Source organism: Anaerosporobacter mobilis DSM 15930 (assembly GCF_900142955.1).
Taxonomy (GTDB): domain Bacteria; phylum Bacillota; class Clostridia; order Lachnospirales; family Lachnospiraceae; genus Anaerosporobacter; species Anaerosporobacter mobilis.
Window position 1 is genome coordinate 1 of sequence record NZ_FRCP01000019.1, and the last position, 115,343, is coordinate 115,343.

Consider the following 115,343-nt stretch of genomic DNA (forward strand, 5'->3'; position numbering starts at 1 on the left):
TTCCTTTGTATGAACTATACTTACGACTTTTTCTTGTAAAAGAAGTAACTTGCAAGGATAATTTTTGCATAATTCTTTGTACACGTTTCTTATTTACTAAATATCCTTCTTTGCGAAGCTCACCTAACATGCGTCTGTATCCAAAGTCTTTATGGATTACATGAAGCTCGGCGATCTTTTCTTCAAGTTCCATGTTTGGATTTTCTCTACTAAACCTTTTTTTCCAATACATGTAGGTTGCTTTTGGAAAGCCGACAACTGCGAGAATATCTTTTAGTTTGAAATCTCCTCGGAGGCTGTGGATGATTCTCGCTGTTTTTTCAGAAGAGTTTCCTCCTCTAAACGCAGCCTCCTCAGTTCTTTTAAATAAGCATTCTCGATCCTAAGTTTTAAAAGTTCATCTTCGAGTTGTTTTACATGTTCAGTGCTTGTATCTACAGGAATAATATTTGGCATTGACTGTACTTGTTTTTTCTTATTATTCGACTCCAAAGTTTTTTTACTACCTTTCTTCTTAGGTCTCAAAGCCTCAGGTCCAGTTATTCTAAAATCATTTACCCATTTAGTAAGAAGTGCTGGATTGTTAATGCCTTGTAATAAGGCTAACTCCTGATAAGAGACCTCACTTGATAAATATAACTCTACCACATGAAGTTTAAAATCAAAAGAATATGTTTGATTTTTTCTGGAACGCATTAATCCTTCATTACCTAGTGAATTAAATGCAGCAACCCATTTACGTAAGTTTTTGGTATCCGGAATAGAATATTTTTCACATAGAAATTTATAACTACCTTCCCCGTTGTTGTATGCATCTACAACCATTCTTTTAAATGTATAGTCATATTTAGCCATAAAAAACCGACCTCCCAATCGTTCGACTTTTTAGGTCTAACTTTTGGGGGTCGGCTCATAATCGTATGTTTTAAACGGGATTTTTTGTTCTTGTTCATATTTTTATTTTATCTTAATTTTATACTATAACGTTTATTTCTTTTCGCTATCAAGAAAACTTTATTAAAGATTATCAATCACAATGCACAACACGGTACTAATTACAGCTAAAGCCAATATAATCCTTGCCACTAAAGTCCTTTTCTTGAAGAATGGTATATTCACACTATTGGATTCATCGTCTAGATTGTTGCAATCCTTCTTAGATTCTTCTACTAAGTTGCTATCCTCCATACTTTGGAGTAAATCTACTGCGATATCATATTCATCTACGTCTACATAGATATCCTCACCAAAGATTGAATATCCCATATATAGATTCATATATCCACCGATCTTAACATCTTTCTTATAACAAGATATACCATAACTTTGTAGATAGGATAGTAACATCTTAGCCTCTATGTCATTCGCTACCGAAGTCAATTTGATTGGCTTAATTGCCGTTACCTCTGTATTTTCTTCTAAATCAATCTCATTCGTATTTGTCCCTAATGGTACCTTACACTGCTTACATTCCGTAATTCCTTCTGTATACTCTGCTTTACATCTTGGACAATACATATGGAACTCCTCCTTAAACATATGGTATATCTAATATTATTATCTATACCTATTATACTCCGTTTTCGCTCCATGAACATATTAATTTCTAAATTCCTTCTACTTCACATCTTAATTTATAAAAATATTGTACAATGGGGTGTTTCATCTGAATTCGACTCCTTAAATCACGTAGCCTCTTCTTACCAACCCTACGATCTATCAATGCTAATATGTTCAATATAATATCATTACCATTCACACAGTTATCAATACTGCTAGATAAGAAAGTATTAGCAGCTTGATAAAAATCAGATTTACTCAATGCTGTCTGTGCCGTCATAATTTGCTTAGCCACTTCTGATTGCCTTCTATTCTTTGCTATGACCTCTAACCGATCCGTAGGGATTGTATCTCCTAATTCTTTACGTATGGCTTGTATCTCATCTTCAGTGACTTCTACTTGAATACTGGAATCTTTTTTAATCTCTTGTTCTAGTTTATACCAAGTTACTACAGACTTAGCCTCACTCATTGCAAACACTTCTTTTTTGTCCACAGTAATATAACATTTACCTGATTTATCGGCCGCATATTTATATGCAGTGGATCGATACTCCACCCTCCCCTTTAATCCGTCACATATAAAACTCTCTAATTGTTGTTTTGTCTTACTCCAAGCCATTATTAAACTCTCTTTCTATTTCAATGATTTATTGATTCAAACTTAATTAATTCTTGTTAAACCAAATTATACATTTGGCTTTTTCAATATAACCAATTATTTACTTGATACACTTTGCTGTTTTATAATATTTTAGCATCAAATACACTCTCTATTGTTTATATCGATTTCTTAATAAACATCTTTACTATACTTTATATTTCACTAACTATCAATATTAATTTTAAATATTCATTTTTTTAGAAATTATTTTTTTCCTTTACCAAAATTGATTCGCAGTTCAAATATTATCTACCTTAGAACAAATCTTACTAATTGAAATTATCAGTTATTAATTATCAAAATACATCTAAGCTTTAACATGTAAGTTTTATATGCATAGATTAAATAAAAAAGAGGTTTTTCCTGCATGAACGAACATTATAAATTTATAAACACACAATTGCCATATAGCTATAATGCTATGGAACCTTATATTGATGAAAAAACGATGAGACTGCATCACGACAAACATTTACAAACCTACATTGATAATCTAAACAATGCTTTAAGTAACTATCCTCAGTTCCACGCTTGGACACTGGAGCAACTTATCGTAAATATTCCAAGCCTTCCAGAAGACATACAAACACCAGTAAGGAACAATGGAGGCGGTGTTTACAATCATCAGTTTTATTTTAACAATCTTATAAATGCTGTCAACTCATGCCCTTCTGGTTTGCTAGCCGAAGAAATATCTAAAGAATTTGGATCGATAGATTCATTTTTTAAACAGTTCAAAGCAGCGGCTCTTTCCGTATTTGGATCCGGTTATGCTTGGCTTGTAGTAAATGCAGCTGGACAACTTAAAATCATTACGACCCCAAATCAAGATACCCCCTTACCTCTCGGAATGTGTCCTGTACTAAACATTGATGTTTGGGAACATGCCTATTATCTTAAACACTACAATTTAAGAGCAGACTACATTGATGACTGGTTTCATGTAGTGAATTGGGATAATGCTAACAAACACTATATGAGGTGTTTTGGTATCTAATAGAAGTTAGTTTCGCATACTGCTGTCCTTATATTCTAACTTAATATAATAAGGGCAGCAAGTCCTAATACGGTACATAGATTATAATGTATATCCAAACATACAGTTCTACATTCATATTCTTCTTCATAAAGATTACTAAAATACTTTATTCTTCCATCTTAGGAGAACATTACATCAAAAATATTCAATATAATATCCATACAAATCCAGACTCTTATCCAGTCATATACTCTAATTGGTATCCTCCAATCACTGTTGCAGCAAAGAATTTACAGTATGCTCAAAACCTCATGCCAGACCTTGCTGCTGCTACAAGCGAAATGACTACCGTGCATCAATACCTGTATCAATCTTGGATAATTAGTAATGATTATAAGTATAACGTCGCGTGATTCAACGCATAGCAATTGTTGAACAACACCACTTTTCTATAATCGGGAAACTTATTACTCTTCTTGGCGGGCAACCAGAAATCCGTTCTTCCACTCCAGAATCATACTGGAGCGGTAATATGGTGGATTATAGCTATGACATCCGTACGATCCTGTCCAAAAATGCCGAGACAGAGCTATTCGCCACACAAGCGTATGCGGAACAATCCAAAATAATACACGATCCATATGTATCAAAAATGCTTGCAAGATTATCGCTAGACGAGAAATTACATTTTAAAATCTTTAATGATTTTTTATCTCAGCTCTAATCACTCTACTGCTCCGTATTAAGGCCGATTTTAGTAGTTTGGGGCTACAGTTTGTTATGTGTGCCTTATTCTACTATGAACTGCATTATATGTGATTTCTGTCCTTCTGAGCAGAGTTTGCCTCCAACTTCCATCAGATTCCACCACACGATAGACCTCCTTATGTTTGGCTATGTGATTCCTACAAAGGCACACTCGTGACTTTCGTTCGTAAGAGTTCGCTCATGCTTGGTCGCACACAAAAAAAACCAGTATCATCAATTATAGTATAGAAGGATGTTATTACAAATACAAAATAGCTCAATAATAAAGATTGGGGTGAAGTTTCACAACTCCAGTCTTTCAATTATTTAAAAATCCTTTGCATGCCACATTGATTGCAGTAAAATAATATAAGACTAGATGGCCTTTTTTATTTACATAAAAATTTGTTAACCGACTATAAATGGTATTATTTTACTATTTGTTATTTTTTGTATTTACATATTTTTCTTTTTATTATATAATTCACCTATACAAATTGAAAGGTGGTAATTATATGAAAAAATTATTAAAATCTTTTGCTACACTTGCACTTGCGGGAACTTTGCTAATAAACCCATTTTTATCTCCTATTTCAGCTTCAGCTGCTACAATTGCTTATGTTGAACAAATTGGTAATGGGAAGTGGTTCTATTATGACACTAATGATATGCTTTTATTAAACCCAAACTATCAAACTAGATTAGCCAATAATGAAAACAATTCTAATTTTTATGCTAAAGAAGGACAAGGATTTACTTTGCTGTTTCACTCACTAACTTACACTGATTTTAAATTTTACATAATAAATAAAGATACAAATGAAACTGTATATGAAGATACATGGTACAATACTGATCAAGTTAGTTCCGGCTTTGGAATACCAAAAACCGGCAATTACATGGTTGTAGTAAAAAATATAGGCAGTAACCTAGCTGTTATTGATAATTATGCTGTTTATATTGATTAATGTTACTGGCTGCCTCATTAAGGGCAGCCTTTTTATGTATATTTAATCTTTCAATCAAATATAGAGGAGTCCAATAAATGTATTGTATTCTAATTATGTATTATGATGTGTTTGTTTATACTATTACTTTAATTTGCAGTATGGCGCTTGCTCAGTAGCTTGCGTCATTTCTGCGCTTATGTCCTATCCTAATAGCTATTTAAGGGTTACTAAACCAACCTTGCCCATCCTATTTCCACTTAAATTGACTACGGAATATATTAACAGCCCTAGTTATGTTACTTACCCCTATTGAAATGTAAAAGAGAATACTCTCGAATGTAAGCACACTGGTGGAAATCCAGCTTTTGGTTCTGACGTTGGACCAGATAAAAGGTATATGATTAACGAACATGAAGCCGAAGCTGTAAGAACCATCTACAATATGCTTGCATGCGGTTCAACTACCAGAGAGGTTAAGACTTGACTTGATAATAATGGTTATAAGACCAAATACAATACATCATTTACTACTGGTACTATTAATACTCTTGTACGTAATGAAAAGTATAAGGGAGTATATGTATATGGTAAAGAAAAGCGAATCATTGAAAACGGAGTAAAAAAGATATCGCCGGTGATGACATAATTAAAATACCTGATGGAGTCCCTAGAATTGTTTCAGACGAGCTATGGGATAAAGTTAATAAATATACGATGAAAGAAAATTAAAGGCTGGTGGACAAGCTAAAGCAAAAGAATGCTACTTGTTAAGTGGCTTAATTTACTGTGGAAAATGTGGCGGGAGTATGTGTGGAAACAAGAATAAAAGTGGACGTAGCAAAACAGAGTTACATATAAATGTAATACTCGTAAAGCAAAGAAAGAATGTGACGCTAAAGATATTAGAAAGGATCTTGTTGAAGCAATTGTAATAGATGCTCTCGATAGAGAATTATCTGATGGTGGTTTAGATAAAATTATTGAAATCATTCATAAGGGGATGATGGATTTTGCTAAATCTGCTCCTAATGAATTAAAAGAACTTAATAAGAAATTAAAAAGTGTTGAAGCAAAAATTAATAATATTGTTGAAGCAATTATGAACGGCATCTCTACGCCATCAACAAAGCAAGCTTAGAATGAGCTTGAAGCACTTAAGATTGATATTATTGATAGAATCGATTATACGAAAAAGCAATGTGAAAAGCTTTAGATTCCTAGTAAAGAATTCCTTAGATCCAATATGGGTAATGACATGGATATAAAAAACAAAAGACTTGATGAACAAAAACGAATCATCAAGACTTATGTTTACAAAGTTGTTGTTTATCCAAAGTACGTTGAAATCTACTGGAGATTCGATCTCAACATGTACGTGGATACAATAGATGGAGCTGAGGGGAATCGAACCCCTGTCCGAAAGCCCATTCATTGTAGCATCTCCCATTACAGTCAGTCTTTTATGCAAACCCGAAGTTTGCTGTTCCCTCTACTAATCGCCGGCTAACAGGCTATTAGCTTTGGTAGCTTCATGTTTCTTTTATCTTCTCAAAGCTTTGAAGACAAAGTGCCTCGCAAGTTTGATGCCGAGTCCTTAAGCAGCGAGTGGCTTAAGGTCGACAGCTGCCGCTAGGCAGCGTACGCTAAATTTTCGTCTGCGTTTATATTTAATTCTAAGTTTTTACGTGGTCCTAGTCCACGAATGGCTTCCACAACTTCAAAACCCCCGTCGAAACCAGTACAACCCCGAAATTAATATTCTATTACATAGAATGTATCTTTCGATATAGCTGGTAAACAGACGTGTAATTATAATATAACATGATAATAGTTTTGTCAAGAGGTCAGTAATTTATACTGTTATATTACTGACCATTATTCTTTTAATACATTCCATATGCATGCTTGCTTCCAATATTCCTTTTTCTCTATGTACGACTGGTTTAACCAATCTGCCGCTTCTTTGACTCCCCCTTTAGTAAATTCAAATTCTTTGTTTACTTTTAAACTGTCCTCTGTACTTGCAAAATTATATGGATGCGGCCATATGGTTACCAAAAGTGATGTTATAGGCTCCTCCCCCTCTGTCACTTCTTTTTTAATTCTGTATCTCATTCCATTCAAACTTCCAGTGAATATCTCTTTCTTAAGAAAATTAATATTAATAAAGTTTTCTCTATCTATCATTATGTACCTCCAGGCCTCCTACCCTCGCATCAAAATCTCGTAATAAAATTATAAAATGACCATTACATAAATAGTATATTTATGTAACAGTCATAAGTTCATAGCATTCTCAATAGTAAAAACTAATTCAGATTCTTAATCTTAAAATCTTTCTCAGCTTCACGACGTTGATCCTTCTTCGCAATATCTTGTCGTTTATCATATAATTTTTTACCTCTTGCTAAGCCGATTTCCATCTTAACAAGACTTCCCTTAAGATAAACACTTAAAGGTACAATTGTATATCCCTTTTGTTGCATTTGACCACTGATCTTATTGATCTCATACTTATGAAGAAGCAATTTCTTAATACGTAAAGGGTCTTTGTTGAATATATTTCCTTTTTCATATGGACTTATATGCATATTATAGATGTAAAGCTCTCCATTCTCAACACGAATAAAGGATTCTTTCACACTACACTTACCCATACGAAGTGACTTTACTTCTGTTCCATGAAGAACAATACCCGCTTCATATTTATCCTCAATAAAATAATCAAAGTATGCTTTTTTGTTATTTGCAATTTGCTTAATACTCTCTTTTGACATACTTATACTTATCCTTTCCAAACTATTATTAAACAATCTAAAAATCATATCGACTGCAAGAATCCCCTACTGTGCAGTTTCCTTTACTGAATCGTCTTTGTGTACTAGATCCATAATTGCTTTCTCATTAATTTCATCATGATCTTCTTCAGTACTATCATCTTCTACTAATTCAAAATCAATAGTACGTAAAGCTCGATCACAACCAACTACTTCTATAGTTACCTTTTGTCCAAGTTTATACATCTTCTTCGTATGTTCACCAATCATCATATAGTGCTCTTCATCGTAATAATAATAATCACCTTCCATACTGTTAACACGAACCATACCTTCAACGGTATTAGGTAATTCTACATACATACCCCAAGTAGTGATACCAGAGATTACACCTTCGAAGCATTCACCAATGTATTGCTTCATGTATTCTACTTTCTTTAGTTTTTCAACTTCTCTTTCTGATTCATCCGCACGGCGTTCCATCAAACTTGATTGTTTTGATACTTCAGGTAATATACGATTATAATGAGAAATCCTCTTTTCATTCAACTTACCTCTCAGATTCTCTTTGATAATTCTGTGAATCTGTAAATCTGGGTATCGACGAATTGGGGAAGTAAAATGACAATAGTATTTTGTTGATAAACCAAAATGCCCATCATTAGAAACCGTGTATTTCGCTTGTTTCATAGATCGTAATGTTAGACGACTAATCAAAGCCTCTTCTGGTGTTCCTTCTATCTTAGATAGTAACTTTTGTAATTCTTTCGGATGGATTTCATCTTGACCTATCTTAATACTATAGCCAAAATTATTGATGAAGATACCTAGTTTCTGAATCTTCTCTGCGTCAGGATTCTCATGGGTACGATAAACAAATGGGATCTCTTGCCAGAAATAATCTTCGGCAATAGTTTCATTTGCTAACAACATGAAATCTTCGATAATCTTAGTAGCTGAATTTCTTTCATATGCTTTAATTTCTATTGGTTTACCCTTTTCGTCTAAGACAATCTTGCTTTCTGGAAAATCGAAATCAATTGACCCTCGTTTGTGTCTCTTGTCACGCAGTAGCGTTGCTAATTCCTGCATTAATTCAAACATCGGAATCAACTCTTTATATTCTGCTATCTCTGCTTCATCTTTATCTTCTAGAATCTTCTTAACGCTAGTATAGCTCATTCTACGATCTACACGTAAAACAGTTTCTGCAATCTTATGACCTACAACATTACCTTTTTGATCAATATCCATAAAACAACTTAATGCTAAACGGTCTACTCCCGCATTCAAAGAGCAGATTCCGTTAGATAACTTATGTGGTAACATCGGTATTACACGATCTACTAGATAGACACTTGTGCCTCGCTTAAGTGCCTCCACATCAAGCGGTTCTCCTTCTCTCACATAATTCGTAACATCTGCAATATGAACACCTAATGTGTATTTATCACCATTCTTAGATATTGTAATTGCATCATCAAGATCTTTCGCATCTTCTCCATCAATCGTCACTGTTTGAAGATCACGAATATCCATTCTGCCTCCAATATCTGCACTAGTTACTTCTTCTGGTATTGAATCTAGCGATCTTAAAACTGTATCCGGGAATTCAAGAGGTAGATTATTAGCCATAATAATGGACATAATGTCTACACCTGGGTCATTGATATGACCAATAATTTCTGTAATTCTACCTTCCGGACTCTTATCTTTACTACCAAAATCTACAATCTTAACTACTACTTTATGGCCTGTAACAGCACCTTTGGTATGTTCCTTAGGAATGAAAATATCCTTACCAAGCTTTAGATTATCAGGAACCACAAAACCAAAATTCTTGCTCTTTTGGAAAGTACCTACGATATCCGTGTTGCCCCTCTCGACAACACTAACAATTTCCCCTTCCTTACGTTTTCCCGTTTGTTCATCTTTAATCATAACTTGAACAATATCTTTATTCAGCGCACCTCTCGTTGCACTCTCCGGTATAAAGATATCATCTTTTTCTCCCTCAATTGATACAAATCCATAACCACGTTGTGTTCCTGAGAATGTACCTACCTTTAGATTAGCATTTGCTAATTTGTATCTAGTTTTGGTATCTAACGTAACTTTTCCATCATGGATTAAGGAATCTAATACCTCTTTCAAGTCCTGTTTTTCATTTTTGGGCACTTGCATAACTCCAACAATTTCTTTAAACCTTAATGGTTTGTACTTCTTATCTTCCATCATACTTAAAACAAGTTGTTTCTTAATTTCTAATAATGTTTGATCCATAGTAACAACCTCCCGCCTTCAAGCCAAGGCTTGTTATATTTAGAAATTACAGCACTAAAAATATATACTGTAATTTTTATTAACTCTTTTTTATTTTATCCCTATTATATTGATTTATTCTACTGAAAGCTTAATCAAATTAATTGAAGTTCCGCTAACTAATCGGGTGAATTAACAAAGCCTGTTAACTAATAACTCTTGTCGGAGTTTTGTCTTATACTTCGTGTAATCTCTGAATCAGCTTCGCTGCTTCTATTTAGTTACATTATACTACGTTTTGGTTAATTTTCCAACATTTAATCAAAATGTCAGAAAAAAATCCTTCATCTCATAATTAAAGATGAAGGATGCTCTAATGTATAATGACTTGTCCTATATTATTCTAAATATTCACGTTTCATTCTGTAAAGCTCACGAGAAAAACTAGTCTCTTCAAGCTAGCCAATGTCAAACTGAATTTTATTCAGTTTGTGAACATTCAGCCCTTTAAGAAATGGATAACCGACTATTACGTATCGCTTATTTCCAGATATTTAAGTTAAGAACAATTGATAGAAGAATGAATAAAATAGCTAAGATTTTAGTAAACTTCTCCATCGTTCCTTCCATAGAACGACCTTTGTTCTTACCCCAGTATGTGTCAGCCACACCACTAATTGCACCAGTTAAACCTGCTGATTTACCTTCTTGCATAAGTACGATAACTGTTAACGCGATACAAACTAACGCATATATTACCATTATTACAGTTTCTAATACTGCCATCGATTACACCTCCTGTATATCTTCTTGTATAACACCTTACGTATAGTAATTGCTATAATCACTAAACAATTAGCTTAATTCTACCATAATTTTTTTAGATTTTCAACATATATTTCATTGGCATAAAAAGGGTTGCTTATTTTTGTATAGCAACCCTACTATAGACTATGCTTATTTCTTAATTAATAATGATTTTCCAGTCATTTCTGCTGGCTTTGTCATCCCCATCATCTCAATTAATGTAGGCGCGATGTCAGCTAGACAGCCATTTTCAGCTAAAGTGTAGTCTTTATCATAGTTTACTAAGATAAATGGAACTGGATTCGTTGTATGCGCTGTAAATGGTGCTCCTGTTTCATAATCTAGTAACTGTTCTACATTGCCGTGGTCAGCACAGATAAACATTTGACCATCAACGCTTAATAATGCTTCATATGCTTTACCAACACATTCATCAACCGATTCAACAGCCTTTACAGCCGCATCTTGAATACCTGTATGTCCAACCATATCTGGGTTAGCGAAGTTAACGATGATTACATCATATTTGTCTGATTTAATTGCATCTACTAATTTGTCTGACACTTCGAATGCACTCATCTCTGGTTGTAGATCATAAGTTGCCACTTTAGGAGATTTTACAAGAATTCTCTCTTCGCCTTTGTTTGGTTCTTCTACTCCACCATTGAAGAAGAAAGTAACATGAGCATATTTTTCTGTTTCTGCGATTCTTGCTTGTGTCATATTGTTAGCAGCTAAGAACTCACCAAATGTATTAGTAATTGCTACTTTACTGAAAGCAACGATTTTGTTAGGGATTGTAGCATCATATTCAGTAAAACATGCAAAAGTTAATTTAAGGAATCCTTTTTGTCTACTGAATCCGTCAAATGCTTCATCACAGAACGCTCTAGTTAATTCTCTAGCACGGTCAGGTCTGAAATTAAAGAAGATAACTGAGTCATTTTCTTTGATCGTAGCTGTCTCGCCATCTTTGCCTACAACAGTTGGTAGTACGAACTCATCATTCTCACCTTTATCATAAGAATTTTGAACTGCACAGATAGCACATTCAGCCTTTTCACCTTCACCAAGAACCATAGCATTGTATGCTTTTTCTACACGATCCCATCTATTATCACGGTCCATTGCATAGTAACGACCACTTACGGATGCAACTTTACCAACGCCGATTTCTTCCATCTTAGCTACTAATTCTTCAACAAAGCCTTTTCCTGATGTAGGCGCTGTATCACGACCATCTAAGAATGCATGTACATACACGTTTTCTAATCCGTTTTGTTTAGCTAATTCTAGCAAGCCATATAAATGTGTATTATGGCTATGAACACCACCATCGGATAGAAGTCCCATAAGGTGTAAATCTGTATTGTTTTTTTTACAGTTTTCAATAGCTGCAAGTAAAGTTTCATTTTTAAAGAAATCACCATCTTCGATTTCTTTTGTGATTCTTGTTAACTCTTGATATATAATTCTTCCAGCGCCCATGTTAAGGTGACCAACTTCTGAATTACCCATTTGACCATCTGGAAGTCCTACTGCTAAACCGCTTGCATATCCTTTAACAAAAGGATACTCAGCCATTAACTTGTCCATAACTGGTGTTTTTGCATTAGCAATTGCATTTGCTTGTTGTTTGTCATTTAATCCATAACCATCTAAGATCATTAAAACTGTAGGTTTTTTACTCATGATACTTACTCCTTTTTCTTTGAAATGTATTATGCATGAGATGGAAAAGATTTTTCCACCATACATGTATCATAACGCTAGGTCTCTCTTTAAGAAATTATGTAAATAACCAAGAGAGTCCATACGTAGTTCGCTTTTCGATAATTTTAGACTAATTGAATTTAGCCCAAAATCACTTATATTTTACCACAATAGTAATTCCTTGTCACGTTAAAAAATCAGAAGCACTTGGCCACTCACCATACTTATCAAAATAATCAATTAAATCCATCGCATTATTCGTAATAATTTCATCAAAACCTTTCACTTCTAGCAAGCGGATTGCATTTCTAGTTGTAACTGGACCTGGATAAAGAATATAATCAAAATCAACTTGTCCATCTACTATATACTCTTGAAAATGATACATATCATATTCATCTATTAACAGTTTAGTCAATTCTATATCGTGAGAAGCTGCAAAGCAAAGAATACCTTTGTTTTTCATATATCGTAAAGTTTCCGTTGAAGCTGCGATTCTCTCAATTGTATTCGTTCCACGAAGAATCTCATCTACAAAACACAAAATTGGTGTATCACCATAATCGTTCAAGATATCTCTCAAAGTTTCAATTTCAACAATAAAATAACTGTCCCCATTCTCTAAACTATCATTCAAAGACATAGCAGAATGTACCATATAGAAGTAACTCTCATATCTTTTTGCAAAACACGTATGAATAGTTTGTGCACAGATTGCATTAATAGCAATAGTTCTTAAGAAAGTAGATTTACCAGATGCATTAGATCCTGTTAATAAAACCCCTTGCTTTGTATGTAATGTATTCGCTACAGGATTCGATATTAATGGATGGTATAACTCTTCCATAAATAAATTATGTTCTGTCAGCTTTCCCTCTCCTAAGGCACTATCAACGTTTATAGCTTCTTTTTGTTGTAATATTGGAACTGTATAATACTCTAATGATTCACGAAAAGATGCAATTGCTATTAAACTTTCTAATTCTCCTAATGTTTCTACAATATTATATAACTCGTTGTAACCTTCTTGCAATTTGTCCATAATTTGATAAAGTTTCACATAATCAAAATGTGTTAACATTCTTATATAATCAAGTAAAGCATCTGCGTCTCCTACTAATGAGGTTTTCTCCGAAAAAATAATATCCGAATTCTTAAGTACATTCTTAAATTTGCTAGATGATTCTAATCTCTCACTAAAACTTTGTAATTCCTCAACCTCATAGCGTGCTACTATAACACCAACTTGTATCATTGATTCTAATCTTCGTATACTTCCCATTATTGAATGGGCAAATTGTCGATTAGACCAGTATGTTAAAACATTCGTTACAATAACTACAAACATAGGTACAAGGCCTAATTTAGGTTGAATTATACTAAGAACAATGGTAATTATTATCCCTACTAAAGAAAATATATGTTTCTTTAATATCTTTCCTTCAACTGATTGAAGGTACTCAAGATACTGAAACATTGATACTTCCTTACTTTTACCTATACTAGCGAATAATGCTTGCAGTTCAATAGCTAATGCTCTGTTATTTTGAAAATATGTAATTATTTTCTCTCTTTGATCTAATTGTTGATACGATGTACATGGATTACTCAATACATAATATAGATATTCCTCCCCCACAGAGGAATATGTGTGATTCATCTTACCAAATAGCTTATCAAAGTCTATATCCCCTTTTGTCGTATCATTTAACACACTGCCTTGCATACGTGTATAGAACGAAAGGTGTTTCATATATCGTTCATTTCGATAATCCGGTTTATCTTCATCTAGATTGATAGGTTTACCAAATGACTCTTTAACCAGCTCTGCTATTTGCCGTTTTTGTTTTCTTTTATTCCATATAAGTAATATACAAAACAGTACAACCAATCCTAGAAAAACTATAATTAAATAATTCACTAGATCACCTCCAATTAAAGAAAGTCCTGTAACAAACCCCGCTTCAAATAGTCTCATCAACTAAATGAAGCGGGGTTTTCTTACTGTACGCTCATATTATCTAGCACACATATTATTTATTATAATTAACGATCTTACCGAAGTCTGGTTTTAAACTAGCTCCACCAACTAATCCACCATCAATATCTGCTTGAGCAAATAATTCAGATGCACTATCAGCAGAAACACTACCGCCGTATTGAATACGGATTGCTGCTGCAGTTGCTTCATCATAGATTTCGCCGATGCAAACGCGGATAGCTGCACAAACTTCTTGTGCTTGTTCAGTTGTAGCTACTTTACCAGTTCCGATAGCCCAGATTGGTTCGTAAGCGATAACAGCTGTTTTAGCTTGATCAGCAGTTACGTTTAAGAAAGCAATCTTGATTTGTTGACGGATCCAGTCAATTGTAATTCCTTGTTCTCTTTGAGTTAAAGATTCACCACAGCAAACGATTGGAGTAATTCCGTGTTCGAAAGCTTTTAATACTTTCTTGTTAACTGTTTCATCTGTTTCAGCAAAGTATTCTCTTCTTTCAGAGTGACCAATGATTACATATTTAACACCGATATCTGTTAACATGTTAGGTGCGATTTCACCAGTGAAAGCGCCATTTTCTTCAAAATACATGTTTTCAGCACCGATTTCAATGTTTGAACCTTTTGCTGCTTCAATTGCAGTTGTTAAAGAAATAGCTGGTACACAGAATACTACATCTACTTCTTCATTTGCTACTAAAGGTTTAAGTTCATTAATTAAAGTAACTGTCTCACTTGGAGTTTTATTCATTTTCCAGTTACCAGCAATAATTTTCTTACGCATACGATATCTCCTTAATGTTCTAACTTATTTGTCGTTAGCTGCAGCTACACCTGGAAGTTCTTTTCCTTCTAAGAATTCAAGAGAAGCTCCACCACCAGTTGAAATATGAGTCATCTTGTCGCCAAATCCTAAGTTGTTAACTGCAGATGCACTATCACCACCACCGATGATTGTAGTTGCATCGATTTCAGCTAATGCTTTTGCTACTGCGATTGTACCAGCTGCAAAGTTAGGCATTTCGAAACATCCCATTGGTCCGTTCCATACTACAGTCTTAGCATCTTTTAAAGCGTCTGCAAATAACTTGCTTGTTTCTGGTCCGATATCAAGTCCCATTAAGCCATCTTCGATTCCACCACGAGCAACTACTTTAATGTTAGCATCATTTGAGAATGCATCAGCAACAACAGTATCAACAGGAATTAATAATTTAACGCCTTTTTCTTCCGCTTTTGCCATCATTTCTTTAGCGTACTCAACATAATCTTCTTCAAGAAGAGAAGCACCAACGTTATGACCTAATGCTTTTTCAAACGTATAAGCCATACCACCACCGATGATTAAAGTATCCACTTTATCAAGAAGGTTATTAATTACAGAAATCTTACTAGATACTTTTGATCCACCTAAGATTGCTACGAAAGGTCTTACTGGATTATTAACAGCATTTCCTAAGAAATCAATTTCTTTTTGCATTAAGTAACCAACAACTGCTGTATCAACATATTTAGTTACACCTACGTTAGAGCAGTGTGCTCTGTGAGCAGTACCGAACGCATCGTTTACAAATACATCAGCTAATGAAGCTAAGTCTTTGCTGAATTCATCAACATTCTTAGTTTCTTCTGCTCTGTAACGAGTATTTTCAAGAAGAATAACATCTCCGTCATTCATTGCAGCTACTGCAGCTTTTGCATTCTCACCAACAACAGTTGCATCAGCAGCGAATGTAACAGGTTGACCAAGTAACTCAGCTAAACGAGCTGCTACTGGAGCTAAAGATAATTCTGGTTTTGGTTCTCCTTTTGGTTTACCAAGATGTGAACAAAGAATAACTTTTCCACCATCATTAACTAATTTTTTGATTGTTGGTAATGCAGCAACAAGACGATTTTCATCTGTAATTTTACCATCTACTAATGGTACATTGAAATCGCATCTAACTAAAACTCTTTTACCTTGAACATTAATATCATCAACTGATTTTTTATTTAACATATTGTAGCTCCTTTCAAAAAGACGATAATTATAATAAAAACAGGTCCAGTCCTATAAGTCTAACCTACAAGACCGGACCCGTATTAGGATCTAATAAAACCCAAATGCTATAAACTAAGCTAATTCAGCAAAGTATTTGATTGTTCTAACCATTTGGCTAGTATATGAATTTTCGTTATCATACCAAGCTACAACTTGAACTTGAGAAGTTCCGTTGTCAAGGTTTGTTACCATTGTTTGAGTTGCGTCAAATAATGATCCTTCTTTGATACCAACGATATCTGAAGATACTAATTCTTCTTCAGTATAACCAAATGATTCAGTAGCTGCTGCTTTCATAGCTGCATTTACTTCATCTTTAGTTACTGTTCCTTCAACAACAGCTACTAAGATAGTAGTTGATCCTGTAGGAGTTGGTACTCTTTGTGCAGATCCGATTAATTTTCCGTTAAGGTCAGGAATTACTAAACCGATAGCTTTAGCTGCACCAGTTGAGTTAGGAACGATTGAACAAGCAGCTGCACGAGCTCTTCTTAAATCTCCTTTTGGATGTGGTCCATCAAGAGTCATTTGATCTCCAGTGTAAGCATGAACTGTAGTCATGATACCACTCTTAATTTTAGCGAAATCGTTAAGCGCTTTAGCCATAGGAGCTAAACAGTTAGTTGTACATGAAGCTGCAGAGATGATTGTATCTTCTTTAGTTAATGTATCATGGTTTACATTGAAAACAACTGTTGGAAGGTCATTTCCAGCTGGTGCAGAGATAACAACTTTTTTAGCACCTGCATCGATATGTGCTTGAGATTTTGCTTTTGATACATAGAAACCAGTACATTCAAGTACTACGTCTACACCGATTTCTCCCCAAGGAAGATCTGCTGCATTTCTTTCAGCATAGATTTTGATTTCTTTTCCATCTACAACGATTGAAGATTCTTTAGCTTCAACTGTATGTCCATCATATCTACCTTGTGATGAATCATATTTTAATAAGTGAGCTAACATTGTTGGGTTAGTTAAGTCGTTGATTGCAACTACTTCATAACCTTCTGCTCCAAACATTTGTCTAAATGCAAGACGTCCGATACGTCCAAAACCATTAATTGCTACTTTTACTGCCATTTTTTATTCCTCCTAAAAAGTGAATTTTATAATATACTGTCTGAGACAGTTATTAAATCTCGTCAATGAAATTATGTAATTTCATCGTCTTACTAACAGCCTTGTACAGTGTGGTAGCTAACAAACGAAATAGATCTATCTTATAGTAACAACATCTAAAATGTATTGTTATTATATTAACAAGCCCATCAGTATGTTTCGCACCACCAATATTGTACCTAACTTGTACTAAAATTTCAAGAGCTAATTCATTAAAATTATTATAAAAGAATAAAACCTTTGAAAGATTAGGCATTACCATTCTTAAGATATATCTCTATAATTCATCCCTTACATAATTTGCAATATTTAAGGAATGGTCAGAAATCCTTTCTAAATTAACCAAAGCATCCATAAAGATTACTCCAGTTTCTGAATCACATTCATTTCTAGATAGACGTTCTATATGACTATCTCTCAATTCTTCTTCTAGGGCATCTACTTGATCCTCTAGCTTAACTACTTTTCTTACATATTCTATATTCTCTGTTTCTCTTGCCAATATTGCATTCTCGAAAGATTGTAAAACTACATTACAAATCTCATCTAATTCTTTGTACGCAGCGTCAGAAAACCATATGTTATGATCAATCTTTGACACGGCTAATTCAGCTAGATTTTCTGCATGATCTCCTACACGCTCGATATTACTAATTGTATAGAACAAATCATTCACAAGAAAATGTTGTTTTTCATTAATAGATAGATTTGTTATCTTAACTAAATACTCCGTAATTTTCTTTTCGTATTTATCAATTAACTTCTCATTTTTAAAAACTTCGTTGGCTTTTTCTACGTCATTTTGCAGAAAAGCTTGTATCGCAGTTTCCGTATTCTTTAAAGCTATTTTTCCCAAATTAATAGATTCTTTTACAGCATTTTCAACGGCAAATGAAGGAGTTTCAAGGATTCGATCATCTAAATGCATCAATGTAATATCCTCTTCATCATTTGTTTCTGGTTTCGAATCATCAATGATTAATCCTGATAATTTAACTAATAAGTTTGCAAATGGGAAGAGAACTACCGTATTTGTTATATTAAATATAGTATGGAATATGGATATCTCAACACTGTTAATCGAAGAATTCGCAAAACTTGGATTAAAGGTAAAAATTACAAACATCAAGACTCCAAAGATTACTGCACCTACGACATTGAACATAAGATGAATAACTGCCGCTCTTTTTGCTGTTTTATTAGCACCTGCACTTGATAATAAAGCAGTTACGCACGTCCCAATATTCTGACCTAAAGTAATAAATACTGCTGAATTCCAACCTACAACGCCATTCATAGCTAACGTTTGCAAAATACCAACAGATGCTGAAGAACTTTGAATTATTGCAGTTATTACGGCACCTGCAAGAATTGCTAGGATTGGATTCTTACCTAATACAGCAAAGGCATTTGAGAAAATCGGAGAATCGCTATATGGTTTAATTGCATTTGACATAAAGTCAAGTCCAATAAATAACACACCAAAACCAATTAAAATTTCTCCAACATCTTTTCTCTTCTCTTTTTTAGAGAACATAATAACAAATGCACCAATACCGATCAATAATGGAGCAAAGAACGAAGGTTTAAATATTGCTCCCCATTCATTCATTGATACCAACCAGCCTGTTATTGTCGTACCAACATTGGCACCCATAATAACACCTACTGCTTGTGTTAAATTCACAATACCTGCATTAACAAAACCTACAACCATTACAGTTGTTGCTGAACTACTCTGTATAATTGCTGTAACTAAGGCACCTACTAATACAGCCAGCAAACGATTCCTAGTAAGAATCCCCATCAATTGTTTCATCTTACCACCTGCAGATTTTTGCAAACCATCTGCCATTACATTCATACCATAGAGGAACATCCCAAGACCACCAACAAAGGTGAAGATAGTTCCTAAAACTTCTACAGTCATTATATTTCCTCCTACTTAAGTATTTAACTTATCTTCAGTAATAATACTCAGATATCACGATAGAATCAATTCGTATAATAGATAAATTTGTAGGTATATACCATTTAATTTTCTACAAGTTTCGCTGCATGTTATCATTGACTAACATTATTTTTCTTAACACTTTCTTAACACAAAGGGCTTATTTAGCATTAAATCCTAACATTTCTTTATAAAAAATTAATAAAAAAACTCCAAACTTTACACACTAATAAAATTAGTGTTACAAAATTTAGAGTTTTTATACTTTTATAATTATTGACTATTACTTCATTCTATTGCTACCATGTTTAATATATATCAATCAATCTTACAATCTATCGTATAGTTCTTCATATCTCTTAGCAGAGTTATCCCAAGAAAAATCCGCAGCCATACCACGATCTATTATCTTGTTCCATTCTCTCTTCTTATTATAGAATATATGTTTTGCATAACGTAGAGTCGAAAGCATTTCATGGGCATTGTAATTACTAAATGAAAAACCTGTCCCTATACTCTCAAACTCATTATAAGGTTCAACTGTGTCTCTTAAACCTCCTGTTTCTCTTACAATCGGAACTGTTCCATAACGCAAGCTCATAAGTTGACTTAAACCACAAGGCTCAAATAAAGAAGGCATCAAGAAAGCATCACAAGCAGCATAAATCTTATGTGCTCGATCGTTTGAATAAAAGATATTAGCAGATACCCTATTATTATACTTCCAAGCATAATGTCTAAACAAATTCTCGTATTTTTCTTCCCCAGTTCCTAATACGACAAGTTGCGTATCTTCATTACATATCTCTTCAATTACATACTCAATTAAATCTAAACCTTTTTGGTCAGTTAAACGTGATACAATACCAATCATGAATTTCTTTTCATCCTGTTCAAGACCCAATTCTTCTTGTAACCCTCGTTTATTCTTGACCTTTTCTTTTCTAAAATTCTTACTATTATAGGTCTTGAATATATATGGATCAGTTTCTGGATTATACTCATTATAATCGATGCCATTCACAATACCCTCTAATTCATTGGATCTGGCTCTCATCAAACCATCAAGGCCTTCCCCGTAGAACGGCATCTTAATTTCTTGTGCATATGAACTACTAACTGTTGTAACATAATCCGCATATACTATGCCGCCTTTTAAATAGTTCGCATCCCCATATGCTTCTAGTTTATCAGGCGCAAAATAATAAGAGGATAATCCTGATATATCTTTAACTGTCTTCATATCCCAAACACCTTGGAATTTCAAATTATGTATAGTCATTATAGATTTAATTCCCTGGAAGAATGAATTCTGCGAAAACGTATCTTTCAGATATACCGGTAACAATCCAGTCTGCCAATCATGACAATGAATGATATCCGGACGAAAATCAATAAGTGGCAGTGCAGACAATGCTGCCTTTGAGAAAAACGCAAATTTCTCTATATCTTCATAAATATTACCATAAGGTGTAGAACCAACAAAATAGAATTCATTATCTATAAAATAGAAAGTTACCCCGTCTAATTCCATCTCTAACACTCCCACATACTGGGAACGCCAAGCAAGATTTAAATAAAAATGCGTTTTATATTTCATCTGTTGCTTGTATGTATCAGGAATTGCACAATACTTAGGAACCATTACTCTCACATCAAATTCTTCTTTATTAAAGTACTTTGGTAATGATCCAACTACGTCCGCAAGACCACCAGTCTTAATAAACGGAACACATTCTGATGCTACAAATAATATTCTTTTCATACTAATTCCTCCTGCTAATTCTATTATGTCAACCTATCCGTAACTTTCAAATTCTATCCTCCCAATTACATATGATAGCTTTAAAAGTCGCTATATATAATCATGTCAAATCACCTTAACAAGTTATAATAAACTATTATACAATATTTGGCTGATCTTTAAAAGAAAATATTAGTAATAATTGAATAATAAATGTTATAAATCTGACATTTTATAGGCTTCCATAGTTAAGCTGTTAAACTCTAAATTTGTATTCCAAACGAATTTTATCTGCAATTAGAGCAACAAATTCCGAATTAGTAGGTTTGCCTTTTCCATTACTTACCGTATAACCAAATAAATCATCTATCGTATCCATCTTGCCTCTGCTCCATGCCACTTCAATTGCATGACGAATTGCTCTTTCAACACGGCTTGGTGTTGTTTTATGTTGTTTTGCAATGGAAGGATACAAAAGCTTTGTGATTGAATTCAACATTTCACTATCATTAACCGACATCATAATTGCATCTCTAAGATATTGATACCCTTTAATATGAGCAGGAACTCCTATCTCATGAATGATGTTTGTAACATCAGTCTCAAGATTTCTCTCCATGTAATTTGATTTGTTTTCAAAGGTACTTACTCTGTGATTATCAACAAGTCTCGACTCACCTTTAATCTGTTTGATTCTTGATAATATAATATTATTATCAAATGGTTTCATAATATAATAGCTAGCTCCCAAATCAAATGCATTCTCTGTAACTCCTTCTTGTCCAATAGCTGTAACCACGATAAATGCTGGTGTTTTCTTAAATTCCGAATTATGCTTAACCTTTTCAAGAACTCCCAATCCATCAAGTTTTGGCATAATTAAATCAAGTAAAACAACATCAGGATTCTTTTCTTTTATAATAGTTAAAGCATCAATCCCATTATCCGCTTTCCCTACTACTTCCACATCATCATCCTCTTTTAAAATAGTCTCAAGAAGATTCACAATTCTTTCATTGTCGTCAACAATAGCTACCGTAATCTTTCCCATAAAAGTCCTCCCAATTTCTAATTGATTCCTCACAAAGGTTATTATTAAAGCTAAATAAACAACCTCTACTATACCATAAAAAGTAGTTACAATAGGTAGTATATCTCATTTTCTCTTACTTAGTCAACATATATTTCCACTGATTGTAATATTTTGTTACATTATCAATATTTTAGTAATATCAATAAGAATTATAGTATTTTTACAAGTATTGTTAGAAATCAATTGCAATCATTATTTTTAACCACATCAAAATTATATCCATTATTTTACATTATTTCAAACATTTCTTATCGACAACAATCGACCCAATTGTTTTTCAACATATTTATTTACATCAAGTATTCTAACAAAAGCAAAGATGCAAATAATAGATATCTGCATCTTTGTTAATTGAAACACTATACATCTATAAAAAAGTGAGATAATAGTCGATTATTGATTTACTTTTTTTTCCTTTTATTGGTGATGGTTTTTATTTAATTCTCATAATTTTTATTAAGGACAAATTCTTTCAAAAAAGAAATCCGTCTTTATTACTATTCTTATAACTATTTAGTATTGATTATCATATTTTCAATAAAGGTGCCGTAACCTTTTGTTGAATCTTGAATAAATACATGTGTAACTGCCCCTATTAATTTATTATCTTGTATTATAGGGCTTCCGCTCATCCCTTGTATAATGCCATTCGTTACTTTTAATAATCTCTCATCAGTAATTTGAATAACCATACCTTTATTCTCAGCGGATGGATTTAGATTGATTTTTTCTATCTCTATCTCGTAATCTCTTAATTCTTTCTCTACCATGCAACGGATATAAGCTTTACCTAATTTAATATCTTGTTTTAATCCGATTTCCATCACATCATCTTGTTTTATCTTATTGCTATTTTCCTTTAGAGTTCCATATATACCTTGTGTTGTATTTGAGTTTATTGTTCCTATCTTATTTTTTTCACTTTGATTAATAACACCAAGAATTTCTCCTGGTTCTCCTGATTTACCTTTGACGATATCTATGATTTGTGTTGTGTATACGGATCCTTGATTGATTTCTAAAACTGTTCCAGTATCCATATCAGTAATAGGATGTCCAAGTGCTCCGAATTTTTTATCCGTAGTTGTAAACGTTAATGTTCCAATACCTTGTGTGTCTTCACGAATCCAAACACCTATCTTATAATCTCCATCAGCACTCTTAACTGGTGTAACTTTAAGTTTTATTATTTCTTTATTTCTTCGAACCGAAAATTCCATACTTTCGCCATTTGACTTATTAATATAATTCATTACATCGTCAATCGTAGCTACAGTCACATCATCAATAGCAACAATATAATCACCACTTTTAAGTATATTTAATGCAGGTTCATAATTCATTCCATCACTACCTGTAACATCGCCAGTGCCTAGTACAAGAACACCATCCGTCTTAACATAGATTCCTATCGGCATACCCGATGGAATAACCTCAACACTCTCAATAACATCTATGTTAATCTTTTTTAATGTAAATTTACCAAATAACTTTAAATCTACCGAATATGCACCTACTTTAGAAGACTGAATAGAAAACGGTTTGTTCAAATTGATATGAATCTTATTATTCAAATTCTGTTTATTATCAACATTGAATACATCAACTTGTTCCGTTTCTATATCACCTTCAACAGGGAGATCAAAGTCAAATGTTTCTTCCGTCCCCACAAGTACACGTATGTTACTAGGTATATTTGATGCCATTTTTTTTATTCCCATGTCTAAAATAACCATCAAATCTAAAAAAACTAGTATTATCAATAGACTCCTGTAAATCTGTTTTCTACTAGACATGAAATCACACCTCACACTCCTGTTGTCATTTTTTACTTATAACCTTTGTTTGATTAGTATATGTGATTTCTTAATAAAAACCCTAGTATTTTTTTGTGTTACTTGCCAATTCTTTCATTTCTCTTGCATTCTGAATTACTGTTTCTGTTAGTTCTGCTCCACTTAACATTCTAGCAAGTTCTTGGATAGATTCGGACTCGTCTAAGTGACGAATCTTAGTAGTTGTACTGTTTTCACTTGCTTTCTTTTCAATAATGTAATGTTCATCTGCCATAGCAGCAATTTGAGGCAAGTGCGTAATGCAAAGGACTTGATGATTTTGAGAAATTACAGCTAATTTTTCTGATACTTTTTGTGCGGTTCTTCCACTAACACCAACATCAATTTCATCAAAAATTAATGTTTCAATAGAATCATTATTAGCTAAAATTGATTTAATTGCTAACATAATTCTAGATAATTCACCGCCAGAAGCAATCTTACCAAGTGGCTTCATATCTTCTCCAGGATTAGTGGAAATCAAAAACTCAGCATCGTCTATTCCATTATAAGTAAAATCAGAAAATGTTGCAAAATTCATATCAAACCGCACATCAAGGAAATTCAGATCAATAAGTGCTTCCTTAATATCTAATGATAATTTACTTGCATTTCGTTTTCTTATTTCTGATAATCTATAAGATAAATCTTCTAAATTAGTTCGTTCAATTTCCACTTTCTTTCTTAGTTGATTAATATAATTATCATAATCCAAATATTTTTCTAAACGAGTTTTACTTTCTTCACAATACCTTAATATATCTGATATAGTATTCCCATATTTTGATTTTAAATTATGAATTAAATCAAGTCTTTCCCCAGTTATATTCAATTCTTCACGATCAACATTTATCTGCTCAAGATAATCTTTAATATTCCTATTAAAATCATGTATCATATCCTCAAGGTCTGACATGAAATTTGTAAATTGGGTAACTTCTTTATCATAGCTTTCCATTTTTGATAATATCTTTGATGCTTGCCCAATTGATTCAGAAACTGAACCCGAATCCTCATTCCCAGTAAGCTGATATACACTTGATAAACCTTCAACTATAGAATTCGCATTCGATAATTTCTTAAATTGTGCGGTTAGTTCTTCATCTTCTCCTTCCTTTAATCTGGCGGATTCGATTTCATTAATTTCATATTCTAAAAAAGAGATTTCTCTTATTCTCTTGTCTTCATCTACAGATGCGTCATTCAACTCATTCAATGCATTACGATAAATCTGAAATGAGTGTGCAACCTTCTCTTTTAAATCTTTAATTTCTTCTTTCGCATATCGGTCGAGTATATTAAGATGTGTTCTCTTATGTATTAAGGATTGATGTTCATGTTGGCCATGAATATCAATTAATAATGCTGCTATATCCTTTAATAATGAAGTTGGAACAATCTCGCCATTCACTTTACTAACACTTCTACCATTCATTATTTTCCGTGATATAATAACTTGATTATCCTGCAATGGTACATCAAGTTCTTTTAATGCTTCTATGCAATTAATGTCTTCAACTTGAAAAACCAATTCTACCAAAGCGTAATCAGCACCTTTTCTTATAATATCTTTTGGTACCTTAGCTCCTAGTGCAATGTTAATTGATCCTATTATAATGGATTTTCCGGCTCCTGTTTCTCCTGATAGAATATTCAGATTATCCGAAAAATAAACTTCTACCTCATCAATAATAGCTAAATTCTTTACATGAAGATTTAATAACACTATGGCTCCTCCTCTCTACTTTCGTTCCTTTATTTTTTATTATTTTAATCTTATATTTCGCTTTACCAGACCAAACATTTGTTCTTTTTTCATTTTAGCATATGCTTTCTACAAATGCAAGTTAGATTTTAAAACTCAAAAAGAGAAGTTTCAACTTAGTTGAAAACTTCTCTTTTCATAATTCTTACGCAATCATTTATCTCATTCTTATTCATTACTTCCTTAATCGTTACTTCTTCCAAATAGACGAAGTAAATATAAGAAGATGTTAACTAAATCAAGGTATAACATTAACGCTCCAAACATAGCTAAAACAGTTGTAGAATTATTCGTGTTCTGCTTAGCTAATGCTTTGATTTTCTGAACATCGTATGCTGTTAATCCAATAAATACTGCTAAACCAACTGCTGCAAGTGCTAAACTCAATCCACTGCTCTTAGCGAATATATTAATTATTGATAATAAAATCACACCAGTTAAGGCCATAATACCAACGCTACCAAGAGCACTCAAATCACGTTTAGTAACTAAACCATAGATAGCTAAAACCCCAAATACAGTAGCCGCTAAAACAAACATTGTTACAATTGATCCTAGATCATATACTAAGAATATTATTGATAGCGTCATACCATTAACGATTGAATATGCCAATAACATAACCGCAGACATAGCAACATTGTTTTTCTTCATGGCAACTTGAGCTAAGATAACGGTTACAACCTCTGCAATAATCATACCATACCAAGATAAATTGGACTCTAACAAATTATATATTAAATTGGAGTGTGCTGTGGCATAGGCCGATACTGCTGTAACTAACAAAACTGCAAACATGAAGGCAAATGTCTTAGCCATTACATTTTGAACCTTTGTATCTAGATTTTGATTGGAATATGGTGCTGCATATCCACCATACGATGCATTTGCATTATAGTTACTATATTGATTATTATACTGATTATTGTATTGCTCATTGTACTGATTGCTATATTGATTACTGTATTCATTATTACCGTTGTTTGCATTAGATGAACCATTTAAATTATAGTTTGAACCATCCATAGAAAAATTTCCTTTCGATGCCTCGTTCTTAGGCTCCCTTGCTCCATCTGCACTTCCTGATGTGTAAAAATTAAATACATAATCATTATTCTCTCTTGAATTCGAATTTTGATTACTATCCATAATAAAATGCTCCTTTCTTATGTCTGGAGACTTTGTGCATAGCACAATTTCCGGTTGAAAAACTAGTTTATCAACCTATACCCTCCAATTAATTTTACTTTATAATCTCCCACCATAATTACCAACAATTATGACATTATTATAATATCATATAGGCCCGTGATAGTCAAATTAACACGGGCCTATTTACTATAAATATACTAATTTATTTTCTTAACGGTAACTCTACAATAAAACTTCGTACCTCTATATGTTGCAACAATTGTAGCTTTACCTGGCTTTCTAGCAATTACATTGCCTCGATTATCTACGGTTGCTACACTCATATTCGTTGATTCCCATGTTACGCCAGTAGAAACACTTTCAAGGTATAACTGATGTTGAGAATATTGCTCTATTGTAAGCGCAGTTCTACTAATACCAAGAACGGTTACTGTAGCTGTATCCATCTTACCACTAGTTGTGTAAGCAGTAATGGTACATGTACCCGGGTGTTTACCAGTTACTTTACCTGTTGATTTATTAACCGTTGCTACATAATCATTATCCGACTCCCAAGTTACACTATCTGTACTTGTAGGAGGAGTAACGGACTTAGGCATTACCTTAGATTGGTTAACCGCTAATACAACATCATCAGTAATGATTGTAATATTCGATGCACTAACTGCTGCCTTTACTTCAACACGGCAAACAGCTTTTTTATTACTACTATCCTTTGCTTTTGCAGTTATATATACAATTCCTGGCTGCAATGCGTATACCGTACCCTTTGAATCTACTGTAGCTATGGATTTATCACTAGAAGACCATGTTACCGACTTATAAGTTGCACTTTTTGGAGAAATAGTAGCTTTTAATGTAGCTTTTCTTCCGGCAACTACCGTCATAGAATAACGGTTTAATTTCACACTTGTTACCAAACGTACTACCTGTATCTTACATGTAGCTTTAACTTTGCTTCCATCTGTCGCTGTCGCTGTAATCGTTGTTGTTCCATACTTTTTAGCAGTAACTTTACCTGATGAATTAACTGATGCTACAGAAGGATTACTTGAAGTCCATTTGATTTTCTTATTAGAAGCTGTTGTTGTAACCGTTGCTTTTAATTGAACAGACTTCTTATACCCAAGTTTATAGCTTGAATAATTTAATTTAATTTTTGTAACATTCTGCTTAACCGTAACTACACAGAATGCCTTATAACCATTTTCTTTGGTAGTAACTGTAATAATTGCTGTACCTGTTTTCTTACCTGTTACTTTACCCTTTGAAGAAACCGTAGCAACACTTTCATTGGACGATTCAAAAGTTACATTAGGGTTTGTAGCACCGTTTGGTGTTACCGTTGCCTTTAATGTGAATGATTTATCTTTGTAAATCGTCTTCTTATCGTAATTAAGTTGTAATCCCGATACTTCTTCCTCTACTACTACATTACAGTATGCAATTTCACCATTAATTAGCTTAGCCATGATAATTGTAGAGCCCTGTGCTACACCTTTAACCACACCTTTATCTGTTACTGTAGCAACAGCTGTGTTTGTAGAGGTCCAAGTAATATTAACCTCTGTAGAGGAAGCCGGATTCAAGGTATATGGAATCTTATATTCCTCACCTACGTGCACTACAACATCTCTTAACCCAATAGAAATTCCCTTTGCTTGTTCTTTAACATATATAGTACAAGTACCCATGAAATTTCCTTCTACCGTTCTTGCAATTATCGTTGTTTCACCAACTGCTACTGGTGTAATTAAACCAGTTGATGCATTAACAGTAGCAACTGAAGGTTTTGTTGATGACCAAGTAACCTTCTTATTTCCTGCTGTTGTAGGTAATACCGTATAACCAATGGTCGTGGTCTCACCCATATAAACTATCTTTTCTGAAGATGCTAATTTTAATCCTGTTACCGATTCTGTAACCTTAACACGACAGTATTTTGTTGTTGCATTTGTTCCTGGTGCAGAGGCTGCAATGATTGTTTCACCAGCAGATAATAATTTTAACTTACCACCCTCTACAGTTGCAACTTTCTCATTACTTGATGACCAAACAATGTCTTTTGTACTTGCTGTTGAAGGTTGTACCGTTGCTGTTATCGTATAAGACCCTTGTGACAACGGAACTTCTACGCTTGTATCGGATAATGTAATGCTTTCAATTAATTCTGTGACAGTAACCTTACAAGTACCGAGTACAATATTATTCGTACTAACAGCCATTATTAATGTTTCACCAGCTTTTTTACCTGTAACGTTAGCAATTCTTGTACTTCCTGCTTCCGCTTTAACAGTTGCAATATTCTCATCAAGAGAAATCCATCTTAAATCTACACTTGTAACACCAGATGGCTCAAAAACTGCTTTCACAGTCTTAACATCATCAACGAATAAGGATAGCTCTGATGGAGTAATTGTAATCTTACTTGCTGAAGAGTATACGTAAATCTTACAGATTGCTCTCTTTACAACACCATCAACTACTGCAGATGCAATAATCTCAGCTTCCCCATCTTTAACACCCGTTAAATACCCATCTGCATCTACTGTAACAACTGATTTGTTAGAAGATGTCCATGTAACATCTGCGATATTATTGTTTGTAACTTTTAATTGTAGCACTTTAGAGCCTACCGGAATATTTGCTTCTGTAACATTTAACTTAAGTCCATCTGCAATTTCAACCTTTAATGTGTATTTGGAACCCGCTGCTTCTTTATATAAATCTGCATAGTCTGCTTTTAGGGTCATTGTGATTTCAGCAGTCCCTTCTTTAAGCGCAGATAATTCACCATTTGAATATGAAAGATACATTTTATATGCTTCAGGTACATCAATATTAAAATGATTTAATGCTTGAATATTAGAATTATCTAATAAACTATATATATCATTAACATTCATACGAATGGTACCAGATCCAGTATCCGCTATATTATTAAAATGAATTGGAATATCAAAGTACATATGATATGGATATCCATCATTATATAGATAATTTTCATTAATAATCTCTTTCTTACCAGTACCACCATCACCGATATATGTATTCATATAATATCGACCAGCTTTTGAGGAAGCGTTGACACTAACTTTACTCGAAACTGTATCCGCTGTTAATTTTACTTTGTCAGTTGTCTTCATAGTCGCAAGTGCTGCAGTATCAATAACCTCATCACCTTTGCGTTGATATATCATGTAATAAAGTTCAGATGCCACCGTAGAGTTAACATAAAACTGATCCCCGGTCGGTTGATATGGTTTGAAAACCTGTGCTTTATTGTAGTCTGTTACAATTTCTGTTGTATCAGACATAGAAATAGAACTATAACCATGAGGCATTACCAATACATCTATTGTATCACTGATAATCCTACCTGAATTAGCCTTCGTTACAGCCTTACCTGTTATAGTACAATATCCCGCACCTACAGCCGTTACGTTACCTACATTATCCACTTTTGCTACACGGCTATTGGAAGTTGTCCATGTCATTGCATAATTGACATTCGTATAAGCAAAACTTAAGTTACCATTCGTTGGTTTTGTAGGATACGAAGTGGCATACTTCATTCCTGCCTTTGTATCCAATACCAATACCCTGTTTTTACCGTCCTTCTTAATTGGGAACGCCGCATTATCCGAGGAGTCAATTGTAAACCCTACATAGATTTCACAGGCTAATGTGCTTGTTGTACCATTATTATCATATTGGAGTGTAACTGTAGCTTGACCAGGTCGCTTTGGCGAAATCTTGATTTGTTTCCCCTTAATATTACCATCACCAATTGCACCTGTTTGCTCTTGAATATCAACAATCTCTTTATTTTGCGGCGTTACAGTCCACGTAAAATCAACACCAACTGTCGTATTGTCAGAAGAAGATATTCTTAGGTCAACTTCACCTTCATTCAGTACCAATTCCGTAACAGGTGTAGTAGATGAACCGGAGTACAAATTATAAGAAGATGCAGCCTTAACTACATTGATTGTTATTCCTTTATCACCAAAAAATGACGTTACAAATGCCAATACCAATGTCAGTGCTAATACCTTTCTTAAGATTTTATTCATTTTCATGTTTAAATTCCTCCTCTGTCATACTTAATACTAAAACGCTATTATTCTATTCAGAAACATCCATGCTTCCAAAACGATTCGAATAACAGGTAAAGCCTTTGCTTTAAAACAAATCCTAAATCAAGAGTTGTATTATCAAAGGACATATATATAGTTATCTATTTTATCGACCAACCTAATAAAAAACATTAGCCTTTAGCTTATATATTAAGAATATATTTTGACAAAATCATGTCATTTATCAGTAATTATGTTTAATTATGGCAGTACATAGGTCCTAGTTAAAGTATGTACCATATCAACATAGACTTGTTTACACGCTTCTTCTTGTCCATGATTAATATATTCTAAACATGGTTCTAAATACTCTTGCCATAAGGACTCATAAATCCCATCTCGTTCTTCTAATACATTAATTGAATTCACAATGGAAGGTGCAATATCATAATATTGTTCAACCAATCTTTTTCCTTCTCCTGTTTCCATGAGGTAGTTATCACGGAACGCACGAAATGCTTCTAGTTCAAAACAATCATCTGGCTTACCTAGTGAATCACATACCGCAGTCGTTATGAAACATAATTTTCTTCTCTTGAATCCATCTCTTATCTCTATATAATCCGCCTTACTAAACTTTTGTAAAGAATAGCGTTTCCCCCATTCGTTCGTTATGGCATCTGCAACGACTTCTGCTACCTCTAATTTTGTTTTTCGTATCATTGGAACCGTGAATAATGCTAGGATAAATCGATTTTCATCAACCTTCTTTGTATTCGTTATCTTACCATTTTCGGATCGCTTGATCTTACAAGCCTCTTCCATGTCATCTAGAATACGATTTACCCAAAGATCAACTAACTGTTGCTCTGTTTCTACTGCATATTCCTGTCTTAATAGCTGATTACGATCAATATACGGTAATCTACCACATACTTTATCTAAAGTTTGAATAATTGGCAAACACGACTCAAGATATCTAGTAAAAGCATCTTCGTACAAATTTGCCTTAAATGATTTCATTAAATCTAGATGTTCAAGTAATATACTTGCACCTTGATTCATCGCAGTATCACATAATTTCTCGTATTCATTACAATTTTCTGCTACCTTCTCTGTACTTCCAACGTCAATTTTCTTACCACAATACATGCAGACACAAGTATTTAAATCCTCTGGTACCTTTAAAAGTCCCTTACAGAAAGGACAATTCATCTCCTTAAAATTCATCTTATCTTCCTCTCTTTGTTAAGTCTTAGCTACCACAGACCTTAGTAACATCAACCACCTAAAGTAACATCCTGTTTTTGATACCATTTGATAGCCTCTTCAAAATGTTCATTCTTATAATCTGGCCACAAATCATTAACAACATAAAAATCAGCATATACCGACTGAACAGGAAGAAATCCCGATAACCGACACATGCCACCCCAACGTATGATCATATCTATTCTCGATATTGCCTTAGAACAAAAACCATTACGCAAGTCCCAATCCCAACCATAATTCACCAAGAAGTTTACCTTCATCTTAGAACTATCTTCTTCTATATTTCTCTTTGTATAAGGCAATAATTCCTCCGGAAAGAATTTGGAATCAGTATTTCCTACTACCAATAATGACACAGCCTCATTCTCAATTAATTTAACCGCATCCGTGCATGCTTGCTGGAACGCTTTAATTTGCTCTTTAGGACGCCTACAGTTATCCACGGTAAAGCCATAATACGTTACCTCTTCCACCCCATAACGCATTGCTTCTTTCAAAACTTCTAAGCCAGGATTCAAACCATGTTGATATCCATCTGACTTATCCATACTTTTATCTTTGGCCCATCTTCGATTACCATCTGGTATTATCCCAATATGTCTAGGAATTCGCATATAATACTCTCCTTAATTATATATAATATACTTCAAAATAACTACCTATATTTTAGTATTCCTTATTTTCAAGCTCCTAGACATATTCCTCTTTGATTTACTCGACAATATTATTAGACTATAAACGATTGGGATCTACTTCATCAAAATAATATCCTCCAAAGTCCTCCATAGAAAAGCATGCTCCATCTTCCCTTTGCATCTCAGGGAACAAAGTAAGCTCCTCCACTTCTTCTACCCAATTAAGCATATATGCAGTTATTGGCGAAATCATCTTCACTTCACCGTATTCATTCGGTATTAAAGTTTCATTGTACGTACTAAGCATTATCTCATATGGATAGGTTTCCGTCACATACTCATTCACATCTTCCGGAGAAGCACCCTCATACAGATCTAGAGCACCATACAAATGTAGAATTTCATGTGCATATGTAGCTGGATTCTCATAACTCCCATAACTGCTCGAATCCTCTAGAAAGATTGTACACATCTCCTCTTTATTAATATTCTTGTCTTCTAAATAATGAGAATATGTATAGGAAGTTCCTTCATCCTTTAGAAAAAAAAGATATCCTATACTATTCGTTCCATACTTTTCTATAATGTAAGCTTTGTCAATATTCTCTTGAATCCATAGTTTATTATATAGATAATATGTATATTGATTCGTATCTTCCGAATCGCTATCCACCACAAAATCAATCGACTGAGAATATAATAAGTCTGACTGAGAATCCATATCGTATAGGAAGTGGATCTGCTTATTATACGCTTTCCCTTCTTTCTCAATCCAAGTTACTGCCTCTTCTAAAGAATCTTTACAATATTTCTTTTCCTCCTCCGTCCATTCATTTCCATTAATATCGACAAAGATGGATATCAAGATGTTATCACCTTCCAAAAGCTTGGAACTCCCTAACTTCTGTTCCTCTTCACTTACCTGTTTACTCGTTTCAGCTATCTCTACGTCACTAACTTCCTGTGCCTCATTAACAAAAGCTTGCGTCGATTCCTCTTGTTTATCTTGGTGTACTAAGGAAGGATTATTCTGTATAATTATGATACTCAGCATGAAAAAGAAAATAACAAAGATTGAAAATGCAGTATATAATGACGTCTCTCTTCGTAACTTCTTCTTTTCTAGCTTAATAAAGTCTTCCTGTTTTTTCTTACCTTCTTCATTAATCCTGTTCTCTTGTTCTATCGTATAAATGTATGAATTCTTATCTTGTTCACCAGAATGTAATTGCCATCCGCAATATCTACAGTAGTTTGGTTCTCCTCTTAATTCTTTTCCACAATGTCTACAATACATATCATATCCCCCTTACCTACATAATGATAGCATTCCTTGATAGGCCTCAAGAATAGTACATATTACCCACCAATAACAAACCTATCTACTTACTGCTTAGAATCTGATGTTTCTATAGAGTTTAGGAAATCTTTTTGTTCTTCATAAGTTTTAAAATAGTGATATTCCCCTTCCTTGTCTGAACAGAAATAATAGTATTCCGTTTCAGCTGGATATAACGCTGCCTGAATTGCTTTCTTACCTGGATTTGCAATTGGTCCATCCGGTAATGCTTTGCACTTTCTTGTATTGTAATAGTCATTATAACGATTGATATCACCTGTAATATATGGTTTCACATATCTTTCTATATAATAAATAGTACAATCACATTGTAATCGCATTCCTATTTCCAATCGATTATAAAGCACGGAACCAATCTTCGCTCGTTCAGCATCTTTACCAGTCTCTTTCTCAATTATTGATGCTATCGTGATTATCTCATCTAAGGTATATCCCAATTCTTCTGCACGGGTATAATACTCCTCTGTATATTTCTTATCTGTATTCGCTACAATTTTCTTAAGAACATCAGAAGGTTCACTGTTTCCATAAAATTCATAGGTATCAGGATATAGGTATCCTTCTAAGGTAAAACAACGATTTTCTTTCAAAAGCTGACTGGAGATACTTTTAGATGCCGAATAATCAATTTCTTCTGATGCTGCAAAAAGTGCATCTACCGAGGCACATACCCCTTTTTCAACTAATAACTCGAAAACTTGTGCAACGGAATAACCTTCTGGTATGGTAACCTTCTTAACATTACTTGCTATCTTCTCACTTATGTATTTTACTTTCGTTGCAGCTGGAAGTGTACTAACTTTCTTATATGGATTAAGTACAATAACCCCAGCGTATTGCTTTACAGAATATCCTGCATCTTTAAGTGCTGTATCGCTAGAATAAAGCTTATATCCACTCTTTGCAGATAGTACATAAGATAATGCACTTGCTTCTACCATAGCCGCATTGCTATCCTTATCTAAGTACATCTTATATTTTAACGTAACTTTTTTGGCCTTTGCTTTCTTACTAGCATAGGTATAGGCAGTCTTACTATCTTTCGTGAAGATAATCTTTTTACCATTCTTCGTATTTGTTACCGTCGCCTTATTCGTAGTAAAGTCATATGAATATTCTATATTAGTTAGATTACTACACGTTCTACGTAACGGTAGCATAATATTAGAGGATTTCTTGATAATTCTTTGTGTTCCCTGCTCGCTATTCCAATCAAAGAAGGTATATTTTCCTTTTGCATCGGCAATTAAAACTCCATATTTTCCTGCACTGCTTGCTTCTACATTTGTTAATGAACGATTCAATAAATTACAACTTAATATTATCACAATCATAAGTATTGAAATTGTCAATCTAGCATATTTACTATTTTTCATACCCTAACAAATCCTTTCTATACTCTTATTCTTGCATTACAAACACAACCTACTATTTAGCCATCAGTTAAATTATACAACACTATATCTCATATGGCATTAAGACTTTCTTAAATTTCGAATTAATAATAATTATTAGTTATAAAATCATAGTACTTCTCAAAATTTTTAAGATACTCATTGCGTAAAATATAATCCCGGAAGATAGTCGCAAATAACTCTTGTCTATTCCTATAACAATATTCATCCTGTCTACTATTATCAACGTAGTCCCCCTCCTTATACAAACGTCTAAATTCCTCTGTATTACTAATCATACCAAGTTTTTGATCCATATAGTGACCAAATTCATGCAGCACAGAGTCTGCTACAGTGTGAGTAGCATCATGTTGTTGATAATAGATATAGACTTTCTTATTATTCGTATCACATAAGCCATAATATGCGCGGTTTGTATTGCATATCAAAAACTGCCAACCATCTTTAACAAATTGACTTAATAGCTTTGTCGGTATACAATTAATTGCCTTAACGGCATCTTCCATAAAATCCTGAGTCATGTAGCCTGATACCGTATAAGGAGACTCCTCTTTATAGATATATTGCTTTGAATTAGGAACTTGATAAACTAGAATTACTGAGGTTGTCAGTATGATTATAAGTATCGATATCATTAGTATAAAGGAACGAATTGTATATTTTATTTTCATTATAAAACCCATGCATATCACGAAATCTCTTATGATACTGCTCCAATCATAATGTATAGCTAACTAGATTTATCATGTACAATTCTGTCCGTATTATACATATAAAAAATATCTCCTATACACTTCCCCCAAATACGTATATCTTGTTTCAAGTTGCACCCCCCTCACGGTTACGTGCACAAAAAAGAAGTTATTAATGCTTTAAGCACTAACAACTTCTTTTTTGTTAGTAGTACACTATTTCTATTAATTTATTAATTACGCATCCAAGTTATGGTGACCCGCTTGAACGCCATCATCTTCATCTAATAAATCTAATATCTTTTGGATTAGGTGTCCCTTTCATTTGTAAACTCAACCCTTGTTTTGGGTAATATTGTAACTTCAACTTCTACCATAGCTACATTCCTTTCTCAATTTCTAATTTTTCACGTACTCCCTATTAAAAAGTCATATGGTTATCATTAGCGGTATTACTTCATTAAATATACTTTGCAACTACAATAATAATAACATATGACTTACTATTTATATTATGGTATAATTTATATACTAATACAAAAGGAGATTTTTATGTCTGAACGAATAACATGGAAAGATGAACTTATTGAAGTTTTAAAGGAATTAGATGGTTACGGTCATTACAGTGATATTTATGATAAGATTCAAGAAAGAAACCGGGTAAGCGGGCTTAGTAAACCTTCATGGAAACAAACAATTTGTAAAATTATCGAAGATAATTCAATAGATTCTGATAACTTTAAAGGAAATAATATTTTTTATTCAGTATTCGGTAAAGGAAAAGGTTATTGGGGATTAAATGAATATACTCCAAGCAATGATGAAACTGATGCAATATTTGATGACATAAGCTATAAAGAAGGCAAAAAAATAATAAAACAACATATATGTAGAGAGAGAAATCCGAAAGTTATCAAAAAAGCGAAAGAAATATTCTTAATAAACCATAACAATACTTTATATTGTGAAGCATGTGGTTTTAGATTCACAGATAAATATGTAGTTAGTGATGAGTTTATTGAGGGTCACCATATCATCCCTATATCAGAATTAATAGAGGATAGTGAAACTAGGCCCGAAGATATCGTAATGTTATGCTCTAACTGTCATAGGATGATACATAAAATACGACCATGGTTAAAGAAGGATGAATTGCAGAAATTATTTAAATAAACTTTATTACTATTTTAAAATTGAGAGGTACAAAGTTCCATGTAGTAGAATTATATCTAACAACGGAAGTTTCATATCGGTATTTAGCTTTATCTTTCAAATTCAATACTCCTCCATTGATTACTAAATGGGTTAATAATTTTAGAATTGCTGGTCCTGAGGCTTTGAGACCAAAGAGTTAAGAGCGGCGACGAACAATGAATAAACATAAAGCTATATATCTGGATATATCTGATACCTTCTATAATAATGAAAAATACGTCAAACAACTAGATGATGAATTATTATAATTTAAAATAGAGAATGCCTATTTTAAAGAACTGAGGAGGCTGCGTTTATAGGGAACACCTCAGAACAAAAAGCGAGAATCTTCCACAGCCTCCGAGGGTCCTTCAGACTAAAAGACATTCTCTCAATCACAGGTTTTCCTAAATCGACTTATATGTTTTGGCCGATGCGTTTTGATATGAAAATCCAAACAAAGAACTAGAAGAAAAGATTCTTGAAATATGAAAAAATCATAATAACCAGTTACAGCTACACTTATACAGTAGCAAATGTTGGGATATGCGATTTAAATTTGTAATCTCCAACATATTATTATAATATAAAAAAAGACCTCCAAGTGCCATCAAAACAGTCACTCGGAGGAGCATATTAATGCAAACTAATTATATCAAAAATTACTAGATTTGAAAAATGTTAATATAAAAAATTATCCAAGCGAGTCTGTGAAAGTTTTTCTGTAAATATGATTTTTTGGGTCTTCTATGATAAAATATTAATCATAGGAGGCCTAATATTATGGCAAGAGAAAAGAAACCAGTACATAAAGTTCAAATGACAGAGGGAAAGCGAAACATTATCCGTCAGCTTCTAGAGGAGTATGATATTGAATCTGCACAAGACATTCAGGACGCCCTTAAAGATCTACTTGGTGGTACTATCAAAGAAATGATGGAAGTTGAAATGGATGATCATCTTGGCTATAGCAAATCTGAACGTTCAGATAGCGATGATTATCGCAATGGCTATAAGAACAAAAAAGTAAACAGTAACTACGGAGGTATGGAAATAGAAGTTCCGCAAGACCGTAAATCTACTTTTGAACCTCGGATTGTTAAAAAACGTCAGAAAGATATTTCAGACATAGATCAGAATATCATATCCTTGTATGCAAAGGGCATGACTACACGACAGATTTCAGACACATTGGATGATATCTATGGTTTTGAAGCTTCAGAAGGCTTTATTTCTGATGTTACAGATAAAATAATACCGCAAATTGAGGATTGGCAGAACCGGCCTCTTTCGGAGGTATATCCTGTGTTATACATTGATGCGATTCATTATTCTGTACGTGATAATGGGGTTATCCGCAAGCTTGCAGCATATGTGATTCTTGTGATAAATAATGATGGTTATAAAGAAGTATTAACCATTGAAGTTGGAGAAAATGAAAGTTCAAAATACTGGCTTTCTATATTAAATAGTCTAAAGAATCGTGGTGTAAAGGATATTCTAATTATCTGTGCCGACGGATTGACAGGCATCAAAGAAGCTATAGTAACTGCATTCACTAAGACAGAATATCAGCGATGCATCGTTCATCAGGTAAGAAATACAATGAAATATGTAGCTGACAAAGATAGAAAAGCATTCTGTGCAGATCTTAAAACTATTTATCAGGCTCCAGCAGAAGAAAAAGCATTAATTGCACTAGAACGAGTTACAGAAAAATGGAATGAGAAATATCCAAATTCAATGAAAAGCTGGGCACAAAACTGGGATGTTATTTCTCCGATTTTCAAGTTTTCATCAGAGGTTCGTAAGGTTATATATACGACGAATGCTATCGAAAGCTTAAATGCGACATATCGTAAGTTGAACCGTCATAGAAGCGTATTTCCAAGTGATACCGCATTACTAAAAGCCCTGTATTTATCCACGTTTGAAGCCACTAAGAAATGGAACTTACCACTTAGAAACTGGGGGCAGGTCTATGGTGAACTTAGTATTATGTATGAGGGCCGACTACCAGAATAAAATGTTATTTCATAAATTTTTTTGACAGGCGGACATTTCGCCTGCTCTTGACATGCATCAGCATGTGCTGTATATATAAATCAAGGGTTGAAAGCTCAACATAGAACCTTCAACCCTATCATTATCATAGAAGATCAGTATTTACAGACTTTTCTTCACACAATCATCCAAGCAGAGTTTTAAGAAAACGTAGGTATATTTGTTCATGTGGAAATCACTTTTTTGAATCGTATTCAATCTTGTCCAGATACCAGCAAAGAACCAGTAGATTCACTATGAAAACTTTTGATTTACTCGGAGATACTATTTCGTTCAAAAAAGTATCTTAAATTACCAATTTATTAATCAATATTGTAATTCTTATACTTGACACTATGGGCTATTAGAGATTCTCTACTTACACATTAAAGCCTCTAACTAATTGAATGATCTTATAAAATGCATGTCCATCAATCAAAATATGCTTATAGCTATATATCTGGACTGATATATCTTGATTATTTTCTTTTAACTCTCCAAAGCAATGTAACTGGATTTTTATATTATCAACTAAACACTTCAATATGTATTCCTTAATTAAATGTAAAAGTTGATATTCTTGTTGATGTTGTGTTTTAAAAGGAGTACCGAAATAGATCCTACATTTTCCTCCATGTGTTCCTCTCACATTTAGGTATATTTCACCATCATTCTCATATATCGAATCTACTAAACCGTGAATTTCTTTAAAAGGTTCATCTTTATTAACAATCATCCTTGATACTTCATTTCTATGAATATTAGGTTCTTTTTCACCATTAAGTTGAATATCAACTCCATTCGTGTTTGGACTTTCCTTTGTTACGGCAATAACATCAGAACTATCATCTGTTACTGAAGTACTTTTTCTTTTCTTTTTTTTACCTCCACTATTAGTTAGTTGATTCTTTTTTTCACTTGGATTCAGATCATTTTTATAATTTTTAAAAGAATCTTTTAAAGTTCTCATTATATGTTCATCACTTACATTTGACCCTTCACCTCTTATTAAGAAAGATGCTTTTCTTGTGCCAGCACGGTTAATTTCATTTACACAACCATTCCTATGTAAATTTCCTGAAAAAGTTTTAAAAAATCTATTAAGTTTAGGATTTTGTCTCTCGACATAAAATAATTTAGCGTTGCATCTTTTGTCCTCACAGTACAGATTTTCTTTGTACTTTTCTTCATTGTCAATAGGAGTTATATTATCAGAAATGACCTCGGTAACATTACCTTCTTTATCTATGTATCTTGCTTTTTTCATATTCCATCACCTCAAAAATTCATAAAGATATAAATAGTATTAGTTAGTTTTTATTTAGTTTTATTACTAATTTTTACTATATCATTTAAACATAATAATATCAACATTATTATCAATACAAATGTATAAATTTGTTTAAATTTCACTAAAATCCGTCTTTTGTAATTAATAAAATTTATACACCAAATTTTATTATTTCACTACTATAAACTTCTTTATTACTTTCTTAACTGTTTATATGGTGAAACCACACATTCTTTAAAATCCATCTACTCAAGGGACAGTTTAGTGTATAAAAAAAACTACCAACCTTATATTAATAGTTGAAAGGCGTATATCCATTTCTTATTAAACATATTAATACGCTATTGAAAAATATTGTGGACTATGTAAACTTTGTGTTTTATTCATAATATGTATCTTTACGGCTAATCGTTCGCTCTAATCTGCAACATCGTTTTAATATCTTCTAAATGCAGAGCACTTAAAACACGATATTCAATCCACCCTCTATGGCGAAAAGGGCTGTTATCAATACATTCTTTAGCATATGGTAATAAACCATCATAGACATTTCTAATGCTCTCTTCGGATAATCGTGTTACTATGGTAAAAGCATCTTTTTCCGTAATAATGTCACAAATGTATTTTCTTTTTATGTGATAACTCATCTTCCAACATCTACTATGGGCATCAAATTTTATCATCTTTGATGAATTTATTTCGTTTATCAAAAATGCATCGATGCTATCAAACAATTCTTTCCCTTTTCCAATATGAACTAAAAATTCTTCTATTGTAGGCATTTCATTTTTATTAATCAATCTTTCATACATTTGTAACCCTCCTATTATATAAAGAATCTACACTGCGTAATACATTACTAAAGCAAACTAATAAACATATGATACCACCACGAAAAAGTCATGTCTACCTTTTTATGCCAATGTCACTAACAACTAAAAAGACCTCCTTAGACATTAGATAAATGCTAAGAAGGTCAATTGTGCATATCCATCACTGAACATATACAATATATAATTTGCGCCATCACTGGTTATTTTCACCTATTTTTTCCAAACATATGTTATACCAAATAGTTCAAACCCTTGATTTTACTGACTTTATTAAATTATCAAATTATTCATCCCAGTTATGGTAAACGGCTTGAACGTCATCATCCTCATCTAATAAATCTAATGTCTTTTGGAAGTATTTGATATCCTTTTCATCTGTAAGCTCAACCCAAGTTTGAGGAAGCATAGTAACCTCAGCTTCTACCATAGCTACTTTTTCAGCTTCTAATTTTTCACGAACTTCACTTAACATTTCAGGGTCAGTTAGGATCTCGAAGCTATCCTCTTCTTCGCTAAAATCTTCAGCACCAGCATCTAAAGCAATCATCATAAGATCATCAGCACTCATATCACATTCTTCTTTATCAATAATAATTTGTCCTTTTTTATCAAACATGAAAGATACGCAACCAGGTGTTCCTACATTACCATTTCCTTTTGTAAATGCATTTCTTACATTTGACGCTGTTCTATTCTTGTTGTCAGTTAAAGCTTCTACAATAATGGCAATACCATTTGGACCATATCCTTCATAAGTAACGTGTTCGTAATTAACACTGTTTGCATCTCCAGCTGCCTTTTTAATACCTCTATCAATAGTATCATTAGGCATGTTATTTGCTTTTGCTTTCGCAATAACATCACGCAATCTCGAATTATTTAACGGATCCGCTCCGCCTTCTTTAACAGCTACAGCAATTTCTCTACCGATAATAGTAAAGATTTTTCCCTTTGCTGCATCGTTCTTTTCTTTTTTATGTTTGATATTAGCAAACTTTGAATGTCCTGACATATCAATTCTCCTTTATATCTATTCTGTCAAAATCTATCTTGTATATAAAACAACTGTTTCGTTACGTTTCTATACACTAACTGAACTATTTTATCACGTTTTGTTCATACAATCAAGTTTAGGAATGAATACATCTTAAAAGAAACTATCACTTCTAGCACTAACTAACTTATTCACTTTCTCCATAACTTCAATGGTATCTTCTACGGTACGAATCGCACACATAATTGTATCATCTCCTGCAATACAACCTACAATTCCGTTAATGTGTAGCGCATCTAATGCAGCAGCAACAGCCATTGCCATACCAGAAACTGTTTTTATAACCATGATATTTTGTGCACGATCCATAGACACGAATCCATCACGAAGTACACGAACGAATTTTTCACTAAGACCTGCTTCTTGTTTTTGTAATACAATATACTTTTGCTTACCTTTTTCAGAAGATACTTTTGTTAATTTCAATTCACGAATATCTCTTGAGATAGTCGCTTGTGTAACATTATAACCCGCCGCATTCAGTAACTCAGCTAATTCTTCCTGTGTTTCTACATCATTCTTCGTAATTAACTCAATTATTTTCGTCTGACGTTTAATTTTCATACTTACCTCCTAAAATTTTATTCTACATCTATTACTATCTTAATTTGCTTCTAAGAATCTCGTAAAAACTCTTTTGATTTATCTTAATTAACTTTGTAACCTTCTCAGCCCTCTTGATACGAATCTCATCGCCTGTTTCTAATTCCATTCCCATTCTACCGTCAAATGTTGCAATTGCTTCTTCTTTCTGTGTTTTCTTACTCTTATCTATTAAAATGGTAATTTCATCATCAGAAGATACTAATACACTTCGTTGACTCATGGTATGCGGACAAATCGGTGTAATCATCATCACATTAGAACTAGGCGCCGCAACAGGTCCTCCCGCCGAAAGATTATACCCTGTAGATCCTGTAGGCGTTGCTATTATAACACCATCCCCGTGATATGTATCAACTAGAATATCATTCACGTAGACACTGACACAGATAATTCTCGAGAAACCGCTTCGGCTTATAACAATATCATTCAAAGCATAGTCCTCGTACATAGTTTGATTATTACGAGAAACATTCCCATAAAGCATCATCCTTTTTTGTATCTGTATATCTTCTTCCAGTAAACTATCAATCGCTGGTATTATGTCTTGCTTTTCAATCTCTGCTAGAAATCCCAAAGTTCCTAGATTAATCCCTAACAGAGGAATCTCCTTTGTATACAAATCTGTAGCAGCACGAATAATCGTTCCGTCCCCGCCAAGTACGATTACACAATCTGTATCATCTGTAATCCATGATACATCTATTTTATCATCACTCGTACCTACTGTACTTGGCTCAGTTGATATAAAACATCTCTTGCCTTTACTAATCAGGTACTCTTGTATTAATTTTGTGGTTTTGTAATCACAATCTTTATCAATATTGGTTATAATACAGAAATTATTCATCGCTAATACCGAGCCCTTCTATCAGACTTATAGAGAAGTATGTGCCTTAGCAACCGTTTCTCTAATAAACATATTAAGATCCCTGATTGCTTCATTTTGTACCGACTTATTGCATTCATCAATCGAAACATCTATAAAGTTTACTTCCACGCCGTTTTCTTCCCCATCATCAACTACTTGTTTACCTTCTTCACTCTTTTCAATATATAGCAGATATTCAATATTGCCTTCTGGACCTTTAATAGGCGAATAATCAAGATTCAACACAGTAAATCCTATCGCTACCGCATACTTAATCACTTTCTCAATAACATCTATATGAACGCTCTTCTCACGTACAACACCCTTCTTGCCGACCTTTTCTCTACCAGCTTCAAACTGTGGTTTAATTAAGCAGACCACTTGTCCTTTCTCATCTAAGAGATTTCTTACAGGAATTAATACCTTAGTTAGAGATATGAAAGCGACATCTATGGAAGCAAATGCTATTGGTTCTTTAATATCTTCACTTGTAACATATCGAATATTCGTCTTTTCCATGCTTACGACTCTATCGTCTGAGCGTAATGACCAAGCTAACTGGTTTGTTCCTACATCAACTGCATACACTTTAACAGCACCGTTTTGCAACATGCAATCCGTAAAACCACCAGTTGAAGAACCTACATCCATACAAACTTTATCCTGTACTGAAACACCATATTCTTCGATTGCTTTTTCTAATTTGTAACCACCACGGCTAACATATTTCATAGAATGTCCTTTTACTTCAATCTCTACATCATTAGCAAACATACTACCTGCTTTATCTTCTCTTTGTCCTTCAACAAAAACATTCCCACACATGATGATTGCTTTTGCTTTCTCTCTTGATTCGGCTAAGTTACGCTGAACCAATAATACATCTAACCGTTCTTTCATAAGCACCTCGTTAACTACATTCGATTACTGACTTCCACTTCACTAAGAATTTTGTTCACCACAGACTGTGCATCTATTCCATACTCTTTTCTTAACAAATCAGCATCGCCTTGTGGTATGAATGCATCCGGAAGTGAAATACGAATGTATTTATTATCATTATAATTATTTTTGCATAAAAATCCAACTATTTTTTGTCCAAATCCACCCGAATTGATATTTTCCTCTAACGTAACGACATATCTATGGGTTGGTAAGAGTTTCGTTAGTAATTCTTCATCAAATGGAGCAACAAATCGGACATTCACCAAACTCACAGAATAGCCCTGTTCCTTTAACTGATTCCTTACCTCATTAGCAACCTCTACCATATTACCATATGCTAGTAAAAGAATATCCTTTTCACTGTATAATAATTCACTTTTTCCATATTCAATCGGTGCTCGAAACTCACCAAGCCCTGAATAAACTTTACCTCTTGGATATCGTATTGCAATAGGTCCATTATGATTTACTGCAAACGTGAGCATATCTTCAAATTCCTGTCCATTCTTTGGTGCCATCACTGTCATATTTGGCATAGTGAGTAGATAAGAGATATCAAATATACCTTGATGTGTCTCTCCATCACTACCAACAATCCCTGCACGGTCAATCGCAAACACAACAGGTATTGAATTAATACATACATCATGTAACAGCTGGTCGTATGCTCTTTGCAAGAAAGTGGAATAAATTGCTACGACTGGTTTCATACCACCAACCGCTAATCCTGCTGCAAATGTTACTGCATGTTCCTCTGCAATACCCACATCAAAGAATCGTTTTGGATATCTCTTCGCAAATTTAATCAATCCAGTACCCGATGGCATCGCTGCCGTTATAGCAACAATCTTCTCATCCTTTTCCGCTAAAGAAACTAATGTTTTCGCAAATTTATCTGTATAACTTATGGTACTCTTGGTACTCTTCTTCTTAACTTCACCAGTCTCAATTATAAAAGGATCAATTCCATGATATTTGGAAGGATTTTTTTCTGCTAATTTATATCCTTTTCCCTTTTTCGTAATTACATGAATAATTACTGCTTCCTTCATATTTTTCGCACTGTTAATCGCCGATAATAGTTGTTCAATATTATGACCATCGATCGGCCCTATATAGGTAAGTCCCATATCTTCAAATAACATTCCCGGTATAAACAATCGTTTTATACTATCCTTAGAACGACGCAAACGATCGATTACTGATTTTCCTTTTGGCAAAGTAGACAAAACCCGTTCAATTCCCTCTTTAAATCCATTATATTTAACACTTGTACGGACTTTCCCTAGATAGGTTGCCATTCCACCAACATTCTCATTAATGGACATATTATTATCATTCAAAATTATGACCATGTTTGATTGTAGTCTTGCAGCATTATTCAAAGCTTCAAACGACATTCCTCCTGATAGCGCACCATCTCCAATTACCGCAAAGACATTATAGTTTTCTTTCTGTAAATCTCTGGCTTTCGCTAAACCAAGGGCTGCTGATATTGAGGTGGAACTATGTCCTGTATCAAAGGCATCACAGTCACTTTCTTTTATCTTTGGAAAACCACTTAGGCCTTCGTACGTTCTAAGTTTACGAAAGCCTTCTTTTCTACCAGTTAATATTTTATGTGTATAAGCTTGATGACCTACATCCCAAACTAACCTATCTTCTGGAAAGTTTAAGGACAGGTGTAGTGCCATAGTCAATTCAACAACACCTAAGTTAGATGCTAAATGTCCACCAGTTACGCTGATATTCGATATCAAGAATTCTCGGATTTCAGTTGCCAGTGCTGAATATTCATCAGCAGAAACTTTCTTAATGTCATTTGGTTTATTAATATTGTTTAATATATTTGACGCTGTCAAAGCTTCTTTTATTTTATCTTCCATTATTTTTCCCTGTCTATTAAATAGTAGATTAATTTTTCAAGATACTCATTCTTCTTATTCAATGACTGATATTGTTCTATTGCTTGATTAGATAATTCTTCAACAAACTCTTTTGCTTTATCTAAACCAAACAAGGTTACATAGGTAGTTTTCTCGTTTTTCTCATCGCTATGAATTGGTTTCCCAAGAACTTGCATCGTACTAGTCTCATCTAAGATATCATCTTGAATTTGAAATGCTAGACCGATTGAAAGAGCTATCTTTCGTACCACTTCCACTTCTAAGTCACTCGCTCCTGCAAGTATAGCCCCGATCATCATAGACGCCTCAATCAATGCTCCTGTTTTCCATTCATAGATTACATCCAATCTATCTCTTTCAATTGCATGACCTGTTGCTTGTACATCAATAACCTGCCCACCAAGCATTCCATAAACACCGGGTTTTTTCGCAAGTACATTCATCGCTTTCATGATTCGATTACTATGTTTTAACCGTTCTAATAACATTTGGTCATCTAGAGTATCAAGATTTTCATCATTAAAGCTATATTGATATGCCTTGCAAGCAGTTTCATACGCAAAATTAAGCAGACCATCTCCTGCTAGTATTCCGATTGCTTCCCCGAATACGACATGAGTGGTCTTTCTTCCTCTACGATATTCATCATCATCCATTGCTGGTAAATCATCGTGTACCAAAGAGTACGTATGAATCATTTCTATAGCAGCCATAAAAGGCTCAATCTCTTTCTCATTCTTTCCGTCAAACAGGCAAAATGTCTCCCCCATTAACATTGGTCTTAGACGTTTACCACCTGCTAGTACACTATAATTCATCGCTTCTAAGACAGTTTTTTGATATCCTGTCTCTTCCGGTAAGTAATCTCTTATTATTCGTTCTATATTCTCTACCTTTTTTTCGAATTCTTCTTTAAAGTTCATGTTCGGTTTGATCTCCTTCTTCACTAAGTACAAGGATCTTTTTCTCAACTTTATCTATAGAATCATTACATGATTTAAGTAGTTTCATTCCTGCATTATATAATTTAAAAGAATCATCAAGGCTAACCTCTGGATTCTCTAATTGCCCAATTATTTGTTCTAGCTCCTCAAAAGAAGCTTCTAATGTTTTTGCCATTATTCACGCCTCCTACTCTGTGTCGACATAACAGATGCCGTCACATCTCCATCCATCAATTCAACCTTGATTGTATCACCAACCGACAACCCATTCACACTACGGATAACATTCTGTTTTTCATCTGTAACAATCACATACCCTTTACTTAACTTATCAAGAGGTGATAGCCCCTTCATACGCTCAGTTAAGATGTCTAACCGATGTCTATTCTCAAGCACACGTTGTTTCATCAAAAACTGTAAACGATTTTCACGGTCCATAAGATACTGCCGCTTTTGATTCACTTGATACAACGGACTTGCATGTTCTAATTGCAATTGATACTGACGTAGTTGATTTCTTGCTATCTGCAACTTCTGTCTCATGTGGAATTGCAGCGTGCGTTTGTAGGACTGTATATCATCAAACAAATCACGAATATCACCTGTCACCAGTTCTGCTGCGGCTGATGGTGTCGGTGCTCTAAGATCTGCTACGTAATCTGCAATTGTTGTGTCTGTCTCATGTCCTACTGCCGATATAATAGGAGTATTACAAGAAAAGATTGCTCTCGCTACAACTTCTTCGTTAAACGCCCAAAGATCTTCAATTGATCCGCCGCCACGTCCAACGATAATCGTATCTACTCCATACGAATCTAGGTACTTAATTCCTTTTACTATGGAGGCTGCGGCTGCCTCCCCTTGCACAAGAGCAGGATACAGAATTAACTGTACGTACGGATTTCTTCTTGTTGTAACATTAATCATATCTTGAATCGCTGCTCCTGTTTTGGCAGTTACGATACCTACCTTATTCGGATATTGTTTAATAGACTTTTTGAACTCTTGACCAAAAAGTCCCTCACTATCTAATTGTTTTTTAAGTTCCTCAAATTTCTGATAAAGCACACCTGCTCCATCAAGAAGTATTTCTCTTGCATACATCTGGTACTTACCATCTCGTTCGTATACACTGATACTACCAAGGACTATTACGCTCTGTCCTTCTTGTAAACGAAAAGCTAGTCCACTTCTTTGACCCGCGAACATAACGCAAGCCATCTGTCCTTTTGAATCCTTTAATGTAAAATAAATATGTCCAGATGTATGATATTTACAATTCGAGACCTCACCTTTCACGTAGATACGATTCAAAGCATAATCTCTGGCAAACATGTCCTTAATATATAGATTAATCTGTGTCACCGTATATACATGATCCATACTCGTTACGTCCCTTCTATTACTTGCAAGTTTTATCGTTTCTCAATAGGTGTACTTCTACACTATCTTAGCTAATACACCATTAATAAATCCTGGTGAATTATCTTCTCCAAATATCTTAGCAATCTCAACTGCTTCATTAATTGCTACTTTAGTTGGTACATCATCATCATATTTCATCTCATATACAGCCAAACGTAGGATTGTTAAATCAACTTTACCAATACGATTTATCTTCCAGCCTTCTGTAACTTGTTCAATCATTGCATCAATGTCACCAAGACGTTCAATTATCATATCAAATTTCACTTTCAGATAAGAAAGATCTTTCTCTGATGGCTCTTCTAATAAATCAAAATACAATTTAATCTGTTCATTTAATTCTGTCGAATCATGAAATTCCTTACGAAATAACATTCTGAATAAATGTTCTCTACTTTCTCTTCTATTCATTAAAATCCTCCTGCGTTATCCATCTGTATAATATCTAGCATATTTTGCCAGAAACCAAAAAATATCCCCGCACCTTAAGTGCGGGGTTGAAGCACCCGTTCCACTCTAACGAAAGGTAATGACTATACATTAACTCCAGCAATACGAACATTTACTTCGGAAACGTTTAATCCAGTCATATTCTCAATTGCTAATTTAACTTTCTCTTGAACTGCTTCTGAAGTCTTTGGAATGCTGCAGCCATACTCTAACGTAATTGCTAAATCTACTGACACAGATTCTGGTCCGACCTCAACTTTAACTCCCTTGGAAAGATTCTTCATCCCAAGTTTGCTAACAAGTTCGTTCGTAATGTTACCATTCATCGCAGCTACACCTTCTACTTCCGTAGCAGCTAATCCTGCAATAATAGCAACAACTTCATCCGCGATACGAACTTCGCCAATACTACCTTCTGAATGTATTCTATAGTTAGTTTTATTCTCTCGTTCTTTACTCAACGCTAATTACCTCCTGTTTACATCTTGGTAACCTTCTGTTACACATCAGGTATTACTATGTTTATTATAACAAACTTACACCGTTTTGCAAGTTATTCTTAATTATAGTATTACCAAATTTATGTGTTATAACACAAAATATGATGTCTTGTATTATTCCTCGCCTTTTACAACAACTGGATTAATAGTGATTTTATCTGCTGTAACACCCGTCTTATTCTTAACGATATCTTCGATTTGTGCAATAGTTTGCTCTGTAGCATTATGTACACCAACAATTACATCTACTTTACCTTCAATAATAGTAACAACAGCCCCATCAAAACCTTTTGCTTCTAACCAAGTTTCAGCAGCATTTTCTTTTTCAGCAATTGCAGTCATCTCAATAACTTTATCAAGAGCTTCTTGTTTCTGTGCTTCTGTCAAATTGTTATTATCTACTACGCTCATTAAAGTTTCCTTATTCTTAGCTCTCGTCTGTTCTCTTTGTAATTTTGCAGATGAGAAGAAATCAGCACCGATTGTAGTATTAACTAAAACTGCTTCTCCTGTTGAGTCTGTACCATCTTGTGCTGTAGTTTCAGCTGCATCAGTACTATCTGCTACATCAGCATCTGCTGTCTGCTTTCCCTCTTCTGTATCAGCTGCTGCTGCATCATAAGCGGCATTATCTTCCTCAGAGATATCCATTGTACCATTTTCTAAATCAGCAGTAAGTAATTCACTTGTTGCATCATCAACGCTTAATACATCACTAGAAGATGTATCGAGTGCATCCCCATCTGTAACTTCCATTGTTTCTTGACTATTGCTTGCACTTTGTTGTGCTTCATTTGCCTTATCCTTTGTAAATTGTAAGTATCCTGCAACAATAATCATGATAGCTAACGCAGTTATTATTACTTGATTCTTTTTGAGAATATTCTTCATTGTTACCTCCTAATTAGAATTCATTTTCATTACTTTAATTTTATGTGCAGGTACATCAAATAATACCTCTACAGCACCAACAATTTCACCGATTATTGTTTGCGAACCACCTCCCTGTGCAATTACCAGAACTCCTTCGATTTCTGGTTCCAATTCTTTAATCACATATGGAGTTGATCCACCAGTTCCGCTGTTTTGTAGTACTGTTTCTTCTTTTTTGTCAATTGTAGTGCTCTTTCTTTCACCACCTGAGCTATCTGATTCATCTAGTGATTCTTGTGAATAAGGGGTATCCTTAAGCGTAACGCTTTCTTTTGAAGACTTTAATGTGATCATTACCTCCACATTACCTATCCCTTCTACTTTCATTAATGCTTCTTTCAATCTAGCTTCCATCTCTTCCTCATACGAAGCTGCTGATGTAGTCGTTGGTACGTTAGAAACTTCAGATATTGTATTGTTTTTTTTATCACCTCCTGAAAACAAACTGGGAAACGAAAGAATTATTAACAATATTCCACACATGAATATGATAATTAGCTTTGGTATTCCTATCTCTTTCAATGACAGTTTCTTTTTCTCCACGCTATCTTCCCTCCTTAACCTTCTTCAATGGTAATATGAACCTGATCTTGTTCTATCTGAAAGGAATTCGACAATTCTTCCCGTATCTTCTTCTTTGTATCATCATAAGCACCTGATTCTTTATCCGACTGTCCCTTCTTTTCCTTTCCTTCAATCTTAATATCTTGATTAATCATAATTTTATCTACTTTAATGTCGCTGCTTTTTACTGTACTATCTTCTCTTGTAAATGCAGCAACTATTGTAATCTCTGTAACCATTCCATACTCACCACTTGACTCATCTGTATTCAACGTAGTATTAATCGTTGAGGAATATAGATTATAACGATTTAGGACCATCTCAATCTGATCCTTCACTATGTTCTGGTATTCTGCTAAGATTGCTTGCTTGCCTTTATCATCAGCTGCAATTAATTCATCATTGTAATCCTTTGCCTCAACCATAAAGAGATTATTATTAAAGTAATAATTAAATGTATCTGATAAATTAAAAAGACTTACAATCGGTTTCGCTACAATAAGAATTAATACCATCCCCGTAAATATACTAATGTATTTACGGTAGCTACTCTTTCCTACCAGATTCATAACAATCGTAACCAGAATGAGATAAACCACAATATTTCTTACAAGTGAATAAATCTGCCCCATAGGAAACCTCCATTTCTCAAGTTTACGGTGCACGGAAACGTCTCTGACCTTTACACACCAATGCTCGTTGTTGCCGCTAGAATCGCGATGGTAACCATGAACAAAACTGCCGCTATGCTTACCACATAAACCAACAATCCTGCCGCATTAGCAGCACCACTGATACAAGTAATAACTCTTTTATCTGATATAGGTTGTACTATTGCAACTCCAACTTTATAGATTAACATCGTAATGATTAATTTAATTAGTGGAATAACACAGATCAGAACAATTACCACTAATCCAGTCACTCCAATTGCATTCTTTATTAAAGTTCCCGCTCCCATAACTGTCTCCGCTACTGAATTAAGAGAATTTCCTATACCAGGTATCGCCTTTGTGAATTTGATTGCTAAAGACTTCTTAAGAGAATTAGAAGCTGGCACGATTAATCCTTGTATTGTGTTGAATCCTACAACCGCTATGAATAGTGTTCTCATAGACCATTTTATGATAGATTCTAATAGCTCGGCCAATTTTGAGAGAAAGTCTTCCTTAGCCAAATTATTAACTAGGGTAATTACCATATATATATTCACAAGTGGAATCATAACACGTACAAGAACCACATCTACGATTGTAATTAAGACCAAAGCACTCTCATAAAAAACCAATGTTGTTGCTTTTGTTGAACAGAATGCTATTGACATGAAGTATGTAGGAATTAACGCCTTCATGAAAGACAGCACCGCCGAAATTGCACCACTTGCTACTGCTGTAGCCGTAGCAAATGTACCTGTTATGGTTGTAAACAATAATAAATATGTTATATAAAAACTGGTTTCACCGACCTGATTGTTATTAAACACATTGGTGAAATTAGTGAATACTGCTGCCACTATTGCGATCATAATTAATTTAAATAATGCGGATCGATTTGCATCAAATTCTTTAGTAAACGCCGTAAACAGATCACCAATAGCACCTTTAGCCGATATTCCCTCACCAGAACTTATTAATTTTCCCACGTAGTCCTTAAAATCAAACGATCCCTTACTTACCAAAACATTGTCAATAGCACTTTGTATATCATCATAATCAAAATCTTCGTAGTATGTTAAATAATCCTCTGTCGATGTATCTTCATTATCTTGCTCCTCATGCAACATCTTATCATTGGCACTAACTGACGTTGAGTTTAATAGCAACAGAAGTATGATTGTAATGATAAGTCGTTTCATAATTATCTCCCATGTATATCGCAAGATTACTTGTGATACAGCCCAGATCAATAGTTAAAAGTTGGGCTACACAGGTCTCCTTTCCTTGATATTATGCTAAGAACTCGTTGATTGTATCTAATAATGCTAATAGAATTGGCATGCTTACTGTTAATATGGATAGCTTTCCAACTAACTCAATCTGCCCTGCAATAGCTGCATGTCCCGCATCTTTGCAAAGACTTGATGCAAACTCCGAGATATATGTAATTCCTATAATTCGAAATAGTATATTAAAATATGTTTTATTAATGGATAAGTAACCTTGAATTCGATTAATGGTATCAATAATAATCTCTAACCTTGTAATACCAAGCGCTGTAATAATGATACAAACAGCTGCCGCGATATACATTCCATATTCTGATTTGCCACCCTTAAACTGAATGGCAATTAAAACCCCTACAATACCTATGATAGCTGCCTTTATCATATGCGTTCACATACCCCTTTCACACTATCTTGGTTTCTACTATTAAGCGAACCACGTGTTATAATGAAAATAGCGACTTAATCGTGGTAAATAACTCTGCTATGTATGGAATAATCCACAACAATACAAGAACCAGTCCAGCCAGACTTGTTAGAAATGCTTGTTCTTCTCTTCCAGAGTGCTTTAGCACCTGGCTTAGTACCGAAACTAAGATACCAACTGCTGCTATTTTAAATATTAGATTAATTGACATATCCGCATTTCCTTTCTCAATTTTTTAATGAATTCTTGTCAGATCAAGACAATTGTAATGAAGATACCAGCCATTACACCAAGCATATTATAGAGACGCACCTTTTCTTTCACACCATCAACTGCGTCATCAAGTTCTCCTTGAATTTGTGTTATATACAAATCTATTGTATTTAGCTGCATCTCTTTATCTAGATATCCTAGATTTTCACCAAGTCTAGTCAATAATAATTTATCCTTTTTATTAAGGCTTGTATCAACTAATTCCTTCTCAACACATCCATTCCATATGTCACCAAACGATTTACCTTCTTGCTTGTCTATCTCCTCAGCTACTGCAAGTAGGAATCGACGGTATTCACCATCTGTACGATATGCGAGGTTACTAACTGCCTCTGGTAAAGGTGTACTTGCATATCGGATTTCGCCTCTGAGAATAATAATTAATTTGTTTAGTTCTTTTAAGTCGCTAATCCTCTCTTTCAATATAATACTAAAATATAATCCGATACCTCCACTTGATACAATAACTAATATAGCTCCTATTATTTTCGCAACCATCTGCTTTTCTCCTCTCTTTTTAATACTTAGATATTCATCAGTAACCGCCGTTACCTTATTCTTTCAAAGCTAGATTCACATGAATGGACCCAAAACCCTTTGCTGCTAACTTAATAATTATCTTTATATAACAGTGTTCCTCTTGCATCATAGATTTCTTCAACAAGGCCTATGCTCTTTCGATTATCCATAACGATGTACCGCTCAAAAATCTTTTCTCTTACAAGTCTACCCAGTATTGGTTTACTTTTAATATCATCAATGGAGCTTCCATGTACCGTAGCGACTAATTTGCAACCACAGTTAATTACATATTCAATCGCTTCAATGTCTTCTCTCGATCCAATCTCATCTACTGCTATTATCTGAGGTGACATAGAACGAATTAACATCATCATACCATCTGCCTTAGGACAACAATCTAGGATATCCGTTCGGATTCCTAATTCATTCTGCGGTATACCCATATAACATGCAGCGATTTCCGATCTTTCATCCACCACTCCTACCGTTATACCTTCAGCAACTCCTTCACCATTGGATAGATGTCTTATAATATCTCTTAGTAGTGTAGTTTTACCACATCTTGGTGGCGAAATTATCAGTGTATGGAAGATATTCTTCTTATCATCACTCGCTATGTATGGAACGACTAAGTCTGCGCAACCTTTTACTTGGTGTGATAATCTTACATTGATAAATGATATATGCTTAATGCTCTTAATGCGATTATCTTCAAGAATCACCTTCCCTGCGATACCAACTCTATGACCTCCCTGTATGGTTATAAAACCTTGTCTTATTTCATCTTCAAATGCATACAAAGAATAATTGCTAATATATTCCATTGTTTCTCGTATCTCGTTTTTTGTTATCATGTAAGCATCTTGAATACGGTCAGTCAATTCATATTTCATTGAGACAAAGTATTCTCTATTGTCATAAATCACCATCAAAGGTGTGTTTATCCTCAATCGGATTTCTTGAAGATTACCAAAATTCAAATTTAGCCTAGATAAAACATTTCTTAGTTGCACAGAAAAAATCCTTAACAGCTCGTCTTTTTTAATCACCTATATCCCCCCACTAATCTATTCTTAAAACAATATATGTTATAGATACGGATTTATTCATAATAAACTTGCAATGTTTCTTCTCTTATATTAAGATTAGATTCAAAGGCAACGTCAAAGTAGTTCAGTAAGCTGGTTAACTAAACAGTTACGTTCTAAAAATAATATGATAATGAAATGGAGATTATGACTATGGAATACGGACTAATCGGTGAAAAACTTGGACATAGTTTTTCCAAAGAAATACACGAGAAATTAGCGGACTATCAATATAATATTACTCCTCTTACTAGAGAGGAATTTCCCGAATTCATGAAAGCTAGAGGTTTCAAAGCAATCAATGTTACAATCCCTTATAAATGCGATGTAATTCCATATTTAGATGAGATGGATTCTAACGCCAAAAGTATTGGTGCTGTTAATACAATCGTTAACAAAGAAGGAAAATTAATCGGACATAACACAGATTTTTCTGGATTCTTATATATGGTTGAACACCATAAGGTTACAATTGAAGGTAAAAAGATACTTGTAATTGGTAATGGTGGTGCTTCTAAAGCAGTTATCGCAGTATTAAATCACTTACAAGCAAAAGAAATTATTATTATTGATATTGTTTCTGGACCTGGCGTAATTACAAAAGAAGAGGCAGTCAAAAATCATACGGATGTAGAAGTAATTATAAACACAAGTCCTGTTGGTATGTATCCTAACGTAGATCAAAGTCCAATCGATCTTACCTTATTCCCACATTGCAAAGCAGTTCTTGACATTATCTATAATCCATTGCAAACCAAATTAACGAAACAGGCTAGCGAACTAGGAATGCAAGCTGTTAACGGTTTAGAGATGCTTGTAGGTCAAGCCAAATATGCAGTAGAATTTTTCTTAGATAAATCAATTGATGATGATGTAATCGATCCAATATACAATCAAATTATGACCGATATGATGAAATAATAGAAACTGATTTATAGACATCTTAATTAAGATATCTTTCAGATGACAGAAAAATGCCACCAGTTCACAACTGATGGCATTTTTCTATGCTCTATATTTTCTTCGCTTAAAGACTATCGCAGCAATTATAGCCACGGTGAGAGCTACTATACATACGGATAATACGATTAGTTCATTCTTTTGACTATCTACAGTATCCATTCCTAGCTGTGTATCTCCATTAAATCCATTCGGCATACCACCACGATTTCCAAACTGTTTTGTACTTCCACTAGCATCTGCATTTCCACTTGTGTCATTGGGCATCTGTGGTGGTGTCACCTTGTTTGTGTCCGTATTTCCACTGGCATCTGCATTTCCACTTGTGTCATTGGGCATCTGTGGTGGTGTCACCTTGTTTGTGTCCGTATTTCCACTGGCATCTGCATTTCCATTCGTGTCATCTGGCATCTGCGGTGCTCCACCTTGTCCCATGGTTGATTGGTCGAAGTTTTGCATCTTTCCACCACCTATATTACCTCCGCCTTGCGTACCCATGGCTGTAAGGTTAACATTACTAGCATCAACTAGAGTACTGCTATCTGCTTCCTGTCCTGCAGTTGTTGATGGTATAGCACCACTGAGTTGTCCTTGAATACTCTTAGCACGTAAAAGACCAAATTGTTTCAAATTCTCTACACCTGTTTTGTATTCCTCAAACGTATAAAAAGCTGATACATCATTCTCAACGTAAGAAGCAATTTTAGAGTCAATATCATTGATTGTACTAGTATATAAGCCACTATCAAAGTATCCCGTGACAATTGATTGAAGAATCTGATGATATCGTTCCAGATATTCTTCCTCCTCAAACAATTTTGCTATGATTGGGCGATCCTCTAAATCAATTCCAGACACTGGTGTATCAATTGGAAAGTTAACAGCTGATGTCGCAGTTCCACTTTGAAATCCTGCGAAGGATAGATTGTAATCCCATGGTAACATTGTGATTTGTCCATCTTGTTCATAGAGGTAGTAATTATGTTGCATACTAGAGAAATAACTATCTAAATTAACTAGTATGGTATTCGCTGCAATATAGCGTAATACAGCATCAACATCAACGTATTTCTCCAAATCATTTCCTTCGTTTAGGTTCTTAATCGCTGTAATGACACGCTCATAGTCACTATCTTTGGCGTCGAATACTGCCGCATCAAAGATGGTACTATAACTATCAATATCATCATCTATATATTGAAGACTCGCAGAGGATGAGGAACCACCAACACCTCCGCCCATTTCATTGCCTCCAAACGTCTCTCTTAACTCATTAAAATCTGGCATTGCCGCCTCATCTGAATTATCACGCTGTGATGAATCTGAATTCTTGGAGGCATCTCCTGGTTCATCAGTATTTTCTTCTCTCTTCCTGTCTTGAAAATCAGTTATATCCAATCCGTCTATGCCCTTCATTCCTCCACCAATGCCCATAGTTTCTGGCTTATACAACTGTCCATAACTCGCGCCATAGTTTCGCATAGCAAAGGACTCTTCCATACCTTCGAGTGCAAGATAGAAGCCCCAATCCTCTCCATTCACTTTGATAGAGGCATAATTATAAAGCGGCGTAACAACTCCTGCATAGTTCAACAAGTCATAAGAAAGATACTCTTTCATATAGGAGGTATCTGACATAACATTATTCAGTACTAATTTATCCAGTCCATAACAATTCTGATTCTTATCATATTGGTCAAACTCGATTTTAAAACTGAAACGGTCCGTTGTATCATCAGAAACAATCTGTGATAAACTTGTATTCCCTTTTGGGCGTATTCCCACATTACTATAGGTTTGCCCGTTAATTACCACATCACAAGTTATATACTCCTCGTTACTTGCATTCTCAATCATCGAATTCCAAGAATCTTCATCTACCTGAATATCTACAGTTATAATCGTATCATGATCAAACAATTTCGTTTCATAGTCAAAAGAAACACCACTATTTTCCGTTACCAAGTCCGTATTTCCAAGATAGATCATAACTCCGGTTAATACCAAGACAACTAGTGTACAGATTATGATGATTTTATTTATGCGTTTATTCTCAATCATATTTCACCCACTTTTTATGACATATAATCGCCGTTGTAGCTTACTAACACTACATTCTCAACTCCATTTAGGTCACTAATTTTATTCACAAACTCTGTTGTCATATCCTTTAATCGTATCTCTACTGTTAATTCAATCCCATTCTTAGATACTGTTTTTGATTTCACTACATGTTTTTTAACACTGTCTTTTACTGAAGTTAAAGCTGCCTTTTCAGCAGTATCATTCACACAACTAATCACTAAGATATATGGATTATCTGTGCTTTTCTTATTAACGAATACAAGCATAGTAACGCCAATTAATATAGTACCAATTACTGCTAGTGGGATTAATCCTGCTCCAACCACGATACCAACAGATATCGACCAGAATAAAAACGAGATATCAAGTGGTTCTTTTACCGCTGTTCGGAATCGCACGATTGATAACGCACCGACCATACCAAGTGATAATACTACGTTCGACGTAATTGCTAAGATTATGAAAGTTGTAACGAGTGCCATCGCAATCAATGAAACTCCAAAAGATGCAGAATACATAACACCACTAAAGGTTTTCTTATAGATAAGAAAAATAAAAAGTCCTAATGCAAACGCAACACCCATTGCTAGTATCGTATCTACGATAGAAAAACTAGTCACCTTATCCATAAAGCTTGATTTAAAGACATCATTAAATGTTGTTGTTGATAAAAATACTGTATCCATTGTTCCTCCTTGGCCTTTGCCTACTTCATTAATTTTTATTATCCATACAAACGACATGCGACATATTTTGAAAAAGCACTTGTTCTTCTGTCCCTCATCTGAATACAATTCTCAATTATTTCAGGTAAGAAATGATCATATTTGACTTCTAGGATTGTAATATTCTCTTCATTGGCAGCAACGGTTGGAGCTTCCAAGTCAAAGAAATCTTTACTATTAATTCCTGTTCTCACCTTACTGTCAAATGTGATACGAACATTACCCGTTTGATATACAAATGGCTCCCTTGTATACTCAACAATCGTTTTAGGCCTTAACTGCTGATACTTCATCTTGGTGTAAAGTTCAAGTAATAGCCCTCGTTTACTCTCTCTCATCCATTCAATATCTCCCTGAATTATCCTTTCGCATTCTTCTTTTGTAACTGCCTCTGAGAGCTTATTACATAAGCCATATATTTTGCTTTTCTTCTCTAATTTAATATAGGAGAAATCATCGTTATAGTATCGAATGCGAAACTTCTCTCGGTTATTAACCCCATCAATCTTTTCTCTTAAGGCCTTATCTTGATAGTTATCAAAATATAAACTTCGTATCTGATACGTGCCATCCTCACCTACATTAGCATCTTGTTTAGCAACTACTTGTAATCGGTTTCTAATAGCAACATAATCTAGATAGTTAATATGATGTTTTAATTCATGACGTAATACTAAATCATTCACTGTAATCACCTCCTTGTATTTTGTTACCCACCATTATTTCACTCATAATCTAGGTTACAAAGAAAATGTGTAAACTCCATGTAAACTTTGTGAAGATTCTGTGTAAATTCTCATAAAATACCAGAAAATGCGCCATATTGTACTATCATGCTTAAAAGCCTCACAATTGCTAATAAAAAAAGCTGTCGATTGAACGTCTTCTAAGAAGACAATGATTCAATCAACAACTTTTCTTATAAACTTAATTAATATTCAATACTTCCTTTAATGACCCTTTAGATTCTAAGCTATTCTTGATTATCATCAGTTTTGCCAGCTAGATAGTTAATAAATTGCTGTGCTGTTCGACCTGACAAACCACCATGACTCATTTCCCACCTCATAGCTTCCCTGCAAAGCTCTTCATCTGACATCGTGATGGAATCATAGCGCTTGGCAAGATTCTTCACGATTTCAAAATACTCTTTCTGAGTTGGCGCAGAATAATTAATGGAAACACCAAAACGTGCAACCAACGATAATTTTTCTTGAATGGTATCGGAACGATGCAACTCATCTTGTGACATATCCGAACGATCCGACCATGTTTCACGGATAAGATGTCTACGATTTGATGTCGCATAGATTAGAACATTATCTGGTTTTGTCTCCAATCCACCTTCAATTACTGCTTTGAGATACTTATATTCAATCTCAAACTCTTCGAACGATAAATCATCCATATAGATAATAAAACGATAATTTCGATTTTTAATTTGTGCAATTATAGATGATAAATCTTGAAATTGATGCTTATATATTTCAATCATTCGCAAACCATTACTGTAGTATTCATTGAGGATTGCTTTGATGCTGGTAGATTTACCAGTTCCACTATCACCATATAACAATACATTATTGGCTTTTCTACCTTCCACAAAAGCAAGTGTATTATCAATAAGTTTTTGCTTTTGCATCTCATAACCAATCAAATCATCAAGACAAATCTCTTCTGTGTTAGTAATCGGGCAAAGCATTGTATCATCTGTTCCATGTTTTACACGAAAAGCTTTATTTAATCCAAACTTGCCTACGCCATACTCTCTATAGAAATCCGTTACTACCCTATAGATTTCCTCTTCATCCTTAGCTTGTTCTACAGCATCACTTAGCATACGAACTTTTTCACTCACATTTTTATTATATCTCTTACCATTCTTTTGAATCGATTGATAATTTAGAATTGTAGTGAAACAATTAATATTTAATTCCTCTTCCAATCTTGAAAAATCGTAATCAAATAAATTCTTAAATATACGGAAATCATTTTTGGCAAAAACATTAACAGTTCCGTTTTGACCACCCACTTTTTCGCAAGTTATACTGAATGGGTTCTCATTCGTTGCTAATAGATACGCAAGATAATTATGCCACAAGTTCTTATCAAATCCATAAACGGTTGCTACATCAAGTAAATGATTGATTTGATTATATATCTTAGTTATTGTGTCTTCTTTGCTAGAATGATTGCATTCATAATCCTGTATAATTCCAGCAAGATTGAATAAAATACTATCTTTTCCTAAGTTTCTGTAAATTACTAATTTGGCTACTTCACGAAACATGCTATCGCTTCCTTCTTATTGTGTTATGTATATGATGTCGGGGTCAAAAGTTGTTTTGACCCCTGATACCCACGGATTACTACGCACTTCGTGCTCTCGTAATCCTGGTATCATGTATATTATTTTATAGGATATAATTAAAAGATCTTATAATTATGAATAATCAAGAATATTGATTCCTTCATTGACTTACTTGGGGTTATGTAGGACAACAGTAGTAAAACAAAACTCTCGATATATAAATCAATGTAAATCAATATAAAACTACATAAACTACTTCTAAGCTGATGTACTATAACTAAAAGCCATAGCAAAGCGTAAAGAGCAAAGCATGTTCCTTGTTATCATTCAATAGCTTAGAAGCATTATAAGTTAATTGAGTTTTGCAGACACTACATTCTGTCTGGAGCTTCAATTCCTAATAATTCGATACAAGTATTGAGAATATTACATGTTAATGTAATTAATTGAATCCAAGAAGTACGAACCTTCTCATCTTCATTGGCAATAATCTTGTTCTCATGATAGAACTTATTGAATGCATTGGATAAGTCATAGATATATTGACAAACTCTATGAGGTGCATTCTCAGCAAATGCTGCTGTAATTGTATCACCGAACTTTGTTAACTCTAACATAAGAGCGGTTTCACTTTCACAAGTAGCTGGTAAAATCTCACTTACAGCAATTGTATCAACACCAGTAACTTCCTTATATTTGTTAAGGATTGATTTGATACGAACAATTGTATAGAGGATATATGGACCTGTATCGCCTTCAAATGAAGTGAAACGATCTACATCAAAGACATAATCCTTGGCAGCTTGGTTGGATAAATCACCATATTTGATTGCTGCAATACCAACTTTGTTTGCAATTGCCTTTGCTTCTTCTTCAGAGATTTCACGATTACTCATGATCTTATCATATACTGCCGTTGTTATATCTGAAATAAGATTCTCAAGACGCATTACACCGCCATCTCTTGTCTTGAATGGTTTACCATCTTTACCATTCATCGTACCGAAACCTAAGAACGTTAACTTAACATGTTCACCAATTAAGTTTGTTTTCTTTGCACAACGGAATACTTGTTCAAAGTATAATTCTTGACGTTTATCTACAACATAAGTTATTGCATCTGGATTAAATAATTCCGCACGTTCTACAATTGTAGCTAAGTCTGTTGTATTGTATAAGGTTGCACCATCAGACTTCAAAATCATACAAGGAGGAATCTCTTTCGTATCGGTTTCTTCTTTAACATCAACAACTAATGCACCTTCACTAATTCTTGCATAACCACCTTCTTTAAGGTACTTAACCATGTCTGGGATATAACCCTGTGCATCACTTTCCTTTTTCCATAAGTCAAAGGATACATTTAATTTATCATAATTTTTCTTTAAGTCTGTCACAGATACATTAAGAATGTGATTCCATAATGCAACATACCCTTTTCTACCGTTTTGTAATTCAAAGGTAGCGTTCTTTGCTTCCTCTTTGAATTCTGGGTGTTCTTTTGAATACGCATTGGCAAATGGATAGATTTCTTCTAGTTCTGTAATTGTAAATGGAGCTTCCTCTGGATACTCTCCGTCAAAACTTTCATCAAAATAAACTAACTCTGGTTGGCGTTTCTTTAATTCCGTAATGATTAATCCCATCTGAAGACCCCAGTCACCAAGATGAACGTCTCCGATTACGTTGTGTCCTACGTAACGACTAATTCTCTTAACACTTTCACCAATTACCGCTGAACGCAAATGACCAACATGAAGTGGTTTTGCTACGTTAGGTCCGCCGTAATCGATTACAATTGTCTTTGGATTTTCCGCTTTTTCAAAACCAAAGTTTTCTCCACTAGCCATATCATTAATATAAGAAGCTAGATAATTTTCACTAATTTTAATATTAATGAATCCTGGCATAACTGCAATAATCTCTTTGAACATCTCATTGTTTTCTAATTTGGCAACTACATCATTAGCAATCATAATCGGTGCCTTTTTATATTCCTTTGCCGCAGCTAATGCTCCATTACATTGATATTGACATAAATCAGGACGATTTGACAAAGACACCATTCCGTATTTTTCATCAAATTCACAAGCAACAAATGCGCTAGTAATCTCTTGCTTAATAAGATCGATTATCTTTTTCATACCTCTACCTCTTTCCTTTACAATCCAGTTATTGAGTTAAATAAAAAAATCCCTTATCTAAACGATAAGAGACGAAAATATTCCGTGGTACCACTCCAATTGACTGCCATAACAACGCAATCCACTTAACACTTTAACGCAGCTAACGTCAGACTCTTATATTCTTACTACTCGAATCTGCTTCTCCAAGGCCCTCTTCTTTGCTTTGCACTTATAGGACTTACACCAGTCTCCTACTCGCTGAAAGTACATAAAACAAATACTCTTCTTTTCACGGAATTTAACTTATTATAATCAATGTAACTTTTGTTACTTTTTTCTCATTATAAAAGCTAACGTTTCAATTGTCAACACCTTATTCTTTGCTGATCTATGAAACGTTAGCATACTATTTCGTCTACTATTAACCAAACAATCGTTTTTATCTCTCGTAGCGAACTGGAATAATAACAGCTGCTGCGATATAAGCAATTATACCAGCTCCAAAAAATCCGAAGATAACCCACAACAAACGTACTACAGTAGGATCAATATTGATATAATCTGCAATTCCTGCACACACTCCACAAAGCATTTTATTAGTTGATGAACGATATAATCTTTTTTGTTCCATAATTCATTCCTCCATGTTTTAATATTTTTTTATTATTTCTTGTTTATTATTTATTAATATTATCTGTTTATATACTTATATCTACATTTTTATTAGAAGTTAAGTGTTTTCTTCTAAATAGTATACACTTATTCATTACTAACTTCAACACTTCCCACACCACATTCGATATCAAACTCATATTCTGCATCATTACCATATCTGTTACTATCACTTGTGAAAGAGTAATTGTCTCCATTGATATTAATATTACCTAAACCACAACTCAAACCAAAATCATAGCGACTCTCAGGCTCATTTAATTTAATTGAGATATGACCCATACCACAATTAGCACTACTATTACCTCTAATATCGCCTTTTATGTCAATTTCTCCAACACCACAATCCAGAGAAACGTCTTTTGCAGTCAAATCTTTGATAGCAATTTTGCCTGCTCCTACTTCGAGACTACTTTCCTTATTCACTACTAATTTATTCGCAACTAATTCGCCTGCTCCTATCTCAAAATCAACTGTGTCCGTTTCCATATCACATAACTCTGCTCTACCAGCACCTATTGTAATTTCTAGGTTCTCTGGTTCAAAACTATCTGGAATATAGATGGTAACCTGGTATTTCGCATCAGTAATATCATTATTGAAGAATGGGACAACATGACCAAAGATCCTAAAACCATCATTTTCATCATCTTTAATTGTCCAAACATTGTTATCTACAAAACTGTTAAAGGTTTTCTTATTCATGTTCTTGGCATCAATTGCGAATGTATTACCACGTTTGATTTTCACATTAGCAATATTTAAATCAATCTTTATTGACGTAATTTCTTCGTTATACTCACTGTTAAAATCTAGTACATAATCTTTTCTATTGGAACCATTAATACCAACTCCACTCACTAAAGCAATACACACTAATACAACTCCTAAAACGATAGCTATTCCACTTATTCTTAAACAGTTCTTCGTGAAAAGACTCATGCCATCACCCTCCTTCTAAATGGTAGTCTGCAGATATTTATGATTCCCCTGAACATCATAGGGATTAAAATCGCACAGTATCTTGTTACGATTGCAAACAACAAGCCGATACCGATTAGCAATAGTCCTACACCGCTCGTCAAAAATGCTACCATTGGCAAAGTGAAGATTTGTACAATACCTGCTACTAAAGTTATCACGCCGCCTAACAATAATCCAAAGCTTGTTGCGCCAAATGCAACTACCAAAGAAAATACTACAGCGACAATTGATATAAATATTGCAAAACCAGAAGCGATTAAGGGGATACCCACTGGAATGAATAAGATTGCTCCAATGATTAATAACACTTTAGGAATACTTGAGTATTCATATACATATGTTGGTTCCTTTTCTTGTTGCCTATTCGCATATTCTGTATTTTGTCCTGCCGAATAACCACTCTTTGTAGAACCGTTTTCTGTAGATCCATTTTCTGTAGATTCATTATCTATATATCCATATGTCCCATTCGTTTGGCTTGCATTCTTGGAATTTGGTGTCTCAACTTTTACAACTGCATCCACATTCGTCTTATCGAAAGCAGGGTTTCGATACCCTCTCTCAGTAAATTCACCACTATCCACCGTTGAGTCACTTCGTAAATCTTCTTGTATAATAGCAGCAACTCGTTCTGGTGAACCTAGCTTTTTAACCACTTGGTCCTCATTCTCTATACCAGCATCTTCAAAATAATCTTCATAATACTGAATCGCTTCTTGTCTATCTGCAACTGGTATGTTTTGAAGAAGATTTTCTAATTCATGTAAAAACTCCTGCCTACTCATCTACTCTACCCCCACAAAAATGTTACTTATATTTTTTGAATACTTTTTCCACTCATTACAATACATGCGAAGTTGCGCCATTCCTTCATTGGTTACTTTGTAGTATCTACGGTTTCTACCGCCAAATTCCATATCATATACTTCCAAACAATTATCCTTCAATAATCTTCTAAGTACAGGATACAATGTAGATTCCGAAATATCAATCGCTTGTTGAACGTCTTGTGTTATTTTGTATCCATATGTGCCGTTCTCGTCTTTTGATACAACCGCTAGAACAATTGCATCTAATAACGCAGCACCTGTATTAAATACCATAGCTAAACCTCCTTATAATCACTTATATGAAACATACACTATCTTAAACATATATTATATTCTTAAATATATTGTTTTTTCTCATATATTGTTTTGATACTAATACTATACGTCGTATAATATTATGTGTCAACAAAATATTACGTATTTTATAAAGTCATTACATTTGTCATATTGGTGTGACAAATGCCATGCCATATACGCAAAAATGCTGCTACAAAACATTTAAGTTAATTAAATAGTTTTGCAACAGCATTCCGTATTATATTATAACGTATGAATAAATCTCATAAACGCTTCTTTACCTGCCACGTCACGTTTATATACACCAGCATGCTCTAATACTTTAGCGAACACAAGTCCAATTTCTTGTTGAAGAATCTCATGTATAGTATCTTCCTTCATATCTGGGTGTTTATTAACAACTTCTGCTGCCCAATCAGCATGAACCCTTAATGTTTCATCCTTAGTAAGATCTTCTTTCGCAAGTATGGCAGCTTCTAACTGCTCCATCTCTGTCTTAAGTCTTGCTGGTAATACTGCAAGACCCATCACTTCAATAAGTCCGATATTCTCTTTCTTAATATGGTGAAGTTCCGCATGTGGATGGTATACGCCAAGTGGGTGTTCTTCTGTCGTGATATTATTACGGAGTACTAAGTCGAGCTCGAATACCTCACCATTCTTTCTTGCAATTGGAGTGATCGTATTGTGTGGTTCTCCATCTGTTTCTGCAAAAATGAAAGCTTCTTCATCTGTGTAGCCTCTCCAAGCTGTTAGAATATGATCACCTAGCGTAACAAGACGAGTTTCGTCCTTACAACGTAGACGAATAACTGACATAGGCCATTTAACAATCCCCATTTCTACATCTTCAAAGCCTTTAATAACGAAGGAATCTTCTATAGGAGCATCTGCCATTGCGAATTGATAATGTCCACCTTGGAAATGATCATGACTTAAGATAGAACCTCCTACAATGGGAAGATCTGCATTAGAACCAACAAAATAGTGAGGAAATTGTTTAACAAAGTCAAATAATTTTACATATGTATTCTTTTCAATCTTCATTGGAGTATGCTCTCCATTGAATACAATACAATGCTCATTGTAATATACATATGGTGAGTACTGGAATCCCCACTTTTGGTCATTGATCTCAATCGGTATTATTCTGTGATTTTGACGTGCCGGATGATTTACTCTACCTGCATACCCTTCATTCTCAACACAAAGAAGGCATTTTGGATAACCGCTTTGCTTTACAAGCTTCGCGGCTGCAATCGCTTTGGGATCCTTCTCCGGTTTTGATAGGTTAATTGTAATATCAAGCTTACCGTATTCTGTCTTAGTAACCCATTTCACATCCTTTTCAATACGGTATCTTCTTATATAATCAGAATCTTGGCTTAATTTATAATAATAATTCGTTGCCGTTTCTGGTGATTCTTTATATTTCTCCCAGAAGGTATGAATAACTTCAGAAGGTCTAGGCATCAACTTACTCATGATTTTCGTATCGAATAAATCACGATAAACGACACTGTTTTCCTTCATAATATCATGTGCAACCGCATAATCAAGCATTTCTCTTAATGTTTCTTCCAAAGAAAAAGGTACCTCAGAAGTTTCATCTTTATCATCTAACTCGCTAAGTTCGAATAATTCCAACAAGGTATTCGTTGTGAATACCCTGTCTTCTTCCTTAATTAATTCATTGTCCAAAGCATACTGAACAAGTTGTCTAATGTTATTACTAATCATCTATTTACCTCCAAAGCCATTTGGATGCGTGCTATGCCATTTCCATGCAGATTCAATAATTTCCCCTAGGTCAGCATGTTCTGGTTTCCAACCAAGTACTGTTCTAGCTTTATCACTTGATGCGATTAATTGTGCAGGATCTCCTGCTCTTCTTGGAGAAACAACAGCTTTAATCTCATGTCCAGTTACTTTTCTAGCTGAATCAATTACTTCTTTAACCGTGAAGCCTACACCATTACCAAGATTGAAGATATTGCTTTCTCCACCTTCTGCAAGGTATTTTACTGCAAGAATATGTGCCTGTGCTAAATCTGTTACATGAATGTAATCTCTTACACATGTACCATCTTTTGTATCATAATCTTCACCAAAGATTGCGATTGATTCTCTTTGTCCATTAGGAACTTGTAGAATTAATGGGATAAGATGACTCTCTGGGTTATGTGCTTCACCAATTTTACCACTTTCATGAGCACCACATGCGTTAAAGTAACGTAATGATACATAACGAAGATTATGTGCTTTTGAAGTCCACTTGAACATCTTCTCCATAGATAATTTTGTTTCACCATATGTGTTAGTTGGCTCTGTCTTATCTGATTCTAAAATCGGAACTCTCTCTGGTTCACCATAAGTAGCTGCTGTAGAAGAGAACACGATTTTGTCAATTCCATGAGCAACCATTGCCTCTAATAAAACTTTTGTTCCACATAAGTTATTATCATAATACTTAAGTGGGTCAACCATACTTTCGCCAACCAAAGAGTTAGCAGCAAAATGGATAACTGCATCTATCTTTTCTTTAGCAAAAACACGATCTAAAAAAGCACGATCTCTGATATCACCTTTATAGAAACGAGCCTTTTCATGAACTGCTTCTATATGTCCTGTTTCTAAATTATCAATAATAACAACATCTTCACCTCTGTCAATTAACTCATAAACAGTGTGTGATCCAATGTAACCTGCTCCACCTAAAACTAAAATTGTCATACTGCTACTCCTTTCTTAAAACCATACCTATTTTCAATTTTCTTTGTTAAAATACCTTGAATAGTGATCATTTATTCGAAACTATTAAAAGTTATCCCTTATTATAGTATACACGGTCCGTTTCCAATTTCAACCACATAAAAATCAGCTTTATATCCTATCTTTTGTAGATAAACTTCACCCACATTCTTAATGAAAGAATCGATTGCTTCTTCCTTTACAATACTTACTGTACAACCACCAAAGCCTGCTCCCGTCATTCTAGAACCAATAACTCCTTCTTGTTCTAGGGATGTTGCTACTAATGTATCCAATTCAATACCTGTAACTTCATAATCATCACGTAGTGATACATGTGATTCATTCATTAATTTGCCAAAGGTTGCAATGTCATTTGCTTTCAAAGCATTCACCGCTTGAATTGTTCTTTGATTCTCATAAACAGCATGTTTCGCACGTTTTCTTCTAACATCATCTTTAATTGCATCTTTGTATTGCTCAAATTGTTCTTCTGAAAGGTCACCTAATGTATTAATTGCTACAACCTTCTTTAATTCTTCAAGGGCTGTTTCACATTCTGTTCTTCTTTCATTATACTTAGAATCACCTAAACCACGTTTCTTATTACTGCAAGCAATTACTATCTTAGCACCTTCTAGTTGTATAGGAGCATATTCATATTCAAGATTACTTGTATCAAGAAATATTGCATGGTCCTTCTTGCCCATAGCAATAGCAAACTGATCCATTATACCACAATTCACACCATTGAACTTGTTCTCTGCGAATTGACTAATTAATGCTATATCTACGAAAGATGTATTAAATCCAAAGGTTTGACTTAAAATGTAACCGGTTACAACTTCAATAGATGCAGATGAAGATAAACCTGAGCTATTCGGGATATTACCAAAATATAAGATATCTAATCCCGCATTAAGCTTCATTCCTTTTTCAGCAAACGCCCAAACAACACCTTTTGGATAATTAGCCCAATCATCTTCTTTTGCATAGGATAGATCATCAAGTGATACCGTGATAACTCCCAATTCATCAAAATTAACAGAGTATAATCGTAAACTACGATTTGTATTCTTTCTAGCGATGGCATAAGTTCCAATTGTTAAAGCACATGGGAAAACATGGCCTCCATTGTAATCAGTATGTTCTCCAATAAGATTCACTCTTCCTGGCGCAAAGTATGGAGTGATTTGCCCTCCCGACCCAAAAACTGCAATAAACTTTGCCAATAATTCTTCCTTGATCTTTTGCATAACTTATCTCCTTTCATTTTAAAACACAAAAATGCCAAATAAATAATTTACTTTAATACAGTTTTTATGTTTTAAAACATATTTTTTGTTCTTAATTGTATTTTACCTCAAATAACTATTGATGTAAATATGTTTATTCCGTTTATTTGTAGATTTTCATTACGATATCTTGTTCATAATCACCAAAACCATTCCCAAATAAATTCATACCACCTCTATGAATTGCATGATCTTTGACACCAAGTCGAACCGAGATGTATTCACGTTCTGATAGTCCAAACTCCTGAATGGTTTTTCCTGAGAATTTTTCATTATCTAGATAAATCCCCTCCGTAGTTATTGCCCATGTTTTTAGCATACCATATTGTGTATTCTTATCTGGCCACCATTCTGGATTTAATCTTCCTCTGCGTCCACCAAAATCACTAGGACACTCCCATGTAGCTGCTTCAATACCATTTACCCACAAGGTAATATCAGAAGGATATTCCATGTTATAATCATGATCTTCTGAGCACAATTCTGCTGAGATTTCAATTCTACTTGGTTCCCCTGATTTGATACTATTGTTAGGGAATCTATATTCTACATATCCATCTCCTAACCACAATAATTTGGCATGCATACGCTCTGGATTATAGAAACATCTTGGCTCATCCTCATCATCAATTGGTCCTTTCAGGCTAACAATTCCACAGGTTGGGGTTACCCTATAATCAACATAATTACCAATTGGCATCTCTATCGTCTCAATCTGCTGATGACCTTTCTCTTTTGTATGCAAACTTATGGAAGCACATTCTATTTGCAATGAGCATAATTTCATAGAGCCACGTATTCCTGGTAACAATGTTGTACGAACAATTCCAGCCTCTTCTAGAACACGAATGTGCGCCGCAGCAGAAGATGGGGCTAATTCAAGTCTTTCAGCAATCTCATTAATATTGTATTCTTGTCTATATAATAACTTAATAATATCAATACGTACTTCTGACGCCAACGCTTTCCCAACAGCAGCTAATTGCTTTCCAGCATCAAGATCTAAATCAATTGATTTTAGCATAATAACAAACAGGCTCCTTTATGACAGATTTTTTGTTGTAATCAGTATACCATAGGTAATACTTACCTGACAATAGGTTAGTATCCATAGTCATTCCTGCATTATAACGTCAATAGGACATTTTTCTACATCTATACTTTGAATCCTATTACTTCCTATGGTATAATTAAATTGATAACTATTTGTAATAATATCACTCACAAAGGAGGATGGTTATGGATATTACAGCACTTTCAAGTGGTTTAAGTCAAGCTAACCTCATGTCACAAGTTAGCGCATCCGTTTTAAAATTATCAATGGATACCGTAGAACAATCAATGGATAACATGATTAAGATGATGGAGACTTCCGTTAATCCTAATCTTGGTGGAACAATCGATATCTCTATTTAGTAATTTATTTGATTTGTTTTCTACGCATAAGAGGTTGTTGCAAAGCGATTTATTTTCACTTTGCAACAACCTCTTTATTCAACCTAACATAAATACCCGTTTACTTTTGTCCGTAGTAAGCATTTGCACCGTGTTTACGTAAAAAATGTTTATCCATTAGTGGTTTTGGTATTGGAGTAACATCAGGACGAATCATTTCTGTATAATGTGCCATCTTTGCAACTTCTTCTAATACAACTGCATTATATACTGCTCCTGCTGCATCTTTCCCCCACGTGAATGGTCCATGGTTCGTACATAATACGCCTGGAACATACATTGGATTTTTATCTACAAACGCTTCTATAATTACTTTTCCTGTATTCTTCTCATACGCTTCTTCGATTTCTTCTGGTGTAAGGCTTCTCGCACAAGGGATTTCACCATAGAAGTAGTCTGCATGTGTTGTTCCATAGCTTGGTATACTTCTTCCAGCCTGTGCCCATACGGTCGCCCATGGTGAATGTGTATGTACAACTCCACCTATTTCAGGAAATGCTTTATATAATTCAAGATGAGTGGCCGTATCCGTTGACGGATTATATCTTCCTTCCACACGATTCCCATCTAGATCCATCACAACCATATCTTCTGGTTTTAAATCCTCATAATTCACACCACTTGGTTTGATGACAAATACTCCTTTCTCACGGTCAATCTCACTCACATTACCCCACGTGTAAGTTACAAGATTTCTTTTTGGTAATTCCATATTTGCCTCATACACTTTTTGTTTTAATTCCTCTAACATATTCTACTTCCTTTCTACCTATTTTTATGTTAACTTTCTCGTTTCATACAAGAATCACGAATTATTAATTCCGGTTTCAAAAGTCGCTCAACTTTACTATCTTCCTCGCTAACCCCTGCTATCTTCTCTAGCAGTAATTTTGCTGCTAATTCACCAAAGCGTTCTTTAGGATGAGCAATTGTTGTTAATTTAACCGAAGCTGTTTCTGCTAAGATTGAATTATCGTAACCAGTTATTGATACATCTTCTGGAACACGAATTCCTGATTTATTCAAATACTGCATTAATTTATATGCAATTTGATCATTATAGCATTGTATCGAATCAAATTTGATTCCTGATTGTACTATCTGTTTCATCCCAACCAAAGGCTTATTCTCACGGTCTTCTGTTTGAAACCATATAACCTTATCCGGATCATAAGGAATTAAAGCCTCTTGTAATGCTTTAACATAACCTTTGTGTCTGGCTTTTCCTTGATAATCATCAACCTTGAAGATTCCAATAATATCTTTGTGCCCTAATTCAATTAAGTGTTTAGCTAGGAGATATCCTCCCTCCACATCATCCATCAAGATATGTGGTTTATTCATAAATTGAGGATATATCCCTTGTACAAAAACATAAGGGATTTCTAAATCATCTAACATACGATATAGATTATAATGCTTACAATAAACTTCACTTCTACTTGGTTCAATAATTAAACCATCTACATTCTTAGTCAAGATGTCTTCCAAACTCTTAGCTTCCATCTTCTGTAAGTTCCCAGTATTCTTAAGAATAATACTATATCCCTCTTTCGTTAACACAGAATCGATTCCCTGAATTAATCTTGGAAATATGTAATCACTAATATATGTTGTTATGACTGCTATATTATTAGACTTCGTATTCTGTTTTATACGACCCATGCAAAACGTCCCTCTACCATGTTCTGCTACAACAAAACCTTCATTCTCAAGTATCGATAACGCTTTTCTTACCGTATGCCTACTTACAGCATAGTTAGCGGAAAGTTCATTCTCCGAAGGTATCCTTTCACCTGGCTTAATTACTCCACTTAATATATTCTTTTTTAGATCTTCCATTAGAGTATAATACTTTGCTCTTCCCTTTGCATCAGCCAAACAAATTCCTCCTTTTAATTTGGTTACATCAACTTGTATAGTATTATTCTATAACTTGTACGTACATATTTACAAGTTGTTTTTATGAAAAGACTGTAACAAAAAAGCTGTTGCAAAAAGATACAGAACATCTATTTTGCAACAGCAACTATTTTTAACTCGATAGTGAAATAATCAGGTCAGATTATTTCGCATGCTGATCTAACCAAGTAAGAATATCCTTATAAACCATTTGTCTATCTGTCTCATTCAAGATTTCATGACGGTCATTCTCAAATAGACGAATTGATATGTCCTTAATACCTGTTCTCTTATAGACATTATAGACATGCTCAACTCCTTTTCCATAATTTCCAACGGGGTCATCCTTACCAGCGACGATATAGATAGGAAGATTTTTAGGAATCTTATCAATGTTTGTTTGTCTCTGAATGAATCCTAGTGTTTCTAAAATCATCTGATATCCATTCAACGTAAATAAAAAAGAACAACCAGGTTCATTACAGTACCACTTACGAATCTCTTCATCTTTCGTAAGCCACTCTTTCCCCATACTGTTATCACTAAAGCGCTTATTATATGTTCCAAACATTACTTTTTCTATAAACTTACTACGATGCTTATCACCGTATATAAGCTTCCATATCTTAATAACCAATTTCCCAGCAAATAATGTTAACTTAGGTTGGCTACCAGTTCCCATTATAATAGCAGCAGCCAACTCCTTGCCATAGGTCATAAGGTAACGTCTTTCAATAAAGGATCCCATACTATGACCTAATAAGATAAGTTTTGTACCTGGAAAAGTTTCTTTTGCTTTGCAAGTTACTCGGTACACATCTTCTACTACTGTTTTACTCGCTTCTTTCTCTACAAAATATCCCCATTTCTCCTGGTTACTAACAGTACTACCATGTCCAAGATGATCATGTCCGACAACTGCATACCCATTCTGCACGAGATATGTAGCAAACTCATCATATCGTTCAATAAACTCAATCATTCCATGGGATATCTGCAGAACAGCTTTAACCTTATTATTATCCTGTGGTTTCCATATTACAACGTTCAATTTATGAATCCCATCTTTTGAAGGAACTCTAGCATATAGTTTTTCAACTGATGACAATTTAACATCCACCTTTCTATTCCATTACAATTCACTTGACAAAAGCAAATCTCTATTTTTATTATAGCATTCCCTTTTTCTCATTATAAAAACATAGTACCTTACTCCACAATTGAAAATACGAAAGTGCTATATAATATAGAATATCAGATTCCTAGAAAATACGGAAGCTTATACTATGAGATATTTAAATTAATAGCTATGTCACAACTTACTGTTAGTACATTAATTTAAATAAGCAGTGATTTGCTCTGCTCATTCTATCTTTATATATTATACTTTACATAAGAAACACATCCATATTTATCACAGTTTAAGAATCCCATTTTCTCATAAAATGCTTTCGTTTTAGGTTCCTTATCCGTTAACAAAACTTTTTGATATACATCCTTATATTAATTCTACAATACATTATTACATTTTTCCATGTTAAATTCACAGATAAATTATTAGAGTTGAAATCGTCCACTTGCTAAAGAAAACCTCCTACAATCTATATATATCAAAAAAACAACCAATACATATTCTACACATCGTGCAATAAATATTGGTTGTTATCTACACTTCGAAATCTTCAAGTGTGAAGTTAGAGTTATTGATTCGGGTGTCAAAAGCCTCTCGTAAAACTTGCCTCCATCCATTTGCACATATAGCACTTGTCTTATGTTATGTTGAATGTAGTTCGATGAGCAACTGTATGAAGTCGTTGGTACTTTGGCTCTGTATTTTAGAGTCTTATGTACCACTACGAACTTCAGCAGGGCGAGAGCGTGTTGCGAGTGAACTACGTTTGACATAACATGCTTACACATAAATTTGTGCAAATTGGTGAGACAAAAATTAAGCTGGCTTTTGACACCCGAATCAGTTATTAAGCTGAAATACCAGTCATCTTATTTAAACTTCGATTGTAACGCATCATAACCAGATTCTTTCGTTCGGATCTTCACCGCATTACGTATTTCATAACTGAAGATCTTTCCATCTCCCACTTCACCAGTGAATGCTGCTTCTTGAATTGCCCTAATCGTCTTCGCTTCCCATTCTTCCGAAGAAACTACGATTTCAAACTTAATTTTAGGAAGCATAACTATATCTAATTCTGTACCTCTTACATAGTGTTTATAACCACGTTGCGCTCCACACCCCATAACTTGGGATACTGTTATTCCATTCACTTCAATATCATTCAAAGCCTTCTTAACATCTTCTAACTTTTCTTCTCTTACAATTGCATCAATCTTAATTAACATATGCTAAACACTCCTCTCAAGAATCCAATCCTGTAAATGTTGGATATGCATTTTCTCCATGTTCTGAAATATCCAAACCAATTTGTTCTTCTTTCTCATTAACACGTAATGGCATAAAGATACGAATAATCCCAACACAAATCGCAGTTCCAATAAGGGCAATAAGAATTGTTACTAATATTCCAATAACTTGAGCAACGAATAGTTTGGTCTCACCAAAGATTAGTCCATTCCATCTAGCAACAGGATTTATTGAACTCTTTGCAAATATACCAGTCGCAATACCGCCCCAGATACCACCAATTCCATGACATCCAAAAGCATCTAAAGCATCATCAATCTTCAAACGATTCTTGATAAACTTAACTCCAAAATAACATATAGGACTTACCAAAGCACCAATTATGAATGAGGACCAAACTGGAACAAATCCAGCTCCTGGAGTAATTGCTACTAAACCAATTACTAATCCAGTTGATGCTCCTACTAATGTTGGCTTTCCTTCTTTAATATAATCAATTACCATCCATGATAATAGTGCTGATGCTGCCGATACTGCACTTGTTAAAAATGCATGAGCTGCTAACCCGTTTGCTGCTAAAGCACTACCTGAGTTAAATCCAAACCAACCAAACCATAAGATAGAAGCTCCTAATACAACAAACGGTATATTATGAATACGATAGATGTTATGCTCATAACCTTTTCTTCTGCCAAGTATCACCGCAAGCAATAATGCACTTACACCAGAACTAATATGAACAACATTACCACCTGCAAAATCTACAGAACCAATCTTTGCTAAGAATCCGCCTTCTCCCCAAACCATATGTGCCATCGGATAATATACAAGTATTGACCAAATTACGACAAATGTTAATAAAGCTTTGAATCTCATTCTACCAACCAATGCACCAGTAATAAGTGCAGGTGTAATAACCGCGAACATCATTTGGAATATTGCAAAAACCACATGTGGAATATTACTAGCATATGGACCCGCCTCCCAAGTTACACCTTCAAAACCAAACCAACGAAAATCACCAATGATACCTCCATGGTTTCCACCAAAAGCTAAGGAATAGCCAAACAAAACCCACATAACAATTGAAATTCCCATAATTGCCACACATGCCATCATCGTGTTTACTACATTCTTACGTTGTACTAAACCTCCGTAGAAAAATGCAAGACCTGGTGTCATGAAAAATACTAATGCACTACAAATTAATACATAAGCAATATCTCCTGAATTCATAATATCTCCTCCTTTTCTTTTCTCCAAAGCAACTAACTGCTCCACTACATTTATTCTTATGTATACTAGAATTTCTCATTGTGAAATCTAGTGTAACAACTTTGTAAGATACGCTTTGCGACTATCTTAATTGCTGCATTGGCCAGGTACAAGCAAACCGATATATGATTCGATACTCACAAACAAAAAAAGATGCCAAGGAATAACTCCTTGACATCTTTGTCATAATTGATTATATGAAAGCAATTAAAAAAAGCAATATATTTATAATCTTCTTAGCGTTTTATTAACAAACGCCTTGAGCAGTCATTGCATCTACTACCTTCTCAAAACCAGCGATATTAGCACCTACTACGTAATTACCTTCTGCGTTATAACGTTTTGCAGCATCGTCAAGGTTATGGAAGATGTTAACCATAATGTTCTTAAGTTTTGAATCTACTTCCTCGAAGGTCCAGCTTAATCTTTCGCTGTTTTGTGACATTTCAAGTGCAGATGTAGCAACACCACCAGCGTTAGCAGCTTTTCCTGGTGCGAATAATACTTTATTTGCTTGTAAATATTCTGTTGCATCTAATGTTGTAGGCATGTTAGCGCCCTCTGCTACAGCGATACAGCCGTTAGCAACTAATGCTTTTGCATCTTCTAATAATAATTCGTTTTGAGTTGCACATGGAAGAGCGATGTCACATTTAACGGTCCATACACCACGACCTTCATGATATTCTGAGTTTGGTCTGTAGTTTTTGTACTCTGTAAGTCTTGCACGTTTCACTTCTTTGATTTCCTTTAATGCTGCTAAATCAATTCCGTCTGGATCGTAAACCCAACCAGCAGAATCACTAACTGTAACAACCTTAGCACCTAATTCTTGTGCTTTTTGAGTAGCATAGATTGCAACGTTACCAGAACCAGATACAGCAACTACTTTATCTTTGATTTCAATTCCGTTACATTTTAGCATCTCATCTGTTAAATATAATAAACCATATCCAGTTGCTTCTGTTCTAGCCAAAGAACCACCGTATGATAATCCCTTACCAGTAAGAACGCCTTCATATAGTCCTCTAACTTTTTTGTATTGACCGAACATATAACCGATTTCTCTAGCACCAGTACCGATGTCACCCGCAGGAACATCTGTATCTGCTCCTATGTACTTACATAATTCAGTCATGAAGCTTTGGCAGAAAGCCATAATCTCTCTATCAGATTTACCTTTTGGATTAAAGTCTGAACCACCTTTACCTCCACCAATTGGAAGGCCTGTAAGTGAGTTCTTGAAGATTTGCTCAAAGCCTAAGAATTTAATAATTCCAAGATTTACTGATGGGTGTAAACGTAATCCACCTTTATATGGTCCGATTGAATTGTTGAATTGTACACGGTAGCCTCTGTTAACTTGCACTTGTCCTTTGTCATCAACCCAAGGTACTCTAAACATTAATTGTCTGTCTGGTTCTACGATTCTTTCTAAGATAGCATCTCTACGATACTTTTCTTCATTTTCTTCGATAACAGGTCTAAGAGAATCTAATACCTCTTTCACTGCTTGGTGGAATTCTTGTTGGCCTGGATCTTTTGCAACTACTGATTCAAAAACTTCATCAACGTAACCCATTCTTCATTCTCCTTTATTCTTATTCTAACATGTATTATAACTATTCAGCCCCAAGTTATTCACAGGTAATCTGAAAAGTTACGTGTTATCAACAAGGCAACTAGTAAAAGCATATGTTTTATCACGTCACTTCATTAAAGTACCAATAATAAAAATTTTTGTTCCTATATGGGTACCAAACTCCCATATATCTAGCTCCTTAGCTTTTTAATGCTTTTTTATTATATAATGTGAATTTAATAATTACAACATTTTTTTCAGAAAAAAAGTATAACTACTTACGAATAGAAGGGGGGGTGCTTGCTTTCTATAACAAAATTTCATACCTAAAAAAACCTGTAATTATACTATTTAGTTTTTTAAGAAAAGTGGTATAATATAAATCAGAAGCTTGCTGCTTCAAGGGATGAACAAATTGAAGGATCGTAACTTCGCAAAATACATAAGTTAACGATATATCTGACACAATACTTTCCTTAGTTAGTCACTTCACGTTCTTTCCACTAGACTTATACTATAACGGAGGCTTTCATGAGTCAAACATTAACACAATCAAAACTCTTCAAGTATTTCCAGGCGTTTGCCGGTACTTGCATCTTTGCAGTCGCAGTAAAATTGCTAATTGTACCACTAGGCTTATACAACGGTGGATCTCTAGGTTTCGCGCAGATCATCCGTACTTTGCTTATTGATTATGCACATATTAGTGTATTAAGCAAGATAGACTTAGCTGGTATTATTTACTTTATTATTAACGTTCCTCTCCTTGTACTTGCATACAAAGGTGTTGGCAAGAGTTTCTTTATCAAAACATTAATAGCAGTAATATCCCAGACGACATTCCTTACATTAATTCCTTCACCAACAACACCTATTATTGATGATACGTTGGCCGCTTGCTTAATTGGTGGTATCATATCTGGCTATGGTATTGGCCTTGCTCTAAGGGCTGGAGGTTCTACTGGTGGTCACGACATCGTGGGTGTTTATTTAGCGAAAAAGCATACGAACTTCAAAGTAGGACATGTCGCTATCATAGTAAATTTCGTGGTTTATAGCATCTGTGCACTTATGTTTGAAATTGATGTATTTATCTATTCCGTAATCTATGCAACTATCTCTGCCTTAATAATTGACCGTGTTCATTATCAAAACATCATGGTTAGTGTAATGATTTTCACAAAAGTAGAGGGATTGCAATTACCTATTATGCAGAAACTAAATCGAGGCGTAACCTATTGGACAGGCAGTGGTGCTTATACGAATGAGTCAACTCATGTTCTTGTAACTGCTGTTTCCAAGTATGAGATATCCTCATTAAAAAGGATTGTCCATGAATTAGATCCGCATGCCTTTACAATATTAAGTGAAAACACCTCCATTGATGGTAATTTTGTCAAAAAACTTTAGTTTATTAGTTTTTTGCTTTATTTAATTAAGCATATCGTACGTATTTTCTTCTTTTCTAAAGCGTCGATATATGTACTAATTTACAAATCAAATCTTATTTCTACTGTAACAACAAAAGAGGCTGTCGCAAAATGCAACAGCCTCTTTTTATTGGTTTACTACTCTCTTAATTAAATCTTGAATACTTTGGTTCGCAACCTTACTATATAATATTTCTCGTGCCTTTACAGGTTTATCTGTGATTATATTATCAACACCCATATTCTTTAATCGGTCCATCTCATTCTTAGTATTCACTGTCCACGCATGGATTTCCTTACCACGGCTATGGGCTTCTTTAACAACCCTTTGTGTTATAAAACTTGACTTCATACTAAAGAAATCGATATATTCTTTATCATAGAAATTTCCATAAACAACTGACATAATATAACCGGTCTTAAGATCAGGATTGAGTTTCTTAACATTAACAAGACTTTCATACGTTGCCGAAGTTATTACACATTGTCTTTCAAAACCGTATTGTTCAATTAGATTAACAACTTTTGTTTCAAGGTCTTGGCTATGTCCGTTTAACTTCAATTCAATATTGAGATTGATTTTACCTTTGCAATATTGTAATATTTCTTCTAATGTAGGAATCTTTGCATTCGCAAATTCTTTTGAGAACCAACTCCCCGCATCTAGTTCTAACACTTCATCATAAGTTAATTCCCAAATATATTTGTTAACACCTGTTGTACGTTTTAAACTTGGATCATGTAACAACACCACTGTTCCATCTTTTGTCTCTTGTACGTCTATTTCTGCATAATCAGCAAGTTCCTCAACTGCACTACTAATGGACTCCATAGTATTCTCAGGCGCAGATATAGAATTGCCTCTATGGGAGGTTATCTTAATTGGTGACAATGCATCTTCAGCACCAAACACACCGTTATAGAACAGGTTATAGAAGTAAATTGTATTTACTACAAACACAGCTGTAACCAAAACTCCTAATAAACGTTTTGTCTTATTCTTCGTTTCCCGATATTCTTTCGTTCTAAGAGCGCCAATCCTAACGTCTTCTCCATTTTCCTTCTTATAACGATAATACATTGCGGATATCACTGCCATGTTTGATAGCACGCCAATCATACCTAGGACAAGCAACACAAACAGGTTCACTTTATCAAGTATTGATAAAAACATTACTAGTACCAAAGAACTTTTCACAAAGACTACAACACCAGCAGCAATAAGAATCATCACAAGAAGATAAATAAAGAATAATGAGCCTGCAATCAATACGTTCCATACTAACAAATACCAAACGGTACGTAATTTTCGTCTTTTCATGAGTCGAATACTATTCTTAACTGAGGCTTTAAACCCTTTTCGTTCACCGACACAAAAATGGGATGTAAATAGGGACAGAATCGTTATCACGAAAATTATTAGAATTACAATACCTGCGATTAAGCGAAAATATTTGCTGTGAAATAACGTCTTTATTATGTAGCTAGGGATACTTGCATTGTTAGCGCTTAATATAATCAATAGACAATTTACGATTGGAACCATTACCACTACGTACAGCAGATACATAATTTTTCTTAATGATACGATACGTACCGTATTCACTACTCCAACAAACAACATATGCCTTGCTGATATTTTCTTACTCTCTCTACTACATTGAAAACAAGCAATTAACGCTCCTACTTCTATCGTTGCAAAGATTGCTAATAAAATCAGTAGTAATACGACCAGTATAATTGTTACCGGATTGGTAACAACGGCTAGTAGATTCTCTGTTGTAATATAACTGTACCCAGACTTTCCTAATACGAAGTTAAAACACAAACTTAGCAGAGGAAGCATAATTAATAGCGTTATAGTTTTATATAATAATGTAAATAGGAATAAACTCTTCCTATTATATTTAATTAACTGAATAGTTGATTTTATAATTCCTATCGGAGAAAACTCTCTAACTTTTGTTCTTAATTTTTCTTTCACTTCATTCATATTAACTACTCCATCTTATTTCCAATGACCTCAATGATTATCCATCATCTATGATCCTTGTACACTTGATATATTCTAACACATTCTCTCCTGAAATTAAACCTATTTGTTCATAACTAATTATTTAACTTTATATTAATCTTGCAATAACTTATCATAATTTATTAGATTATAAAGACATTAATTTTTCATTAATAGCTCATAATATCCAGATTTTATGATATAATATCAGTAAGTTCGTCCAACCTTAAATATCAAAGTTAGCCGAAAACTATATAAGTCCATGTAAATGGCTGAAAGGAGTACAAATGATTCATAAGAAAATGTTTTATACTAAGGGGATACGTAATTTAGCAAAGACATCATTATCGTTATCTTTAGTTGTCATGTTAACTTTATCTTCAAGTTTTGCTGCACAAGCTAAGACGCAAGAAAAATCCATTGTTGCAGGCACATCTACTACTATCACCTCTGACGAAAGACAGTCAAATTGGTCTTTTGACACTACTGCTAAAAACGCAGATGGGAAAGCGAAACAGTTGGCTGCCTTCTACGGTTGTACAAGTGTACAGTACGCTTTGATTCACAATGGGGAGATTGTAGTATCAGGCCAATCTGGTTTTGCTGATCGGGACAAAAAAAAGGCACCAACGAAAGATTCCATCTATGGTATAGGTTCCATCAGTAAGGTTTTTACCACTGTTGCTATCATGCAGTTAGTTGAAAAAGGTATCTTAGATCTTGATACACCGGTAGTAAACTATATTCCGGACTTTAAAATGGCGGACGAACGTTATAAAGATATCACCGTTCGGATGTTAATCAATCACTCTTCTGGCTTGATGGGAAATCTTGTTAATAACACAATACTTTTCTATGATCCCGATCCCATTAATACGGATAAGTTTCTTGAAAGCCTTAGCACACAACGCTTAAAAGCTGATCCTGGTAGTTTCAGTGTATATTCCAATGATGGTTTTACTTTGGCCGAAATATTAGTAGAGAGAGTTACAAAATCTTCATTTACAAACTATATCTATGATAACATAAGCAAACCATTAGGATTATCCAATACTAAGACTCCACAAAGTGGTTTTCCAAGGTTGCAACTGGCTAAAGCGTATTATGACGTAGATGCATTACCTGCTGACTATGCAAATTTCATTGGTGCAGGTGGACTATATTCCACTGCTGAAGACCTCTGTCGCTTCCTTGATATCTTCATGCATGATAATGAGGTCATAAGTGAAGATTCCGTAAAGGCAATGTCTAATCCAGAATACTTAAATGGCTTATGGGGTAATGATGGAGATAATATTATTAACTACGGACTTGGTTGGGATAGTGTTAAACTTTATCCGTTCTCTAATTACGATATTCAAGCATTTGCCAAAGGTGGCGATACCTATTCATACCATGGAAACGTTGTTACAATTCCAGGATACGACCTAGGTGTGGCGGTATTAACTTCTGGTGGTTCAAGTACGATAGACCAATTATTATGTAACTCTATTCTACTTAGTGCTCTTCAAGAAAATGGGGTAATCAAAGAACTTGTTAAAGATCCTACACCTTCTGCACCAGTTAAGACAACAATGCCCGATTCCTATAAGAGTTATGCTGGTTTTTATGCCAATGTAATGGAATCCTTTAATATTGAGTTTACAGAAGATAATTCCTTTATGATCAAATATAATAACGATTCAACTGGCATAGAATTTGTCTATACTGGGAATGGTGTATTCAAAGATAGTACTGGTTCTACCGAATATACATTCAAGAAACTAGCAAATGGGAAAACCTATCTGAATATAAAAGCTATTTCTAATATACCGGGTTTTCCAACTATCATACAGGATACCCTCTATGCCCAAAGACTTGATGACAATCCAGTTCCAGAAAGCGTCACAGCTGCTTGGAAAGCAAGAGAAGGAAAGAAATACTACATAATAAACGAGAAATACTCATCACAATTATATTTATCTGAATTATGTACTTCCTTTGAGTTCGATAATCTCAAAGAGGGATATTTCTATAACTTCACAATGGTTGATGAAAATACCTTAGAACAACGTCTCGAGTTACCTATGGCATTGGGACGTGATTTAACCGATATTAAGATGTATAGAGAAAATGGCACAGAATATCTAAAGGCAAATTCCTCAATAGCAATATCCGAAGATGCCCTTAAGAATCTGTCTTCTAAGAAATCCTTCAAGGTTGTAATTGATGATAATTCTTATGCTAAATGGTTTAAGATTCCTGCTTCCTATGCAAACAAGAAGATTAAAGTTACCATTCCTAAAAAGGCTGGGTTTGCTGTATATGATAACGAAGGCATTGTAGTTTTCCTATCAACAATTTCATCAAACAAAACAATTACTCTACCGGAAGGTGGCACAATTGTATTCTCAGGTAATGCAGGTTCAACTTTCTCAGTAAATTACAAGTAAGTAACAAAAAAAGACAATCAATTAAAGGTTATGTTTAAAGAGGTAGTTGCAAAACAGTGAAACACTCGTTTTGCAACTACCTCTTCTCTTATAAACCATGTTGATTGTCTTTTACTGATGTAAATGGATTGATAGCCTCACATGTATTATCACTCACTTACATCTGTGCATCAAACAGATTCTTAAGTTTATATACTACATCATCCGAGTCAGCGTTAATACTCGCAGCTTCATTAATTGATGATATCGTTTCAAGTGCTTCAATATCAGCATTATACCCAATGGTGTAAACAGGAATCTTATACGTCTTTAATATTCCTGTTATCTTTTTCATACTTAATCCTGAATTAGTTTCTCCATCACTTAACAAGAATAACATCAATTTGGTATCTGGATTTTTCGCCTTCTCTTCTAATAGCATATTCAATGCTACCGTTAACGCATCAAAAGATGCGGTTGCACCACCTTCTTGCAAATCCGTAACTGCTCCAGTGAATAAAGATCTTTGATTTAAGTCAAATTTTGCAATTGGTAAGTTAACATATACTTTACTATCATAACTTACAAGCCCTATACTATTTTCGCTATTTATATATTTAGAACCATTGATTAAAGAGGCCTTTAATTGGTTTAGAGGTTCTCCACTCATACTTCCAGAAACATCTGCGACAAAAACTGCAGTAATACTTCTTCCCGAATCTTTGTTTTCCTTCCACAATTTTTGAGCTGATATGATTGTTGAACCATCATACTCAGGGAAACTGCTCTTATAGTCATCCATACCATTGAATCCATATTTGGTAGCTAATTCTTGCGATTCTTTGGTTTCACAGTAGGAAACAAACAAATCCATTGCTTCCTTCTTATCCTTGCTTAATTTACCAATTGCATATAAGGGGTTATCATGTCTTACACCATAAGGGATAAACTCATACTGGGTTCTTAAATCTGTGTCATTCTTATATAATTGATATTCAATTATCATACCTGTTAACGAACCAGACTTAGCAGATTCTCTCATCTGTAATGTTGTATAGGCTACGAATGGAATATTAATCTGAAATTGTTGGAACCCTTCTATTGCTGTTTCGCTAAGAATATCCGATGAATCATATGCATTCAATGTTGATAGAAGAAAATTCATACCTGCTGAACTGGATAATGGATTAGTATACCCCATAGCAATTCTATTATCTGCTGTTGCCTGGGTGATTGTTTTCATATTCACTTCACCATAATTCTTAGTAATATCATTCGCAACAGATTTGGTTAGTAATACACCAGCAACATTACCTACCATACGGTCTGTAACTACTGAAATATCTGCACCTTCTGCTTCAATAATCTTACCCCACAAATCATTCGATGGTGTAAATGCATCTGGGAGGTATTTGCCTGAGATAATATAATCAGTTCCTAATCCAGAAGCAATCGAACGAACAGAAATCGCTACTGTTTTACCATCAATCTTGTTAGCTTGCTTATTAAACTCCTTAGCCATCGTTGATAACCAACTATCCGATTTCTCTCCTGCCTTTTCTGGAGAAGAGAATATCTCGATTACAACATCCGCATTACCTTCAACTGACAACGGATATTTTGAGATATCCGGAAGTTCTTCCTTAAGATCTGTCTCTTCTAATTCAACATTCGCTTTTCTTGCCGGAATATTGGATACATCAATTTTGTTTAAGTATTTCGCTAGTTTCTTATTCGCTTGATCTTCTGACATAACAGCCGTATCATCATTGGAATTCGTAGATGATATTACTGCGAATATTACACCAAATGCTATTAATGCGATAACAACAAACGCTAATATATTCTTTTTTTGCATTTTCTTTTCCCTTTCCCCTCAGTTCAACAACCATTATAACAATTGTTTCATATTGTTCACTACATCTTTAAATACTGCTAAATCATCGGAATCAGCTTGCGTACCATCGCTTAATTTAGATAATTGCATTAATAACTTATCAAATTCTAAAAGAATCGTTTCATTATCATTCACTTTTTCCCTTATGTAATTTACTTGCTCCATATAAACGGCATGTTTTTCTGCATTTCCTTTTTGATTAATCTGAGTAAATTCTTGCTGATCAAAGACTGATATGGCATTGATAATACTTTTTACATTGGAAAACAAAAGGTTTTCTACTTTACCAATCACATCCTTTAAACCATACGCATCTTCATCCTCCTCCTTGAATTTAATATAGATAATATTCTTTAAGGATTCTTTCTTCTTAAGTAATCTGGATATTTGATTCTTAGTTGTATTAATTTCATTATTCAGTATATTCTTATTCAATAACTCCGTTAATACCTCAATCATATCCTCCGGTTTATGAAGATCCTGTATAGAAAACTCATATTGCGCTTCTTTTGAATGTAAGAAACGGTAATTTCCATAAAAAAACAAAATCACACTCATGAGAAGTATTGTATAACCGAAAGCTCTCCTAATCGTAGTATCTTCACCTAGCATAATTCCCATAAAAGCATTGGAGAACGCAAAAATATTAACAATAGCTATTCCAAAATTAAGTAGACAAAGTTTTACCACTAATTTCTTGTTCATGTAAAAACCTCCTTATCTGATATAATGATACCTGTTTATTACAATACATGTCAATACACTTTTACATTTTCTTCATTTACATAGTATTTGTTCCTAGAATTATGAAACAACTTCAAATTGAGGAGGCTTCAAATTATCGCCATTTTCTTAAGATAACTACATTCATATACAAAAATAAGCTTACTTCACGGAATGCCATATGTGAACATGCATGTCCACATATAACACTGCTTAGCAAGCTTATCTTTATATTGCGTTTTATTTCATTGGCTTTCATAACATAGTCGTGTCGTTAATACGTATGTTACATCCGCTATTTACAAAGATTTTCTTTTAAAGAATTTCTTTAAGTTCATCTAACTGTAATTCTTTCGTTGGTGCAAAAGAATCCGATAACATATAATTTACTACACTCTCTGCAAAGTGTTGTACTTCAATATGATCATAGATTTCATACAAACGGCTTGTACAAACCATAAGGTTACCATTCTTAACATTAGCCTCGAATAATAGTCCTAATTTATGATTTCTCTCAATGTTATCAATCATCTGAACGATTGGACGATACTGGGCATTTGTCTCATCAAGTATTGCCATATCCGCATGACTAACAATATGATACCATTGTGGCGTTGAATAGAATTCGCATGGGAATTGTTTTAGGGCATCATGCTCTTGATTATTAAGTAATCCCATAGTACCTACAGGTTCCGGCTTCTTCATCCATTCAGAAATTGATCGAAACATTGGGTAACACCAAAAGTCTGAGCAATAGAAACCTTCGATGCTCTTTGTTACCTTGTTAGGAAGATATAAAACATTCGCTCCTTCTTCTAGCAAGGTAGAAGCTCGATCAAAGTCTCTTGTTATCCACACCTTCTTACCATCTCGTTCAATACAGCTATCCTTTTCTAAGTCTTCTCTTGTAAGAACCGGATTACTAATTGCTGGATAACACCATAAATCGTAATCTTTATCTATACTCGTTCCTTCTGAGAACAGATGTAATTTCATCTTGGTTATAGTTTTAACTGTCGGCATAGTGAACATTACGGTTCCTAAATCCGCAAGTCCAGATACCTTGTTATCAACTTTAATGGCACCTTTTTCTATAACCTGATCTTCTGTGTGTACTTCCCATATAATCTCATCTGCTGTGAAGGCCTCATCTTTGAAGTAACTTAACTTAATATCAAAGGTAACCATCTCTCTTGCTTGATATATATAAGTAGGAATTCTAGCTAACACTACTTCATCATTACAGTAACTTCTCCATTCCTTAGCAGTTACCATCCCCTTAGAATCCATGAATGCATCTAAGATACCAACAAGCGCCGTTCCTTGTCCTGAGAAATCTTGCAGATCAAGTAATTGAAATCCCGCCAGATTACCAGAAGCAAAGGCTGCCTCCAACTCTTCCTTATAACATGCAACTGCCAGTTTTCCTGTAGCTTCAAAATACTGGTTCGCTAAATCTCCCAAACCTTTTTCTTCTAATCTCTCACGAAAGATTCCAAAGTTCTCAGCTTTTAACACCCCTGTATATTTGTCCATCTCTTTAAAATTAGGATACATCGCATATTGACCGATCTCATGGGACACTACTGGTATATGGGAAACTAATTCTTCGCCTTCCTCATTCATCTCAACAGTCTTTGTTCCTGTTCCATATTGAATCTCTATTGTTTTCTTTGCACTACCTGTTTTGCTATCCTCCGTTTCCTTTGGAAGAATTACATCATCATAATCTTTACAAGTACCTGGCATAGTCATCTGTACATGACCTAATGGTGCATCACACATACCATAAGAACCTCGGAATAGACGAGTCTTACTAAAACGTACCCCACTGAAGAAATCATCTTCAGGTATAATTACTGGTGCATGTTGAAAGTTGTTCGATCCTTGCGTATAGAGTGGTCTTGGGTCACGTCTCTTATAATTGCGAATAATCTCGCCCATCTTCTCCTTACTACCCCAAAGTTCATTACCAAGAGACATCATAACGTAAGATGCATGGTTTCCATAGTTATCAAGCATACGTTCACCTTCGCGAATTAGATACTGTTGCTCTTCCTCATTATGATTTTCGTAACTTTCATCTGTTAACGTTCCCCAGAATGGTAATTCTGGTTGCATATAGATTCCTAATAAATCAGCTGCTGTAAATGCTGCTTCTGGTGGACAACAAGTATGATAACGATAGTGATTAATTCCATAACTTTTCGAAATCTTTAGTACACGAATCCACTCTTTTACTGTGGTTGGCGCTGCACCTGTTAATGGGAAGATAAGACCATCATGCTTTCCTCTTAAGAATGTCTTAGTTCCATTGATCGTAAAGTGATATCCTTCTGACGAGAACTTACGTAGTCCAGTAAACACTGTCATAACTTCCTGATTATCTACATCGGTAATTTCTAATTCATAACAAACAGGTGAAAACTCACTCCATAATTTAGCATCTTCTCCAATTATATAAGTAAGATCTACTACATTCTCACCCGGATTTACATTTATTGAATAAGATACTTCACTAACCTGATTACCTGATTGGATTGAATCGTTCTCATCAAGGTATTTCTCTACTGCTTTTATATGGAATGTACTCTTAGCAATGGTATTTGTCTCATTCTCAATTGTAGTATGTAGACGGAATGCCTTCGTCTCTACCTCAGAAAATACTTGTACCTTTCGCACATAGATCTGATTATATACCTGTAATTCTAATCTGCCAGTAATACCATTCCAATTTGTTTGTGTATCTGGAGAAGTTAAATGCCCCCCTTTAGTCGGATAGTCGGTATTACTTACTAGTACAGTCAATGTAAAGGTTTCTTTCTCTATAAATTCTGTTAAATCATATGTATGAGGTGTCGATAAACTATCCCCCTCACCAACATAGATTCCATCAATCCAAACTTTAGTCAAACGCGTTCTCTCTAAAAAAAGAACCATCTTCTTACCAAGATCAGCTGATGAGATGGTAACTTCTTTAGAAAACCATGCAAAACCTTCAAAAGGATAAACTTGTGTTAAGCAACCCTCCTCACGGTTTAAGTTAATCTCCCCCTTCTTACTAAGCGCAGTTGTAGAAGGTAACTCAATCGTATCTTGTAAACTTGCTTGATATAGTGCTTTTTCTATACCAACCTTGTCTGTATCTAACTCAAAATTCCATAATCCACTTAGATTATATTTCTTAATCATATCCATCCTCCGATTACTGTAGATTATCCGTAACTATTTAATACACCCCAAGAAGGACATAGTCCGAATCGTTGCAATATGCCTGATTGTATTATATCAAAGTTATTCTGTTGTGAGTACAATGGAAACTAGACCTTCGTCATGTACTTATTAGACTTTGTATTGCATCTAATTTATTACGGATATTTCACAATATTTAATAACAAGGCCTTCCTATCCCGAATAAGATACCATAGACAGAAATAAAAGGAGCGATTTTATGTCTATTCTATATGCTTCCTTACTAAACAATAATATTTTGTTAATTAATCTGGTAATTACAAGTAGTTGCCTAATAATTGTACTTTTAATACAGTATCTCACAAAGAAAGCACGTATGTATTCCACCTTGCCAATAAAAGAATCTCTAGAATCTAAAGCTACCACTGAAAAAGAGCTTCCAAGTGTAGGAATGCAAACAATTATTCAGCAAATCCCTTTCGACTTAGAAGTGTATGGTCTTATATATAATATGAAGTACGATTTCTTCACCAATACGAATTCTTGTAAGAAAAGAATCTTTGGTGCTTGTAGATTATATGATGAATCTGCCGCTCCACTTGGTGTAATTATTGATATTGAGAATATATATTTTGACTATAACAATAAGCATTGGCTAATTCAACTACAAAAGGGACAATACGGTTTAGCTAGTGGAGGGGAAATTAGCGTATATCAAACTACTTTAGATTCTATCTTCATATCAGGATATTTTCATGGAAGTTTCTATGAGTGCAATACAGATGAAGACCCTTTATTAGTATCGTATTCTATTATGAATAGAAATGACGTTTTCCTAACAAGAAAAAGTAGTTCCTGGTGTGTGAACAGTTATCGTTTAGGAAGTTTTTCAGAACCCGAGGATCTTACCATGCACATTCGTATCACATTTCCTACATTAGGTATGTGCCAAGCATTCTATGATGCATTAATTGAACTCGGTTATGAAGCTGAGGCGATTACAACACGTCACAATACAATCTACTTTATCTTCGATGAACCAAAATCACCACAACCACTCACTCGTAACATCTTGACAACGTATATCATGCAAAAAAATAACTTTTCGTATATAACTGCCTATGATTACATCACACAGGATTATTCGGAAACCTTCTCAAAATTAGCTTATCTAAAAAATTATTTTCCCGAGATGTATCAGGAGATCATAAAGATAGGGCAACCTGCAGAGATGTATGATGATTACACACAGATTGCCAACTATCTAAGTCATACTAAAGAGGGCAATTCTTGATTGATTACCTAGGTGCTCCCATTGGATTTTCATCTATACTTGAATCATATACCACAACTCCATTAATTATAGTATATAAAGTTTTGGTGAACACCTCCATCGGATTTCCATCAAATATAGCTATATCTGCATCTTTACCTACTTCAATGCTGCCAAGTCGGTCATCTACACGACAGATTTCGGCAGCATTAATAGTAATTGCCTTTAAACCTTCTTTCAGATCAAGACCTGCGCGCACAGCCAAACCAGTACAAATTGGAAGTGCTTCAATCCTTGTTACGGGATGATCCGTGGTAATAGATACTAATACCCCCTCCTTATTCAAAATTCCTGCTGTCCGGAATGTAAGGTTTTGTACTTCTATCTTATCTCTTGAAACTAAAGAAGGGCCTACAATTGCAGGATACCCTGATTCTACTATCTGTTTTGCTACTAGATGTCCTTCACTACAATGGTCAAGTGTAAGATCTAAATCAAATTCTTTGGCTATCCTAATCGCTGTCATTATATCATCCGTTCGATGGACGTGTGCCTTGAGAGGTATCTTCTTTTCAAACACTGGTATCCAACATTCATAATGATAATCTTCTTCAAATTCCTCGTTGCTATTCTTTGCTCTTTTCTTTCTATCTATATATTGCTTTGCTTTACACAATTCTTCACGAAGCATTGCTCCAATCGCCATTCTTGTCTGCGGCGATTTTCCTTGATCACTATAGTTCTTCTTCGGATTCTCTCCAAATGATATTTTCATAGCAGCAGGATTTTTAACTATTGTTTCATCAATTACTCTTCCATATGTCTTCATCACTAAAAATTGCCCACCCACTACATTCGAACTACCGGGTCCTACCATTACTGCCGTTATCCCCGCATGAACAGCTTCCGCAAAAGCTGCATCCATAGGATTAATCGCATCAATTGCACGCAAATATGGTGTAATTGGATTGCAAGTTTCATTGCTATCATCTCCCTCGAAGCCTTTCTTCTCTTCCGTGATACCAATATGACAATGGGATTCGATTATTCCCGGCATAACCCAATTACCTTTTGCATCAATAACTTGTAATTCTCCATCATCTTCAACTTTGATTGCTTTTCCTATATCTTTAATCTTACCTTGATTGATAAGTACACAACCATTCTCCAAGATTACTCCTGCCATTGTCATAATTTTTCCGTTTTTTATAAGCAACATAAATATTGCTCCTTCCTTAATCTGAACAAAGAGATTTCCAAGGATAGTATTTCCTTGGTTTGCTAGATTATACCCAATCACTTGGATTAATGAATGATATACGAAATTATGGTAATACTACTAAAGTATTTTTCTGTAGAAATACTATGGTTGAGAGAATGTTATTGCGAAATTCTTCCCCAGATCAACATTACAAAGAGTTTTGCAAACACCAATAATATAATTTAAAGAAAGGAGCCATGTACACTGCTCTCTTTCAACCTATCTATTAGAGCAGTATCGCAGGTAAACTTGCGATATACATGGATATCAATATGAAAGCAACAGTAGATCAAGACGGATGCATTAGCTGCGGAGTATGCGTTAGTGTATGTCCTGAAGTATTCTCATTCAATGATAATGATGTTTCGGAAGCTATTGAAGGTGATATTCCTGAAGAATGCATTGAAGCTGCTAAGGAATCCCGTGATAGTTGTCCTGTTAGTGTAATATCTATTACAGACTAATATATCAATTGATTATCAATAAAAAAAACAATTTTCTTTCACTGCTAGTTAACTAACAGTGACATGAAAATTGTTTTTTTATATTTCTCTTATGATAATCTTTTCTAATTAAATACTCATTGTTTTGACTTTACTTCCACTCTTTGCATCCTGGTACTAGTAACTCCGATTTTACTATAATGCACAATTATTAATGCAAAAGGTATTACATATTGCATGATAAGATTCCATTTTACTAAAATAGTATTGTATAAGTATTCAACATCAAACTGTGTTCTACAAAGTACTAATGCTAAATAATAGATGAACACTGCAAAAGGAATATATAAGAACTTCATCTTTCTTACCGAACATGCCCATTTAATGCAACGCATTGAAATACTAGCATAGAGACAGATTCCTAAGAAATCGGATAAAAACATAATAATGATTAATATTGCCTCGAAATGTTCTAGAATATTCAACACCGATATTCCTTTCATAGCTACATAAAAAGGTGTCGATATCATAGCTGACGCATTATTTCCTACAAGACTAAAAGTTACAACTGTAACAAGAATTAGCAAAACAAGAAAAAGCGCAATCGTCGCTATTAGAAAACGCGCAATCAGTTTACCACTTTTGCTATGATCTTTTACACTATCTCCATAGATTAATATCAAGAACAAATTACCCGCTGCTGCGATTATATAACCTGCTTGTCCACATAATTCTGAAAACGTTAACGTATTAGCAACCTTAATATAATCTAATCTAATGTTTGGTATTGCACTTAGTATATAGATAAACAGAATAATTAACATCGGTACAAGTACAAATTCCGCAAATCGAAAGATTGTTTTTATCCCACGTAAGAAAGCATAGAGAACTAATATCATCATTGTGACAAAGAATACTTGTTCACGTGTATTGGACATAATGGAGGATTGAAGATTTAACGTATATTGCCACACCTTTGTGCTTAATACAACAAATGACCAAATACCATAGAAAGCAATTAATACTTTTGCAACTGCACGTCCAAAAAGTTCTACTAGTATCTCATAGAAATTATAGTGCGGATAGGCTTTCATGAAGACTACAATCAATAATGCCAATGGTATTAGCGCGACAAGAGAAAGTATTACACTAATACCTGCGCTGCTACTATTACCCACTGCTAAATCTGCCGGTATTAGTGTCAGAATAGGTGTTATCGAAATCGCTAAGAACATATAAAATAACTGCCTGAATGTAATAACTTTTTTCATAGACACGACCTACCTTCTACTATCCTGTGGGATAATGTATAAGATTCCATAACACTATTACCATAAGGATTCCCGGTGTAATAGATGCCTAGAGCAATTGCTGCTAAACTGAAAACTAAGAACAGGTATAATTTCTTCTTATCGTTTACTAACTCTTTTCCTTTCCTTATTAAAGCAGCAATGATTATAATAACAAATATATATAACATCTCTACCTCCACTCCTCTAACACACTTGACTTGGTTACTCTCGATTCAATTGTGTAATCAAACTTTGTAAACTGAAGAAAATCACCTTTGTGATTGCGTAGAGCATTCCATATTGTAGTATTATTTTCAAGAATATCACTTAGATGAAACATATCAACATTAATTGTTTGAGAGGCAGATACTGCTTGCTCAAGCAGCTTAATCATATACAGCGTTTGTTCTTCTTTGATCTTCTCCCTTATCTCGTTATTCATCACTTGATTTGGATAAGATATACTACGTAGTACACTATCAAATCTTAATTGGACATTAATATGAATACTATTTGATTGTAGACTTGGTGTCAAAACAGTTTTCACATTGTGAAGAGTCAATCCACTACCGCTTGGGAGGTAGATCGGACAACTCTTAACAATCCCTTTCAACAAATCAACTCCTAAGGAGGTGTCCTCGTCTAGATAAGCAACTAACTTATTATCATAGAACGCAGCATACCCACTCATTCCAAGCTTTTTATCTTCATAATTAATATATGGTATAACTGTACTTGATTTTCCGCCTTCAATCCCCTCAAATATCCATAAAACTGTATTCTCATTCCTAGTAATAGAATCCAAACGTTTTGAAACCATGGTCTTTAAATCATCTTGAATCATTTCTTTTTCTTCTTTGGCATCTTTAATTATAGTCGCTGCATCTTCTTCCTTAATAACATACATCAAAGCATTTATTTTAATTGTCTCGTCTGAAATCAAGAACCGAACAGTCTCATCTATTCCATGTTCCGCAAGCCCCTGACCAATTAGAAAAAAGTTGGTAAACGCGTAAGAAAGATCTTTCTTATTCTCTTTTTTAAGTTGTTCAAACGCCTCAAAAAGGGTATCTCCTTTTGCTTCAATTGTCTCTAGGTCTTCGTTAATAGTCTCCGAACCACCAATCCCATATAAGGCTGAGATGCTATACTGATTATCAATAAAATCAATTCCCAAAACCCTAATCATATCAATCTCATTAATTTCTTTTTTATTAAAATCTTTAGAACAGCCGCCCATTGCAAAGCAAAGCAATAGGAGGCCTATTCCTAATATAATCTTTTTCATAGGCACCTCCTACTTTTGCTTTCTATGGTTATCCCTTGCAATTCCTTCAGGTCGATATTTGAAGTAACGTACAGGAAAACGGAATAACGTATCTTTATGAGTTTTATGCTCTGCATCAACGAATGGTGATAGATAAGCAACTCCATAATTATCCAAACTGCATAAATGGATAATTATTAAGGTAATACCAATAACTATACCGAAAAACCCAAAGAATGTTGCTAATAATGCGATACCAAATCGTAGAACACGTACTGCGTTAGCTAAATCCTGATTTGGCAACGTAAAACCTGCTATTCCAGTGAACGCAATTACGATTACAACAGCAGGTGATATCAGGTTAGCCGATACTGCTGCTTGGCCTACTACCAAACCACCTACAATAGACATAGCTTGACCTACTGTTTTTGGCAATCGTAAGCCTGCTTCAATTATAATTTCGAATGATAATAACAAACCAAATACTTCAACTGCCGAAGAAAACGGTACATTTACCTTAGCATTCTGTATCGAAAGTGCTTGCTCTATCGGTAACATCTGGTGTTGAAAAGTCGTTATTGCAATATATAGCCCTGGCAATATTATTGTCAGAATAAACGCCAGATATCTTATGGTACGTAAACAGCTACCTATTACAAAATTCTCAGCATAATCCTCTGGAGATTGCATTAAAATCGGAAATTGGCATGGTAAGATATATACAAAAGGCATGCCATCTATAATTAAAGCAACACGTCCGTCCGTTAAATTAGAAGAACAACGATCTGGCCTTTGTGTGTACATAACTTGTGGAAAGATGCTACTACGATTACTCGATATGAATTCCTCTATAAATGCAGGGGTAGGGGTGTTATCAATGTCAATCTTCTTAATAGCCTTCTTAAGTTGCTCTACATTCTCCATATCTACAATATTACTTAGATAAGCAATTGCAATATCTGCTCGGTTCACTCGTCCTACCGTCATCTGCTCAATAACCAGATATCTAGAACGAATTCTTCTCCTTATTAATGCTGTATTCGTACGAAGTACTTCAATGAAGCAATCCTTTGCTCCTTTCATTACCCCTTCATCAGAAGGTTCCGATACCGACCTCTTATCAAAACCTCTTACATCAAAGAGGATAGCATCATGCAACTCATCAAATATCAAACCAGCCATTCCACTCATTACGCCTTGGATTAGCTGATCCATATCTTTTACTTTAGAAGCAAATCCGTGATATGCCATTCCGGTAAACAAAGCATCATACAGTTCTTGCTGGTTTTTACATTCTCTTACTGCAGTATTATCTGCAAATGGTCGTAGAATTGCTTGGTCAAAAACAGCACTATTTACTAACCCGTCTACACAAAAAATATGCATAGGAACTTTATATTTAGCGGTTTTTATTTCACGAACTAATACATCTCCACTTTTAGTGAATAAATTCTTTAAGTATTGCGATTCAATTAATTGTTGCAAAACCATTCTCCCTTTCGAATGAATAATAAATAGTAATATATATAACATTCATTCTTCCAGAAAGCATGTAATTTTATTCAAAAGCTAAGTTAAAATATCCTTTTCCTCTCTCAACTGGAAATCGTGACATGATAGTTTGTGTCTCATTAGCTTGTAAATTGTCTGTTCTCATCAAATGAACCGAACATTCTTGCAGATTACTGTCTGTTAATAACTGCCTTACTAATTCCATAATTAGATTACTAGGCATCGTGTGCTCTCTTATATATAGAACATCTTCATACTCACGAACCATTACAATATAGGAATCGTCTATAAGTAAAGTTTTACCGCCTGTATAGGCATTCTCTTTAATTGCATAAGCAAGTTCGTACTCTTCCCATTCTATATAGTTAGTAGCAGATAAACGCCCATCACGAATCTTCTTATACAAACTACTATCCTCTGCACGCAACTCCTTAATCGCAAATCGTTTACGTTCAGAAGTAATGGTTGCTGCTTTAAGTTCCATTTGAGACTTCTCGTCTAACTCTAATTGTTCTCTCTTAATACGAATCATCTTTCTAATAATAGTAGAAGAATATCCATTTCTCTCATAAAAGTTCTCAAGAGCTTTTGTAGCAGGTTGTAAAAATGTTGAATTCTTCGTAATTTCATTGGCATACTCTAACAACCTCGAGCTATAACCTTTTCCCTGTGCATCAGGCAAGGTTGCCACCGCATAAACATAATAGACCTTTCTAATTCCATTCTTTTCATGTAGTTTAGCAGGCATCAATGTAAGCATAGACACCGGCGTTTTGTCTATTAGATAAACTAAAGTGCTCTCGTCATGAAAATATTCACCAAAGAAAAAATCAATATAGGAGTCTTCATCATGAAAGCATTCCTTCCAAATCTTCTTTAGTTGTTCAACCATTGTATTATCTGCAAATTGAATCATACAATCTCCTCTCTATCTTCCAAAAAAATCAATTACAAAACCCTTTGTAATAACGATAAACCTATCCATGTATTATGTCTGTAGTTACAATTAGAAAAAAGTTTTTACCAAACTTCTATTTCTAGGAATAAAATTTGATAAAAACTTTTCACTTACTTTATTTTAATACCGCAGTATACTTTTCAATTAATAAATCAGGATAATACGATAGCTTAGCTTTTCGTAATCCCTCTTCTCCCATATCCTCTTCACGATTTACGTACTCATAATCCTGACAGTTATGAGTCACAAATTGTTGATTAATCATTGGATAGGCACCTTGAATATCAGGGAATGCTTTTTCAATGTGTACGACAAAGGTATCATCCGTTAACGGTTCACCAATCGTATAAGCAATTACTTCTCCCTCTCTACGAATTAGTCCACCCACTAAATCTAAGTCAAAAAAGTTATTAAAGGCGCATGATACTGCACAGGCTTCTAACTGCAGATTCGTGTCATTCTCACAGTCATAAAGAGAACACCATTTAGCATTCATCTTCTTACAGTCTTCTATATTTTCTCGAGTTATCTGTTCATACTGCCAATCTGGATTATCTTTAAAACGAGCGATATGGTTTCTCTTACCATGAAGTTTCTTACCTGCTAATGTAGTCAAACGTTCTGTTCTATACACATAATCACTTTCATCTCTTGGCGCCTCTATATTAAAAAGCCCAGGAAAAGCTTCCTCAACTTTGGATACTTCACTCTCTGGTATACCCCTAAGACGAAATTGTATGTTTCTTTCCTTTGCATCTTCCATTAATGCTTCAATTATTGGTTTGATATCACCTTCTCCAACTGGATAGGTATACATTTGTTCCTCACCTAATCCACTCTTTAGACAATAAAAGCCATTAACATCAGCAAACTCTATATGATTGGAATGGCGCCAAATAAAATTATTAACAAAGGAAAAATCACAGCTTTTATATTGTGCTTGTTTCAATCTATGATTTATCCACTCTTTATCATTTAACTCAACCTTTTTAAATGTGATCATGATTACTCCTTCTTTTGTTCTATCTAACCATAATATTTCCCAATTAACATTGAATCATTCTATGATTGATTTTCCATTACGGTTTGAATTTCTCGTCATAAAATAGCTATATTTAATGTATAGTATACGTAGAGTAGTTCGAATTTGTCAACTATATAATACTATAAAAGAATAGCCCTAGACAAAACTATTTGTTTTATCTGGGGCTATTGCTTACTTATTTAATATTAACAAACTTAAGCTACAACTACGTTAACTGCTTGTAAACCACGAGCTCCGTTAGTAATATCAAAAGTTACGTTTTGATTTTCTTCTAAAGACTTAAAACCGTCTGTAGCGATTCCTGAGAAATGAACGAATACGTCTTCACCATTTTCGCTGTTAGTGATAAAACCAAATCCCTTTTGTGCATTAAACCATTTAACTGTACCTTTATTCATGAAAGATACCTCCTAATAATAATATTCTAATATTTTTCGGTGAAAATAAAAAATCACATATTTTTGTAAATCATCGAATAGTCAATGATTTACAAAAATATGTGAATCAAAACTTACCTCTAAAATACTAATTAAGAATAACATAATTATTATGGTATGTCAATACTTATTTAAATAATATTATCTTTAATGAAATGTCTACAACGTATACCTTAAATTCTAATATTCCTATAATATTTTACTTTTTTCTTTATAAAATGACACTATTTTTTTCATCGTTCATATACTTATAATATAAAAAACTATTAAAGGAATGAATAATATGTGTTGTCTGTTTGGTTGTTTTAATGGACGTGGTTGCGGCAATTGTGATAGATGTCGCCGTTGTGGTTGCAGCAATTCTAGTTGCCGCTGTAACAGAAGTTGTAGCAATAGTTGGAACCGTAGTGGATGCAGTAGTAGAAGATCTTGTAGCAATCGCAGTAGCTGTGGATGTGGTCGTAATAGGGGTTGGGGATGTTAATTTCAACTCTGAATTAGTTGAGTAATAAAAAGACTGTCTCATGAATAATTATAGATTAGATTATTCTGAGACAGTCTTTTCTTTTATAATCAATATCTATATCTAAGAAAACACTCTATCTTGTTGGAAGATATCATTCATTATTGTGACATAACACTCCACCTTGGCGCATCGTTATATTGGCTTAAGATTATTAGGAAGTTTTGCTAATGGAGGATATTAACAATCAATTTAACCTTTTTTTCATATAATAGCTTAGATTAAGATTTAGGAGGTATTTAGTAATGTGTGGAATAGCTGGATTCTGCAGTTTTGATGTCGATTATAGTTGCAATCAGGGTAAATATGTTAACATACTAGAAAACATGTCTGACACATTATACCATAGAGGTCCAGACGAACATGGTCATTATCTATCGAGACATTTTGGTTTGGCACATGCAAGACTCTCTATTATTGACTTAGCTAATGGTAAACAACCGATGTATCGTAGTGTAGGCGGATACACCTATGCGATTTGTTACAATGGAGAACTGTATAATACTGCCGAGCTTAGGGAGGGTTTAACAAGGAAAGGCTGGAGGTTCAAAACCTCCTCCGATACTGAAGTTATTCTCATTGGCCATATTGAATATGGTACATCGTTTGTAGAGCGATTAAATGGGATCTTCGCCTATGCATTCGTTAATGAAAAAGATCAAGAAATCTCATTGTATAGAGATCGTAGCGGTATCAAACCGCTCTTCTATACCGTCTTCAATAACACCTTATTATTTGGCTCTGAGTTAAAAGCAATCTTTGCCTTTCCAGAATATCAACCTAGGGTAGACAAGAATGGGCTTAACGAAATCTTCGGTATTGGACCTGCCAAAACTAGCGGATGTGGAATATTTAAAGATGTCAATGAAATCTTGCCGGGCCATTATCTAATGTATACGGAAAGTTCTATGAAACTTCACTGTTATTGGAAACTAATTAGTAAACCACATACGGATTCCTATGAAGAAACGGTTGAGAAAACACGTTTTCTTGTAACGGATTCTATTTCACGACAGATGGTCTCTGATGTGCCAATCTGTACCTTCTTATCAGGAGGTATCGATAGTAGCCTCGTATCCGCTGTATGTACGAACGAATTGAATAAACAAGGAAAGCAACTTCAAACATATTCTTTTGATTTTGTTAATAACGATAAATACTTTAAATCAAATTCTTTTCAACCTGCTAGTGATAAACCCTATGTTGATATGATGGTAAAATTTCTAGATAGCAATCATACGTATCTAGAATGTGACAACTATACCATGGCGGATTGTCTTTATGAATCTGTTGACGCAAGAGACCTTCCTGCAATGGCTGATATTGATTCCTCCATGTTACATTTTTGCCGACAAGTAAAACAATATAACAAGGTGACATTAACCGGTGAATGTGCTGATGAAATCTTTGGTGGTTATCCTTGGTTTCATAAAGAAGAATGCTTTAACGCCACTACGTTTCCTTGGTCTATGGATATTGATGCAAGGAAATCCTTCTTATCAGATTCTTTTCTTAACGAGCTGAATATGGATGCGTATATTCGAGCCACTTATGAGGCTTCTATCGCAGAAACGCCAAGACTTGCGGAAGATTCTAAGACCGAAGCTAGAAGACGTGAAATCTCCTACCTTAATCTAAGATGGTTTATGCAAACCTTACTAGATCGTATGGACCGTACAAGTATGTATTCAGGACTTGAAGCTCGTGTTCCTTTTGCTGACCATAGAATTATTGAATATGTCTGGAATGTTCCTTGGTCAATCAAATACAAAGGTAACATGGTGAAACATCTTCTTCGCGAATCTGCAAGAGGCCTTTTGCCAGACGAGATCTTATACCGTAAAAAAAGTCCATATCCTAAGTCACACGATCCAGCTTATGAACAATTATTGCAACAACGCTTTATTGATATTATTGAGAATCCTTCTTCTCCTATATTAACTTTTATTGATAAGAAAAAAGTTTATCAATTCTTTAACAGTCCTTCTGACTACGCCAAACCATGGTATGGTCAACTAATGGCTGGTCCTCAGATGATAGCCTACATGATACAGATTAATTACTGGTTAGAAAAATATCATATCGAAATCCTATAGAGGTTATTAAAACCATCTTCACGAATTGTCTGTCTAGATTTAGGCACTACGTGTCTACTCTTAACAGACAACTCGTTGAAGATGGCTTTTGAAGTTAATTTCACTATAAACGTTTTTCAAAATTACCAGCAATTGAAAGGTCCTCTTGAATTACTACGAAGGCGTTCTCATCAATTTCCTTAATTCTCTTCACTAACCTACTAACCTCGTACTTCGATACTGCTGTATATATGATATTTGTCTCTTCACCAGTGAAAGCACCTTCCCCCTTCCAGCAAGTTGCTCCTCTTACAATTTCGCTTGTAATTAAAGGGCGTATCTTAGGCGATTTCGTAAAGATTAAGGCTGTAGTCTTAATGTTCTGATAATGACACTTGTCGATTACAATTGACATGACGGCCATGAAAATAATCGAATAGATAACAATACTAATATCAAATAACAGAGCACAAACACCGAAAACAAAAGCATTAATGATAATTGAAAGTTTTCCTACACTAAAATCATCGTATTTCTTAGTCATGTATACACCTAGTATGTCTTGTCCACCACCCGATCCACCAGCCCGAAGTGTTAAACCAACTCCAAAACCACCAATAATTCCACCAATAAGGCAAGCACCAATGATATCGTTAATAATAGGTTCTGAAGGAGCAGTAATTACAAGCAAGAAGATGGATTGGAAGGTTACACACACAATCGTCTTTACAAAGAATCCCTTTCCTAGGTGGCGATATGCTAATACAAACAATGGTATGTTCAATATATAATAAATCGCACCTGCTATATCGAAATCACCAAAATTCATTCCTAGGTAATCTACTAATAATGTACGAATTATCTGCCCAATTCCTATAAAACCTCCCGTATACAATCCTAGTGGTACGATAAATAGATTGATACCAATTGTGAGTAATGCAGTACCAGTAATTGCTATAAGGTAACTTACTATAACATCTTTTTTCCTTTTTTTCTCTTTAACCAATTTTATTTGCTCTTGGTTTTCATTTTTATTTAATGAATCACTCATTACAATGTTCCTCCTATTAACGCCCCTTCAACTATACAACAATTATATATACTAATATAACCAATTTGGGTAAAAGTATGTAATTTCCCTATAAAAAAACAGTTAAGAATCCCAATGGATACTTAACTGTTCTCTATGTTTACGTTAAACAGATATTCGTTAGAAGCCTGTTTAACTATTCTATATACTTTTAAACATATTAATAATCGGTGTTGACATACCTAACTGATTATATGATTGGTAGATGGAATCTTCTTGTTCGCCATCTTCTTCACTACCAAACATTATTTCCATCATCTTAAGATAATCATCCATTGAAAAGATCTCATCAAGCTTATCAGAGAGTTCTTCAACAGTTGATATACTGTTATTGATTTCAACGTCATCCGAAGGTTTCGTTACGGTAACAGCTGATGTTGCTGGTACTGTGGCAGTTACATTCGTAGAGTTTGAGGAACTACTCGCTGCATCTTTACTTGTTATCGTTATGTCTGATGCATCTATATTCTGGTTATAGTATTGCATTACTTTCACTACATAATTCTGCGTTTCTTTAAAAGGAGGAATTCCTCCATACTTTCTAACATTACCACTTCCCGCATTATATGCTGCTAAAGCTAATTTTGTATCACCATCATATTGATTTAATAACTTAGATATTAACTTCGCACCACCCATAATATTTTGTTCTGCGTCAAAGGCATCTGTAACCCCTAGTTCTTTAGCCGTTGCAGGCATAAGTTGCATAACCCCCATCGCTCCACTTCTGGATACAGCATCTGGCTTAAAGTTCGACTCTTGCTTTGCAATTGCTTTTAGCAAATCAATACTCACATTATATTTATCTGATGCTTTTTCAAAGATGTCTTCTAGTGATACTTCTTTATTCTGATTCATATAACTATCGAAAGATGTAGACGAAGTCTTCTTTGTATTGGCTGCCTTACTAGACTGGTTTACAACTTGAGTTGTATTCGAGACATTATTTATCTGCATTATGTACCTCCGGCCATTATATTCCCTAAAGAAATCATAGTATGTTCATTATAGCAAGAGTACTATTGCAATGCAATATGTAATATGTCTCATTTACGCGAGATTAATTCTTTCATCTTGTGGATTTATAATCCATATTGCTGATAATTCTGATTCTGTGTCGTATTTCTTCATATTATGTCTTGCAAGAGTGAATTCTTCCCCCATTATTAACGCTTTACTTACTTCACCCGTAATCTTGTGCTGAATACCTTCACCAGTAATTACTGTAATGTCTACATTCTTATGAAACGCCATACAATAGAGCATATCTTGCTTATCAGGTTCACATCTTGAACAATCATAATACTCAATCCTGCCCTCGTTGTTAATATGCAATGATCTGTACGTTGTAGTATGAGGAATTCCGTCTTCATTGTATGTTGTTAGTGTTTTCATAACATCATCACGATTCATAGCTTTTCTTAGTTCTTCCGAAACCTTAATAAACATGTATGAATCTCCTCTCCAACAAAATTTCAGCTATTTTGACGATTTTTAATCTATAAAAAAGAAAATAGCATGTTATAATTAACATTAATTGTTAATATTATATCACGCTATTTGTTATATTGCACCAATTATTTTTTAGTTTCCATAATTTTCAATTACAGTGGCAAATGAATCTCAAATGTTGTTCCTTCACCAACTTTACTATATACAGTAATCGTACCATCATGTCTCTCAATAATTGCTTTGGTTATTGATAAACCAATTCCCATACCTCCTGTTTTTGAACTCCTAGACTTATCTACCCGATAAAAACGCTCGAATATAAATCCAATCTCTTCTTTTGGAATCCCTTGACCATAATCAATTATCTGAATAACCACCTCTTTCATTCCTTCTTTCCGATACGTTATTCCTATCTCGTTACCTTCAGATGAATAAGTAATGGCGTTAGCTATTAGATTGATCATACATTGTTTGATTCGCTGCACATCACCATATACAGTGGCATCTTCTGGTACTTGCAAACGAATTGTTATGTTCTTATCACTTATCCTTTTTTCGAACTCATTTCGGAGTTTACAGCACATATCATAAAAACTAAATTTACACATGTATAATGTTTCACAAGTATTCTCTAGAATATATAATTCCTGTAATTGATTCACCAATTTAGTTAATCGTAAAATTTCTGTATGGCAATTCTCAAGTCTTACCTTAGATGGTTCCCAAAGCCCATCTATCATTGCTTCTACTTGACCTTGAATATTGCACAGTGGTGTCCTAAGTTCATGAGCTATATCAGTGCACATCTGCCGCTTTTGTAGCTCTTCCTTCTTTAAAGCATAGGACATCTCATTAATAGAATAAACTAAGTCTTCCAACTCTTTCACACTTGATTTTGCTTGAGCCTGAACACCATACTCTCCTGTCGCAATCCTTTTAGCTATTTCAATAACGCTAGTAATAGGGTTACTAATACGATTTGCCATTATAACGGCTATTATGATAGACATCAATAGAAAGATTACTCCACTCCAAAAGATTGCATTATTTAATTTACTTACTAACATAGCCTCATTAACAGTTAGCGAATACGGACCATAATACCCGACATACACCCATCCAATTACTCCATCTTGCTCATTCTTTAATACATACTTGTTCTCTGTATATTCGCCCCTAAAATTAGGATATACCATATGCATGTGTTCTTCTACTGTCTGTAATATATTTATGCATTCTTGTTCATTCTTTGTTCGTATATCAAAGCGGAAGTTGTCATTAACGGATTCTATTCGTAGTAAAAGCCCTTTCTTTAAACTGGTAAGTCCAATTCGCTCCATCTTCTCTTCATCAAATGTACCAGTTTCTATATCATATTGATTCTCGATACGTTCTACTGTTCTATTAACAAGTTTTTTATGGAGGTTTTCAGCATATTCACGGAATATTGTATTAATTGATTCATTAAATACAATAGCTAATAAGACAACAATAACCATAGTCGTAATGGAATATAGTATAATCATTCTATTTTTCAGTGATTTCATAATCCAGGCTATGCTCCCTTCCGAGTAATCCAATCCTGTTATTGGAGTAATCGACCTATTCCTTCATAAAACGATACCCCACTCCATGTACCGTAGTGATATATCTTGGTTTCTTTCTGTCTGGTTCAATCTTTTGACGTAGTCCCTTTATATACGTATCAATACTTCTATCATATCCATCAAATTCACCTTCTAATGCATACGTTATTAACTGTTCTCTAGAAAACACTCGATTTGGTGAATTAACTAAAGTTTCAAAAATCTTATATTCCGTAGGTGTTAGATGTACTATATTTCCTTGAACCATAACAATTCTTTTATCAATATCGTAGGAGAGATAATCATCTTGTACTACTACATTCGACGGATCTACATTACATCTTCTAAGTACCGCTTCGATTCTAGCCATAACATTTCTCGGGCTAAAAGGCTTGCCAATATAATCATCCGCTCCGATTGATAATCCATGTACCATACTACTCTCATCTGTTTTTCCAGTAACCATAATAACAGGTATATCATATTCTAACCTAATACTCTCACACAAGCTTTCACCTTGTATATCAGGTAACATCAAGTCCAATATAACTAGATGGATCTTTTGATTCTTTAGTATTTTAAGCGCCTTCTTTCCATTCTCCGCTTCGTAAACTTCATATCCACCATTCTCTATATAAGCTCTAAGTAGTTCCCTTATCTGTTCTTCATCATCTACAATTAAAATGGTTTTCTTATCCATCCTTATTACCTCCTAACCTAAAATTGTCCAGTATTGCTATCCTTAGTATTAACAAAAAAAAAATCACAATACATAAGAACTTTAATTCTCATGTATTGTGATTTCATTCATGACAATAGAAAGTTCGCAGCGCGTTTTTCTATTATCTATTAAACAATTCTACGAATTGATTTAATCGGTCTATAATTTACATCTGATATAATTATACCAGTTCTTGGTGAACTAGCATGGATTAACTTACCATTACCAATATAGATTCCAATATGACCTGTATATGCAATTAAGTCTCCTGGTTGAGCCTGTGATATACTTTCTACTCTTCTACCTGATGAACCTTGGGCACCTGAAGTTCTTGGTAATGAGATACCAAAGTTTCTGAATACACTCATTACAAAACCAGAACAATCTGCACCGTTTGTTAAGCTTGTACCACCATAAACATAAGGATTACCCTTAAATTGAACAGCATAATTCGCAATTTGTTGTCCTAGTGATTTGTTTCCAGTTGATGTAGTTGTTGAATCGGATGTTTGTGAAGAAGACCCAACAGTTGAAGATGGTCTGCTTGATGAACTATTTGACGAACTACTTGATGTACTGTTACCGCTTGTATGTGTTGTGCTTGTATTGGAAACCGTTCGTTGTTGTGCTAGTAATTCTTGTCTTCTGGCTTCTTCTTCTGCTCTCTTTGCTTCTTCTTCTCTTTCTAATCTTGCACGTTCTTCTTCAATTGATTCTGCCTGTTCATTCTCTGTATATAACTCGACATATTCCGATGAAACATATCCCGAATGGTCATCTGTTTTAATTTTAACCCAGTTTTTTGATTCTTTCTTAACTGGTAAAACCTCACCTTCACCTACTAATGTAAGAACCGTTGCATCTTTCTTCGCTTTTTCTCTTACTTTTAATGTTGTAGTTGTAACAATTGCTAAACGGTCTCCTACTTCATCAGCCTTTTTCTGAGCTTCTTCTCCAGACAATACATAATCAGCCTTTACATATCCTGTAACAGATCCTGATTCAATTTTGTACCAACCATCTTTTTCTTTAATGATTGTACCAACACCGTCTTTGTATAATTTACCAACGATTTTACTATCTTCGCTTGCTTTATTTCTAATATTTAAATAATTATCTACTTGTGCAATAACAATTTCTGGTTTTTCTTCTTCAACATCACGAGCTTTTGCTTCACGTTCTGCTGTTTCTTTATCTGCTTCTTCTTCTAATTTTAACGCTTCATCAACTAATGAAGTACTGTCAAAACTAAGACTAATATCTTCCCAACTAGTAGTATCTTCCAATAGTTTTTCTATGTCTTCTGTACTATAGTTGGTTCCGACTACGCTGTTGTCCAATACTTTACTAGCTTTCGCCACGTTCGGAAATGCTGCGGTTTCTAATAATAGAATCCCCATCGCCGACATAACTAACATCCTTTTTTGTAATACTTTCATTCTTGTAAATACACTCCTTCCAAGTCTAGAGACTATATGCGAAACGCAAATCTCTGTGTGACGATACTTCTGTCACACGAATTTCCTTGTTTTTTAATTAACTTGAGCTTATAGTTCCTGTTTCAATTGTTACAATTCTGTTACATTGTATTACAAAATTGTGGCGATTTTATGGTGATTTGTGATTTTCTTTCACAAAAACGTAAAATATCTCTTCACTCTCCCCTTTTTAACACCACTTGGAAACCTTACAAAATTATTAATATCAACCTTATCTTCTCCATCTCGTTGACAGTACGGGACCCACTACTTATAATGTAACTTATCGGAAGAAAATAAGGCACAAACGCAGTGAGTATCTGATTTTTCCGATAAGTTAGCTCTAGAACGAAGTTCTAGGCCATAGGATTGAACGTAGTGAAAGACCGTTACTCCGCTAGGAGTAATAAGTTACGAGTTTTATTCATGAATCACACGTTCAATAAGTTAGCTCTAGAACAAAGTTCTAGAGTAAAAGAAAGGGGCAATATTTATGAATCGAATTCGTGAGAAGAAACGTTTATTTGGTACTTTGTTTGTTATACTTATGTTTTTTGTTGTTACATATCAACCACTCGTAGGTAAAGCAGCAACCGATTCAAACTTTATAATTGAAGACGGTGTACTTCTTCATTATAATGGTACCGCATCAACTGTTACCATTCCTTCGAATGTACACACTATAGGAAAGCGTGCTTTCTATAATAATAAAAAGTTAAAGAAAGTTACCATTCCAACTACAGTTAAAGTTATAGATGAAGAAGCTTTCTCAAATTGTACTAAATTAACTACTGTTCAATTAAGTAGTAATGTAACAAAGATTCTTTATCGTACATTTGCTAACTGTAATTCCTTAACAAGCATAACTCTACCTTCCAAATTAACATACATTGGTGAAGGAGCATTTATTAATTGTTATAAGCTTTCTAAGATAACGATTCCAGCAACTGTTAAAACGATTGGTATTAGTGCATTCCAAGAGTGTTATGGACTTAAAACTGTAACGATTCCAAAAGATAGTAAGCTTAAAACGTTATCCCGATATGCCTTTCGATATTGTAACAAGCTTACTACGATTAGCTTACCAGAGTCACTAGAGTCTTTAGGAAAAGCTTCTTTTTCATACTGTTATTCCCTAAAGAAGATTACAATACCGTCAAAAATCACATATATACAACCAAATACCTTTATCTATAATAGCAAACTAACTACCGTTAAAATCGAAGGTACTGTAACACGTATTGGTGATGAGGCATTTGCGTACTGTAACAAGCTCACTAGCATAAACTTAAAAGAAGGTTTAGAATATATTGAAAGTTCGGCTTTTAGAAACAACTCAAGCCTATCCTCCCTATCCTTACCTTCTACTCTAACATATATAGGTGACTATGCATTTGCTTACAACTCATCATTGAAGAAGTTAACAATTCCATCTGGTATCACTACGATTAATCAAGGAACCTTCACGGGATGTAAAAAATTAACCTCTATAGCGATACCAGAATCCGTTACTACTATAAAGAGTAATGCGTTTAGTGATTGTTCTAAACTAGAAACCTTAATTCTACCAAGTAAACTTACTACGTTAGAATCTTATTCTTTATCAGGCCTTTCTTCTCTTAAAACAGTTGAACTTCCATCTACTCTTAAGACATTGGCCGCAGGTACTTTTAGTGGTTGTAGTAAACTTACTACAATTACATTGCCTGAAAAATTGAAGAAGATTCCAGCCAATTTATTTGACGGTTGTACTTCATTAACTGAAATTAAACTTCCTGAAACAGTTACTGAGATAGGAAATTGGGCATTCAATAATTGTTACCAGTTAGAGAACATTAACATTCCAAACTCTGTTACTACTATTGGTAACAATGCATTTAACTCCTGTACTGGGATTAGTAAAATTACACTTCCTAATAAGCTTACCTCACTTGGAGCAAATGCATTTGCATACTGTACTAGTTTAAAATCCATTAAGATACCTACAACCTTAAAGACAATTGAAGAAAATACCTTTGATCATTGTCGCAGTTTAACAAGTGTTGAAATCCCTGAAGGTGTGAAAAATATTTCTAATTATGCCTTCTATTACTGCGCTACCCTTACTGATGTCAGTTTTTCCGAATCAGTTGAAACAATTGGCTCTAATGCATTCACTGGTACAAAATGGATTCAACTTGCGGAAGAGAACCATATGGTAATTACAGATAACGGTATCCTTATCAAATATACTGGTACTGATACTAAACTTACAATACCAGATACCGTAAAATCCATTGCACCAAATGTATTCCGTAACAATAGTTACTTGACTTCAGTGGTAATACCTGACACCGTAGTTACTATTAATAACTCTGCCTTTAGAAATTGCCGTAATCTTACAACGGTAAAACTCTCTTCTACTTTGGAATCCATTGGTAATAACGCGTTCGAAGAATGTTTAAGCCTAGCTACTATTAAACTACCTTCTAGTTTGAAATCGATTGGATCCTATGCATTTGAGAGATGTGAGAAATTAGTGACAATAAACTTACCAAACAAAATTACTAGTATTGGTACTGGTGCCTTCTATGCTTGTTCTTCATTAGAAGAAGTAACCTTACCAACCAAATTAACGAGATTAGATCGCAATGTATTCTCTTACTGTACTAATTTAAAGAAACTTACCATACCAGAAAACGTAACCTCAATTGATAATAATTGCATGACTACGTATGATATGTCGCCAACTATTTATTGTACAAAAGATTCTGCTGCATATAATTTTGCAATCAGTAAAAATCTTAAAGTTGTACTTAACTAGTTAACTCCCCTACTCTAGTAGTAAAAAAGGCTGTGGAACGGTTCCACAGCCTTTTTGCTACATATGAATTATTGATTCTTGTATTGATAAGTCTTCCTTACCAACGTTTTGCTTCAATCATCTCTTCTAGATAATAAATCGCTTCATCAATCATTTGTTCTCTTTGATCTTCATCTTCTATCTTAAATAATCGATTATTCAAATCATGCAGATAATCAAATCTCTCTTTATTCCCTCTTTCTATCTCCCAATTCTCACCCGTTAATCTTGGTATCAACCAACATTCCTCAATAGCTGGCATCTTCATAGTAAGAGATGTCAAATTCGTATCTGCAATCGGAAAGCGATGTACTTCATATGATGATAATTCGTTAGATTGTTGGAAGTTAGCATTACCCTTTTCATGTTCCACTTGTCTTATCGTTTCAGAAGTATTATTCTCATTAATATTCTTAAAAGCAAGTCGTAAAGGAATTGGATATTTTTCAAGTCTTTTTTCCTGTATCTGTGTCTCTTGAATAAAAAGCCTCTCTACATACTCTTCAAAATCACACTGTAAACAACCTTCATCGTCAATTTTTAGATCCGGTAAAAAATAACTCTTAGCTATTACCTTGCCTACAGATTGACCATTTAATCGCATTATCTTCTTAAGTGTGACTTCACCACTATGTGTATCGAGTATATTCAAGATATGTTTCTTTGTTGCGATTAGATATTCAAAGGTTGTTGGTGCTTCAAATCGATATTTCTTACTGTTTAGAAACCACACATCTGTAATTCCTTTTCTTTCGTAAAAAGCATGTTTATCCAACCACTCATTTAGCTTCATATCGTAACTTAGATATTCCATAACCATTGGTTTATCTGTATTATTTATATATATGTCTGCTACATACGTACCTATCTCTTTACTACAATAGATCTCTGACTCTTTAAAACTTCTCTTCGCTAATTGGTACAATAGTCTTCTTGCTAGAGGATAATCACCCTGGTTTCCATTCGAGCGTGTTTTACAATCGGTCTCAGCATGGTGCCTAAAATACGGTTCACGAATCATTCCTGCACATAATATAATAGATTCTTTGCAATTAGGACAAATCAACTCATGATTTTGGCTAGCCATTCTCATCTGTAGCCGTAAATCTTCTTTATATCTGCCTTCGTAATCCTTCAGTTCGTATGCACACCAAAGCTCTCCTTGATATAATGCATTCTCCTGTGTAACCAAGCCATATCCTCCTTTTATTATTGATGCCAAATTAGTCAATTGCTAAACTCTTATACCATTTCAAATAAAGCTGCATGATCTGCTTTCGTTTATGCACTTAAGATAATAATGAAATTAAGATTTTTTCAAAATAAAACTCTTTCTTTTTACCAAATAGTTTCTCCATCTTTTTAAGATTCTTATCTAAATGCTCAACTTCTCTAGAATAGCTATATGTAATTTCTACAACATCGCCGAATGTTAAAAAACCTTTGATTTGCCATCTTGCCTGACACAACTCTTGTATAATTAACGGGCTAATTACTGCTAACTTCATCTTACCATATGCATTCTCATCATAAACCGCACCCGAGAAATACGTATATGTAAAGTATACATAAAGCTGTTCCAGTATCGTCTCAAACTGGATACCTAGTTCTTCATTCTGTTTCATATATAGCAAGAACTGTCTTCTATTACCAAGATACTCCTTTGAACCATTCCCATATAGTTGATCAAAAGCAAGTCTTGTAGCATCTGACCATTCTGATCTTAATATCTCTAAGCGAAACAATATAGCGAATTGTTTTTTAATGATTTCAAATCGTATGTCTTCTTTACACTGATACGGTTTTAACTTATCTATCATACAATCTACAATCTTTTCTGTCTTGTATCGATTGATTAAACGGTCCATTGTAGAATATTCTTGACTATTTATTCGATTTTGTATGTCATGTGCTAATGCAAAGCTAATTGCTGCACGTAGATTCACATCAAGTTTTCTATTCTGTAAGGTGCCAATAATACAATTTCTAGCTTCAGATAACTTGGCATAAAGTATGGCATCAAAATATTCAAATCGTCCCGATTCACTTTTCTTCTCTTTTGTTAAAAATCGAACTCGTTCCTCATGACTTAATATGATTCTCGCCACTTCAGGGCAAGACATGGAAAGCGATAAATCACGTGCTCCTTCATACTCCTCCATATGTCTTGGATACGTTCTACAAGTATCGCATAACATGGAAGGACCTAATTCTGTATAGATATCACAGAGATTATCATCATTTAAGAATGCACAACGGTGTCCATATTGTTTGAAAGCTCCCTTGCGCAATTCTATAGAATTCTGAAGGCAGTTGCCGAAACCACCTTTTACATTTTTATATTTATCTAATGTCTTAGGAT

99 protein-coding genes, 1 other RNA gene, 1 pseudogene and 1 other annotated feature (1 of these 102 running past the window's edge) are annotated in these 115,343 nt (G+C 34.3%); of the genes and pseudogenes, 16 read left to right on the forward strand and 85 right to left on the reverse strand.

Going from position 1 to position 115,343, the window contains the following annotated elements:
• The 4 genes from BUB90_RS17400 to BUB90_RS17415 form a co-directional block, all read right to left on the reverse strand.
• On the reverse strand, positions 1-232 hold a 232-nt coding region (locus tag BUB90_RS17400), incomplete at its 3' end, for an IS3 family transposase (RefSeq protein ID WP_139241771.1).
• Positions 233-273: 41 nt separating this feature from the next.
• Positions 274-855: a helix-turn-helix domain-containing protein gene (locus BUB90_RS17405; RefSeq protein ID WP_073288671.1), complete on the reverse strand. Its 582-nt coding sequence runs from the start codon at positions 853-855 to the stop codon at positions 274-276.
• 162 nt (positions 856-1,017) lie between these two features.
• Positions 1,018-1,518 carry a putative signal transducing protein gene (locus BUB90_RS17410; protein WP_073289727.1) on the reverse strand — a complete coding sequence of 167 codons (501 nt, stop codon included), beginning with the start codon at positions 1,516-1,518 and terminating at the stop codon, positions 1,018-1,020.
• Positions 1,519-1,606: 88 nt separating this feature from the next.
• The gene (locus BUB90_RS17415; RefSeq protein ID WP_073289728.1) at positions 1,607-2,182 is read right to left on the reverse strand and encodes an SF0329 family protein; all 576 of its coding nucleotides are present in this window, start codon (positions 2,180-2,182) and stop codon (positions 1,607-1,609) included.
• Between the two features lie 409 nt (positions 2,183-2,591).
• On the opposite strand from BUB90_RS17415, the gene BUB90_RS17420 reads away from it, so the two are divergent.
• From BUB90_RS17420 to BUB90_RS23605, 4 genes and pseudogenes are all read left to right on the forward strand, one after another.
• Positions 2,592-3,221, forward strand: coding sequence for a superoxide dismutase (locus tag BUB90_RS17420; protein WP_073289729.1), 630 nt, complete (start codon positions 2,592-2,594; stop codon positions 3,219-3,221).
• A 1,244-nt stretch (positions 3,222-4,465) separates the two neighbouring features.
• Complete coding sequence (locus tag BUB90_RS17430; protein ID WP_073289730.1) at positions 4,466-4,918, forward strand: hypothetical protein; 453 nt, start codon at positions 4,466-4,468, stop codon at positions 4,916-4,918.
• Positions 4,919-5,396: 478 nt separating this feature from the next.
• Positions 5,397-5,546: pseudogene (locus tag BUB90_RS24455) on the forward strand (recombinase family protein); the annotation flags it as partial.
• Between the two features lie 354 nt (positions 5,547-5,900).
• A complete protein-coding gene (locus tag BUB90_RS23605) occupies positions 5,901-6,038 on the forward strand; it encodes a hypothetical protein (protein WP_170865527.1) in 138 nt (45 codons plus the stop codon).
• 248 nt (positions 6,039-6,286) lie between these two features.
• On the opposite strand, the gene ssrA is transcribed toward BUB90_RS23605, so the two are convergent.
• The 22 genes from ssrA to BUB90_RS17550 all read right to left on the reverse strand — a co-directional run bounded on the left by ssrA (position 6,287) and on the right by BUB90_RS17550 (position 36,596).
• Positions 6,287-6,648: a transfer-messenger RNA gene (gene ssrA / locus BUB90_RS17440) on the reverse strand.
• A gap of 127 nt (positions 6,649-6,775) precedes the next feature.
• Positions 6,776-7,087, reverse strand: coding sequence for a hypothetical protein (locus tag BUB90_RS17445; RefSeq protein ID WP_073289731.1), 312 nt, complete (start codon positions 7,085-7,087; stop codon positions 6,776-6,778).
• Positions 7,088-7,209: 122 nt separating this feature from the next.
• Positions 7,210-7,677: an SsrA-binding protein SmpB gene (smpB, locus tag BUB90_RS17450; RefSeq protein WP_073289732.1), complete on the reverse strand. Its 468-nt coding sequence runs from the start codon at positions 7,675-7,677 to the stop codon at positions 7,210-7,212.
• Positions 7,678-7,743: 66 nt separating this feature from the next.
• Positions 7,744-9,960: a ribonuclease R gene (gene rnr / locus BUB90_RS17455; protein ID WP_073289733.1), complete on the reverse strand. Its 2,217-nt coding sequence runs from the start codon at positions 9,958-9,960 to the stop codon at positions 7,744-7,746.
• A gap of 519 nt (positions 9,961-10,479) precedes the next feature.
• A complete protein-coding gene (gene secG, locus BUB90_RS17460) occupies positions 10,480-10,725 on the reverse strand; it encodes a preprotein translocase subunit SecG (protein WP_073289734.1) in 246 nt (81 codons plus the stop codon).
• Between the two features lie 171 nt (positions 10,726-10,896).
• The gene (gpmI, locus tag BUB90_RS17465) at positions 10,897-12,438 is read right to left on the reverse strand and encodes a 2,3-bisphosphoglycerate-independent phosphoglycerate mutase (RefSeq protein ID WP_073289735.1); all 1,542 of its coding nucleotides are present in this window, start codon (positions 12,436-12,438) and stop codon (positions 10,897-10,899) included.
• Between the two features lie 205 nt (positions 12,439-12,643).
• The gene (locus BUB90_RS17470; protein WP_073289736.1) at positions 12,644-14,380 is read right to left on the reverse strand and encodes a MutS-related protein; all 1,737 of its coding nucleotides are present in this window, start codon (positions 14,378-14,380) and stop codon (positions 12,644-12,646) included.
• Between the two features lie 112 nt (positions 14,381-14,492).
• Complete coding sequence (tpiA, locus tag BUB90_RS17475; RefSeq protein WP_073289737.1) at positions 14,493-15,242, reverse strand: triose-phosphate isomerase; 750 nt, start codon at positions 15,240-15,242, stop codon at positions 14,493-14,495.
• A 24-nt stretch (positions 15,243-15,266) separates the two neighbouring features.
• Positions 15,267-16,460 carry a phosphoglycerate kinase gene (locus BUB90_RS17480; protein ID WP_073289738.1) on the reverse strand — a complete coding sequence of 398 codons (1,194 nt, stop codon included), beginning with the start codon at positions 16,458-16,460 and terminating at the stop codon, positions 15,267-15,269.
• 114 nt (positions 16,461-16,574) lie between these two features.
• A complete protein-coding gene (gene gap / locus BUB90_RS17485; protein WP_073289739.1) occupies positions 16,575-17,585 on the reverse strand; it encodes a type I glyceraldehyde-3-phosphate dehydrogenase in 1,011 nt (336 codons plus the stop codon).
• Between the two features lie 316 nt (positions 17,586-17,901).
• Entirely contained in the window at positions 17,902-19,554 is a 1,653-nt protein-coding gene (locus BUB90_RS17495) for a Na/Pi cotransporter family protein (protein WP_073289741.1), read from the reverse strand.
• Between the two features lie 349 nt (positions 19,555-19,903).
• Positions 19,904-21,340 (reverse strand): glycogen synthase GlgA, encoded by a 1,437-nt coding sequence (gene glgA, locus BUB90_RS17500; protein WP_073289742.1) that lies wholly within the window; start codon positions 21,338-21,340, stop codon positions 19,904-19,906.
• A 235-nt stretch (positions 21,341-21,575) separates the two neighbouring features.
• Positions 21,576-22,370, reverse strand: a complete 795-nt coding sequence (gene spo0A / locus BUB90_RS17505; protein ID WP_073289743.1) for a sporulation transcription factor Spo0A — start codon at positions 22,368-22,370, stop codon at positions 21,576-21,578.
• A 551-nt stretch (positions 22,371-22,921) separates the two neighbouring features.
• Entirely contained in the window at positions 22,922-24,208 is a 1,287-nt protein-coding gene (gene spoIVB, locus BUB90_RS17510) for a SpoIVB peptidase (RefSeq protein ID WP_073289744.1), read from the reverse strand.
• Positions 24,209-24,290: 82 nt separating this feature from the next.
• Positions 24,291-25,973 carry a DNA repair protein RecN gene (recN, locus tag BUB90_RS17515; RefSeq protein ID WP_073289745.1) on the reverse strand — a complete coding sequence of 561 codons (1,683 nt, stop codon included), beginning with the start codon at positions 25,971-25,973 and terminating at the stop codon, positions 24,291-24,293.
• 222 nt (positions 25,974-26,195) lie between these two features.
• On the reverse strand, positions 26,196-27,161 hold the full coding sequence (locus tag BUB90_RS17520; RefSeq protein ID WP_084139352.1) for a Bax inhibitor-1/YccA family protein: 966 nt from the start codon (positions 27,159-27,161) through the stop codon (positions 26,196-26,198).
• Between the two features lie 200 nt (positions 27,162-27,361).
• Positions 27,362-31,246 (reverse strand): Ig-like domain-containing protein, encoded by a 3,885-nt coding sequence (locus BUB90_RS17525; protein ID WP_073289746.1) that lies wholly within the window; start codon positions 31,244-31,246, stop codon positions 27,362-27,364.
• Positions 31,247-31,504: 258 nt separating this feature from the next.
• Entirely contained in the window at positions 31,505-32,473 is a 969-nt protein-coding gene (locus BUB90_RS17530) for a CFI-box-CTERM domain-containing protein (RefSeq protein ID WP_073289747.1), read from the reverse strand.
• A gap of 50 nt (positions 32,474-32,523) precedes the next feature.
• Complete coding sequence (locus tag BUB90_RS17535) at positions 32,524-33,129, reverse strand: undecaprenyl diphosphate synthase family protein (protein ID WP_073289748.1); 606 nt, start codon at positions 33,127-33,129, stop codon at positions 32,524-32,526.
• A gap of 118 nt (positions 33,130-33,247) precedes the next feature.
• Positions 33,248-34,447, reverse strand: coding sequence for a zinc ribbon domain-containing protein (locus tag BUB90_RS17540; protein ID WP_073289749.1), 1,200 nt, complete (start codon positions 34,445-34,447; stop codon positions 33,248-33,250).
• An 89-nt stretch (positions 34,448-34,536) separates the two neighbouring features.
• Positions 34,537-35,886, reverse strand: a complete 1,350-nt coding sequence (gene mltG, locus BUB90_RS17545) for an endolytic transglycosylase MltG (RefSeq protein WP_073289750.1) — start codon at positions 35,884-35,886, stop codon at positions 34,537-34,539.
• A gap of 122 nt (positions 35,887-36,008) precedes the next feature.
• Positions 36,009-36,596, reverse strand: a complete 588-nt coding sequence (locus BUB90_RS17550) for an anthrax toxin lethal factor-related metalloendopeptidase (RefSeq protein ID WP_139241798.1) — start codon at positions 36,594-36,596, stop codon at positions 36,009-36,011.
• A 573-nt stretch (positions 36,597-37,169) separates the two neighbouring features.
• Here BUB90_RS17550 and BUB90_RS17555 point away from each other — a divergent pair.
• From BUB90_RS17555 to BUB90_RS17560, 3 genes are all read left to right on the forward strand, one after another.
• Positions 37,170-37,790 (forward strand): HNH endonuclease, encoded by a 621-nt coding sequence (locus tag BUB90_RS17555; protein ID WP_073289752.1) that lies wholly within the window; start codon positions 37,170-37,172, stop codon positions 37,788-37,790.
• Between the two features lie 20 nt (positions 37,791-37,810).
• Complete coding sequence (locus BUB90_RS24460; RefSeq protein WP_408605957.1) at positions 37,811-37,972, forward strand: helix-turn-helix domain-containing protein; 162 nt, start codon at positions 37,811-37,813, stop codon at positions 37,970-37,972.
• 622 nt (positions 37,973-38,594) lie between these two features.
• Positions 38,595-39,836 carry an IS256 family transposase gene (locus BUB90_RS17560; protein ID WP_073289753.1) on the forward strand — a complete coding sequence of 414 codons (1,242 nt, stop codon included), beginning with the start codon at positions 38,595-38,597 and terminating at the stop codon, positions 39,834-39,836.
• A 397-nt stretch (positions 39,837-40,233) separates the two neighbouring features.
• Here BUB90_RS17560 and BUB90_RS17565 read toward each other — a convergent pair whose 3' ends face one another.
• From BUB90_RS17565 to spoIIIAA, 20 genes are all read right to left on the reverse strand, one after another.
• Positions 40,234-41,121 carry a hypothetical protein gene (locus tag BUB90_RS17565; protein WP_073289754.1) on the reverse strand — a complete coding sequence of 296 codons (888 nt, stop codon included), beginning with the start codon at positions 41,119-41,121 and terminating at the stop codon, positions 40,234-40,236.
• 428 nt (positions 41,122-41,549) lie between these two features.
• Positions 41,550-41,957, reverse strand: coding sequence for a DUF3788 family protein (locus tag BUB90_RS17570; protein WP_073289755.1), 408 nt, complete (start codon positions 41,955-41,957; stop codon positions 41,550-41,552).
• Positions 41,958-42,261: 304 nt separating this feature from the next.
• Complete coding sequence (locus tag BUB90_RS17575) at positions 42,262-42,990, reverse strand: YebC/PmpR family DNA-binding transcriptional regulator (RefSeq protein WP_073289756.1); 729 nt, start codon at positions 42,988-42,990, stop codon at positions 42,262-42,264.
• A 135-nt stretch (positions 42,991-43,125) separates the two neighbouring features.
• On the reverse strand, positions 43,126-43,596 hold the full coding sequence (argR, locus tag BUB90_RS17580; protein ID WP_073289757.1) for an arginine repressor: 471 nt from the start codon (positions 43,594-43,596) through the stop codon (positions 43,126-43,128).
• A 34-nt stretch (positions 43,597-43,630) separates the two neighbouring features.
• A complete protein-coding gene (locus BUB90_RS17585) occupies positions 43,631-44,485 on the reverse strand; it encodes an NAD(+)/NADH kinase (protein ID WP_073289758.1) in 855 nt (284 codons plus the stop codon).
• A 27-nt stretch (positions 44,486-44,512) separates the two neighbouring features.
• The gene (locus BUB90_RS17590) at positions 44,513-45,406 is read right to left on the reverse strand and encodes a TlyA family RNA methyltransferase (protein ID WP_084139353.1); all 894 of its coding nucleotides are present in this window, start codon (positions 45,404-45,406) and stop codon (positions 44,513-44,515) included.
• Positions 45,407-45,420: 14 nt separating this feature from the next.
• Positions 45,421-47,337, reverse strand: coding sequence for a 1-deoxy-D-xylulose-5-phosphate synthase (gene dxs / locus BUB90_RS17595; RefSeq protein WP_073289760.1), 1,917 nt, complete (start codon positions 47,335-47,337; stop codon positions 45,421-45,423).
• The gene (locus BUB90_RS17600; RefSeq protein WP_073289762.1) at positions 47,337-48,281 is read right to left on the reverse strand and encodes a polyprenyl synthetase family protein; all 945 of its coding nucleotides are present in this window, start codon (positions 48,279-48,281) and stop codon (positions 47,337-47,339) included. The genes dxs and BUB90_RS17600 overlap by 1 nt, the downstream gene beginning before the upstream one ends.
• Positions 48,271-48,477 (reverse strand): exodeoxyribonuclease VII small subunit, encoded by a 207-nt coding sequence (xseB, locus tag BUB90_RS17605; RefSeq protein WP_073289765.1) that lies wholly within the window; start codon positions 48,475-48,477, stop codon positions 48,271-48,273. The genes BUB90_RS17600 and xseB overlap by 11 nt, the downstream gene beginning before the upstream one ends.
• On the reverse strand, positions 48,477-49,685 hold the full coding sequence (gene xseA / locus BUB90_RS17610) for an exodeoxyribonuclease VII large subunit (protein WP_073289767.1): 1,209 nt from the start codon (positions 49,683-49,685) through the stop codon (positions 48,477-48,479). Before xseA ends, xseB begins: the two co-directional genes overlap by 1 nt.
• 57 nt (positions 49,686-49,742) lie before the next feature.
• Positions 49,743-50,138 (reverse strand): transcription antitermination factor NusB, encoded by a 396-nt coding sequence (nusB, locus tag BUB90_RS17615; RefSeq protein ID WP_073289769.1) that lies wholly within the window; start codon positions 50,136-50,138, stop codon positions 49,743-49,745.
• Between the two features lie 122 nt (positions 50,139-50,260).
• A complete protein-coding gene (locus tag BUB90_RS17620; RefSeq protein ID WP_073289772.1) occupies positions 50,261-50,638 on the reverse strand; it encodes an Asp23/Gls24 family envelope stress response protein in 378 nt (125 codons plus the stop codon).
• A 153-nt stretch (positions 50,639-50,791) separates the two neighbouring features.
• Complete coding sequence (locus tag BUB90_RS17625) at positions 50,792-51,568, reverse strand: SpoIIIAH-like family protein (protein WP_073289774.1); 777 nt, start codon at positions 51,566-51,568, stop codon at positions 50,792-50,794.
• 9 nt (positions 51,569-51,577) lie between these two features.
• Positions 51,578-52,153: a hypothetical protein gene (locus BUB90_RS17630; RefSeq protein ID WP_073289776.1), complete on the reverse strand. Its 576-nt coding sequence runs from the start codon at positions 52,151-52,153 to the stop codon at positions 51,578-51,580.
• Between the two features lie 14 nt (positions 52,154-52,167).
• The gene (locus BUB90_RS17635; RefSeq protein WP_073289778.1) at positions 52,168-52,806 is read right to left on the reverse strand and encodes a stage III sporulation protein AF; all 639 of its coding nucleotides are present in this window, start codon (positions 52,804-52,806) and stop codon (positions 52,168-52,170) included.
• Between the two features lie 50 nt (positions 52,807-52,856).
• Positions 52,857-54,029 (reverse strand): stage III sporulation protein AE, encoded by a 1,173-nt coding sequence (locus BUB90_RS17640; protein WP_073289780.1) that lies wholly within the window; start codon positions 54,027-54,029, stop codon positions 52,857-52,859.
• A gap of 91 nt (positions 54,030-54,120) precedes the next feature.
• A complete protein-coding gene (locus BUB90_RS17645) occupies positions 54,121-54,501 on the reverse strand; it encodes a stage III sporulation AC/AD family protein (protein ID WP_073289782.1) in 381 nt (126 codons plus the stop codon).
• A gap of 58 nt (positions 54,502-54,559) precedes the next feature.
• Complete coding sequence (gene spoIIIAC, locus BUB90_RS17650) at positions 54,560-54,754, reverse strand: stage III sporulation protein AC (protein ID WP_073289784.1); 195 nt, start codon at positions 54,752-54,754, stop codon at positions 54,560-54,562.
• 38 nt (positions 54,755-54,792) lie between these two features.
• Positions 54,793-55,314 carry a stage III sporulation protein AB gene (locus BUB90_RS17655; protein ID WP_073289787.1) on the reverse strand — a complete coding sequence of 174 codons (522 nt, stop codon included), beginning with the start codon at positions 55,312-55,314 and terminating at the stop codon, positions 54,793-54,795.
• Between the two features lie 110 nt (positions 55,315-55,424).
• Positions 55,425-56,387: a stage III sporulation protein AA gene (gene spoIIIAA, locus BUB90_RS17660; protein WP_139241799.1), complete on the reverse strand. Its 963-nt coding sequence runs from the start codon at positions 56,385-56,387 to the stop codon at positions 55,425-55,427.
• Between the two features lie 192 nt (positions 56,388-56,579).
• Between spoIIIAA and BUB90_RS17665 the strand changes: the two genes are divergently transcribed.
• Positions 56,580-57,347, forward strand: coding sequence for a shikimate dehydrogenase family protein (locus tag BUB90_RS17665; protein WP_073289789.1), 768 nt, complete (start codon positions 56,580-56,582; stop codon positions 57,345-57,347).
• 84 nt (positions 57,348-57,431) lie between these two features.
• Here the strand turns inward: BUB90_RS17665 and BUB90_RS17670 are convergent, their stop codons facing one another.
• The 13 genes from BUB90_RS17670 to BUB90_RS17730 form a co-directional block, all read right to left on the reverse strand.
• Entirely contained in the window at positions 57,432-59,447 is a 2,016-nt protein-coding gene (locus tag BUB90_RS17670) for a CotH kinase family protein (RefSeq protein WP_073289791.1), read from the reverse strand.
• 14 nt (positions 59,448-59,461) lie between these two features.
• Positions 59,462-60,157: a DUF4956 domain-containing protein gene (locus tag BUB90_RS17675; protein ID WP_073289793.1), complete on the reverse strand. Its 696-nt coding sequence runs from the start codon at positions 60,155-60,157 to the stop codon at positions 59,462-59,464.
• A gap of 38 nt (positions 60,158-60,195) precedes the next feature.
• Positions 60,196-60,882 carry a polyphosphate polymerase domain-containing protein gene (locus BUB90_RS17680; protein ID WP_073289795.1) on the reverse strand — a complete coding sequence of 229 codons (687 nt, stop codon included), beginning with the start codon at positions 60,880-60,882 and terminating at the stop codon, positions 60,196-60,198.
• A gap of 287 nt (positions 60,883-61,169) precedes the next feature.
• Positions 61,170-62,486, reverse strand: coding sequence for an ATP-binding protein (locus BUB90_RS17685; RefSeq protein ID WP_073289797.1), 1,317 nt, complete (start codon positions 62,484-62,486; stop codon positions 61,170-61,172).
• Positions 62,487-62,878: 392 nt separating this feature from the next.
• A complete protein-coding gene (gene argS / locus BUB90_RS17690; protein ID WP_073289799.1) occupies positions 62,879-64,651 on the reverse strand; it encodes an arginine--tRNA ligase in 1,773 nt (590 codons plus the stop codon).
• A 64-nt stretch (positions 64,652-64,715) separates the two neighbouring features.
• Positions 64,716-64,935, reverse strand: a binding site (T-box leader).
• A gap of 137 nt (positions 64,936-65,072) precedes the next feature.
• Complete coding sequence (locus BUB90_RS17695; protein WP_073289801.1) at positions 65,073-65,264, reverse strand: PspC domain-containing protein; 192 nt, start codon at positions 65,262-65,264, stop codon at positions 65,073-65,075.
• 128 nt (positions 65,265-65,392) lie between these two features.
• Positions 65,393-66,247, reverse strand: a complete 855-nt coding sequence (locus BUB90_RS17700) for a DUF4097 family beta strand repeat-containing protein (RefSeq protein WP_073289803.1) — start codon at positions 66,245-66,247, stop codon at positions 65,393-65,395.
• Positions 66,244-67,074 carry a DUF1700 domain-containing protein gene (locus BUB90_RS17705; protein WP_073289806.1) on the reverse strand — a complete coding sequence of 277 codons (831 nt, stop codon included), beginning with the start codon at positions 67,072-67,074 and terminating at the stop codon, positions 66,244-66,246. The genes BUB90_RS17700 and BUB90_RS17705 overlap by 4 nt, the downstream gene beginning before the upstream one ends.
• Positions 67,075-67,392, reverse strand: a complete 318-nt coding sequence (locus BUB90_RS17710; RefSeq protein WP_073289808.1) for a PadR family transcriptional regulator — start codon at positions 67,390-67,392, stop codon at positions 67,075-67,077.
• 267 nt (positions 67,393-67,659) lie between these two features.
• The gene (gene galT / locus BUB90_RS17715; RefSeq protein ID WP_073289810.1) at positions 67,660-69,156 is read right to left on the reverse strand and encodes a UDP-glucose--hexose-1-phosphate uridylyltransferase; all 1,497 of its coding nucleotides are present in this window, start codon (positions 69,154-69,156) and stop codon (positions 67,660-67,662) included.
• Positions 69,157-70,149 carry a UDP-glucose 4-epimerase GalE gene (galE, locus tag BUB90_RS17720; RefSeq protein WP_073289813.1) on the reverse strand — a complete coding sequence of 331 codons (993 nt, stop codon included), beginning with the start codon at positions 70,147-70,149 and terminating at the stop codon, positions 69,157-69,159.
• 101 nt (positions 70,150-70,250) lie between these two features.
• Positions 70,251-71,414, reverse strand: a complete 1,164-nt coding sequence (locus BUB90_RS17725) for a galactokinase (RefSeq protein ID WP_139241801.1) — start codon at positions 71,412-71,414, stop codon at positions 70,251-70,253.
• 151 nt (positions 71,415-71,565) lie between these two features.
• Positions 71,566-72,486 (reverse strand): ArsR/SmtB family transcription factor, encoded by a 921-nt coding sequence (locus BUB90_RS17730; protein WP_073289818.1) that lies wholly within the window; start codon positions 72,484-72,486, stop codon positions 71,566-71,568.
• 215 nt (positions 72,487-72,701) lie between these two features.
• On the opposite strand from BUB90_RS17730, the gene BUB90_RS17735 reads away from it, so the two are divergent.
• Positions 72,702-72,878, forward strand: a complete 177-nt coding sequence (locus tag BUB90_RS17735) for a YjfB family protein (protein WP_073289820.1) — start codon at positions 72,702-72,704, stop codon at positions 72,876-72,878.
• Positions 72,879-72,978: 100 nt separating this feature from the next.
• On the opposite strand, the gene BUB90_RS17740 is transcribed toward BUB90_RS17735, so the two are convergent.
• The 6 genes from BUB90_RS17740 to gdhA all read right to left on the reverse strand — a co-directional run bounded on the left by BUB90_RS17740 (position 72,979) and on the right by gdhA (position 80,059).
• The gene (locus tag BUB90_RS17740) at positions 72,979-73,668 is read right to left on the reverse strand and encodes an L-ribulose-5-phosphate 4-epimerase (RefSeq protein ID WP_073289822.1); all 690 of its coding nucleotides are present in this window, start codon (positions 73,666-73,668) and stop codon (positions 72,979-72,981) included.
• Between the two features lie 29 nt (positions 73,669-73,697).
• Positions 73,698-74,798 (reverse strand): GntR family transcriptional regulator, encoded by a 1,101-nt coding sequence (locus BUB90_RS17745; protein WP_242952569.1) that lies wholly within the window; start codon positions 74,796-74,798, stop codon positions 73,698-73,700.
• A gap of 184 nt (positions 74,799-74,982) precedes the next feature.
• Positions 74,983-75,927 (reverse strand): alpha/beta fold hydrolase, encoded by a 945-nt coding sequence (locus BUB90_RS17750; protein WP_073289825.1) that lies wholly within the window; start codon positions 75,925-75,927, stop codon positions 74,983-74,985.
• Positions 75,928-76,820: 893 nt separating this feature from the next.
• Entirely contained in the window at positions 76,821-77,180 is a 360-nt protein-coding gene (locus BUB90_RS17755; protein WP_073289827.1) for a P-II family nitrogen regulator, read from the reverse strand.
• 16 nt (positions 77,181-77,196) lie between these two features.
• The gene (locus BUB90_RS17760; protein ID WP_073289829.1) at positions 77,197-78,438 is read right to left on the reverse strand and encodes an ammonium transporter; all 1,242 of its coding nucleotides are present in this window, start codon (positions 78,436-78,438) and stop codon (positions 77,197-77,199) included.
• A gap of 286 nt (positions 78,439-78,724) precedes the next feature.
• Positions 78,725-80,059 carry an NADP-specific glutamate dehydrogenase gene (gene gdhA / locus BUB90_RS17765; RefSeq protein WP_073289832.1) on the reverse strand — a complete coding sequence of 445 codons (1,335 nt, stop codon included), beginning with the start codon at positions 80,057-80,059 and terminating at the stop codon, positions 78,725-78,727.
• Positions 80,060-80,590: 531 nt separating this feature from the next.
• Between gdhA and BUB90_RS17770 the strand changes: the two genes are divergently transcribed.
• Positions 80,591-81,469 carry a YitT family protein gene (locus BUB90_RS17770; RefSeq protein WP_073289834.1) on the forward strand — a complete coding sequence of 293 codons (879 nt, stop codon included), beginning with the start codon at positions 80,591-80,593 and terminating at the stop codon, positions 81,467-81,469.
• A gap of 147 nt (positions 81,470-81,616) precedes the next feature.
• Here BUB90_RS17770 and BUB90_RS17775 read toward each other — a convergent pair whose 3' ends face one another.
• A complete protein-coding gene (locus tag BUB90_RS17775) occupies positions 81,617-83,482 on the reverse strand; it encodes a glycerophosphodiester phosphodiesterase (RefSeq protein WP_073289836.1) in 1,866 nt (621 codons plus the stop codon).
• A 308-nt stretch (positions 83,483-83,790) separates the two neighbouring features.
• On the opposite strand from BUB90_RS17775, the gene BUB90_RS17780 reads away from it, so the two are divergent.
• Positions 83,791-85,935 (forward strand): serine hydrolase domain-containing protein, encoded by a 2,145-nt coding sequence (locus BUB90_RS17780; RefSeq protein ID WP_084139354.1) that lies wholly within the window; start codon positions 83,791-83,793, stop codon positions 85,933-85,935.
• 157 nt (positions 85,936-86,092) lie between these two features.
• Here the strand turns inward: BUB90_RS17780 and BUB90_RS17785 are convergent, their stop codons facing one another.
• The 3 genes from BUB90_RS17785 to BUB90_RS17795 form a co-directional block, all read right to left on the reverse strand.
• Positions 86,093-87,772, reverse strand: coding sequence for a vWA domain-containing protein (locus BUB90_RS17785; protein ID WP_073289839.1), 1,680 nt, complete (start codon positions 87,770-87,772; stop codon positions 86,093-86,095).
• Between the two features lie 33 nt (positions 87,773-87,805).
• Positions 87,806-88,516, reverse strand: coding sequence for a hypothetical protein (locus BUB90_RS17790; RefSeq protein WP_073289842.1), 711 nt, complete (start codon positions 88,514-88,516; stop codon positions 87,806-87,808).
• A 333-nt stretch (positions 88,517-88,849) separates the two neighbouring features.
• Positions 88,850-91,726: a sugar-binding domain-containing protein gene (locus BUB90_RS17795; RefSeq protein ID WP_073289845.1), complete on the reverse strand. Its 2,877-nt coding sequence runs from the start codon at positions 91,724-91,726 to the stop codon at positions 88,850-88,852.
• A 259-nt stretch (positions 91,727-91,985) separates the two neighbouring features.
• On the opposite strand from BUB90_RS17795, the gene BUB90_RS17800 reads away from it, so the two are divergent.
• On the forward strand, positions 91,986-93,020 hold the full coding sequence (locus tag BUB90_RS17800; protein WP_073289847.1) for a DUF4474 domain-containing protein: 1,035 nt from the start codon (positions 91,986-91,988) through the stop codon (positions 93,018-93,020).
• Positions 93,021-93,024: 4 nt separating this feature from the next.
• Here BUB90_RS17800 and BUB90_RS17805 read toward each other — a convergent pair whose 3' ends face one another.
• Positions 93,025-94,218 carry an amidohydrolase gene (locus BUB90_RS17805; RefSeq protein ID WP_073289849.1) on the reverse strand — a complete coding sequence of 398 codons (1,194 nt, stop codon included), beginning with the start codon at positions 94,216-94,218 and terminating at the stop codon, positions 93,025-93,027.
• 314 nt (positions 94,219-94,532) lie between these two features.
• On the opposite strand from BUB90_RS17805, the gene BUB90_RS17810 reads away from it, so the two are divergent.
• Positions 94,533-94,724, forward strand: coding sequence for a ferredoxin (locus BUB90_RS17810; RefSeq protein WP_073289966.1), 192 nt, complete (start codon positions 94,533-94,535; stop codon positions 94,722-94,724).
• 116 nt (positions 94,725-94,840) lie between these two features.
• Here the strand turns inward: BUB90_RS17810 and BUB90_RS17815 are convergent, their stop codons facing one another.
• The 7 genes from BUB90_RS17815 to BUB90_RS17845 form a co-directional block, all read right to left on the reverse strand.
• A complete protein-coding gene (locus tag BUB90_RS17815; RefSeq protein ID WP_073289851.1) occupies positions 94,841-95,974 on the reverse strand; it encodes a GerAB/ArcD/ProY family transporter in 1,134 nt (377 codons plus the stop codon).
• Positions 95,971-96,183, reverse strand: a complete 213-nt coding sequence (locus tag BUB90_RS17820) for a hypothetical protein (protein WP_073289853.1) — start codon at positions 96,181-96,183, stop codon at positions 95,971-95,973. The genes BUB90_RS17815 and BUB90_RS17820 overlap by 4 nt, the downstream gene beginning before the upstream one ends.
• A 2-nt stretch (positions 96,184-96,185) precedes the next feature.
• Positions 96,186-97,283, reverse strand: coding sequence for a Ger(x)C family spore germination protein (locus tag BUB90_RS17825; protein WP_073289855.1), 1,098 nt, complete (start codon positions 97,281-97,283; stop codon positions 96,186-96,188).
• Positions 97,284-97,292: 9 nt separating this feature from the next.
• Complete coding sequence (locus BUB90_RS17830) at positions 97,293-98,747, reverse strand: spore germination protein (RefSeq protein ID WP_170865528.1); 1,455 nt, start codon at positions 98,745-98,747, stop codon at positions 97,293-97,295.
• A 73-nt stretch (positions 98,748-98,820) separates the two neighbouring features.
• Entirely contained in the window at positions 98,821-99,690 is an 870-nt protein-coding gene (locus BUB90_RS17835; RefSeq protein WP_073289859.1) for a GNAT family N-acetyltransferase, read from the reverse strand.
• A 157-nt stretch (positions 99,691-99,847) separates the two neighbouring features.
• Positions 99,848-100,735, reverse strand: coding sequence for a DUF2156 domain-containing protein (locus tag BUB90_RS17840; protein WP_073289861.1), 888 nt, complete (start codon positions 100,733-100,735; stop codon positions 99,848-99,850).
• A gap of 236 nt (positions 100,736-100,971) precedes the next feature.
• Positions 100,972-101,175, reverse strand: coding sequence for a cold-shock protein (locus tag BUB90_RS17845; protein WP_073289863.1), 204 nt, complete (start codon positions 101,173-101,175; stop codon positions 100,972-100,974).
• Between the two features lie 368 nt (positions 101,176-101,543).
• Here BUB90_RS17845 and BUB90_RS17850 point away from each other — a divergent pair, with 368 nt between their 5' ends.
• Both BUB90_RS17850 and asnB read left to right on the forward strand, forming a co-directional pair.
• Positions 101,544-101,723 (forward strand): hypothetical protein, encoded by a 180-nt coding sequence (locus tag BUB90_RS17850; RefSeq protein ID WP_139241800.1) that lies wholly within the window; start codon positions 101,544-101,546, stop codon positions 101,721-101,723.
• A 259-nt stretch (positions 101,724-101,982) separates the two neighbouring features.
• Positions 101,983-103,833 (forward strand): asparagine synthase (glutamine-hydrolyzing), encoded by a 1,851-nt coding sequence (asnB, locus tag BUB90_RS17855; protein ID WP_073289866.1) that lies wholly within the window; start codon positions 101,983-101,985, stop codon positions 103,831-103,833.
• 103 nt (positions 103,834-103,936) lie between these two features.
• On the opposite strand, the gene BUB90_RS17860 is transcribed toward asnB, so the two are convergent.
• The 6 genes from BUB90_RS17860 to BUB90_RS17885 form a co-directional block, all read right to left on the reverse strand.
• Entirely contained in the window at positions 103,937-104,863 is a 927-nt protein-coding gene (locus tag BUB90_RS17860; RefSeq protein ID WP_084139356.1) for a YitT family protein, read from the reverse strand.
• A gap of 180 nt (positions 104,864-105,043) precedes the next feature.
• Positions 105,044-105,859 carry a lytic transglycosylase domain-containing protein gene (locus BUB90_RS17865; protein WP_073289867.1) on the reverse strand — a complete coding sequence of 272 codons (816 nt, stop codon included), beginning with the start codon at positions 105,857-105,859 and terminating at the stop codon, positions 105,044-105,046.
• 93 nt (positions 105,860-105,952) lie between these two features.
• A complete protein-coding gene (locus BUB90_RS17870; RefSeq protein ID WP_073289869.1) occupies positions 105,953-106,351 on the reverse strand; it encodes a hypothetical protein in 399 nt (132 codons plus the stop codon).
• Between the two features lie 155 nt (positions 106,352-106,506).
• Positions 106,507-107,901, reverse strand: coding sequence for a HAMP domain-containing sensor histidine kinase (locus BUB90_RS17875; RefSeq protein ID WP_084139357.1), 1,395 nt, complete (start codon positions 107,899-107,901; stop codon positions 106,507-106,509).
• Between the two features lie 55 nt (positions 107,902-107,956).
• A complete protein-coding gene (locus BUB90_RS17880; RefSeq protein ID WP_073289883.1) occupies positions 107,957-108,640 on the reverse strand; it encodes a response regulator transcription factor in 684 nt (227 codons plus the stop codon).
• A 149-nt stretch (positions 108,641-108,789) separates the two neighbouring features.
• Positions 108,790-110,100: a C40 family peptidase gene (locus BUB90_RS17885; protein ID WP_084139358.1), complete on the reverse strand. Its 1,311-nt coding sequence runs from the start codon at positions 110,098-110,100 to the stop codon at positions 108,790-108,792.
• Positions 110,101-110,632: 532 nt separating this feature from the next.
• On the opposite strand from BUB90_RS17885, the gene BUB90_RS17890 reads away from it, so the two are divergent.
• Positions 110,633-112,942: a leucine-rich repeat domain-containing protein gene (locus tag BUB90_RS17890; protein ID WP_073289884.1), complete on the forward strand. Its 2,310-nt coding sequence runs from the start codon at positions 110,633-110,635 to the stop codon at positions 112,940-112,942.
• 97 nt (positions 112,943-113,039) lie between these two features.
• Here the strand turns inward: BUB90_RS17890 and BUB90_RS17895 are convergent, their stop codons facing one another.
• Positions 113,040-114,173, reverse strand: coding sequence for a competence protein CoiA family protein (locus BUB90_RS17895; RefSeq protein WP_073289885.1), 1,134 nt, complete (start codon positions 114,171-114,173; stop codon positions 113,040-113,042).
• A gap of 97 nt (positions 114,174-114,270) precedes the next feature.
• Positions 114,271-115,343, reverse strand: the 3' portion of a protein-coding gene (fliB, locus tag BUB90_RS17900) for a flagellin lysine-N-methylase (protein ID WP_073289886.1). The gene runs 94 nt beyond the window's last position; 1,073 of the gene's 1,167 nt are visible here — the last part of the coding sequence; its start codon lies beyond the right edge, outside the window; it ends in the stop codon at positions 114,271-114,273.

Bases quoted from the DNA above. Each gene is read 5' to 3' on its own strand.
- BUB90_RS17405 (WP_073288671.1), bottom strand. From the start codon at position 855: ATGGCTAAATATGACTATACATTTAAAAGAATGGTTGTAGATGCATAC.
- BUB90_RS17410 (WP_073289727.1), bottom strand. From the start codon at position 1,518: ATGTATTGTCCAAGATGTAAAGCAGAGTATACAGAAGGAATTACGGAA.
- BUB90_RS17415 (WP_073289728.1), bottom strand. From the start codon at position 2,182: ATGGCTTGGAGTAAGACAAAACAACAATTAGAGAGTTTTATATGTGAC.
- BUB90_RS17420 (WP_073289729.1), top strand. From the start codon at position 2,592: ATGAACGAACATTATAAATTTATAAACACACAATTGCCATATAGCTAT.
- BUB90_RS17430 (WP_073289730.1), top strand. From the start codon at position 4,466: ATGAAAAAATTATTAAAATCTTTTGCTACACTTGCACTTGCGGGAACT.
- BUB90_RS23605 (WP_170865527.1), top strand. From the start codon at position 5,901: ATGATGGATTTTGCTAAATCTGCTCCTAATGAATTAAAAGAACTTAAT.
- BUB90_RS17445 (WP_073289731.1), bottom strand. From the start codon at position 7,087: ATGATAGATAGAGAAAACTTTATTAATATTAATTTTCTTAAGAAAGAG.
- smpB (WP_073289732.1), bottom strand. From the start codon at position 7,677: ATGTCAAAAGAGAGTATTAAGCAAATTGCAAATAACAAAAAAGCATAC.
- rnr (WP_073289733.1), bottom strand. From the start codon at position 9,960: ATGGATCAAACATTATTAGAAATTAAGAAACAACTTGTTTTAAGTATG.
- secG (WP_073289734.1), bottom strand. From the start codon at position 10,725: ATGGCAGTATTAGAAACTGTAATAATGGTAATATATGCGTTAGTTTGT.
- gpmI (WP_073289735.1), bottom strand. From the start codon at position 12,438: ATGAGTAAAAAACCTACAGTTTTAATGATCTTAGATGGTTATGGATTA.
- tpiA (WP_073289737.1), bottom strand. From the start codon at position 15,242: ATGCGTAAGAAAATTATTGCTGGTAACTGGAAAATGAATAAAACTCCA.
- BUB90_RS17480 (WP_073289738.1), bottom strand. From the start codon at position 16,460: ATGTTAAATAAAAAATCAGTTGATGATATTAATGTTCAAGGTAAAAGA.
- gap (WP_073289739.1), bottom strand. From the start codon at position 17,585: ATGGCAGTAAAAGTAGCAATTAATGGTTTTGGACGTATCGGACGTCTT.
- BUB90_RS17495 (WP_073289741.1), bottom strand. From the start codon at position 19,554: ATGACTGTAGAAGTTTTAGGAACTATCTTCACCTTTGTTGGTGGTCTT.
- glgA (WP_073289742.1), bottom strand. From the start codon at position 21,340: ATGAAAAGAATATTATTTGTAGCATCAGAATGTGTTCCGTTTATTAAG.
- spo0A (WP_073289743.1), bottom strand. From the start codon at position 22,370: ATGGGAAAGATTACGGTAGCTATTGTTGACGACAATGAAAGAATTGTG.
- spoIVB (WP_073289744.1), bottom strand. From the start codon at position 24,208: ATGTCTAGTAGAAAACAGATTTACAGGAGTCTATTGATAATACTAGTT.
- BUB90_RS17520 (WP_084139352.1), bottom strand. From the start codon at position 27,161: ATGGATAGTAATCAAAATTCGAATTCAAGAGAGAATAATGATTATGTA.
- BUB90_RS17525 (WP_073289746.1), bottom strand. From the start codon at position 31,246: ATGAAAATGAATAAAATCTTAAGAAAGGTATTAGCACTGACATTGGTA.
- BUB90_RS17530 (WP_073289747.1), bottom strand. From the start codon at position 32,473: ATGAATTTTAAGGAGATGAATTGTCCTTTCTGTAAGGGACTTTTAAAG.
- BUB90_RS17535 (WP_073289748.1), bottom strand. From the start codon at position 33,129: ATGCGAATTCCTAGACATATTGGGATAATACCAGATGGTAATCGAAGA.
- BUB90_RS17540 (WP_073289749.1), bottom strand. From the start codon at position 34,447: ATGTATTGTAGACATTGTGGAAAAGAATTAAGAGGAGAACCAAACTAC.
- mltG (WP_073289750.1), bottom strand. From the start codon at position 35,886: ATGAAAAATAGTAAATATGCTAGATTGACAATTTCAATACTTATGATT.
- BUB90_RS17550 (WP_139241798.1), bottom strand. From the start codon at position 36,596: ATGAAAATAAAATATACAATTCGTTCCTTTATACTAATGATATCGATA.
- BUB90_RS17555 (WP_073289752.1), top strand. From the start codon at position 37,170: ATGTCTGAACGAATAACATGGAAAGATGAACTTATTGAAGTTTTAAAG.
- BUB90_RS17560 (WP_073289753.1), top strand. From the start codon at position 38,595: ATGGCAAGAGAAAAGAAACCAGTACATAAAGTTCAAATGACAGAGGGA.
- BUB90_RS17565 (WP_073289754.1), bottom strand. From the start codon at position 41,121: ATGAAAAAAGCAAGATACATAGATAAAGAAGGTAATGTTACCGAGGTC.
- BUB90_RS17570 (WP_073289755.1), bottom strand. From the start codon at position 41,957: ATGTATGAAAGATTGATTAATAAAAATGAAATGCCTACAATAGAAGAA.
- BUB90_RS17575 (WP_073289756.1), bottom strand. From the start codon at position 42,990: ATGTCAGGACATTCAAAGTTTGCTAATATCAAACATAAAAAAGAAAAG.
- argR (WP_073289757.1), bottom strand. From the start codon at position 43,596: ATGAAAATTAAACGTCAGACGAAAATAATTGAGTTAATTACGAAGAAT.
- BUB90_RS17585 (WP_073289758.1), bottom strand. From the start codon at position 44,485: ATGAATAATTTCTGTATTATAACCAATATTGATAAAGATTGTGATTAC.
- BUB90_RS17590 (WP_084139353.1), bottom strand. From the start codon at position 45,406: ATGAAAGAACGGTTAGATGTATTATTGGTTCAGCGTAACTTAGCCGAA.
- dxs (WP_073289760.1), bottom strand. From the start codon at position 47,337: ATGGAAGATAAAATAAAAGAAGCTTTGACAGCGTCAAATATATTAAAC.
- BUB90_RS17600 (WP_073289762.1), bottom strand. From the start codon at position 48,281: ATGAACTTTAAAGAAGAATTCGAAAAAAAGGTAGAGAATATAGAACGA.
- xseB (WP_073289765.1), bottom strand. From the start codon at position 48,477: ATGGCAAAAACATTAGAAGCTTCTTTTGAGGAGCTAGAACAAATAATT.
- xseA (WP_073289767.1), bottom strand. From the start codon at position 49,685: ATGGATCATGTATATACGGTGACACAGATTAATCTATATATTAAGGAC.
- nusB (WP_073289769.1), bottom strand. From the start codon at position 50,138: ATGAATAGAAGAGAAAGTAGAGAACATTTATTCAGAATGTTATTTCGT.
- BUB90_RS17625 (WP_073289774.1), bottom strand. From the start codon at position 51,568: ATGAAGAATATTCTCAAAAAGAATCAAGTAATAATAACTGCGTTAGCT.
- BUB90_RS17635 (WP_073289778.1), bottom strand. From the start codon at position 52,806: ATGGGGCAGATTTATTCACTTGTAAGAAATATTGTGGTTTATCTCATT.
- BUB90_RS17640 (WP_073289780.1), bottom strand. From the start codon at position 54,029: ATGAAACGACTTATCATTACAATCATACTTCTGTTGCTATTAAACTCA.
- BUB90_RS17645 (WP_073289782.1), bottom strand. From the start codon at position 54,501: ATGATAAAGGCAGCTATCATAGGTATTGTAGGGGTTTTAATTGCCATT.
- spoIIIAC (WP_073289784.1), bottom strand. From the start codon at position 54,754: ATGTCAATTAATCTAATATTTAAAATAGCAGCAGTTGGTATCTTAGTT.
- BUB90_RS17655 (WP_073289787.1), bottom strand. From the start codon at position 55,314: ATGGTTGCGAAAATAATAGGAGCTATATTAGTTATTGTATCAAGTGGA.
- BUB90_RS17665 (WP_073289789.1), top strand. From the start codon at position 56,580: ATGGAATACGGACTAATCGGTGAAAAACTTGGACATAGTTTTTCCAAA.
- BUB90_RS17670 (WP_073289791.1), bottom strand. From the start codon at position 59,447: ATGATTGAGAATAAACGCATAAATAAAATCATCATAATCTGTACACTA.
- BUB90_RS17675 (WP_073289793.1), bottom strand. From the start codon at position 60,157: ATGGATACAGTATTTTTATCAACAACAACATTTAATGATGTCTTTAAA.
- BUB90_RS17685 (WP_073289797.1), bottom strand. From the start codon at position 62,486: ATGTTTCGTGAAGTAGCCAAATTAGTAATTTACAGAAACTTAGGAAAA.
- argS (WP_073289799.1), bottom strand. From the start codon at position 64,651: ATGAAAAAGATAATCGATCTTATTAAGCAAGAGATTACTAGCGCATTT.
- BUB90_RS17695 (WP_073289801.1), bottom strand. From the start codon at position 65,264: ATGGAACAAAAAAGATTATATCGTTCATCAACTAATAAAATGCTTTGT.
- BUB90_RS17700 (WP_073289803.1), bottom strand. From the start codon at position 66,247: ATGAGTCTTTTCACGAAGAACTGTTTAAGAATAAGTGGAATAGCTATC.
- BUB90_RS17705 (WP_073289806.1), bottom strand. From the start codon at position 67,074: ATGAGTAGGCAGGAGTTTTTACATGAATTAGAAAATCTTCTTCAAAAC.
- BUB90_RS17710 (WP_073289808.1), bottom strand. From the start codon at position 67,392: ATGGTATTTAATACAGGTGCTGCGTTATTAGATGCAATTGTTCTAGCG.
- galT (WP_073289810.1), bottom strand. From the start codon at position 69,156: ATGATTAGTAATAACATTAGACAACTTGTTCAGTATGCTTTGGACAAT.
- galE (WP_073289813.1), bottom strand. From the start codon at position 70,149: ATGACAATTTTAGTTTTAGGTGGAGCAGGTTACATTGGATCACACACT.
- BUB90_RS17730 (WP_073289818.1), bottom strand. From the start codon at position 72,486: ATGCTAAAATCAATTGATTTAGATCTTGATGCTGGAAAGCAATTAGCT.
- BUB90_RS17735 (WP_073289820.1), top strand. From the start codon at position 72,702: ATGGATATTACAGCACTTTCAAGTGGTTTAAGTCAAGCTAACCTCATG.
- BUB90_RS17740 (WP_073289822.1), bottom strand. From the start codon at position 73,668: ATGTTAGAGGAATTAAAACAAAAAGTGTATGAGGCAAATATGGAATTA.
- BUB90_RS17755 (WP_073289827.1), bottom strand. From the start codon at position 77,180: ATGTTAATTAAGATTGATGCAATTGTAAGAGAAGAAAAGTTAGAAGAT.
- BUB90_RS17760 (WP_073289829.1), bottom strand. From the start codon at position 78,438: ATGAATTCAGGAGATATTGCTTATGTATTAATTTGTAGTGCATTAGTA.
- gdhA (WP_073289832.1), bottom strand. From the start codon at position 80,059: ATGGGTTACGTTGATGAAGTTTTTGAATCAGTAGTTGCAAAAGATCCA.
- BUB90_RS17770 (WP_073289834.1), top strand. From the start codon at position 80,591: ATGAGTCAAACATTAACACAATCAAAACTCTTCAAGTATTTCCAGGCG.
- BUB90_RS17775 (WP_073289836.1), bottom strand. From the start codon at position 83,482: ATGAATGAAGTGAAAGAAAAATTAAGAACAAAAGTTAGAGAGTTTTCT.
- BUB90_RS17780 (WP_084139354.1), top strand. From the start codon at position 83,791: ATGATTCATAAGAAAATGTTTTATACTAAGGGGATACGTAATTTAGCA.
- BUB90_RS17785 (WP_073289839.1), bottom strand. From the start codon at position 87,772: ATGCAAAAAAAGAATATATTAGCGTTTGTTGTTATCGCATTAATAGCA.
- BUB90_RS17790 (WP_073289842.1), bottom strand. From the start codon at position 88,516: ATGAACAAGAAATTAGTGGTAAAACTTTGTCTACTTAATTTTGGAATA.
- BUB90_RS17795 (WP_073289845.1), bottom strand. From the start codon at position 91,726: ATGATTAAGAAATATAATCTAAGTGGATTATGGAATTTTGAGTTAGAT.
- BUB90_RS17800 (WP_073289847.1), top strand. From the start codon at position 91,986: ATGTCTATTCTATATGCTTCCTTACTAAACAATAATATTTTGTTAATT.
- BUB90_RS17805 (WP_073289849.1), bottom strand. From the start codon at position 94,218: ATGTTGCTTATAAAAAACGGAAAAATTATGACAATGGCAGGAGTAATC.
- BUB90_RS17810 (WP_073289966.1), top strand. From the start codon at position 94,533: ATGAAAGCAACAGTAGATCAAGACGGATGCATTAGCTGCGGAGTATGC.
- BUB90_RS17815 (WP_073289851.1), bottom strand. From the start codon at position 95,974: ATGAAAAAAGTTATTACATTCAGGCAGTTATTTTATATGTTCTTAGCG.
- BUB90_RS17820 (WP_073289853.1), bottom strand. From the start codon at position 96,183: ATGTTATATATATTTGTTATTATAATCATTGCTGCTTTAATAAGGAAA.
- BUB90_RS17825 (WP_073289855.1), bottom strand. From the start codon at position 97,283: ATGAAAAAGATTATATTAGGAATAGGCCTCCTATTGCTTTGCTTTGCA.
- BUB90_RS17835 (WP_073289859.1), bottom strand. From the start codon at position 99,690: ATGATTCAATTTGCAGATAATACAATGGTTGAACAACTAAAGAAGATT.
- BUB90_RS17840 (WP_073289861.1), bottom strand. From the start codon at position 100,735: ATGATCACATTTAAAAAGGTTGAGTTAAATGATAAAGAGTGGATAAAT.
- BUB90_RS17845 (WP_073289863.1), bottom strand. From the start codon at position 101,175: ATGAATAAAGGTACAGTTAAATGGTTTAATGCACAAAAGGGATTTGGT.
- asnB (WP_073289866.1), top strand. From the start codon at position 101,983: ATGTGTGGAATAGCTGGATTCTGCAGTTTTGATGTCGATTATAGTTGC.
- BUB90_RS17860 (WP_084139356.1), bottom strand. From the start codon at position 104,863: ATGAGTGATTCATTAAATAAAAATGAAAACCAAGAGCAAATAAAATTG.
- BUB90_RS17865 (WP_073289867.1), bottom strand. From the start codon at position 105,859: ATGCAGATAAATAATGTCTCGAATACAACTCAAGTTGTAAACCAGTCT.
- BUB90_RS17870 (WP_073289869.1), bottom strand. From the start codon at position 106,351: ATGTTTATTAAGGTTTCGGAAGAACTAAGAAAAGCTATGAATCGTGAT.
- BUB90_RS17875 (WP_084139357.1), bottom strand. From the start codon at position 107,901: ATGAAATCACTGAAAAATAGAATGATTATACTATATTCCATTACGACT.
- BUB90_RS17880 (WP_073289883.1), bottom strand. From the start codon at position 108,640: ATGGATAAGAAAACCATTTTAATTGTAGATGATGAAGAACAGATAAGG.
- BUB90_RS17885 (WP_084139358.1), bottom strand. From the start codon at position 110,100: ATGAAAGTATTACAAAAAAGGATGTTAGTTATGTCGGCGATGGGGATT.
- BUB90_RS17890 (WP_073289884.1), top strand. From the start codon at position 110,633: ATGAATCGAATTCGTGAGAAGAAACGTTTATTTGGTACTTTGTTTGTT.